The 115,343-nt window shown below is 46.5% G+C and carries 98 protein-coding genes (2 of these 98 cut by a window edge); 29 read left to right on the top strand and 69 right to left on the bottom strand.

Annotated features, from left to right (window positions below; translation table 11 throughout):
• Positions 1–2,270, bottom strand: partial view of a diguanylate cyclase gene (locus QZZ54_RS03395; RefSeq protein ID WP_290698586.1) — the 5' portion only. The gene continues 106 nt to the left of window position 1, outside the view; only the first 2,270 of its 2,376 coding nucleotides appear in the window; the start codon lies at positions 2,268–2,270; the stop codon falls past the left edge of the window.
• A 535-nt stretch (positions 2,271–2,805) separates the two neighbouring features.
• Here QZZ54_RS03395 and QZZ54_RS03390 point away from each other — a divergent pair.
• The gene (locus tag QZZ54_RS03390) at positions 2,806–3,279 is read left to right on the top strand and encodes a DNA-binding response regulator (protein WP_290698584.1); all 474 of its coding nucleotides are present in this window, start codon (positions 2,806–2,808) and stop codon (positions 3,277–3,279) included.
• Positions 3,280–3,316: 37 nt separating this feature from the next.
• Here the strand turns inward: QZZ54_RS03390 and QZZ54_RS03385 are convergent, their stop codons facing one another.
• Positions 3,317–6,883 carry an EAL domain-containing protein gene (locus QZZ54_RS03385; RefSeq protein WP_290698581.1) on the bottom strand — a complete coding sequence of 1,189 codons (3,567 nt, stop codon included), beginning with the start codon at positions 6,881–6,883 and terminating at the stop codon, positions 3,317–3,319.
• Between the two features lie 11 nt (positions 6,884–6,894).
• Positions 6,895–7,872 (bottom strand): ABC transporter substrate binding protein, encoded by a 978-nt coding sequence (locus QZZ54_RS03380; protein WP_290698578.1) that lies wholly within the window; start codon positions 7,870–7,872, stop codon positions 6,895–6,897.
• 88 nt (positions 7,873–7,960) lie between these two features.
• Here QZZ54_RS03380 and rlmJ point away from each other — a divergent pair, with 88 nt between their 5' ends.
• The gene (rlmJ, locus tag QZZ54_RS03375; protein WP_290698575.1) at positions 7,961–8,893 is read left to right on the top strand and encodes a 23S rRNA (adenine(2030)-N(6))-methyltransferase RlmJ; all 933 of its coding nucleotides are present in this window, start codon (positions 7,961–7,963) and stop codon (positions 8,891–8,893) included.
• 87 nt (positions 8,894–8,980) lie between these two features.
• Here rlmJ and QZZ54_RS03370 read toward each other — a convergent pair whose 3' ends face one another.
• From QZZ54_RS03370 to QZZ54_RS03320, 11 genes are all read right to left on the bottom strand, one after another.
• The gene (locus QZZ54_RS03370) at positions 8,981–10,744 is read right to left on the bottom strand and encodes a PQQ-dependent methanol/ethanol family dehydrogenase (RefSeq protein ID WP_290698572.1); all 1,764 of its coding nucleotides are present in this window, start codon (positions 10,742–10,744) and stop codon (positions 8,981–8,983) included.
• Positions 10,745–10,914: 170 nt separating this feature from the next.
• On the bottom strand, positions 10,915–11,208 hold the full coding sequence (locus QZZ54_RS03365; RefSeq protein WP_290698569.1) for a hypothetical protein: 294 nt from the start codon (positions 11,206–11,208) through the stop codon (positions 10,915–10,917).
• Between the two features lie 22 nt (positions 11,209–11,230).
• Positions 11,231–12,148 carry a quinoprotein relay system zinc metallohydrolase 1 gene (locus QZZ54_RS03360; protein WP_290698566.1) on the bottom strand — a complete coding sequence of 306 codons (918 nt, stop codon included), beginning with the start codon at positions 12,146–12,148 and terminating at the stop codon, positions 11,231–11,233.
• 11 nt (positions 12,149–12,159) lie between these two features.
• A complete protein-coding gene (locus tag QZZ54_RS03355; RefSeq protein WP_290698563.1) occupies positions 12,160–12,957 on the bottom strand; it encodes a quinoprotein dehydrogenase-associated SoxYZ-like carrier in 798 nt (265 codons plus the stop codon).
• 61 nt (positions 12,958–13,018) lie between these two features.
• Positions 13,019–13,936, bottom strand: a complete 918-nt coding sequence (locus tag QZZ54_RS03350) for a transporter substrate-binding domain-containing protein (protein WP_290698560.1) — start codon at positions 13,934–13,936, stop codon at positions 13,019–13,021.
• 14 nt (positions 13,937–13,950) lie between these two features.
• Positions 13,951–14,394, bottom strand: a complete 444-nt coding sequence (gene pedF, locus QZZ54_RS03345; protein WP_290698557.1) for a cytochrome c-550 PedF — start codon at positions 14,392–14,394, stop codon at positions 13,951–13,953.
• 256 nt (positions 14,395–14,650) lie between these two features.
• Positions 14,651–17,722: an efflux RND transporter permease subunit gene (locus QZZ54_RS03340; protein WP_290698555.1), complete on the bottom strand. Its 3,072-nt coding sequence runs from the start codon at positions 17,720–17,722 to the stop codon at positions 14,651–14,653.
• Positions 17,722–18,861: an efflux RND transporter periplasmic adaptor subunit gene (locus QZZ54_RS03335; protein ID WP_290698553.1), complete on the bottom strand. Its 1,140-nt coding sequence runs from the start codon at positions 18,859–18,861 to the stop codon at positions 17,722–17,724. Before QZZ54_RS03335 ends, QZZ54_RS03340 begins: the two co-directional genes overlap by 1 nt.
• Positions 18,862–18,963: 102 nt before the next feature.
• Positions 18,964–19,710 carry a MipA/OmpV family protein gene (locus QZZ54_RS03330; RefSeq protein ID WP_290698550.1) on the bottom strand — a complete coding sequence of 249 codons (747 nt, stop codon included), beginning with the start codon at positions 19,708–19,710 and terminating at the stop codon, positions 18,964–18,966.
• Positions 19,711–19,858: 148 nt separating this feature from the next.
• The gene (locus tag QZZ54_RS03325) at positions 19,859–21,160 is read right to left on the bottom strand and encodes an ATP-binding protein (protein WP_290698547.1); all 1,302 of its coding nucleotides are present in this window, start codon (positions 21,158–21,160) and stop codon (positions 19,859–19,861) included.
• Positions 21,161–21,289: 129 nt separating this feature from the next.
• Positions 21,290–22,027 (bottom strand): response regulator, encoded by a 738-nt coding sequence (locus QZZ54_RS03320; protein ID WP_290698544.1) that lies wholly within the window; start codon positions 22,025–22,027, stop codon positions 21,290–21,292.
• 352 nt (positions 22,028–22,379) lie between these two features.
• Between QZZ54_RS03320 and QZZ54_RS03315 the strand changes: the two genes are divergently transcribed.
• The gene (locus tag QZZ54_RS03315) at positions 22,380–22,769 is read left to right on the top strand and encodes a hypothetical protein (RefSeq protein ID WP_290698541.1); all 390 of its coding nucleotides are present in this window, start codon (positions 22,380–22,382) and stop codon (positions 22,767–22,769) included.
• Between the two features lie 88 nt (positions 22,770–22,857).
• Here the strand turns inward: QZZ54_RS03315 and QZZ54_RS03310 are convergent, their stop codons facing one another.
• Positions 22,858–23,679 (bottom strand): tetratricopeptide repeat protein, encoded by an 822-nt coding sequence (locus QZZ54_RS03310; RefSeq protein WP_290698539.1) that lies wholly within the window; start codon positions 23,677–23,679, stop codon positions 22,858–22,860.
• A 54-nt stretch (positions 23,680–23,733) separates the two neighbouring features.
• The gene (locus QZZ54_RS03305; RefSeq protein WP_290698536.1) at positions 23,734–24,174 is read right to left on the bottom strand and encodes a copper-binding protein; all 441 of its coding nucleotides are present in this window, start codon (positions 24,172–24,174) and stop codon (positions 23,734–23,736) included.
• 172 nt (positions 24,175–24,346) lie between these two features.
• Between QZZ54_RS03305 and QZZ54_RS03300 the strand changes: the two genes are divergently transcribed.
• Genes QZZ54_RS03300 through QZZ54_RS03285 form a run of 4 tightly spaced genes read left to right on the top strand, consistent with a single transcriptional unit; the run spans position 24,347 to position 28,078 of the window.
• The gene (locus QZZ54_RS03300; protein WP_290698534.1) at positions 24,347–25,534 is read left to right on the top strand and encodes an ABC transporter substrate-binding protein; all 1,188 of its coding nucleotides are present in this window, start codon (positions 24,347–24,349) and stop codon (positions 25,532–25,534) included.
• A 17-nt stretch (positions 25,535–25,551) separates the two neighbouring features.
• Positions 25,552–26,535, top strand: coding sequence for a YVTN family beta-propeller repeat protein (locus QZZ54_RS03295; protein WP_290698531.1), 984 nt, complete (start codon positions 25,552–25,554; stop codon positions 26,533–26,535).
• A gap of 14 nt (positions 26,536–26,549) precedes the next feature.
• Positions 26,550–27,290, top strand: a complete 741-nt coding sequence (locus QZZ54_RS03290; RefSeq protein ID WP_290698528.1) for an ABC transporter ATP-binding protein — start codon at positions 26,550–26,552, stop codon at positions 27,288–27,290.
• The gene (locus QZZ54_RS03285) at positions 27,287–28,078 is read left to right on the top strand and encodes an ABC transporter permease (protein WP_290698525.1); all 792 of its coding nucleotides are present in this window, start codon (positions 27,287–27,289) and stop codon (positions 28,076–28,078) included. Before QZZ54_RS03290 ends, QZZ54_RS03285 begins: the two co-directional genes overlap by 4 nt.
• Here QZZ54_RS03285 and QZZ54_RS03280 read toward each other — a convergent pair.
• Positions 28,038–30,170, bottom strand: coding sequence for a cache domain-containing protein (locus tag QZZ54_RS03280; RefSeq protein WP_290698522.1), 2,133 nt, complete (start codon positions 30,168–30,170; stop codon positions 28,038–28,040). The two genes, QZZ54_RS03285 and QZZ54_RS03280, sit on opposite strands and share 41 nt — an antisense overlap.
• Before the next feature lie 246 nt (positions 30,171–30,416).
• Between QZZ54_RS03280 and QZZ54_RS03275 the strand changes: the two genes are divergently transcribed.
• Positions 30,417–31,022 carry a rhodanese-like domain-containing protein gene (locus QZZ54_RS03275; RefSeq protein WP_290698520.1) on the top strand — a complete coding sequence of 202 codons (606 nt, stop codon included), beginning with the start codon at positions 30,417–30,419 and terminating at the stop codon, positions 31,020–31,022.
• Positions 31,023–31,117: 95 nt separating this feature from the next.
• Entirely contained in the window at positions 31,118–31,786 is a 669-nt protein-coding gene (locus QZZ54_RS03270) for a response regulator transcription factor (RefSeq protein WP_290698516.1), read from the top strand.
• A gap of 139 nt (positions 31,787–31,925) precedes the next feature.
• Here the strand turns inward: QZZ54_RS03270 and QZZ54_RS03265 are convergent, their stop codons facing one another.
• The 14 genes from QZZ54_RS03265 to QZZ54_RS03200 all read right to left on the bottom strand — a co-directional run bounded on the left by QZZ54_RS03265 (position 31,926) and on the right by QZZ54_RS03200 (position 50,119).
• Positions 31,926–34,523, bottom strand: coding sequence for a PAS domain-containing hybrid sensor histidine kinase/response regulator (locus tag QZZ54_RS03265; protein WP_290698513.1), 2,598 nt, complete (start codon positions 34,521–34,523; stop codon positions 31,926–31,928).
• Positions 34,520–35,683, bottom strand: a complete 1,164-nt coding sequence (nosP, locus tag QZZ54_RS03260; RefSeq protein WP_290698510.1) for a nitric oxide-sensing protein NosP — start codon at positions 35,681–35,683, stop codon at positions 34,520–34,522. The genes QZZ54_RS03265 and nosP overlap by 4 nt, the downstream gene beginning before the upstream one ends.
• A 261-nt stretch (positions 35,684–35,944) precedes the next feature.
• Positions 35,945–37,063: a porin gene (locus tag QZZ54_RS03255; protein WP_290698507.1), complete on the bottom strand. Its 1,119-nt coding sequence runs from the start codon at positions 37,061–37,063 to the stop codon at positions 35,945–35,947.
• A gap of 336 nt (positions 37,064–37,399) precedes the next feature.
• Complete coding sequence (locus tag QZZ54_RS03250) at positions 37,400–39,202, bottom strand: methyl-accepting chemotaxis protein (RefSeq protein WP_290698504.1); 1,803 nt, start codon at positions 39,200–39,202, stop codon at positions 37,400–37,402.
• 169 nt (positions 39,203–39,371) lie between these two features.
• Positions 39,372–40,133 carry a SprT family zinc-dependent metalloprotease gene (locus QZZ54_RS03245; protein ID WP_290698499.1) on the bottom strand — a complete coding sequence of 254 codons (762 nt, stop codon included), beginning with the start codon at positions 40,131–40,133 and terminating at the stop codon, positions 39,372–39,374.
• The gene (locus tag QZZ54_RS03240; protein WP_290698496.1) at positions 40,130–42,142 is read right to left on the bottom strand and encodes a DUF3488 and DUF4129 domain-containing transglutaminase family protein; all 2,013 of its coding nucleotides are present in this window, start codon (positions 42,140–42,142) and stop codon (positions 40,130–40,132) included. The genes QZZ54_RS03245 and QZZ54_RS03240 overlap by 4 nt, the downstream gene beginning before the upstream one ends.
• Entirely contained in the window at positions 42,139–43,020 is an 882-nt protein-coding gene (locus QZZ54_RS03235) for a DUF58 domain-containing protein (protein ID WP_290698492.1), read from the bottom strand. Before QZZ54_RS03235 ends, QZZ54_RS03240 begins: the two co-directional genes overlap by 4 nt.
• Before the next feature lie 175 nt (positions 43,021–43,195).
• Complete coding sequence (locus tag QZZ54_RS03230) at positions 43,196–44,116, bottom strand: MoxR family ATPase (RefSeq protein WP_290698489.1); 921 nt, start codon at positions 44,114–44,116, stop codon at positions 43,196–43,198.
• Between the two features lie 123 nt (positions 44,117–44,239).
• On the bottom strand, positions 44,240–44,722 hold the full coding sequence (locus QZZ54_RS03225; protein WP_290698486.1) for a peptidylprolyl isomerase: 483 nt from the start codon (positions 44,720–44,722) through the stop codon (positions 44,240–44,242).
• Between the two features lie 112 nt (positions 44,723–44,834).
• Positions 44,835–45,878, bottom strand: a complete 1,044-nt coding sequence (locus tag QZZ54_RS03220; protein WP_290698483.1) for a nitronate monooxygenase — start codon at positions 45,876–45,878, stop codon at positions 44,835–44,837.
• A 3-nt stretch (positions 45,879–45,881) separates the two neighbouring features.
• On the bottom strand, positions 45,882–46,514 hold the full coding sequence (locus QZZ54_RS03215) for a LysE family translocator (RefSeq protein ID WP_290698752.1): 633 nt from the start codon (positions 46,512–46,514) through the stop codon (positions 45,882–45,884).
• Positions 46,515–46,555: 41 nt separating this feature from the next.
• The gene (locus QZZ54_RS03210; RefSeq protein ID WP_290698480.1) at positions 46,556–47,476 is read right to left on the bottom strand and encodes a DMT family transporter; all 921 of its coding nucleotides are present in this window, start codon (positions 47,474–47,476) and stop codon (positions 46,556–46,558) included.
• Positions 47,469–48,212 carry an ABC transporter permease gene (locus tag QZZ54_RS03205; protein WP_290698477.1) on the bottom strand — a complete coding sequence of 248 codons (744 nt, stop codon included), beginning with the start codon at positions 48,210–48,212 and terminating at the stop codon, positions 47,469–47,471. The genes QZZ54_RS03210 and QZZ54_RS03205 overlap by 8 nt, the downstream gene beginning before the upstream one ends.
• A gap of 74 nt (positions 48,213–48,286) precedes the next feature.
• The gene (locus QZZ54_RS03200; RefSeq protein ID WP_290698475.1) at positions 48,287–50,119 is read right to left on the bottom strand and encodes an ABC transporter ATP-binding protein; all 1,833 of its coding nucleotides are present in this window, start codon (positions 50,117–50,119) and stop codon (positions 48,287–48,289) included.
• A gap of 288 nt (positions 50,120–50,407) precedes the next feature.
• Here QZZ54_RS03200 and QZZ54_RS03195 point away from each other — a divergent pair, with 288 nt between their 5' ends.
• Complete coding sequence (locus tag QZZ54_RS03195) at positions 50,408–53,614, top strand: EAL domain-containing protein (RefSeq protein ID WP_290698473.1); 3,207 nt, start codon at positions 50,408–50,410, stop codon at positions 53,612–53,614.
• A gap of 3 nt (positions 53,615–53,617) precedes the next feature.
• Here the strand turns inward: QZZ54_RS03195 and QZZ54_RS03190 are convergent, their stop codons facing one another.
• The 4 genes from QZZ54_RS03190 to QZZ54_RS03175 form a co-directional block, all read right to left on the bottom strand.
• Entirely contained in the window at positions 53,618–54,430 is an 813-nt protein-coding gene (locus QZZ54_RS03190; protein WP_290698472.1) for an HD domain-containing phosphohydrolase, read from the bottom strand.
• Positions 54,431–54,571: 141 nt separating this feature from the next.
• Complete coding sequence (locus tag QZZ54_RS03185) at positions 54,572–55,360, bottom strand: endonuclease (RefSeq protein ID WP_290698470.1); 789 nt, start codon at positions 55,358–55,360, stop codon at positions 54,572–54,574.
• Between the two features lie 96 nt (positions 55,361–55,456).
• Entirely contained in the window at positions 55,457–55,930 is a 474-nt protein-coding gene (locus QZZ54_RS03180) for a DUF2947 domain-containing protein (protein ID WP_290698467.1), read from the bottom strand.
• Positions 55,931–56,052: 122 nt separating this feature from the next.
• Entirely contained in the window at positions 56,053–56,523 is a 471-nt protein-coding gene (locus QZZ54_RS03175) for an NlpC/P60 family protein (protein WP_290698464.1), read from the bottom strand.
• Between the two features lie 98 nt (positions 56,524–56,621).
• Here QZZ54_RS03175 and QZZ54_RS03170 point away from each other — a divergent pair, with 98 nt between their 5' ends.
• From QZZ54_RS03170 to QZZ54_RS03160, 3 genes are all read left to right on the top strand, one after another.
• Positions 56,622–56,987, top strand: a complete 366-nt coding sequence (locus QZZ54_RS03170) for an STAS/SEC14 domain-containing protein (RefSeq protein ID WP_290698461.1) — start codon at positions 56,622–56,624, stop codon at positions 56,985–56,987.
• Positions 56,988–57,145: 158 nt separating this feature from the next.
• Positions 57,146–59,863: a cation-transporting P-type ATPase gene (locus QZZ54_RS03165; RefSeq protein WP_290698459.1), complete on the top strand. Its 2,718-nt coding sequence runs from the start codon at positions 57,146–57,148 to the stop codon at positions 59,861–59,863.
• 96 nt (positions 59,864–59,959) lie between these two features.
• On the top strand, positions 59,960–60,277 hold the full coding sequence (locus tag QZZ54_RS03160) for a hypothetical protein (protein ID WP_290698456.1): 318 nt from the start codon (positions 59,960–59,962) through the stop codon (positions 60,275–60,277).
• A gap of 417 nt (positions 60,278–60,694) precedes the next feature.
• Here the strand turns inward: QZZ54_RS03160 and QZZ54_RS03155 are convergent, their stop codons facing one another.
• The 6 genes from QZZ54_RS03155 to QZZ54_RS03130 form a co-directional block, all read right to left on the bottom strand.
• Complete coding sequence (locus QZZ54_RS03155; protein WP_290698454.1) at positions 60,695–61,270, bottom strand: YcbK family protein; 576 nt, start codon at positions 61,268–61,270, stop codon at positions 60,695–60,697.
• 73 nt (positions 61,271–61,343) lie between these two features.
• On the bottom strand, positions 61,344–62,594 hold the full coding sequence (locus tag QZZ54_RS03150; RefSeq protein ID WP_290698451.1) for a L,D-transpeptidase family protein: 1,251 nt from the start codon (positions 62,592–62,594) through the stop codon (positions 61,344–61,346).
• A 327-nt stretch (positions 62,595–62,921) separates the two neighbouring features.
• Positions 62,922–63,836 (bottom strand): EamA family transporter RarD, encoded by a 915-nt coding sequence (gene rarD, locus QZZ54_RS03145; protein ID WP_290698449.1) that lies wholly within the window; start codon positions 63,834–63,836, stop codon positions 62,922–62,924.
• A 229-nt stretch (positions 63,837–64,065) separates the two neighbouring features.
• Positions 64,066–64,782 carry an aspartate/glutamate racemase family protein gene (locus tag QZZ54_RS03140; protein WP_290698446.1) on the bottom strand — a complete coding sequence of 239 codons (717 nt, stop codon included), beginning with the start codon at positions 64,780–64,782 and terminating at the stop codon, positions 64,066–64,068.
• A gap of 12 nt (positions 64,783–64,794) precedes the next feature.
• Complete coding sequence (locus QZZ54_RS03135) at positions 64,795–66,036, bottom strand: FAD-dependent oxidoreductase (protein WP_290698443.1); 1,242 nt, start codon at positions 66,034–66,036, stop codon at positions 64,795–64,797.
• A gap of 37 nt (positions 66,037–66,073) precedes the next feature.
• The gene (locus QZZ54_RS03130; protein WP_290698440.1) at positions 66,074–66,421 is read right to left on the bottom strand and encodes a RidA family protein; all 348 of its coding nucleotides are present in this window, start codon (positions 66,419–66,421) and stop codon (positions 66,074–66,076) included.
• A gap of 692 nt (positions 66,422–67,113) precedes the next feature.
• On the opposite strand from QZZ54_RS03130, the gene QZZ54_RS03125 reads away from it, so the two are divergent.
• The 4 genes from QZZ54_RS03125 to QZZ54_RS03110 all read left to right on the top strand — a co-directional run bounded on the left by QZZ54_RS03125 (position 67,114) and on the right by QZZ54_RS03110 (position 71,425).
• Positions 67,114–67,578, top strand: a complete 465-nt coding sequence (locus QZZ54_RS03125) for a tripartite tricarboxylate transporter TctB family protein (protein ID WP_290698437.1) — start codon at positions 67,114–67,116, stop codon at positions 67,576–67,578.
• A gap of 14 nt (positions 67,579–67,592) precedes the next feature.
• Positions 67,593–69,113: a tripartite tricarboxylate transporter permease gene (locus QZZ54_RS03120; protein ID WP_290698434.1), complete on the top strand. Its 1,521-nt coding sequence runs from the start codon at positions 67,593–67,595 to the stop codon at positions 69,111–69,113.
• A gap of 120 nt (positions 69,114–69,233) precedes the next feature.
• Positions 69,234–70,187 carry a tripartite tricarboxylate transporter substrate binding protein gene (locus QZZ54_RS03115; protein ID WP_290698432.1) on the top strand — a complete coding sequence of 318 codons (954 nt, stop codon included), beginning with the start codon at positions 69,234–69,236 and terminating at the stop codon, positions 70,185–70,187.
• Positions 70,188–70,492: 305 nt separating this feature from the next.
• Entirely contained in the window at positions 70,493–71,425 is a 933-nt protein-coding gene (locus QZZ54_RS03110) for a LysR family transcriptional regulator (RefSeq protein ID WP_290698430.1), read from the top strand.
• A gap of 137 nt (positions 71,426–71,562) precedes the next feature.
• On the opposite strand, the gene QZZ54_RS03105 is transcribed toward QZZ54_RS03110, so the two are convergent.
• The 3 genes from QZZ54_RS03105 to glaH form a co-directional block, all read right to left on the bottom strand.
• A complete protein-coding gene (locus tag QZZ54_RS03105) occupies positions 71,563–72,210 on the bottom strand; it encodes a methyltransferase domain-containing protein (protein WP_290698428.1) in 648 nt (215 codons plus the stop codon).
• A 178-nt stretch (positions 72,211–72,388) separates the two neighbouring features.
• Positions 72,389–73,597: an L-2-hydroxyglutarate oxidase gene (gene lhgO / locus QZZ54_RS03100; RefSeq protein WP_290698425.1), complete on the bottom strand. Its 1,209-nt coding sequence runs from the start codon at positions 73,595–73,597 to the stop codon at positions 72,389–72,391.
• Positions 73,598–73,684: 87 nt separating this feature from the next.
• A complete protein-coding gene (glaH, locus tag QZZ54_RS03095; RefSeq protein ID WP_290698421.1) occupies positions 73,685–74,635 on the bottom strand; it encodes a glutarate dioxygenase GlaH in 951 nt (316 codons plus the stop codon).
• Positions 74,636–74,918: 283 nt separating this feature from the next.
• On the opposite strand from glaH, the gene csiR reads away from it, so the two are divergent.
• The gene (csiR, locus tag QZZ54_RS03090; protein WP_290698418.1) at positions 74,919–75,620 is read left to right on the top strand and encodes a DNA-binding transcriptional regulator CsiR; all 702 of its coding nucleotides are present in this window, start codon (positions 74,919–74,921) and stop codon (positions 75,618–75,620) included.
• Between the two features lie 19 nt (positions 75,621–75,639).
• Here the strand turns inward: csiR and QZZ54_RS03085 are convergent, their stop codons facing one another.
• Positions 75,640–76,209: an NnrU family protein gene (locus QZZ54_RS03085; protein WP_290698416.1), complete on the bottom strand. Its 570-nt coding sequence runs from the start codon at positions 76,207–76,209 to the stop codon at positions 75,640–75,642.
• A gap of 203 nt (positions 76,210–76,412) precedes the next feature.
• Between QZZ54_RS03085 and QZZ54_RS03080 the strand changes: the two genes are divergently transcribed.
• From QZZ54_RS03080 to QZZ54_RS03070, 3 genes are all read left to right on the top strand, one after another.
• The gene (locus QZZ54_RS03080) at positions 76,413–78,311 is read left to right on the top strand and encodes a PhoX family phosphatase (protein WP_290698413.1); all 1,899 of its coding nucleotides are present in this window, start codon (positions 76,413–76,415) and stop codon (positions 78,309–78,311) included.
• A 228-nt stretch (positions 78,312–78,539) separates the two neighbouring features.
• On the top strand, positions 78,540–80,525 hold the full coding sequence (locus QZZ54_RS03075) for a sensor domain-containing diguanylate cyclase (protein WP_290698410.1): 1,986 nt from the start codon (positions 78,540–78,542) through the stop codon (positions 80,523–80,525).
• A 94-nt stretch (positions 80,526–80,619) separates the two neighbouring features.
• Positions 80,620–81,078: a YHS domain-containing (seleno)protein gene (locus tag QZZ54_RS03070; RefSeq protein WP_290698407.1), complete on the top strand. Its 459-nt coding sequence runs from the start codon at positions 80,620–80,622 to the stop codon at positions 81,076–81,078.
• 59 nt (positions 81,079–81,137) lie between these two features.
• Here the strand turns inward: QZZ54_RS03070 and QZZ54_RS03065 are convergent, their stop codons facing one another.
• The gene (locus QZZ54_RS03065) at positions 81,138–82,322 is read right to left on the bottom strand and encodes an MFS transporter (protein WP_290698404.1); all 1,185 of its coding nucleotides are present in this window, start codon (positions 82,320–82,322) and stop codon (positions 81,138–81,140) included.
• A gap of 117 nt (positions 82,323–82,439) precedes the next feature.
• Between QZZ54_RS03065 and QZZ54_RS03060 the strand changes: the two genes are divergently transcribed.
• Positions 82,440–83,270, top strand: a complete 831-nt coding sequence (locus QZZ54_RS03060; RefSeq protein WP_290698401.1) for a helix-turn-helix transcriptional regulator — start codon at positions 82,440–82,442, stop codon at positions 83,268–83,270.
• 190 nt (positions 83,271–83,460) lie between these two features.
• On the opposite strand, the gene QZZ54_RS03055 is transcribed toward QZZ54_RS03060, so the two are convergent.
• The 7 genes from QZZ54_RS03055 to QZZ54_RS03025 form a co-directional block, all read right to left on the bottom strand.
• Positions 83,461–84,252 (bottom strand): PhzF family phenazine biosynthesis protein, encoded by a 792-nt coding sequence (locus QZZ54_RS03055; protein WP_290698398.1) that lies wholly within the window; start codon positions 84,250–84,252, stop codon positions 83,461–83,463.
• A 21-nt stretch (positions 84,253–84,273) separates the two neighbouring features.
• Positions 84,274–84,690, bottom strand: a complete 417-nt coding sequence (locus QZZ54_RS03050; protein WP_290698395.1) for a hypothetical protein — start codon at positions 84,688–84,690, stop codon at positions 84,274–84,276.
• A gap of 39 nt (positions 84,691–84,729) precedes the next feature.
• Positions 84,730–85,359 (bottom strand): 3'-5' exonuclease, encoded by a 630-nt coding sequence (locus QZZ54_RS03045; RefSeq protein ID WP_290698392.1) that lies wholly within the window; start codon positions 85,357–85,359, stop codon positions 84,730–84,732.
• A 5-nt stretch (positions 85,360–85,364) separates the two neighbouring features.
• Positions 85,365–86,033 (bottom strand): DUF1456 family protein, encoded by a 669-nt coding sequence (locus QZZ54_RS03040; RefSeq protein ID WP_366644965.1) that lies wholly within the window; start codon positions 86,031–86,033, stop codon positions 85,365–85,367.
• Between the two features lie 401 nt (positions 86,034–86,434).
• Complete coding sequence (locus tag QZZ54_RS03035) at positions 86,435–86,866, bottom strand: hypothetical protein (protein ID WP_290698389.1); 432 nt, start codon at positions 86,864–86,866, stop codon at positions 86,435–86,437.
• A gap of 184 nt (positions 86,867–87,050) precedes the next feature.
• Positions 87,051–87,296 (bottom strand): GlsB/YeaQ/YmgE family stress response membrane protein, encoded by a 246-nt coding sequence (locus QZZ54_RS03030; protein ID WP_290698386.1) that lies wholly within the window; start codon positions 87,294–87,296, stop codon positions 87,051–87,053.
• 33 nt (positions 87,297–87,329) lie between these two features.
• Positions 87,330–88,112, bottom strand: a complete 783-nt coding sequence (locus tag QZZ54_RS03025; RefSeq protein ID WP_290698383.1) for a hypothetical protein — start codon at positions 88,110–88,112, stop codon at positions 87,330–87,332.
• A gap of 361 nt (positions 88,113–88,473) precedes the next feature.
• Between QZZ54_RS03025 and QZZ54_RS03020 the strand changes: the two genes are divergently transcribed.
• The gene (locus QZZ54_RS03020) at positions 88,474–88,926 is read left to right on the top strand and encodes a fasciclin domain-containing protein (RefSeq protein WP_290698380.1); all 453 of its coding nucleotides are present in this window, start codon (positions 88,474–88,476) and stop codon (positions 88,924–88,926) included.
• Positions 88,927–88,995: 69 nt separating this feature from the next.
• On the opposite strand, the gene QZZ54_RS03015 is transcribed toward QZZ54_RS03020, so the two are convergent.
• From QZZ54_RS03015 to QZZ54_RS03005, 3 genes are all read right to left on the bottom strand, one after another.
• Entirely contained in the window at positions 88,996–89,832 is an 837-nt protein-coding gene (locus tag QZZ54_RS03015; RefSeq protein WP_290698377.1) for a sulfite exporter TauE/SafE family protein, read from the bottom strand.
• A gap of 68 nt (positions 89,833–89,900) precedes the next feature.
• Complete coding sequence (locus tag QZZ54_RS03010) at positions 89,901–90,752, bottom strand: NAD(P)H-binding protein (RefSeq protein WP_290698374.1); 852 nt, start codon at positions 90,750–90,752, stop codon at positions 89,901–89,903.
• A 111-nt stretch (positions 90,753–90,863) separates the two neighbouring features.
• Positions 90,864–91,871, bottom strand: a complete 1,008-nt coding sequence (locus tag QZZ54_RS03005; RefSeq protein ID WP_290698372.1) for an AraC family transcriptional regulator — start codon at positions 91,869–91,871, stop codon at positions 90,864–90,866.
• A gap of 188 nt (positions 91,872–92,059) precedes the next feature.
• On the opposite strand from QZZ54_RS03005, the gene QZZ54_RS03000 reads away from it, so the two are divergent.
• From QZZ54_RS03000 to QZZ54_RS02990, 3 genes are all read left to right on the top strand, one after another.
• Positions 92,060–93,139, top strand: a complete 1,080-nt coding sequence (locus QZZ54_RS03000) for an alcohol dehydrogenase family protein (RefSeq protein WP_290698369.1) — start codon at positions 92,060–92,062, stop codon at positions 93,137–93,139.
• A 466-nt stretch (positions 93,140–93,605) separates the two neighbouring features.
• On the top strand, positions 93,606–94,250 hold the full coding sequence (locus QZZ54_RS02995; protein WP_290698367.1) for a CDP-alcohol phosphatidyltransferase family protein: 645 nt from the start codon (positions 93,606–93,608) through the stop codon (positions 94,248–94,250).
• Between the two features lie 59 nt (positions 94,251–94,309).
• Complete coding sequence (locus QZZ54_RS02990) at positions 94,310–94,750, top strand: adenylyltransferase/cytidyltransferase family protein (protein ID WP_290698365.1); 441 nt, start codon at positions 94,310–94,312, stop codon at positions 94,748–94,750.
• A gap of 68 nt (positions 94,751–94,818) precedes the next feature.
• On the opposite strand, the gene QZZ54_RS02985 is transcribed toward QZZ54_RS02990, so the two are convergent.
• From QZZ54_RS02985 to QZZ54_RS02960, 6 genes are all read right to left on the bottom strand, one after another.
• Positions 94,819–95,274 (bottom strand): GNAT family N-acetyltransferase, encoded by a 456-nt coding sequence (locus QZZ54_RS02985; RefSeq protein WP_290698364.1) that lies wholly within the window; start codon positions 95,272–95,274, stop codon positions 94,819–94,821.
• Between the two features lie 64 nt (positions 95,275–95,338).
• Positions 95,339–96,553, bottom strand: a complete 1,215-nt coding sequence (gene arsJ, locus QZZ54_RS02980) for an organoarsenical effux MFS transporter ArsJ (RefSeq protein ID WP_290698749.1) — start codon at positions 96,551–96,553, stop codon at positions 95,339–95,341.
• A 6-nt stretch (positions 96,554–96,559) separates the two neighbouring features.
• Positions 96,560–97,582 (bottom strand): ArsJ-associated glyceraldehyde-3-phosphate dehydrogenase, encoded by a 1,023-nt coding sequence (locus tag QZZ54_RS02975; protein WP_290698361.1) that lies wholly within the window; start codon positions 97,580–97,582, stop codon positions 96,560–96,562.
• A gap of 63 nt (positions 97,583–97,645) precedes the next feature.
• Complete coding sequence (locus QZZ54_RS02970) at positions 97,646–97,882, bottom strand: thioredoxin family protein (protein ID WP_290698358.1); 237 nt, start codon at positions 97,880–97,882, stop codon at positions 97,646–97,648.
• Between the two features lie 36 nt (positions 97,883–97,918).
• Positions 97,919–98,908 (bottom strand): permease, encoded by a 990-nt coding sequence (locus QZZ54_RS02965; protein WP_290698355.1) that lies wholly within the window; start codon positions 98,906–98,908, stop codon positions 97,919–97,921.
• 17 nt (positions 98,909–98,925) lie between these two features.
• On the bottom strand, positions 98,926–99,270 hold the full coding sequence (locus QZZ54_RS02960) for a metalloregulator ArsR/SmtB family transcription factor (protein ID WP_290698352.1): 345 nt from the start codon (positions 99,268–99,270) through the stop codon (positions 98,926–98,928).
• Between the two features lie 170 nt (positions 99,271–99,440).
• On the opposite strand from QZZ54_RS02960, the gene QZZ54_RS02955 reads away from it, so the two are divergent.
• Positions 99,441–100,139: a TatD family nuclease-associated radical SAM protein gene (locus tag QZZ54_RS02955; protein WP_290698349.1), complete on the top strand. Its 699-nt coding sequence runs from the start codon at positions 99,441–99,443 to the stop codon at positions 100,137–100,139.
• 43 nt (positions 100,140–100,182) lie between these two features.
• On the opposite strand, the gene QZZ54_RS02950 is transcribed toward QZZ54_RS02955, so the two are convergent.
• From QZZ54_RS02950 to QZZ54_RS02935, 4 genes are all read right to left on the bottom strand, one after another.
• Positions 100,183–101,805 (bottom strand): bifunctional diguanylate cyclase/phosphodiesterase, encoded by a 1,623-nt coding sequence (locus tag QZZ54_RS02950; protein WP_290698746.1) that lies wholly within the window; start codon positions 101,803–101,805, stop codon positions 100,183–100,185.
• 311 nt (positions 101,806–102,116) lie between these two features.
• Positions 102,117–105,740 (bottom strand): bifunctional proline dehydrogenase/L-glutamate gamma-semialdehyde dehydrogenase PutA, encoded by a 3,624-nt coding sequence (gene putA / locus QZZ54_RS02945; protein ID WP_290698346.1) that lies wholly within the window; start codon positions 105,738–105,740, stop codon positions 102,117–102,119.
• A 259-nt stretch (positions 105,741–105,999) separates the two neighbouring features.
• Positions 106,000–107,466, bottom strand: coding sequence for a sodium/proline symporter PutP (gene putP / locus QZZ54_RS02940; protein ID WP_290698343.1), 1,467 nt, complete (start codon positions 107,464–107,466; stop codon positions 106,000–106,002).
• 380 nt (positions 107,467–107,846) lie between these two features.
• Complete coding sequence (locus tag QZZ54_RS02935) at positions 107,847–112,640, bottom strand: NAD-glutamate dehydrogenase (RefSeq protein WP_290698340.1); 4,794 nt, start codon at positions 112,638–112,640, stop codon at positions 107,847–107,849.
• A gap of 286 nt (positions 112,641–112,926) precedes the next feature.
• On the opposite strand from QZZ54_RS02935, the gene QZZ54_RS02930 reads away from it, so the two are divergent.
• Entirely contained in the window at positions 112,927–113,388 is a 462-nt protein-coding gene (locus tag QZZ54_RS02930; protein WP_290698337.1) for an Lrp/AsnC ligand binding domain-containing protein, read from the top strand.
• On the top strand, positions 113,369–114,301 hold the full coding sequence (locus QZZ54_RS02925) for a DMT family transporter (RefSeq protein ID WP_290698334.1): 933 nt from the start codon (positions 113,369–113,371) through the stop codon (positions 114,299–114,301). Before QZZ54_RS02930 ends, QZZ54_RS02925 begins: the two co-directional genes overlap by 20 nt.
• A 55-nt stretch (positions 114,302–114,356) precedes the next feature.
• Here the strand turns inward: QZZ54_RS02925 and QZZ54_RS02920 are convergent, their stop codons facing one another.
• From QZZ54_RS02920 to QZZ54_RS02910, 3 genes are all read right to left on the bottom strand, one after another.
• Positions 114,357–114,593: a hypothetical protein gene (locus QZZ54_RS02920; RefSeq protein WP_290698331.1), complete on the bottom strand. Its 237-nt coding sequence runs from the start codon at positions 114,591–114,593 to the stop codon at positions 114,357–114,359.
• A 105-nt stretch (positions 114,594–114,698) separates the two neighbouring features.
• Positions 114,699–115,160, bottom strand: a complete 462-nt coding sequence (locus QZZ54_RS02915) for an NAD(P)H-dependent oxidoreductase (protein ID WP_290698327.1) — start codon at positions 115,158–115,160, stop codon at positions 114,699–114,701.
• Between the two features lie 118 nt (positions 115,161–115,278).
• A protein-coding gene (locus tag QZZ54_RS02910) for a hypothetical protein (protein ID WP_290698324.1) crosses the window boundary here: on the bottom strand, positions 115,279–115,343 show its end. Its footprint extends 1,138 nt past the window's final position; the window shows 65 of its 1,203 coding nt (coding positions 1,139–1,203); its start codon lies off the right edge, out of view; its stop codon occupies positions 115,279–115,281.

Genomic DNA, 115,343 nt, shown 5'->3' with positions numbered 1-115,343 from the left:
TCAGCCACTCCGATAGAAGCCGTTAGCTTTACTGACTCTCCGGTTCTGAGTTTCACCGTAAACTGCTCTATCTTCAGTCTCAACCTTTCTGACAATTCGCCCGCTTTGTGAAGCTCTGTATCTGGCAACAACAAAGCAAACTCTTCGCCACCAATACGTCCGGAAATATCACTTTCACGCAGCTCTTGGGTAATAATCTCAGATATCGCTTTTAGCACAAGATCCCCTGCATCATGCCCATACTGATCGTTAACCATTTTAAAGTGATCCAGATCCAGCATACAGAGACTAAAATGTCGCCCATAACGCTTTGTCCGGGCAAACTCCTCCTCAAGAGATGCTAAGAGTTTCCGCCGATTATTCAACCCGGTCAGGGCATCCGTATTTGCCATCTGTACCAGAGCCTCTTCTACCTGGAACTCTTCAATCAGCATGCTGACAAATGCTGCCATACTGGTGATAAGTTCCAGGTCTTCATCACTGGGTAGCGAGGGTTCCTGGTGGTAGATAGCAAAAGTTCCTTTGAGGCGATGTTTCTTACCAAAAATTGGTTCAGACCAGCAGCTTCCCAGGTTATGACTAAGCGCTAAATCTTTAAAGGAAGCCCAGAACGGATGAGTTTCAATATCTTCAACAATTACACGCTCACGACGGAATGCCGCCGTACCGCATGACCCAACTCCTTCACCTATCTCAATCCCATGAATCGCATTTTGGTAATCTTTTGGCAATGAGGGTGCAGCACAATTCAGTAAGTGTTTACCTGTTTTATCCAGAAGTAAAATACTACATAAAGCTCCCGGATATTGTTCTTCAATACCCGTAAGCACTAGATTAAGCACATAACTCAGAGACTCACCTCTCAGTGCCGCCTCCATCGCACTGCTTCTGAGTTTATCCAATCTCTCGTTATGTCGTTGTTCAGTAATGTCACTACCGGAACAGAGCATTCCAACAACATCACCGCTTTGATCTGTACGCCTTTTATTTCGCCAGGTGATCAGACGTATCTGGTCATTACGGGCACGAATTTTACTCTCGCTCAGATAGAGATCACTATCCGCTGAAGAACTGTTTATGAAAAGATTAAAACCTTTTTTCTCTTCGATACTGTCAATAACAAAATCTTCACTAAACCAGTTCTTTCCCAACAGATCTGCCGGGGTATATCCCAGAACTTCACTGCCTTTTCGATTGATCATCGTGATCTCGCCCCGCTGGTCTAGCGCCAACATGATGGTATCAACCGTATCCAGGTAACTTTGGGCTTTATCCCGTTCCAGCAACACCTGCCGATGGGATACCTTCAAACGTGATAGCCCCATTGCCGAGAAGAAGGTAAACAAAAATCCAAAAAACAGTATCCAGTATTCAACACGGTATCCATCAAGGTGCTGAGATTTACCATTCCAAACCCGTAGTGCCCAGCTACGGCCAAGCACCCTAAACTCTGAGACATATGATGTTTTATTTATGTCGGTAGGAATAGAACCCATCGATGCAATCTCTACAGAGTTTTCACTGGTCACATCATCAAGCTTCATCGCCACGATATCGTGACCCATTACCTGTTTATCTATCAAGCGCTGGGGCTTAACAACCGCAGCAATAAAGCCTCGAAGTACTAACGCTTCTTGAGTCGGGGCAACGTAATAAACAGGTCGAAAGAAAACGACTGATGAACTAGCCATTTCATCCTGAACAAGGTGAAAAGGAGCGCTCGACAAAAATTTGGCGGAGCCGTCTAACAACTGATCAATCACCTCAGCATTGAGGTTTCGTGAGTAAGCGTCTAAACCGATAACACTGTTGTTTAACGCTAAAGGTTCAGAATAAAGTACTGGATAGTACACTTCACTTTCCGGCGCTTTTACCAGACCATTCGCCTCCGACTTCACCGCCGTTATTCCACTGTTAAACCCCTGCTCAAGTAATAGCTGCTCGAAGAGCGCCCTATCTTCATCGAGCACCCGAGGTATCCAATGAAGTGCATACAGTTCTGAATGTCGTTGAATAACAGGTTGGGTAAAGGAATGAAAATCAGCTCGATTTATCTGCTTACTGTAGGTTACATAGCTTGCGATTGAATCAAGAATCTCAACTGTATTATCCACATGATTTTGTAGATGAGCTCGCTGTTCAGTCGCAGCTAAAGCCATAAGCGACTGCCGCTGCTGTTGCTCGATGCCAACCTTATACTGGTAGGTAAAAACGGTGATAAGAAAACCGGCAACGACAACTAACAGTGGAGCACGATTGCTAATATTCATTATTTTATTGTTGGCTAACATAGACCTGTATTCTGGCTATCCGGATTAGGCTCCTCGCCAGCTCTTCCCCCCACCCCTAGGCGAAACAGATCAATATCCATATACTACCGATATATAATATTTATCTAATATTGCCACTGCCAATTATTTTAAACAAGATATATACCCCTCTCTTAATCCAAAGAATAAGCTCACTGTCTTTCTTTGTAGCCCATTTACAGCCTTTCCATTGGAGATTCATTATAGGACCCGCTTAAACTACCGGATGCATCGGAAAAGTCGCCAGATTAACTGATGACAAACAACTAGGTTGAAACCCGTTAACACAGATACAAATTTACCCGAACACAATCATTTTCAGACATACTTATTTCACTAGTTAATTTTATCTGCCGTCCGTACTAATATATGCTTAATGAAAACCAAGCTTAATCAAATCAAATAATTGAAAGTTTCAACATCTGTGCTCTATAGACGTATAACAAAAATAAAATAGGAAATGACAGTGTTTAAGCATTTTTTACAAGATTACTTGATGATGCTTTTTCTGGCGGTGATTGTAATCGCCATCGGCAGCGACATAGCGGCAGACATATCCCACGGTGCAAGTACAACCCACCTGTTGCAAGAGGCCACGATTCTGCTTATTGCCTTTCTTATGCTTTGCTGGCTAATCTTGGATAATTTTCTCAATCGTCGACAAATCAGGCAATTAAATCAAGACCTGGAAGAAATGAAGATTATGCCTACACCAGAGTCAGAGGTAGTACTCGCTGCTCGTCATCAGCTACGCCAGGCAATTACAGAGCAGTTCAGTGATTGGAAATTAACCTCAAGCGAAAAAGATGTCGGACAGATGCTACTTAAAGGCTACAGTCTTAAAGAGATCGCAGGCTTACGAGGTACCGCTGAAAAAACTATCCGCCAGCAAGCGTCTTCTATCTATCACAAAGCATCAGTACCTGGGCGGCACGCCTTTTCAGCATGGTTTATCGAAGATCTCCTTTAATCAAAAAAATAAGCGCCTTCTTTAAATGATTGCCTCGTTATGCAGAGTTCAACTTATCCAGCTGTTTCAAAAGCGAATGTTTCAGCTGGTGTAGATCGAGAATACCGTCTCTCGCTCCACTTTCATCGCCTTCGCTCTTCAGCACCAGTAAGTTATTTGCGTGAGAGTGTACTTGACGGTGTATACGGTCCACTGCTTCGTATGCAGAGGAGTCGCCATAATATGCCTGCCCCTCATGATAAAACCAAGAGCCGAATCTACAGGCATCACAACTCATTGGCGGAGCTTCAGCTCCGTCATTAAGAGCAGCCTCTACCTGCCTTATCCAGGCCTGATGCTCCACCGCTGCAAACTGAATCTGCTGCTCATGCCTACTTTTAACTTTCCGGTTAAACCACTCATCCGGTGTACGCCATGAACTAATCCACTCAGGAATATTATTTGCTGGCATCGGATAAGCTATGGCATACCCTTGAGCAAGTTCACACCCGAAGTCCAATAACATACTGCCATGAGCAGTAGTTTCAACACCTTCAGCAACAACATTTCGACGAAAGGCCCGAGCCAGACCAATAACCCCTTCAAGAATAGCCAGATCATCGGGATCATCCAACATGTCACGCACAAAACTCTGATCAATTTTTAAAGTATTTACCGGCAAACGTTTGAGATAAGTTAACGATGAGTATCCCGTACCAAAATCATCAATGGAGACCTGAAGCCCCAGCTCAATACAGTCGCGGATTACCTTAGAGGTTTGAACAATATCATCCAGAGCGCTGGTTTCCAGAACCTCTAACTCAATCTCTTTGGGGGGGACATCGGGAAAGTCGCTCAGCATCTTAGTTAGCTTAACAACAAAGTCTGCCTGCTGAATCTGAAGAGCACCGATATTGATACTCACCGGCAATTTCACCCCCGCCTTTCGCCAGAGACTACTCTGTTCGAACACCTGTTTGATAACCCAGTTGCCCATTTCTACACTTAAAGGTTGTTCTTCTATTATTGGCAAGAATTCAGCAGGTGGACGCAAACCCTTTTCAGGATGCTGCCAACGAATCAGCGCTTCAACACCGACTACCTGACCAGTGCTCATGTTCACTTTTGGTTGGTAATAGAGTAAAAATTCGCTTTTATTCAAACCCTCCCGAATCCGTTCGATACTTTCATGCTGTCCACGCATGGACCGGTCATGATCCATATCATACAGATGAAACCTATTTTTCCCTGATAACTTAACCTGATACATCGCTTGGTCTGCCTGACGTAATAGCTGATCAGCATTGATTTCTTCGACTTGAGGAAAAAATGTAACTCCCAGGCTGGCAGTTACGTTGAGTACGACTCCGTTATCCATCACATCAGCAGAGACCGCCTCTAACAGGCGGTGTAGCATCGGTTCGCAAGATGAAACATCCGCTAAATCCTGAAGTACCGCGACGAACTCATCGCCGCCTAAACGAGCCAGAGTATCTCCCTCCCGCAGCGTTAACTTCATACGAGCCGCAACAATTTTAAGTAGCCTATCCCCCGCATCATGCCCGTATTGATCATTCACCTCTTTAAAACCATCCAGATCAATATAAACCACCGCCAATTTTGCATTACGTCGTAATACCTGGTTCATCATCTGCAACAACCGGTCTGACAACAAAATCCTGTTAGGCAGGCCCGTCAATACATCATAGTGGGCAATTTTCTCCAGACGTTTTTGATGCTCTTTAAGCAAGGAGATATCCCGGGCAACACCCAACACAGAGCGAACATTGTTATGTTCATCGAAATCAGGAGTGAGTTTCCAGTTAAACGTCTTATTCCCATGAGCGCCATCTAAAACGAGCTCAATATCACAAGGTTTACCGGTCTCAAAAGTATGCTTAATCGCAGAGTCCCACGCTTGGCACGCCTCTTCAGGAAAACCTAATTCGGTATGAGATTTACCAACAAAATAAGCCGCTTTCAAATCTAAAACGGAAGAAACATTCTCTGACATAAACAGATACCTGGCATCACTATCGAATCGCATGATGACATCTGGTAGCGCGGTTATTAATGTACGCTGCTCTTTTTCACTTCGCTGCAACTGCCTTTCAGCCGTTTTCCGGGCAGTAATATCTGTATGCGTCCCAATCAACCGCCTGGGAGATGAAACCCGACCTTCGGCATCATGAGCTAGCTTTCCTCGCGATAAAATTTCGACCCAGTGACCATGCTTATGCAGCATTCGAAACTCGATATCATACTTACCTACCTCACCTTCCAGGTACTCGGTTACAAATGCCAAGACCTTCTCTTTCTGTAAAGGATCAATCAGCTGCAGCCAAGAACTGAAATCACCTTCCAGTTCATCCGGGGCATAACCTAACATTGACTTCAATCGCGGTGAGGAATACACCTCATCGGTTTCAAGATTCCAGTCCCATAGCCCATCATTAGAGCCATCTAGGGCTGTTTCAAGACGATCACGGCTAGTTATAAGCGCTAATTGAGAGGATTTTAATTCAAAGGCCATATCAACTAGGGATTTTTGTATTACACCCCATTCATCATCTCGATATGTTGGTTCATCAATAGCGCTATCATGACGAATTCCCTGAATAAGCCCGAGGGTTCTGTTTAATGGCTCTTTAATATCCCGGCGGTTGATCCGCCCGACAATCAGCAGGGTGAACAGCCCTATAACAAGTGATAATGCCACTACGTTAAAGTTCAGATTGCGTACAACGGTAACTATTTCATCCTGTATTTCGGCTGCCTGATTGTAAGATTCCAGGTCGATACGACGCATTTCATCGAGTACATTTCTCTTCGTTTCATGTACTTCTAATACACGTTTTTCCAGACTCATATTGGCCTGCTGATATTGAAATAGCGAATCACGATAACGCTTCAGATTCTGACCCAGTAAGCCGCTGGCATTTGCGATATCGGTTGTTGAAGCAGTCAATGTCTGTAAACGTAAAGACATATCATCAACAAGATTTTCTGAGGATAGTAATAGTGAGGAATCCGGGGTATTAAGATGCGCTTGTTCCGCCGTTAACTTGCCTATCAGTAACTGCGTTTCACGCAGCCCTGCCACAAGTACCATCAGTTGATCAAAATGATTGGTTAATTTACCGTCCAGGGTTTCTTTTATTAGAGCACTACCAATCGCTTGTTCAAGCAAAGTAATAGTCGTTTCAGTTTGCTGATCGGCCTCCCGCAGATTGATAAGGGCTGTATTTAACTGGAGGCACTCTTGTATCAGCGAAGTTGCAGTGATCTGGAAGTGACCTAGCGCTCTCCTTAATGCCGGATTTTGAACAGAGTCAAATAGCCTGGACATATTATTTGTTAGTTGTTTCCCCATGTTGTTACTGTAATTTTTCTCGTTACATACACGGGTGTGCCCTTCTATATCAGAAAATAAACTCGATATTTCTCGTCCAAGGTGAGCATTGTCATTTATCGCTGCAACTTCTTTACCGACGATATCACTAGACAAGGTCTCAACCTGAAAGAAGCCAATACCCGCAATTAGAGCAACCGCTGCAAAAGCAGCCGTATTCAGGACAGCAAGACCAACCAGCTTACTGGATATTTTGGATATAAACTTGAACATCGGCAGATAGCTCAGGGCTGCTGCCTCACTAGTGTGGCGCCACGCAATACCAGCGGTTTCAAAGGAACCTTATGCTGATCTAATGCAGTAACATTAACGATTCGTTCACCCTTAGAATTCTTAACCACCGGTATTTGAGATACCGGCGTTCCCTGCATCGCTGTTAATAACATCTCTGCAGCTGTTGCACCTTGCTCCTGGCCTGTTTTCACAACGGCAGCCCAAGCCCCTTGTTCAACCTGATAGCGGTTTCCGCCAAGTAGTGGGCCATCATATACCTCACTTAAATAAGTCAGAACTTCACTATTACCTGAAGCACTATCGCTGTGATTTTTGATGCCCTCCAGGCTGTCGACAAATAAGGTATCACAGGCCTTCAACTGCTCAGCTATACTATCCAGCTGCGCAAAATCACTCACCAGAAAAACGTCATTCAATTTGACCGGGAATGTGGTTTTCTCAGCCTCAACCTGATGCGCTAACGCCCTACCCGAAGGAACATCATTAGTGACAACGCAGGCAGAGCTGATTGAAGGTAACAGCTGTTTAGCAAACGCCAATGACTCACGAACATGTGCACGTTCAAGAATGCCGGATATATGGCCGTTGGGGTAGCCGTATTTAGCCGCATCAGAATTAACACCCGCAAACATTATTGGCGTGCTGACCTGATCTTTAAGAGAGGGAACAACGAACATAGCCTGAGCATTATCATCCACGGTAATAACACCGTCAGGATTAAGCTTATTGAATACAGCTAAAGCTTGTTTAGCTTTTGCCATCCCCCCTGCAGGAGACGCTTTAGTATCCATATAGAAGTAGGTTAAATCAGTCGAATCCGCCAGTGTAGAATCAATGCCTTCTCGTATCTCTTTACACCAAGGGTTATTTTCCTCATAACTCATAACAACCAGCACTTTGTACTCGGCAGCTGAAAAAGGAGATAACAAAAACGATAGCAAACCAACCAATATAACAGCGTACTTCATAGGGGCTTTCCAAGCAGAGATGACATGCCGATATTGTACCCATGCTATTACACCTTAAACAAAGGTTTTCACTGATAAGCTTGAAATTATGGCATTAGAAAAGCTTGACCCAGGAAGGGTAAATAACGATAGTCCTCATACTCTACCTTTTTCAGCTAAACCCTCACTAATCTGGAACACTACATTGCTAAGCTATCGCCACTCTTTTCATGCAGGCAACTTTGCCGACGTTCTTAAACACATAGTGCTGGTCGAGATTCTTGAACATCTAAGCCAAAAAGATAAACCTTTTGGCTATATCGACACCCACTCTGGTGCAGGTCTTTACGACCTCTACTCTGAAACCGCCACTAAACTCGGTGAACATCAGGGTGGGATCAGTAAGCTCAAAGCGGACAAATGGCCCGAGCTGAAAAGCTATTTTGATGCTATCGATGGGTGCAACAAAGATGGAAAGCTACGTTTCTATCCCGGCTCCCCGCTTATCGCTACTCAGTACCTGCGACAGAAAGATAAAGCCTGGTTATATGAGCTTCATCCGAAAGATTACCAATTACTCAAGCAAAATACCGCCAGACACCGCCAGGTTATAGCAACCAATGAGGATAGCCTGAGTAATGTTTTAGGGCTAATTCCACCAGCTTCACGAAGAGGCGTAATGTTGGTTGACCCATCCTACGAGATAAAATCTGATTACGAAGATGTATTCAAATTAATAAAACAGGCCCATAGCAAATTTTCTACAGGTACCTATGCGCTCTGGTATCCGGTAGTAGATCGCCAGCGGATCAATAAATTGGAAAGACGCTTTATTAACAGCGGAATTAAAAACATCCAACGATTTGAGCTGGGTCTAGAGCCTGATTCAGTTGAACGAGGCATGACATCATCTGGAATGATCGTTATAAACCCACCCTGGAAACTGATGGGCAAAATGACTCAGCTGTTGCCCCGTCTCAGCAAGGCGCTGGACACCGGTGATGGTGCACTTTACCGGTGTGATCAACTGGTCGACGAATAGTTTTCTATTCACTGATCAGAACGGTAAAAACCAAATCGTGCAAAACAAAAAAAGGAGCCTTTCGGCTCCTTTTTTAATTAGCTACGTTTAAGACTTAGGTAGCTTGAAAGTCCAGACAGAACCACCCTGGTTCAGATGCTTAACACGCTTAGCAACTTCACCACCCCAAAGCGGTACTGCACCACCCCAGCCGGATAGAACTGATAGGAACTGCTCGCCATCCTGCTTCCAGGTAATAGGTGAACCAACGATGCCGGAACCGGTGTTGAACTGATATTTCAGCTCACCTGTCTTAGCATCAAAACCTTTCAGGTAGCCTTCAGGCGTACCGATGAAGACCAGGTTACCAGCAGTTGCCAGTACACCACCCCAAAGTGGAGCGTAGTTCTGGTAGCGCCATACTTCTTTACCCGTTTTCGGATCCATCGCTTTCAGAACGCCGATATGACTGTCATTCATAGGCGAGATAGTGAAACCTGCACCTAAGTATGCCGCGCCTTTCTTATAGGCTGTTGGCTCATTCCAGATATCCATCGCCCACTCATTAGAAGGCACATAGAATAACTCTGTATCCTGGCTATAAGCCATCGGCATCCAGTTCTTACCACCTAGGAATGCGGGGACAGCACGTACAGATGAACCTTTCTTGCCATCTTCAGTGACCGTTGGGTTACCCGGACGGAACGCCTCGTCGTAAATAGGCCGACCGTTCTTGTCCAGGCCTTTCGCCCAAGTGATCTCATCAACGAATGGGAAGCCACGGATATAGTCGCCGTTAGTACGGTTCAAAACGTACATAAATCCGTTACGGTCAGCCGTTGCTGCCGCTTTAACCGTTTTACCATCAGCCTTATAATCGAATGAGATAAGCTCGTTTACGCCATCGTAATCCCAACCATCATGTGGTGTAGTCTGGAAGTGCCACTTGATCTTACCGGTATCAGGATCGATCGCCAGACGAGATGAGGAGAACAGGTTATCGCCAGGACGCATGTGAGAGTTCCATGGGGCAGGGTTACCCGTACCGATGAACAGCGAATTGGTATCCGGATCATAAGTTCCGCCCAACCAGGTTGCTGCACCACCGCTCTTCCACAGATCGCCAGGCCATGTTTGACCCGCTTTGCCACCGGAGATACCGTTTTCAACCTTCTTGCCATCTTTCCAGATGTAACCCATATGACCTTCTACAGTCGGCCGGGTCCAGAGGATCTTACCGGTCGTCGCATCGTATGCTTCAACCTTACCTACGATACCAAACTCACCACCGGAAACACCGGTAATGATTTTGCCATTAACCACCTGTGGGGCTGCTGTGATTGAGTAGCCCTCTTTGTAGTCAGCTACCTTTTTCTTCCACTTCACTTTACCGGTCTTAGCATCCAGAGCGACTAACTTAGCATCCAACGTACCAAAGATGACCAGATCACCGTAAAGTGCAACACCCCGGTTAATTACGTCACAGCAAGGCATGATGCCATCGGGTAGACGAGCGTTATATTCCCAAAGTTCATCACCCGTTTTTGTGTCTACCGCAAATACCCGTGAGTAAGATGCAGTTACATACATAACGCCATCTTTAACCATGGGCTGGGATTCCTGACCCCGTTGTTTCTCACCACCGAAAGAGAAAGCCCATACCGGGCGCATATCCTGCACGGTATCAGCATTGATCATATCCAGCGGGCTGTAACGTTGCCCCCTTGGGCCCATACCGTTGGATACCACGTCTTCTACAGTCATCTGATCTTGCATGATGTCTTTATCAGTTACGCCTGCCTGAGCGATACCTGATACAGACATTGCCGTTACCAATGCTGTTACAGCAAAACTGCCGCCGAACTTTTTCATTGCAATGCTCCTTGATTAAGGATTGTTCTTATTTTCTGACTATCGAGAGGGCTGGATACAGACCCCAGACCTACCCATATTTTGGGAAAATACCAGCTTTACAACAATTAACCGGGGGAATGAGTTTTATACATACTTAGTACTAATACTTACTAAACAGGTATCAAAACTCATAGGCCAACACGCTGAGCAGAGATAAACCCTCGCCGCTCAAACTCGTCTAATACATCCAACACACCTTCTTCAGTAACACTGTCCAACGCTGAAAATAATGCGAGTGAATGGGCTATCTGTTTCCCACTACAACTGCCGTCACAGGCCTGCAGTACAATCAATGTTAGCTGGTCCGGGAATATGATCTGTTGCGGTGCTTTAAGCACCCAGCGATTATGCCGCCCATCAAAATAGAGCCTGCAGTCAGCATTAAAAATCGGCACCAACTCTGGCATAGCTGCAATCATCACGAATTATCCTTTTCTCTGATGGCTAAAACATCGCATTTTCATAACGCTCATAAAGATGCGCCACACTGCGTACATATTCTTTTCTGGCTACAGCGAGCTGATCAAAATGTTTATCCAGGGGTAATTCAATGACCTCATTCATGCTCAACCCCTGCTCTGCAGCCTGGCTCAGGCGCTTATCGAGCCAACTGAGGTAAGCATGCGTCTGAACAATGGCCACCCTACCTTCAGATACCGGACCATGCCCGGGTACCAGCAGTTTAAAATCCAATGTTTCCAGACGCTTAAGATCAGCTATCCACTGTTTCAGATCAGGCGTATGTGGGGTTGTCAGCGCGCGCTGATAAAACACCATATCCGCCGTAAAAAGCACTCCGGTAGTTTCATCCAGTACAACCAGATCGGCTCCCGCGTGCCCGGTCATGCTGATAAAACGAAAACGATGTTGGCCCAGCTTCAACTGACTTACACTCAAAGGCTGACCGGGTAGATGCACCTCAGTAGAGCGCATCCAGTCACCCACCAATCGATACATATTTTCAGAAAAGGCATTACCCTGTTGGGCAATCAGTTTGCCGGTCTCGGGCAACGCGTAGATAGGACTATCCTGAAATGCCTGATTTCCGAGGAAATGATCGGGGTGATGGTGGGTATTCAGCACATATAGTATCGGCTTATCCGTTACTGAGCCGATAAGCTGTCGTAACTCAGTGCCATACCGTAGAGAGGGACCCGTATCAATAAGAACCACACCATCACCGGTGACAACAAACGCGGTATTAACAATATTGCCACCGTTTGCAGGGCTGAAATCTTCGGTTTTACCTTCAACTACCCAGGTATCTTTAGCGATTTCCCGAGCAGTCAGATTATATTGGAGCGGTGCGCTGTATACAGAGCTACAAAGCACTAAGAGGAAAACAGCAAATAATGATTTCATCAGCGTACCCCCTACAGAGCCTTCTCAAATTCATTACCGTTGTTATCCCGCATCCACAGTTGATACTGACCAGCCTGATCATTCAGATCATCCCTAAGATCAAAGCTAATTACCGGGTTTTCAGCCACCGGCTGAGATAGCTCTAAGCGCGCCAGACTCTCTTTCTTGGCATTTTGCAGTATCACCTGCTGGATATAAAACTCAGGGATCGCATCCGCCAAACCCGTATCCATTGGATGAATAACTCTGAATTTGAATCTGACTCCGCCCTTTGAGGCTAGCGGGAATGACCGACTCTGGGTCTCACCCAGATGACTCTCCCAAAAAGGGCTGCCATTACCGGTAGTACTAGGAGTCGTACACCCACCACCCGCCGCATCAAGATATGCAGAACCCACATGCCACACACCTGATTGTGTGAGCACAGCAGCCCTAACGGCAGTGCCCTGCTGAACCTTAAAACGAAGCGATACTTTTGGAATCACATCTGGATGGGGATAGTAGGTAAAAATATGCTGGATAGGATTGAGATCTGCCCAAACAACAATGCGTTCAATATCGCCTGCCAGTGCTGTAGCGTCTATCTGGAGAGGTACCTGGGTGGGGTTTTCAGCGAATGCTGGAAGCAAAACTTTAACCCGCTCATCAAAGTGATAAGGCGCTGAGCCAATGAACTGCTGACGGGTATAGTCCCACATCGGTGATTGAATTGGATCAGACTCTACAGCCTGAACAGCAGAAACAGCAGAAACAGCAGAAACAGCAGAAACAGTGACTAGTAACGTCAGAAGTAACAACCTGATCATCATCTGTACCTCCATACATCGGTCATGTAGGCCAACCAGCCATTATTTAATACTCAAATATCTATTATTGGACTACATCCTGATACAGCCCCGGCAGCTCATAACGTAAGCCATAACGGGAATATATTTTCTCAATTTCACCACTACGGATTAGCCCGTCAACAACCTCTTCAACGGCGTGACCAAGCTGACGGTAGCTCTGCTTTACCGCCATACCAATATCCCATTGCTGCTTTCCCATCGAAGGAAAACCGTTTTCTGCCAACTGGTAGCGAGGGCTTTCAGCCTGGGTGAGTCGCCAATCTATTTCGGCTCGCATACCCATCACGGCATCGACCTTACCTTCCTGCATAGCAAAAAACGCGTCATGTATCGTTGGATAGTGATGGGTATTTTTTCTCATTCTTCCGCCAAAGGCTGAAGTCAGATAGAAATCTGGAAGACTGTCAATTTCGACACCAATGGGGTGATATTGAAATACAGCAACAGTACCCACACGTTCAAGCTTCTCGCTGTCAAATGCCACCTGCCAGCGCTCACGCTGATAGGGGCCAAAGAGCACTACCTGATCGTTGATAAGAAGGTCTAAATCCCCACGTTTAAATGCATACTCACGGTCATAAGGTACCCGCATCATCACGTCAGCGAGGCGCTTCATCGCTAGCGGATTTTCCTCATTCTTATCGAGGTAGTGGCCTTTCCAGACATTGTTACGGAGATCATCTTCCAGATTTTCATCTGGGGTAATCCAGTGAACTTTCATCTGCAGGCCGAACGCGTCTGCAATACGGCGTCCAATCTCAATATCGACACCTGCAGGCTTTCCATCCTGCTCAAAAGAGTAAGGAGGAAAATTTTTATAGGCACCGATATAGATCGCACCACTGGCAATCACATCATCGTAATAGCGTGCCTGAACCGTACCAATCCAGCTTAGGGCCAATACGGTTATCAGGATAAGGACGCGTCTCGTTAGCTTCACTAGATCAGCCCTGCTTATTCAGTGGTCGCTACGGTTTCTAACCAGGCACGAATAGCCCACAGTGCTTCCTGGCTCAAATATTCAGCCATTTTCGGCATATACACACGGCCATCACGTACCGCACCGTTAAGAACCCGGTATTTGTACCACTCATCACCTTCAATACCCGGCTCAAGATAGCGCAGATCAGGTGCGATACCACCAGAGATAGCTTCTAAGCCATGACAACGGGCACAGTTTTGGGTATAAGCAGAAAAGCCTATCTCAACTGCAACATTATGTTTCTCATATTCTGGCGTATAAGGGTTCTCCTCAAGCCATTCTTCACCCAGTTGTTGTAGTTCATGAGTATCCATTGTCTGAGGCGTTACATCACCATGCGCCATCACTTGAGCAGAAAGCAGTATAGAAAGAGCACCTGCAGTTACAGCACCAAGGGTTTTAGTTGGCATTCTCATCACTTCACCAGTCTTATTAGAGTTTTAGTATTCTTGGATTTTCCGACTTAACCTGTGGGGACGAACAGGAAAAGTCGGAATATCGCTATAGGTGAAATAATAAAACAAGAGGGTAATGCTAAAGAATTCTGCTTTGGTGCTGAAAAACCAGTACCTTGGTACTAATCCAGATTCTCAAAAATAAATTAATTTAATGCTATCAAATAGTTATGTGATTATATATTTCTAAAGAAGCGGCGAAGTAGAGCCATAGTCTCTACTCCGAAGTCTTAACAAACTTCTCACCCAGCACTAACATACAAGGCGTTAGTAATAGGGTTAGCAGTGTTGCAAAGCTAAGCCCACCGGCTATCGCACTGGCCAACTGTGTCCACATCTGTGTTGAGGGCGCACCTATATCAATCTGCCGGTTAATCAGATCAACATTTAAAGCAAAGACCATAGGAACCAGGCCCAATACCGTCGTAATCGCGGTTAGCAGTACTGGCCTGAAGCGTAACTCACCCGCTTTTATTGCGGCTTCTGCCACCTTTAGCCCCTCTTTACGCAAACTATTAAAGGTGTCTATCAGTACGATATTGTTGTTCACCACGATGCCCGCTAGCGCAATGGCCCCTATGCCGACCATAACGATGCCAAACGGCTGCGCCGTAATCAGTAATCCCAGTAAGACACCTGCCGTTGAAAATAAAATAGCACTGAGTATCAGCAAACTCTGATAGAGGCTATTAAATTGGGTAACCAGTATTAGCAGCATCATGAACAGTGCAATTAGGAAAGCCTTAAGTAAAAACTCGCCCGTCTCTTTTTGGTCGGCATCCTCCCCTTTGAAAGTTAACTTAACGCCTTCAGGCAGGGTAATACTGCTCAGTTCTTCCTGTAACTCACTCAGCTTGTCACTGACCAATAGACCCTCCTCAACTTCACTTCCCAGGGTAATCACTTTTACCCCATCAACCCGGATAATTGAGCCCGTTTTAGCGGCGGGTTCGAACTCCATAAAGTTGCTAATAGGAATCATCCCCTTGGCTGTTTTAATACGCAGCTGACTGAGCTGATCCAACTGTCGCTCTCCTTTTGGAAAACGAACCAGTATATCCACCTCATCTTCCGTATAATCGGGTCTGTAATCAGTAAGCTTTATGCCGCTAGTCAGCATCTGTACAGCGCTTCCCAATTGAGAAATATCAGCACCGTAACGAGCGGCATCCTCTCTATTCACTTTCAGTCGCCACTCAATGCCTGGCAATGCTCGGTTATCCTCCACATTCTGAAAGCCACCCAAAGTGTCTATCAAAGCCCTTATCTGCCCCGCAGCTTGATTAATATCTACGATACTTGGACCACTTATCTGTAACTGTATCGGCTTACCTCCTGAGGGGCCTGACTCCTGCTCCCGAAATTCCAGAGACACGCCGGGAACTGCCGAAACTGTTTTTAACCGCATCTCACTGATAATTTCCTTTGCGCTTCTACGGGCAAACCAGTCGGTAAATTGGAATTGAATAACACCGATAACATCCTCACCGCCACCCTGATTAAACGAGCGAGCATAAACAGATTTTAGTTCGGGCATACCCATAATTCGTTCTTCTACCTGTCTGACCATCAGGTCTTTCTCAACCACTGACAGATCGCCACGGGCATGTATATTTACCAGAGCGGTTTCAGGCTCTACTTCGGGAAAGAATTCCACCCCTCGGCCAAAAACACTGTAGGCATACCCGGTTACTATTACCACTGTCAGGGTAAGCAACAGAGTTTTACCGGGGTGCCCAATCAGGTAAGTTAGTAAGCACATGTATCCTCGCTTAAACAAACCTGCCTCAATTACAGTTTCAGGGGTTGCTTGAACCTTATGCCCTCGATACAGCAGCCCTCCGATAACCGGTAGAAATATCAATGCCATCATCAATGACGCCAGTAGACAGAGTGTCACTGTGATCGGAAGATACTTCATAAACTCTCCGACAATACCGGGCCAGAACGCCAAGGGGATGAATACAGCCAGAGTCGTAGCCGTTGAAGCGATCACGGGCCAGGCCATTTGTCTGGCCGCAAAGCTAAAGGCATCAACGGCATTGGCTCCCTCTTTCAAACGCCGATCGGCCAGTTCAATAACGACAATAGCCCCATCGACTAACATGCCGACAACCAATATGAGGCTGAAAAGCACCACCACATTCAATGTCATGTTCATTAGATAGAGAAACAGCAAACCGGTCAGAAATGATCCTGGAATAGCCAGGCCGATCAGCAGCGACGAACGAAATCCTAGAGCGGCAATAATAATCAACATCACTAAAACAATGGCACTGACGACATTGTTGAGCAGGTCATTCAACATCGAACTTATCTGCTTTGACTGGTCGAGAATATAGGTGAAGCGCACAGCTTTTGGTAAACGCTGTTCGGCAACATCAACAATAGCGCGTACCTGCTCAATGGTTTCGATGATATTGGCACCGGAGCGCTTTGAGATTTCCAATGCAATCGCCGGTTGCCCATCTACCCTGGCAAAGCCTTCAGGATCTTTGAAGCTATTTTTGATAGTAGCCACATCGGCAAAGGTCACCACGGTATCACCCTGAACCTTTATCGGAAGGTTGAGCATGTCATCCAGGTTTTCTATCACGCCGGGCACTTTCAGCAACATGCGACCAGCACCTGAATCCATAGCACCTGCCGCGACTAACTGATTATTTCTACTGACAATATTGAGAACCGTCTGAAAATCAATGCGGTAGCTTTCCAGCGCTAAAGGATCAACCAGAATCTCCATCACTTCTTCGCGGTCCCCCCCTACATCGACTTTTAAAACGTTTGGCAACGCTTCGATTTCATCTTTCAGCTTACGGGCAATATTAACCAGTTCACGCTCCCCCATCACCCCTGAAAGGCTCAACGTCATCACCGGAAAAAGTGCAATATTAACTTCATTAACGGTTGGTTCATCAGTACTGGCAGGCAGTTCTGATTTTGCTACATCAACCTTTTCCCGCACATCCTGGAGTGCCTGTTTAGCATCAAATCCAGCATCAAACTCCAGAGTCACTGAAGCATGTCCTTCCCCAGCAACGGAGCGTATCTCTTTAATCCCTGCCACATCACGCAGAGCATTCTCCATTGGGCGTACCAACAGTCGCTCTGCATCTTCCGGCGCGATACCTTCATGGTTCATAGAAACATATATAATTGGAATCGCGACATCAGGATCCGATTCCTTAGGGATAGCGATAAATGCAAAGGCTCCTGCGATCAACAGAAACAGGAGAATCAATACAACGGTACGACTACGGTTGATTGCAGCTTCAATAAAAGATCCCATTACTCATCTCCTACAGCAGCAGTGAAAATTGCAGGAGAGTGCATTACAGAAGCAGCCTGTAGGTTATCTCCCGACTGATAAAAACCCTGACCACGGGTTATGACCCTGACCTTATCCGGCAACCCGGATACCCAGATACCTTCCGTTTCAGTGCGAATGATGTTGACCGGCATAGCAACCACTTGAAGATCAGTGTTCAGCGTTTTAATCGTCAGCCCACCATCACTGTTAAGATTCAACAGTGCTGCTGACAACAGATGCGCTTTAAGCTGCTCTACCGGGATATCAAGACTGCTGCTCAAACCTATCCAACGTTCACCATCAGGGTTAGGCACTTCAACCTCAATTCGATAGCTGCGGGTCTCGTCATCTGCAACAGTAGCGATATAACTCAAACGGCCACTCAGTTTTATTCCTGAAATCAGCTCCGCATTCACCTGCTGACCCAGCTGAAGACTTCCCAAATTTCGCTGAGAAACCTGCGCGACCAGCAACACCTTACTGTCATCGACAATGGTTGCTATCGGGTCTGCCCGGTCAACAAAATCACCTATTTCCAGTTTTCTCTGTTCGAGGATTCCAGCGAAAGGTGCCAGAATGCGGGTATTATTCAGTTCAATTCTGACCTGCTCTAGCTCAGTTTCTGCAACAGCCAGATGCGCTTTACTCTGAATTACATGATTCTTGGCTTTCAAACCTTTAGCCAGCAGCGACTCATTGGCAGCCAATTCACTTTTACGCTGCCGCAATACCGCTTTAGCCTGCAATAAACGGACAGTACGATCATCCGGCGAGAGCTTTAGTAATAACTGATCGGTTAATACCCGTTGACCACGTCGTCCGGGGAGTTCGATGACCCTGCCTGATGTCTCAGCGCGCAATGTCGCAGTACGATAAGGTAAGACCTGCCCCTGTAACACCAACCGTCGGTCTATCTCTGTAGCAATCAAGGTTTCAACCTGAACCGGCACATGGGAATCGTTAGCTTCGTTACCCGGTAACGTTGAGAGATGTTCAGCTGAATCTGTTACTGATGAACTCTCTTCAGTAACACTCAGACTACTTCTGACTTCTCCCGTCATCATCCAGACAGCCACCACGGCAAAAACACCCAGCGCTAGTAGATTGGAACCTTTCATTATTTTTCTCCTGCCTTAGTAGCGAGACATCATTGCATTCAGGTGAACTCAGCACCTGACCTAGGTTGCTGAAGTTCACCTGAACTATTGACAGAGCGATTATCAGAAGGTGTATGCAAGACCCAGGGTTGCACCCCAGGCATTGTCGCGTTCAACAATTGAAGAGTTTTCTATTTCATCACCAAGCCATACATAACTAGCACTGCTCACTATCTGCCAGCTTTCACCCAGAGGAACCATCATCTCTACACCGACATAAGGATTAAAGGCGGCATCGGCCGTGTATGCAGCACGGCTAGCGGTTGCTTCAGAACTACGTACACCAAAATAATAGTCAGCGTAATCTTCATTCATATAGATAATGCCGGCCTTAGGCGTCAGATAAACCTGACCTGCAATATCAAAGCCCTGACTATAGTTAACGTCCGCAACAAAACCTTTATGCGTATCGGATACATCGTGCAATAGTGAGCCACTTACCGCTCCCTGGCCTATCTGATATACCGCTGTCATCCCCAGGTCCACACTCATATCCCGATCTGACATACCGGAAAAGAACTTAGAATCATTACTATCAAAACCTTCCCCTGCAGACGCAAGAGTGGCGTATAGACTCAATGGAGATTCATCATTTCCCAGAACTCGATAGCTAATACCCTCCACTCCAACGCTCAGATCTTCACCCTGATACTCTACAAATAGCAGCGGTGCTGAATCATCTTTGAAGTCTTTATAAGGGGATTTAAATACAGAACCGCCTGCGCCGATTGTAAAATCGCCGGCACTTGCAGACAGAGCTGAACAAGACAGGATTACTGCAGCGGAAATTGGTAATAGAATTTGTTTCATTGATTAGTCTCATCGGTTGTTTGATTTCGATGAGACTATTGTGACGGGAGGCGTGCGCTGACAGTATCGTCAAGCTGTATCGGATTGTATGAGCTATGTAAGCAGATTGTATATGCGAAGGAATTTACAGATCACTACCCGATAGCGTTTAGGGCAGTGACCGTACCAATGGCAGATAGATTTCGATGCGGGCTCCCCCCAAAGTGGATTCAGAGATCTGTATTCGCCCCCCATGCTGCACGATGATCTCTCGCACGATCGACAGCCCCAGACCATGTCCACCTGATTCGCGGGTACGAGCATTGTCTACCCGTTCGAAAGGTTCAAACACTCTTTCTCTGTCTGCATCAGGTATGCCGACGCCATCATCCTCTACGCAGATGACCGCAAAGTCGGTTTGCTGACTAACACTGATTTTAATACGCTGTTGCGCAAATTTATCTGCATTACGGATCAAATTTGTTAAGGCCCGCAGTATCAACCGTCCATCAAACTCAATAACAACCGGCTCAACGGTTTCCAACGTTAACGATTTACGGCTGTTTCGCTCCAGCCCGGTATGCCTCTCCCGCAGCCATTGATTTAATTCGTGAGATTGAAATACTAAAACGTCTCCACCCGAGCGCTCCATTCGCGCATAACTCAATAGCTCATCCACCATCTGATCGAGCTCTGTCAGGTCTTCATCCATACCATTCACAAATTTATGATGCTCGGTAACATCAATGCCATGCTCCAGAAGCTCTAGCTGGCAGCGTAAACGAAATATTGGCGTACGCAATTCATGAGCAACCGCGTTTGTCAGCCGTTTATGACTGGCGATCAACTGCTCTACCCGTTCAGCCATCAGGTTAAACGCCCCACTTAAGCCACCTACTCTATCCCGGAAGCCCGCTGGAGCCCTGGCGGAAAAGTCACCTTCGGCAATGCGTATTGCCGATAGCTCAAGTTTTTTCAGTTTCCGATGCAACAGGTAAATAATGATGCCTAACACCAGCGCCGTTATAAGAAAGAAGCCGACTAAAGACGCCCGGTCAACTAGCTGGCTGGCTTGAAAAAACTCAGAGTCTTTATCCGGCGTTATCTCATAAACTTTATCGTTTACATTTAATTTAAAGTAGAGTCTGTTACTGTCACCCGACATTTCATTAAGTATACCCGGCTGAGGAATCGCTCTAATTTTTTCAGAGTTAAGTATTTCAGGGTCGGTAACTACATCAGCTAAAAGATCATTTAGCTCCGCCACGCGATTCATAGCAACATGCATCCGATCAGGTCCAGCTAGATTATGAATCTCCTGAAACATCTCCATATAACCAATAGTGGTCTGCGCAGTATCAACAGCATCCAGATCATAGAGTAGCGTCTTTGTCATAAAGCTAACCGTGAATAGCAGCGTAATAATCGCAACAATAACGCCGAGATACAGAGTAATAAAAAGCCTGGCCATAATTCCATCCAGATAGTTATTTGAAGGCGTAACCGGCTAAAAGTTACGTGTACTGAATATTCTGACAGCTTTGACCCGCTATCGTCTCAGTCATTTATGTATGGGTTTGTATGGAAGGAAGTGACATAACTAATCCCACTTATTAGAAACCAGCAGATAACCTTTGCCTCTTACCGTAATAATCCGGCTTGGCAGTGAAGGGTTATCATTTAGCTTTTTACGTAGCAAAACAATTTTATTGTCAATCGTACGGTCAACACCGTCGTACTCTATTCCCCGAGTCTGTTTTACCAGCTGATCTCGGGACAACACCTGATCAGCATTCGATGCCAGATACCAAAGCAGATCAAACTCACCGGGGGTAATGTTGACTAACTCTCCCTCTAGAAAACAGCGCTGAGTCAGTGGATTCAACTCCAGCCCACCCAGTCTCAACAAGGAGTCATTGTCATCTGAGATAGCCGTTTTCTCATCACTCTTTTCGCCGGTCGATTGAGAAGTATTGTCCTGTCGGCGCAGCAGCATTCTTATCCGAGCGAGTAAAACCCTTGGCTGCAGAGGCTTACAGACGAAGTCATCCGCGCCCATTTCTAATGCGGCCACCTGATCCATATCGTCATCGCTTGCTGTAAGAATCAGGATTTTACCTTTAAAAAGACTACGAACCTGGCGGCAAACACTCAGCCCATCCATACCCGGCAACATCAGATCAAGAATTAATAAATCCGGTTGAGAACGCTGTAGCATAGGTTCTGCATCAGTCCCCCGATGGCCCACTTCAACCTCGAAACCATTGCGGCTAAGGTACAAGCTAAGTAGCTCTGTCAGCTTCTCATCATCTTCAATCAGCAGTATTTTTTCTGACATCCGGATATATACCTATTCCCTTTTAACACGCCACTGTGTATTCGCATTACCGTTTAACAATCGAAGCTAAGAAAAGTCATTCTACAGAGCTGATCTAACGATCCAATTCAGTGATTCTAACACAAAGAAAACTAGCAGATAGCCTATGGTAGTAGGCGCCCGTTAGCAGATAACTACTTATCCTTCTCAGTACAAATTATCCAGCCAAACAAGCTCCAGCGACTCTCTCATACACAAAGATACACAGCAACGATATTGTCCGTTTCACTATTTCAGCACTATGGCTCAGGTTATCTATTAACAGAGACAGCCCTAGAGGCTTCCACCGCTATTAACAATATGAGATAGAGAAATGAAAATATTAATTGGCTTTATGTTCTGCATTATTCTGTCAGGTTGCGCTGCAAATATGGCAGCAAACGGACAAAATGGTCCTGATCTCAACCAGGTTAAACAACAATACTCACGTGCAGAAGTTGAACAGTTTTTGGGGTTACCAATCTCAGAAACGACAATGGCGAATGGACATAAGGTTGCGATCTACGACGTTGAAGCTAAGACAGATCCAAGTATTGCCCGAGCAGCGGGGCACGGAGCACTTGATCTAATTTCTCTCGGTTTATGGGAATTAGTTGGCGGGCCAATCGAGATGTATAACGGTCGCAGACAACAAGTTAAAGCGAGTTATGACAGTAAAAATCGGTTAGTTGATCTCACTAAACTTAACAGAACTGTTCTTTAAGGCACTTCGGATAGAAAGGTGGCTAGGACGGATCACATATGCGTACAAAGGCAATATAAAGCTCAACTGTCTGTCTCATTTGTTGGTCTTACTTACTGGTCTTATCGGCAAGCTTATTCAGGGCTGCCTGAAAGCCCTGAGCCGCTGAGCGCTGTAACCAGTGATCAGCTTGCTGCCGATCTTGTGGTTTACCCACGCCGGTTTGATACATCACAGAAATAGCGTATTGAGCTTCGGCATCACCTGCCTTAGCGGCCTGGATAAACAGTTCTGCGGCCCGATCAATGTTGCGCTCCACCGCCAGGCCACTTTCATAAAGCCAGGCCAGACGGGTGATCGCCCGAATATTGGGTGGCGTTGTTTCAGCCAGTATTTGCAACCTCTCTAATGCCTGCTCTGTTTCACCATTAATAAGTAACGCCTGTACTTCAGACATTGGGTCTGAAGGGTCGTTATTCTCCAAACCCGCCAGAAGGTCTGCAGCATCGCTATCACCATCCAGAGCAGCCACTGTTAACCAGTAATCGGCCTGTTCCGGGTCTTGAAAAGCGGTGCTATTCAGAAAGATAACACCAAGCTGATACGCTGCTGATCGACTACCCGCCTCAGCAGATTCCCGGTATAGCTTTAACCCTTTCATTAGATCCTGATTTACACCCACACCCTGGGTATACATGTTAGCAAGATTAAACAACGCTTCAGCTTTGCCCGAGCCCCCAATATTCACCCACATCTGCTGAGCCAGCTGATGATTACCCATCTTAAATTCAGCGTAAGCCATGTATAGCTGTATACGGGGTTGAGCATCGACAAACTCATCGGACAGTTCAGTATCAGTATTCGCATAATTGTTAGTCGAAAACAGAGAGATGGCCGCCATTAACATCAGTAAAACTGAGACTTTTCTCATGAAGCGCTCCTTTAGGTTGCTTTTTATCAGTTGCGCTTCTAGATGAAAGATCGGTTATTTAACGACAAACTTACCCACCATGCCTTTGTTCTGCAAACCATTCGCATAGAATTCATAGGTACCAGGCTTTACCGGAACAAAGTAGATTTCGGCACTGCCTTCATCTTCAAACTCTAACTCCGTCAGACCAACCGCTTTGATTTCCAATCCTCCGGCTTCAACTTTTCGCAGGTAGATCGAGGTAAAAAAATCTGGCGCTTGCAGGGCGTATTCTTTCTGTCCACTGGATATGATTTCCAGTTTATAGGCCTGACCGGTTTCCAACTCATAGATTTTCTGTGAAAAACTGTAATCACTCTCTTCGCTACCCATCACCAGATCGGGTAAGGCCTGAGGCTTACGAGTCAGGTCTCCTTTTGCCATTACCGTGCCACTTAAGGTCATCGCCAAGGTAACAATTGTTGCTGCAGCACTACTAGTAAATACTCGAATCATAGCTCTCACCTTTGGATTATCATTGCTTACAGCTAATCCTAAGCCGCTGACATTTTTAAAAAATAGTACTTCAGGACTAATTGATCGGTACTTTTCGCATATTTAATCCTTCTTCAGTACAACCTATTCTGAAAGACTAGTCTGTCGTGAATACTGAGCCCTGAGTTTATATATGCATCTATTAAAATTTTTCACCCTTATCCTAAGCCTTCAACTACTCAGCATAGTAGTGACTGCGGAAGAACAGGAAACCAGAATCGGTTTCCTGGCTTACCATCCTGATCAAGGGCCAGTATTGTCAAATTTGCTTCCAGAACCTGAAGACAGAGGGCTCAGAGGAGCCCAGCTGGGACTTAAAGACAACAACACCACCGGACGATTTCTGAAGCAGCACTACTCGCTAGAATCAGAACTGGCAGAAACACCTGAACAGGTTAGCAAAACCGTCACTCAGTGGTTGGACAGTGGTATCAGACTATTGATAACCGATCTCCCCAAAAAAGAGTTACTCACCGTCACAAAAATCGCCACAGAATATGGCGCCATCATTTTTAATGCGGGGAGTTACGCCAATGAGCTACGTACAGAAGCCTGTCCAACCAATACGCTGCACACCCTACCAAGCCGGGCAATGTTAACTGATGCTCTGGGACAATGGAGTACCGCCCGGCGTCTGCAACGCTGGTTACTGATCAAAGGCTCTCAGCCAGAGGATATTGCCTATTCTGAATCACTGAAGCGCAGCGCTAAACGTTTTGGCGTGAAGATTGTCGCTGAGAAAACCTGGAGTTTTGATACCGATCTGCGTCGTACTGCCCAGCGCGAACTCCCTCTGTTTACTCAGACTGATGAATATGACCTGGTTGTAGTAGCCGATGAACGGGGAGATTTCGGTGAGTACGTCATGTACAACACTTGGTACCCAAGGCCCGTTGCAGGCACCCAAGGCTTATCACCGGTTGCCTGGCACCGGGTTATTGAGCAATGGGGCGCAGCACAGCTCCAGAGCCGTTTCGAGAAACATTATCATCGCTGGATGAATAGCAAAGATTACGCGGCCTGGGCAGCAGTAAGAACCATAGGTGAAGCGGTGACTCAAACCCGTTCATCAGACACTGAAACACTCTTTAGCTTTATCAATTCTGACCAGTTTCAGTTAGCTGCCTTTAAGGGACGCAAGCTGAATTTTCGCAGCTGGAGTGGTCAGTTACGTCAACCGATTCCGCTGGTACAGCCTAGATCCCTGGTATCTCAGCCTCCTTTAGAAGGCTTTCTACACCCGGTTACAGATCTGGACACTTTAGGCTTTGACCGGCCTGAATCCAGTTGCACAGTGTCATTCAATACAGCAGTAAAATAACAATAGGATCTGTTTTTATGAAGCCCTTAAGATTCACTCTCAACTTGCTGGCGATCTCCGTGATAAGTAGTGCGCTACTTAGCTCCGCTGCCACCGCTGAGACCGCATATATTTCCAATGAAAAAGACGATACCTTGTCCATCATCGATCTTGATACGCTGGAGGTCACGGAGACTATCGATGTGGGTGAGCGGCCTCGGGGAATAATTTTTAGTCATGACCGTACTAAGCTTTATATTTGCGCCAGTGATTCCGACACCGTACAGGTAATGGATCTCAGCGATCACAGTATTATCGCTCAGTTACCCTCTGGCGAAGACCCAGAACAGTTCGCTCTGCATCCAGATGACCGCCGACTCTACATAGCCAATGAAGATGATGCATTGGTAACCGTTGTAGATGTTCAAACTCAGGAAGTATTAGCCCAGATAGATGTCGGTGTAGAACCGGAAGGCATGGCGATCAGCCCGGATGGTAAGTGGGCGCTAAGCACCAGCGAAACAACAAATATGGTGCACTGGATAGATACCGAGACCAATCAGCTGGTTGACAATACACTGGTAGATCAACGCCCTCGTCATGTTGAATTTAACAAAGAGGGCAGTATTGTCTGGGCCTCTTCAGAGATCGGCGGAACAGTCTCTATTATCGATGTCGCCAGTCGTAAAATTCAGCACAAGCTCAGCTTTAAAATCAGAGGAATTCATCCGGATAAAATTCAACCCGTTGGCATAAAACTGACCGATGATGGTAAATACGCTTTTGTCGCGCTTGGCCCGGCGAATCATATCGCTCTGGTGGACGCTAAAACCTACGAAGTACTGGATTACTTGCTCGTTGGCAGACGGGTATGGCATATGGATTTCAATGCCGATCAGTCCCGCTTACTCACCACCAACGGTATCAGCGGCGATATATCAGTAATAGACATTGAAGATATGAAGGTCATCAAATCGATAAAAGTTGGCCGCTATCCATGGGGGGTAAGGATCAAACCTTGATCCGGTAAATAACCATGAGCATTGAGATCCAAAACCTCAGTTTCAGCTACGGCCCCCGCACGGCGCTAAAAGAGATCAATCTAACGTTGCGGGAGGGTAACTTTAATGCCTTATTGGGGCCCAACGGCGCCGGTAAAAGTACCCTCTATGCATTGCTGACACGACTCTATGCCCTACAGTCTGGAAACATTACCATTGCCGGACGCAGTATCGCCCAACATCCGGCAGAGGTGATGCGCAAGCTCGGCGTTGTATTTCAACAGAGCACTCTGGATCTGGACCTGACGGTTGCGCAGAATCTCTATTATCACGCAGCGCTTCACGGCATATCCAAACGTCTGGCCACCCCAAGAATTACCGCCGAGCTGGAACGCTTTGGACTCAGTGAGCGCTTGCATGACAAAGTACGCAGTCTCAACGGCGGTCATCGACGCCGGGTAGAAATTGCTCGGGCGCTGCTGCACCAACCCACTATTTTACTATTAGACGAGCCCAGCGTTGGCCTAGACCCCTCTACCCGAATATCACTCAATACTCATATTCGACAACTGTGTCAGCAAGATCAACTCACCGTATTATGGGCAACCCACCTGATTGAAGAAGTTACAGAGGATGATTCGGTCACTATCCTGCATCAGGGTAGAATTCTAGCCAGCGACATGGTCAGCCGATTATGTAGACAGCATAATACCGCCAACCTAAACGATCTGTTTCAGAAACTTACTTGTCAAAAAGATACCGGAGAGCAACAGTGACTCTTAGAGATGGACTGATCTGCTTTAACGGTTTACTGCAGCGAGAGCTTTTACGCTTCGTGCAGCAGCGCTCGCGCTTTTTCAGTGCCCTGGTAAGACCCCTGTTATGGCTGGTGGTGTTTGCCTCAGGCTTTCGGGCCGCGCTGGGCATCGCTATTATCGAACCCTATCAAACCTATATCACCTATGAGGTGTATATCGTACCCGGCTTGTGCGCCATGATCATCCTATTCAATGGCATGCAAAGCTCTCTATCGATGGTCTATGATCGGGAGATGGGCAGTATGCGAGTTTTACTGGTCAGTCCTTTACCCCGCCCGTTTCTACTGATGGCAAAGCTCATGTCCACATCCCTAATTTCACTACTGCAAGTCTATGGTTTTCTGCTTATAGCATGGTTCTGGGGGGTTGAAGCACCGCTATGGGGTTACCTCACTGCGTTACCCGCTTTTCTACTAGTCGCAATGATGCTGAGTGCAATAGGGCTATTTATCTCAGCCAGGATAAAACAGCTAGAGAATTTCGCTGGTGTCATGAACTTCGTGATCTTCCCGATGTTCTTCCTTTCTTCTGCGCTTTATCCGTTATGGAAAATGCGCGAAGCAAGCGAGTGGCTGTACTGGATCTGCGCCTGGAACCCTTTTAGTCACGGGGTAGAACTGATTCGATTTGCACTGTATCAACAGGGAAACAGTGAGGCGTTAATCATTGTCGCACTAGTGACAGTGGTGGCTTCTGTACTGGCCGTCAGAGGTTTTCAACCTCAACAGGGGATGGGAAAACGTTAGTTTCACCCTTATTAGAATAGAAAACCACCCTGCCACGCCCTTGGCGCTTAGCTTGGTAGAGCGCCTGATCAGCACGTTTCACAAGACGTGTACTATCCTCACCGGCCTCCTGACGTATCGAAACACCGATACTACAACTAAGCTCGATCTCAATACCTGACAATTGAACAGGCTTCATCAACTCGTCCAATAAACGACTACTTAGAGCCCTTAATTGTTCGATGTCTTCTTCTGTCTGCAGCCTTACAACAGCAACAAACTCATCACCACCGATCCGACATGCCAGATCAGAATCACGTAAACAACGTTTGAGGCAGTTTGCCACTTCAATCAAGACAGCATCACCAATATCGTGACCATAGGTATCATTGATAGCCTTAAAGTGATCAAGATCAACAAATAGCAGCGCCGTGTCGGGAGCCCCATATCGATCTGCAGCCGCTAAATCACGGTCCAGGCAACTCATCAGAGTACGTCGATTACCCAGACCCGTCAGCGGGTCAGTTTCAGCCATAGACCGCAGTTGCTGTTCGAACTCTACCCGTTGGGTAATATCATTAAAGATAGCAATATAGTTTTGAACTTTACCGATAGGATCCTTATATGCAGTTATCGATAATATTTGAGGATATATTTCACCATTCTTGCGCTTATTCCAGATCTCTCCACGCCAAAAGCCCTGCGTATTGAGCCTCTCCCACATCTGCATATAAAATTCTTTATCGTGCCGTCCTGAAGCCAGAGTTCCTGGCGTATTACCGACCACCTCTGCCTCTTCATATCCAGTAATACGAGTAAAGGCACTATTAACTTTAAGAATGCGATTTTCCGGATCACAGACAGCGATTCCTTCATAGGCTGACTCCACAATAAGGCCACTGAGCTTCAACGACTCGGCAGTCTGGTGCAGCATCGCCTGCTGTTTATCGATATTATTCTGATAACGATGAAATCGTCTTTTTAACCAACGGCTATAAGACTGAGTAATAACAATCGCGAGCAACCCAATGATCGTCAGTACCAGAACCATGTTAACGCTACTCTGCCGGAGTTCACTATCAAGATTCTTCTGCTGCTTTGCTAACAGTTGATTTAACTCATCTTGAAATATCCCAGCTATCAAAATCCAACCTCTGTCATTCGCAGGGCTCACCAAAGACAACTTCTTGCTAGCTTCATCATCTCCTTGCCTATACCAGTCGTAAAACACAAACCCACCACCATTACGAGCAGTCTGAGTTACCAGTTCTGCTGCACGTCTGTTGACAAGATTTAAGTCTGCCAGATAGTTTTCGCCCTCTCTATCTGGAGCTATTCCACTGACCAGTAAATCCCCCTCTTGAGTGGCTATAGCAATAGAGCCAGTCTCTCCAAAGTGGATATTTCTTATATGATCGAAAATTCTGGGAACCAGATCTTGCTCAATCTGATGAATATAGTCTCCGGTGCCGACAATCCAGTTATAGGGCTCGAAAACCTCTGCATAAGCGATCTTCTGTTTCATCTGTCGATCATCACCGGGGGCATACCAACGATAAAAGGAAAAACCAGCACGTTGCTCATTTGACACCGCATCAATCAGCCCGCGCATAATAAAGTGGCCGGTATCGTCTTGATTTTCGAGTAATGATTTTCCTTCGAGATGGGGCGCTGTTGGTAAAAGCACAGCGGTGCCATCCATCTTGTCGATAAAGAAGTAGCCTCGCCCATCAAAGAAGCGAATACCCCTCAAAGCCTCAACCAACATCTGTTTCATCTCTTTATCAGAAAGTTGAAGATGGTAACGCTGATAAAGGGTATTCATTACCGTCAGGGCATAACGAGTGTGCATCCGAGATTGCTGTTCAAGCAGATCAGATGCTCCAGAAAGCATCTGATCAATCATATAACCCGCATCTCGCAACTCAGTTTTCAATCGGCTACGTTGCTGTTGAATGAGAGTTTCGCGAAGCGAGTTGAGTTGATGCTGATGGTTAGCTTTAGTATTGGTATAAAAATACGCACTCTGAGCAATCAGAAGCAAGATGACAATGAGAGAAATACCCCAAAGAAGCTGGGTAGGCAGTCGAGTCGAATCAACCTTTTGCAACATTTAATAGATCCAGGTTTTAGCGACTTGAAAGGTTAGAAATTTCAATTGGTATAGGTTAAATCAGTATACGTTATGTATCTAACAATAAATTGATATAGATCAATACATAAATAAATCATATATGAAGCGCCTATTATAAAATATCAGCCTCCCATAAAACCAGTACTTTAGTACTGGTTTTTCAGTCGTATAGTTGAATATCCATTCGACGCTTCTATAGGTGTAATAGTGTCAGAGGTGGTTTAAGTGAAATGGAGAGGCAAAATCAGGTTATTCATTACACTGATAGCCCTGGCAATGAGCTTTTCTGTAACAGGCTCACCTGAGAAGGAAAGCCCGCATTGGCTGAGTGATTATGAGGACGACCCGTTCCTGTTTAATTTTGATGGCTATCGCATTACCCGGTATCGCAGTCCAACACCAAAAAAGGCAGAAGGCGGCGAGCGAATTAATACCACAGCACTACATGATAAAATCCGGTCAGATCACCCCCCGGTATTGATAAATGTGCAACCGTTGGAGTGGCTACAGGGCATCTTTTTGCAACAGCAGCCACAAGTAGGAATTCCTGGCAGCCGATGGCTGCCGAATGTGGGTCAGGGAGAACCGGAGCAAGTATGGCTGGATTATTTTCGTTTTTATCTGCACGAAAATACTGATGGAAAAACAGATAGTGACATAGTTTTATATTGCACAGCTGATTGCTGGATGTCCTGGAATGCTGTCAGACGAGCTCACAGTTGGGGCTATACAGAACTATATTGGTATAAAGAGGGTATCGATGGCTGGCAGGAAGCTGAACTACCGGAAACGACTCTGAAGCCTGAACCGTTTCCGGTAAACATGCCGTAAAAGTTTTAAACTGGGGGAATACCCCAGTCCCATTACAGAATAATTATAATGGACAATAAACTGCCATTGTTGCAGGCGTCCAGCGGGAGAACAAAGTGTATAAAATTTTAATTGCAGACGACCATCCACTGTTTCGAGAGGCGATTAGCAGCGTAATCGAAAATGGTTTTCCCGGTTGCGAAACACTTGAGACTGAAGATCTCGATAGCGCTTTGGTTATCGCCCAGCAGGAAGAAGATCTTGACCTGATTCTGCTAGACCTTAATATGCCCGGAATGAATGGACTTAACGGCCTGATGAGCCTACGTAACGATTCGCCCACTATACCAGTGGTAATCGTGTCCGCCGAACAGGACAAACAGGTCGTACTCCAGGCAATTACCTATGGAGCGGTGGGCTTTATCACTAAATCATCTCCTCGGGAGCAGATGACTGAGGCACTACAACAGATTCTGGACGGTAATGTCTATCTGCCTTCAGATATCATTCGCTCTGAAAAACCTTCTAATGGCATGCATCGCCGTCACGATGAAAGCAAGATACCACCCGAAATGCTTTCCTCCCTCACCCGCAGACAGCTATTGGTACTTGAGAGAATGTCTGAGGGCGAGTCAAATAAACAGATAGCGTACAACCTCAACATCGCCGAAACCACGGTTAAGGCTCATGTCAGCGCCATTCTGCGCAAACTTGGGGTTCACAACCGCATTCAGGCAGTACTGACCGCTGGTAATGTAGATTTCAATCACTATCTCAAGCGCTAAGCCCTCACACAACAGCTCACAAACAAAACAATTTTTCGGCGGATTCTATCCGCCGGTGAGCAACTCAACGACCTGTCTAAGTCAGATCACATATCTAACTTAAACAACGTCATTAGAAGAACTTAAAAAAACAGAATGATTACTTTAGAAGGTGATTCAGTGTCATCTTAAGCTTCATAGGCCGAACCGGCTTGTTTATTAACAGGTACCCCTGCTCTCGAATAACCTGCTTAAGCTCATTCGTATAATTGGCTGTAATCATAAGCACCGGCACCGGGTCGCTTAATTGCTGATTAAAGTTAATCGCGGCATCCAGACCATTCTTATCGTCATCCAAATGATAATCAGCAATCAATAAACCAGGCACTTCCTGCTCGCTCAACAAGCCAAGCAATTGAGCCTCGTCATGAACCGTCTGAACATGACAACCCCATCCTTCGAGGAGTGTCTGCATTCCCCGGCAGATAGCAGGATCGTTATCGATTAGCCAGATTGAAGCACCTTCAAGCAGGTTATCAGCTACCGGCTGATGCTCAGTTTTTGCCTCTACAGTGTATTGATCTGCAGGCGCCAAAGGCACCTCAACTGAGAACATTGAGCCTTTTCCTGGTATTGAACTAACACTGATACAGTGCCCCAGCATGCGGGAAATTTTATCAACGATAGCCAGTCCCAGACCCAACCCCTTGTCACCCTCGTCCCGGCTCGCCTGCAATCGTTTGAACTCAAGAAAAACATCTCCCAGTTTCTCTTCTGGAATGCCTCGCCCGGTATCCCACACCTCAATCACCAGGCTGTGTCGCTTTCGCCGGCAACCCAGTAACACTGAGCCCCTATCGGTATAACGAATAGCGTTGGTAAGGAAATTCCTCAGAATACGCGCCAATAACTGAGAGTCAGAAGAGATTACTGCGCTACTGGATACATAACGCAACTTAAGCCTCTCACTACCGGCAACCTGTTTATACTCATTAGCGATATTATTAAGCAAACTACTGACCGGGAAAACAGTCACATCCGGCTCGATTACACCGGCATCCAGCTTAGATATATCGACCAGAGTACTGAGCAGTGATTCCACATCATCCAACGAAGCACCAACTGAGTCGATCAGATGACGTTCACTCTGAACGGCTGACTTTTCCTGCAACGCGCTGGTAAAGAGCCGAGCTGCGTTCAATGGCTGCAGCAGATCATGACTGACCGCCGCAAGAAACTTAGTCTTCGACAGGTTAGCTTGTTCGGCATGCTTGCTCGCCTCAAGTAAACGCCCTTCAACCTGCTTTCGTTCCGTGATTTCCTGCCATAGCTGATCATTCAGCTTGGTAAGTTCAGAGGTTCGCTCAACAACACGCTGCTCCATCGTCTGGTAAGACTCTTGCAGTGCCTGAGCCGTTTTACGTCTGTCGGTAATATCCCGAATCAGAACAAAAAGCCCTACCGCTTTTCCCTCAGAATCAAGGTTAGGCACATAGGCTTTTAGCATATACCGCGGCTCACCCTTGGGATCTTTCTCCTCAATTTCAAAGGTAACACTCTCACCGGAAAGCGCCTTATCAATATAAGGTTTGAGTTTTACAAACTGCTCACCGCCATGAACCATAGTAATCGTTTTACCCGTCAGCGCTTCGCGGGACCAGCCATACCAGTCTTCATAGACTTTATTGGTAAATTGATAGCGCAGATCATCCCCTACATAGGCGATCAACGCCGGTACGTGATCGGTAATCAAACGTATCCACTGTTCACTCTCACGCAGCGTCTCGGCGTATTGATGGCGTTCGGTGATATCGGCATAGGTGTTAACGAACCCCCCTTCAGGAATAGGATGGGTGCGAACCTCAATAACCTGCCCGTTACGCAAGCTCTGTTCCAACTCGATAGTGCCATTGCCACTATGATGATTACTAAACGGCGTCAGTAGAATTAACTCACAACGAGATATCAGGTCACTGAATAGTGGCTGCTTATTCAGTACCGTCTCAGTAAAGCCTGAAAGTTCAAGAAAACGCTGATTCCATACCTCCAGGCGACCTTCTGCGTTAATCAGCACAACCCCCTGAGACAGGTTGTCGACTGTATTTTGTAGTACCCGGGATTTATCAGCCAGCGCCCGTTCTCGGCGGGCCGTTTCATTCTGCTTTAGTTCGGTAATATCGGTATAGAGAATAACCAGACCGCCATCGAGAGTTCCTCTCTCGCTTACCTGAAACCATCGTCCATCCTTAAGGCGGTAAAATACTGAGTTGTCCGCCTCGTCACCATAGAACTCTTCTTCTATCAACTGATGTTGATCGGCCAGGCGTCGAATTTCCTGAATTCCCAGGCCCTGCTTTATCGACACACCAATACCGGCCCATACCGACTCAAACTTACTGTTATACAGAACAATCCGGCGCTCACTGTCAAACAACACAAAAGCATCAGAAATACTTTCAATACCATCTGTCAGTCGCTGATGAGCAACTTCGGCCTGCTGCTTTGCCTGACTCAGCGCTGTATTGCTGGTTTTCAGATCACCCAGAGCGACATTCAATGCTGCCGTTCTTTCCCGAACTTGCTCAGCCAATACAACAGAGTGTTCGAAAGCAGCGTATGGATCAGTACGGGTGGTGGCGCTAACCTCGACTCGCTCAATCAGCACTTTGTTTATTTTCTGGAGTTTGCGATTTTCCCGCTCCAGTTCTTCGACGCGATCAGGTAGATCGATGGATTGAGGTTTCACCTCACCATTCATACTTTTCTCCCGATCGCTACAGCGGTAAATGTCTGATTAATATGCATCCCATCAACCTGTTCACCATAGGTATTAAAACCGACCACCCGGTGACGTCTCATAAGATCAGAGATCTGTTCACTTTCTCCTCTAAGCTCAGCTTCAAGCCGTCGAAGGAAACAATCACACCCAAGGGTTAACAGATGTTCTCCCAGAGCGTTTTCCTCCCGCGTCAGTTGCTGATCAAGCAGAGGGGCCATTTCGCCTGGTTGCATCAACGTAAGTACAATACCGTTCTCTACTGCGCAATAAAAAGTCAGACTCAGGTCGTCATTTACGCTCTGTATCGATCGAATAAAGTATTCTTCACCAATACGCACAGCAATCGGATTGAGCGCAAAGACGTGATGGTTTAGTTCTTCCAAAGGCAGACCCACCACCCGCGCATATTCCAGCGCTGCAGGCTCTGCATTGAGTTCCAGAACACGACGTTGATCGCTATCCGCTTCTGTCACGACCAGTTTACTATCTCTGCTTTCCATGTGATGTCCACTAAACACCCTGAATTCACAACTGGTATTCACAAGAATAATGACGGCTGCATCGGTATGAAAAGCACCGTTAAAGTAGACATGCGTGTTAGCAAGACAGATATCATCCCCTGCTGATCCACCGAAATGAGGAATACTACCTAGCGCAGAGTCCAGCGTAATCAATACTTTTTCTTCTTGGGTCGACAGGCCATCAAACAACGTCAGAGCGAAGCTATGATCTTTAATAGGCGCTATCTGCTGCTCCATACAGCGTTCAGACAGATCCTGCACTATGCCCTGAGCATCATAGAAATTGAAATGGTCCAGGCTTTCAATCAACACACCACTAACCGCAAATGCTTCGCGGGAAAAACCCACCGCGGAAATACAGCCCTGAGCATAACCTTCTACGGTAATCTCACCGGCGGTGGTACAACCCGCCACCAATACATCCTTGAACTGCTGTTGCATCGCATCAGCCAGGGTTTCAAGATCATATTCCGCAGAACAAAAAAACAGGACAAAGTTAAGATCTGACCCGTTAAGTTGTTGGTACAACTGCTCAACGGCCCGCAGCTCATTCCGATCGGAGGAAAATGCAGTCCGTAACTCGGGTTGAGATATATTCTGTGATGATTCAATGGTCAAAGCTATGACCCCGCAAGTATAAGAGGACTTTTGAGTCTAAAAGGGATAGACGATTGAAAATAGTATACTTGAGTACCTGCTTGTGAGTAATTAAAACACTGAAAAATCACAGGCTATTGATTTTATTAGATAAAACAAAAACGACTACAGCACTAAAGTACTAAGACGCTAAAGTAGAAAAAGCATCCAGGCCGACAGAGGAAGGGGGTTGCCGGAAGGATGCTTCCTACCAAGACAGCACTATCAGTGCTGCAAAGGGTTTTACCAGCTCAGAGTCGCACCCAGAGCAAAGGTATCAGTTTCAGTGGTATCGATTGTACCGTTATTGGTCTTATGAACCGTGTACTCAGCAACCAATCCCAGATTGTCATTTACCTTATGGAACAAGGCAACGCCAGTCAGATCATCCTGGCCGGTTACAGAACTTCCTGCGGCAGTAGCCTCAGTCTGACCATAAGAAAGCACAACACGATTCGCATCAAAGGTATAAGAACCTTGTACCAGATAACCTTCTGACTCGGCACTGTCTGTCAAAGTGTTGCTGGCAAAGACATGACTGATACCTTCCTGATCAAAACCGGAAGCTGTCAGTGCAAAACCTGCTGCGGCAACCCGCGCACCATAAGAGATACCTTTAGCATCAACACCAGAAGTAACTGAATCTCCTGCTGCACCGCCAACCCAAGCTTTAAGGGCAACACCATCATAATCAGCGCTATACGTTACTTCAGTTTCAAAGCGTGCAGAGTTTGAATCGCCAGCCGCTGTAGTACCGGTTGTATTCGGATCAAGAACACCCACAGCAACCTGTAAACCACTCATCACCGGCGAACGGTAGGTGATCTGGGCCGTTGGATTAGCGTAAGGATAACCCGTGGTGATGTTACCAAAGGTAGTGTTAGACGAAGCGGCAGGTGCAAAACCAACACCCATCAACAGCTCATCACCAAAGATATTAGAGCGCCCGTAAAGACCAAAATCCTTACCAAATAGAACCTGACCAAAATCACCATCGACGGTTGCGTAGAACTGACGAACATCGATCATTGAATCAGTTTTGGTGCCATCTCCATCCTGATTGCTATCGTTGATAGAGACCCAGAAAGAGGAACGACCGCCTACTTTCAAGTCATCTACCTGCTTTGATACATTGAAGCCGATATAGTTAGGCAGAAATCCCATACGAACGCGTGAAGTCTTAGTGCTGGTATCAGCAACTTTATCTTCGCTATCCTGATAGGTGTAGAAAGCATTGAAATGTCCGTCTACAGAGAAAGTTGTGCCATCCTGATCATACAGGCTGATCCCGGCCATCGCACTGTTACTCAATACTACAGCCAAGGCTAACGGCATGCTGCGCCACAGTTTCTTATTATTCATGATGCCCTCTGATTCTTCATCGAAAGTTATTTTTTGTGAGTCAGGGCATTATTGGCGTTAGTAGTAATCTAAAACAGGCAACTTTAGCGCCGTTTAACTCCTAAAAAAGTAGTCGCTACCAGGCCTATCTATAGCTGCACACTTAAAGGATAAGCAGGCGTAAAGCGAAAGTACCTTATCTGTAACTGGCGTTACGGTTACATCTTTAGTGCTGAAACTCTAAAACCATGTAGGACACACTATTCAGGACCTACGACGTATAAAAATGCGAACATAAAAAAGCCCGCTTCCAAAAGGTTGCGGGCTTGTTGCAGAGTAACGATACACAATGAAGGGTTATCGCAACTCAGTTGTTCTCTCACTATCAAGCAACAGCTCCGGCTTGAAACCAACCGCAAATCCCCCCCAGTGCTTACCGTTAACATAGATAGGGAATGTCAGGTCGTTCAACACCTCACCGGTGTCACGAACAAAGGTCTGTAAAAGAAATGGCGCAGTGTTAGTTACACGTCGTATTTCGGCGCGGCTACCTTTAAAGAATCGACGATGACGGCTCTTCACATTATCAATATCAAAGTTACCTGTCATAGGCTCGGACACTTTCAGATGGTGAGCAGGAGCATAGCCATCAAGGCTTACAGCCAAGGCATAGATCAGATCAGGCTTCTCTCTTAAACAGTTATCGTACATTGGCCGCAGGAGGGATTCAAAAGCATCAACATAGCTGACATCAAACTTTTCAGGCAGTTTTCCCTCATTTGTACGCAGGTAATTTTTGTCAAACAGATCAAATCCCTGACTATTCAGTTTTTCCAGCGCTTCCTGTACCTGACGAGACCACTCACGTCCCGCTTGTATGATCTCTTCAAAGCTACCATAGCCAATAATAAAGCGGGACAATAGCTCCTGGGTTTCCTCTGTTGAACTTTCCAACTCACCCGAGAACTCCCGTGAACGCTTCATCTCATCACGGATATCCCCACTGATACCCGCAATTCGCTCTACATGGGTATGCGATGCTTTATTGGTATAAGAAAGCTCATCCAGGGTTGAACTAATGGTCGTTAACTGATTATTAACGCCTTCGAAGTCCTGTACCAAACGTGTAAATTGCTCGCTGGTAGAGCCGATAAAGCCTTCTGTGTTGCGGGTGTATTCAAGAATGTTGGCAGAATTGATCTTAGTATCTTTCACCAACTCTCCCATAACCGAGATATTCTCATCAATCTCGGCTGTCGCAACCTGTACCTGTTGTGAGAGGTTTCTCACCTCATCGGCAACCACAGCAAAACCTCTTCCTGCCTCACCCGCTCGCGCGGCTTCAATAGAAGCATTCAGAGCAAGCAGATTCGTCTGGTCTGAAAACCGTTTAACCATCGACAGAATTTCAGTAATGGTTTCAGAGCTGGCACTGAGTTTTTCAACGGTCACCTGAAACCCTTGGGCTAACTCACTAATATTTCTAACTTGGCCCAACACCTTTTCTAATTCATCGCTTGAGGTTCTGATCTCATTCAGATTATTACTGGTATATTCAGAAATTCTAAGGGTATTACCAGCCACCTCTTCAATAGCCGTAGTGGATTCAAGGCTGGAGACCAACACCTGCTGCGCCTGTTCCTCCTGCTCACTGGTAGACTTATGCACTTCTTGTAGCACTTTGCTCAACTGAGTCGCACTCAGGGCGACCCGTACACTATGGTTACGGGTATCAGATATAATTTTTTTCAGACTGGTTGAAAATCCGTTATAGCTCGACGCCATGGTAGATATTTCGTCATGGGTAAAGTCTGGCAACGTGGCTGAGATATCACCATCTTTGTCCTTTATTGCACTCAGGACGTCGATCATTTTACCAATCGGCCGTAAGAAAATATGGCGCATAAAAAAGATCGTAAAGGTTGCTACCACGATAGCAAAGCCAAATAGAAGCCAGGCCATAAACCGCAAGTTATCTAATTCGGACTGTAGCTCAGACGAGCCACTTTTTAGCACTAACACTTGATCAAGTTGACCCGCGCTGTACCAGATAAGCCCCGCAAACAGCACTGAAGGTAAGAGTAAAAAAAGTACATTACCGACAATTTTGCGGGTGAGTGAGTTAAAGAAATTCCGTTCGACTGTATCGTAAAGACTCATACTCGTTCGCTTCTAAGTTATTGTTAATTTTATTATTTTGTTACGTTAAAGAATATTTAAATGAAAACGCAATTTATAAACAGGAAAACACTACCCATTTCTTGGAAATTCGCAGCCAATAAAACTAAAGTCTTATAAATCCAGGTATTTTCACCGCCATTGGTGCTCCTTAAAGAGAGCCCTGGAAATTCAATCTATTACCTACATCACTCTGAACTGGCGGCCACTGCAGCCCTCTCCCCTGATCATTTAACCAAACTTTAGCCTTAGGGTAGTCAGGATAAAACTTCTCAACTTCTAACCAAAATCGAGGAGAGTGATTCATCTCTCTAAGGTGGCTCAGTTCATGAACTATTACATAATCAATAATGTTTAAAGGAGCCATTATCAGCAACCAGTTAAAGCTCACTACACCTCGGCTATTGCAGCAGCCCCACTTACGTCGATAACTGCGAACAACCACCGTGGATGGTACGACACCCATCAGTCCGCTCCAGTCGTTCACACGCTGCTGGAAAAGCTGAAGAGCCTGCTCCCTATACCAATGTTCAAGTTGTTCAAGGACCGCTTCGCTTTGGGGTTTTCGTATACGTCGCGATAACTCCAGCTTTATCCCGTCTGGCAGAAGCTGGACGCGGGTCTGAGTCGCTCTATCAGAAATACAAAGTTTGAATCGCTCCCCCAACCAGAGTAGCTGACTGTCCTGCTCAAGCAGCACAGGCGCTAATTGCGAAGACCGCCTAAGCAAAAGCTCTTGCTGACGAGTACGAATCCAGTCTGTTTTCTCTACCACGAAGCTATCAATTCGGGCTTGAGCCACCCGCTTTGGAGCCAGGACTCTTATGCTGTCAGGCCTAACCTGAATTTCGATAGTACGGCGACGTGCACTGCGTTGCAGTATATATTCCGGAACATTGTGTTTAATATTCATTTACTTAAGTCTGCCCCACCAGAGCTCACAGAGCTTAAATTAACCTTAATACAGCGACCAATGATCTCCATAAACCTTTGAGTCAAATCAGGGTCAGCATTTTCGGCATAACTGATCTGTTCATAACAACGGGCCAGATCTAGAAATTCAACTGTAAGAGGAGGAAATGATACCGCCAGACGTGTAGCAAACTGATTCACGGTCTCACCACGTTTGCGCTCTAACCCGGCAGGCTTTAACTGTTTATCTAAACGTTCCAGTGCTTTTAATAAAGAGTTCTTGCGGGGACCTCGCCGAAACAGCAAGCTGGCGGCAACCCATGACAGAACCAAACCTCCCGGCACCAAAACCAGCAATAATATCTTCAGTACTGAAATATCACCCAACAACTGTTGCAGAATACCTGACTGTTGCTGATGAAAATTGAGTACCCAGCGGTGCCAGCCGTAGTTCATCGCCTCATAACGAAGTCTTAGTTGCTTCAACAGGGTGCCACTCAGAAAACCGTTACGCATCATCAGGGCATCTGCAAGAAAGGCTGATTCAGAACGAAACAACTGCTCGGCAGGCTGCTCCAGTCGGAGCGGCGCCACCACGGAGGTAGGATCCAGCCGGTGCCAACTTAAGTCCTGCCGGTCCCAATACTCCAGCCAGGCATGCGCCTCATACTGTCTAACTGTTAATGCTCCGTCCAGAGGGTTCATCTCCCCTCCTAGATAGCCACCAACAACCCGAGCAGGAATGCCAGCGGCCCGAAACATAAATACTGCCGCACTGGCAAAATGACCACAAAACCCACGTTTGCTTTCAAACAGAAGCTGATCGATGGGATCAGCGCTTAACAATAGAGGAGGCTCCAGGGTATAACGAAAATCACTGGCGAAGAATTCCAGTAGCTGTTTCGAAAAGTCTTTAGTTACAGCATTTTCAGAATGCCACTTCAACGCTAATTGGCGAGTTTTTTCATTACCCTGTTGTGGCAATTGTAGGTACTCGCTATAACGGTCAGCTGACAGAGCCTCTTTTATGGGACCTTGTTGGGACACAAGCTGATACTGTGCTCTTTGCATCAACGGCTCTTTGCCCACTAAAGTCAGGTCAGAAATGCGGCGAACATTAGTAGGGTAATCCATTGGAATATCAAGCCCATAGCGCCAGGGTTGACCTGTTGCTTCCATCACCACCTGATAACTGTATTTCTGTCCACTAACTGATAACTCAGAATCGGTAGCACCGGCCTTTTTTAATTCAGATCGAGTCCAGCGGCGTCCATCAAAGCGGTCATAGGTAAGTCCCCGCCAGTAGCGCTGATTTTCCGGAGGCGGTAAACCATCAAAACGGGCTCTGAACGCGATCTCGGCTGAACGGGTAAGACGGCTAACATCCCCCGGCGACATTGAGTCAGACAAGCCGGTAAAGCTCTGACCGGTATTCATATCGACCTGCCACAGAGGGCCAATTCTGGGAAAGATCAGAAACAACACCAGCATCATTGGCAGTGCTTGCATATACAGTGTCACAGAGTGTTTCAGAGGCCGCCAGACATCGCTGTTCTGCTGGCTACGATAGACCGTATTCAGGCAGGCGGTGACCACAATCAAACAGAGTAATGCATATAGCGCCATGGGAATCGACTGATGAAACAGAAAACTACATACCGTCAGTAGAAAGGCTACGAAGATCACCACTAAGGCGTCCCGCCGGCGATACATCTCTGTCAGTTTCAGCAGAAAAGCTGACACTAGCAACCCCACCGTCACCGCCATCACCGAACCACTTCGCAACTCAAACAACAAACCAAGCAGCACCAGCAATAACAAACCGAAGCGGACACTCCAGTGGGGGAAATTCCACCGCCCACTGTGCACCATAAGACGCCACCCCACTGTCAGAAAAGCCAGCAGATACAACCAACCGGGCAGAATCGAAATAAAGGGAATAGTCACCAGCAGAATACTGACCAATAACCAGATCATGCTACTGCGAGTTAGTTGAAATAGGGGCTTCACGGTTTCTTCTCCGCGGTTCCTGAATCACTTTCTGCATTCAAAGCAAAACATGCCAGCGCTTCGAGTACCTGAATCCGATGAACCTCTCCCCGGTTAGGAGTGATCTCTAAACCTGGCAACAGCAAACCATACTCTTCCTCCATACGGTGTAACTGTAAAACCCACCAGGTAAGCCTTGATAGTCGGGCTTCCGTTCCCAATTCAGGCCAAAGCTGCCAATTTAACCAGCGGCGAATATCACTCAGCTCAACATAGTGTTTAGCGTGCATTCCCTGCCCACGGGCATAGTTTTTCCAGGCTACCCGCTTGAGTGACATACCCGGCTGATACTGTTCAAGGCCGGCAAATTCTTCGCCTCCGGAGTTTTCTCCCAGACGCTCCTGGGTCTGTTCACCCGAGCCGGAACCCACTAGATCGGGCAGCGACCCACCAGCCACAGGACGAGGATAAACCATAGTCTGCAGGTCTACTTGCAGCCAGGTCCAAGCTCTGAAAAGACCCAGCGGATAAAAGGTTTCAATCAACAGCGCACCCGCCTGAAGAGGCCCACGATGGTGAGTATGCTGATACAGACTAAGATTTAACTGCCGCTGTTCAAGTAGATCAATAGCACGGCCATCACCCTCGGCTAAGCGCAGCTGAATACTTTCATATTGGCGAGTACCACTGGCTGTCAAAGTCAGATCGAATGCGGCCTGTTCTCCGACAAAACAGGCATGTCCGCGAATAAAGTTAATCCTGATACCTGATAGATTCGCATAGGTATGCAGAATCGCTACAACAAACAAACTGCCAAGTAAAAAAGTTGTCGCGAACATAAGATTGTTCTGATAATTAATCGCCAGCAACAGCATAACGAGTAGAAGTAACAAAAACACAAAACCGGCCCGCGAGGGTAAAATATAGATTCGCCGCTGGCTCAAGGTAAGCTGCTTTAACCGTGGGCTGCGGCGCAGGCTCCAGTCTAAGAAGCCTCGCTTAAGTCGTTGCCGAAAAGCTCTTATACTAGCGCCTAACCCTGCTTTTATGTCCGCTGCAATCATAACCCTGCCCTCAGGCCACCACATCCACCTGACTCAGCATCTGTTGAATCAAAGCGTTAGCACCAAAGCCACCAATATCTTCTGCGGCACGTAACCGGTGCCCGGTAACAGGCCCTAGAAGTTGCTGAAGATCTTCTGGAATCACATAATCCCGTCCTTCGATATAGGCCCAGCTGCGACTGGCACTCAGTAACGCCAGAGCGCCACGGGGCGAGATGCCAAAACTGAATTCAGGCGCTTGGCGACTGTGGGCGATCAATCGCTGGAGGTAATCGAGAATACTGTCTGATACATTAACCGCTGCACAGGCCGCGGTTATCCGCTTCAGTTCAGCGTCGCTGATAACGGCAGGGAGATCCTTAAGACGATCACGGGGGTCACCTCCTTTCAGCAACTCCCGCTCGGCTTTATCATCGGGATAACCCAATTCAATCCGCATCAGGAAGCGGTCCAGTTGGGACTCTGGCAAAGGAAAGGTACCCTGTTGAGTAACCGGGTTTTGCGTCGCTATTACAAAGAATGGCTGCGGCAGAGGATAGGTCTGCCCATCAATACTGACTCTGGACTCTTCCATCGCTTCAAGCAGTGCTGACTGGGTTTTAGGGGTCGTTCGATTCACCTCATCAGCCAATAATAGCTGAGTAAAAACAGGGCCCGGATGAAACTGAAAAGTAGCACTGGTAGGCTCAAAGATACTGACGCCTAAAATATCTGCCGGCAACATATCACTGGTAAACTGCAGGCGCTGATAGTCTAAACCCAGTATCTTTGCCAATGCATGAGCCAGTGTCGTCTTGCCCATCCCTGGCAGGTCTTCAATCAACAAATGCCCCTGACTAAAGATACAGGTCAGGGCCAGTTTTATCTGTTCCTGCTTGCCATAAAGCACTTTGGACACTTCTGTTATAGCAGATTCAATCGGCTCTCTCATCTGGGCTCACTCGGCTGTAACGGCTGTATCGCTCAAGTATATATGTACCGGGATGAAAGATGTTAGAGCGGGACAAACAAAAAAAGGCGCTGAGCGCCTTTTTTTTATTAAGCAGAAAATCGATCAGTGGTGATGACCACCTTCACCATGGGCATGACCGTGCTCCAGCTCTTCTTCAGAAGCATCGCGTACTTCAACCACTTCAACATCAAACTTCAAAGATTGGTCAGCAAGAGGATGGTTACCATCAACAATAACGGTCTCTTCGGTCACCGCAGTCACAACAACTGGCTGCTGTCCCCAGGCAGTCTGGGCCATAAAACGCATACCGACTTCGATAGCCTCAACACCTTCAAAAGCTGCACGTTCCACTTCCTGAATCAGTTCTTCGTTTAGCTCTCCGTAACCCTCTTCAGGAGAGACTTCAACTTTGACCTTGTCGCCTACTTTCTTACCCAGTAGTTCTTTTTCCAGACCAGGAACGATATTACCTTTACCGTGAAGGTATGCCAGCGGTTCGCCACCGGCAGATGAATCCATGACTTCATCATCAAGATTAGACAGGGTGTAGTGAATCAGGACAATCTTATTGTCAGCAATTTGCATTGTTCAGACCTCAATAGGATAAGACGTGAGCAGCACTGCTGACAGAGGCCTAGATTAGTGAATTATTTCTAATCTGGGGGTGAGTAAAAATATATCAACCCCTGTTAAGAATTTATCCCCGTTCCAGACCTTCAAATAAGTAATTTACCAGTTCAGCTGCGGGCACTGGCCGGCAACCGGTGCGGTTTTGTCCACTCCAGAGAGGAGAAAAATCACCTACCCCTTGCTCTTCCGCTGCTGCCCGCAGCGGGCCAATAGCGGCAGTAGCCAAGGGAAACGGCGGCGCTGTTGAAGGCATTGCTCCTAACTCCGCCATCACCCGATTAACAATACCCCGGGCTGCCCCGCCCGAGAAAATATTGGTGAGAGCTGTAGGATATTCTGCATCAAGTAGTGCCTGGCGATGAATTTCGCTGATTCGTGACTCATCACAGAGGAGAAATGTCGTCCCTAATTGCACGCCAGCAGCGCCCATCATGAGTGCCGCTTTTATTCCTGCGCGATCGGCGATCCCTCCGGCCGCAATGACTGGTAGATCAGTTGCTGCAATGATCTGAGGCAACAGCGCCATTGTTCCTGCCTGAGTATTCAGATCGGAATTCAGGAAAAATCCCCGGTGGCCACCCGCCTCTAACCCTTGCGCGATAATTCCATCCACGCCCTGCTGCTCCAGCCAACGGGCTTCAGCGACCGTTGTCGCACTGGATAAGATCTTACAGCCACAGTTACGCACCCGTTGAAGCAATTCAGGTTCTGGCAATCCGAAATGAAAACTCACCACGTCCGGGCGATACTTTTCTAACACCTCAGCCATTTTATGATCAAAAGGAGTTCGTGTTGCTCCGGAGGCTATCTTCTCAGGATCAATATCATACTGCTGATAGTAGGGCTGCAGACACGTACGCCATTGCTGTTCCTGGCCTGCATCAGAGGCAGGCATTGTATGGGAGAAAAAATTAAGATTGATGGGTTTATCTGTGACCGCACGAATGCTCTCTAACTCAGCTATAAGCTGATCCGGCGTTAACATTGCACATGGCAAAGACCCCAGTCCGCCCGCTTCAGCGACCGCAATCGCTAGTGCGGCATCCTGAGCACCTGCCATCGGCGCCTGTATCAACGGTAAATCTATACCGAAAAGCTGCTCAATTCGCATCTACTACTCCTCAGCCAACGCCAGTCGGGCACCGAGATATATCAATACAGTCCCACAAATCCCATTGATTCCCCGGCTAACAAATGGATGCTGAAGCCACTGACGAGCCCGGTTAACCGCCAGCGCCAACAAACACTGCCACAACATAGCGATACAGAAATGGATTGCCGCTAATCCTAACGACTGAACAAGTGCCGAACCTGTGGGGTCAATAAATTGCGGTAGAAAAGCCATATAAAACAGAGCTGTTTTCGGATTAAGGGCATTAGACAGAAAACCCTCCCGGAACGAACGCTTCAACACAAAGCTACCTTCTTTCCCCTCTGGCAGGGTAAAGACCCCCTGCCCTTTGAGTAATGAAAATAAGCTTTTCATGCCCAGCCAAATGAGATAACCGGCGCCAATCAGTTTCAAAAACTGAAATGCATTAGCCGATTGCAATAAGATAACCGATATCCCCAATGCAGAAACAGTCGCATGTAGAAACAGTCCACTACAAATGCCGGTACTCGTAGCAAAACCATCCTTCCAGCCGCCCCGGGCACTATTGCGAATAGTCACCATCGTATCAACGCCAGGCGTCAGGGTTAGTAGCGTTATCGCAACGATAAAGGTTATAAGTAGCTGAGTATCCATCATCAAATATCAATCCATATGTAAAAAAATTAAGGTGTGAATTAAGGTTTATTGTTGCCGCAAATTGCCCGATTAGCCTGCCGCTGAAGCAGATAATAACGGCCAGTCACAACCAGCATAATACCACCCAGTACTAGCAGCGAGGCCAGCATCAGTCGGATAGAGATAATTTCATCCGTAAACAGCACACCTCCTAAGGCAGCAATCACCGGCACCAGTAATTGCAGGACGGCGGCCTGTACCGCAGATAGCCCACCTAACGCTCGATACCAGACGGCATAACCAATACCTGAAGCGATCGCACCCGATAGGATTGCCAGTATTATACCTTTTGAAGTTAGATTCATCTCCCCGGAAACAAGAATCAAAATTAGCATCACAGCAACAAAAGGAAGGGTCCTGAAAAAATTATAATGGGTATCTGACAATGGGTTATCGGACTCCCGCCCCATCAGCGTATAAATCCCCCAGGCTATGCCTGCCACGGTCATCAGTATAAAACCCCAAAGCCCTGGTGTATTAACCACCGGTGCCAGAAGATAAACAAAACCACTAAACGCCAGCAGCAATCCCAACCATTCAACCCACAGCAGACGATGCCCTTTAAATAGGCTGATCAGAATCATGGTGATCTGCACAGCGCCAAACAGAATCAACGCGCCGGTGCCTGTATCGAGGTTGATATAGGCGTATGAGAATGCGAGAGCATAGAGAAACAGCATCGTAGCGGCGCCCCAACTCCCTCGCCCCGTTCTATCCTGAGGTGCCCCTTTGCGACGCTGCATCAGGTACCACAGAAGCGACAAAACCAGAATTCCTGAGAGCAACCGAATCACAGTAAAACTACCCGCATCAATACTCTGCTCTCCCAACGCCAGCCGGCAGAGTACCGAGTTACCAGCAAAGGCCAGCAATGCAAAGGCCGTAAACAGGACTGTAGACAAGACTGGCCGTTCACTCATCACCCTTACCTCCTTGATTGTCACCTTTCGATTCTGGCTGATTCGCCTGATAAGCACGCCCCAACTGCCAGAGCATCAATGCGGCGCCACAACCACCGGAACCCAGCACCATCGTCATAATCATAATCTGATAACGCACGGCGATTAGTGGTGAGACTCCTGACAGGATCTGGCCGGTCATCATTCCTGGTAGAGAGACCAACCCTACCGCCAGAAGGCTATTAATCTGGGGGATCATCGCCGTCTGAAAGGCGGTAATCCTGGCTTTAGGCTCTGGCTTGCCTTCCTCCAGTTCTGCATGATAACGCTCAGTGGCAAGGCTAATAGCGTTCATCGTATTGGCAAAATACATGCCTGCCAGAGGGATCACGATCCGGGGTTCATACCAGGTTTCCACACCTATTACTAACACCAGAGAGATGAACAGATGTAAGCCCGTAGAGCTGGCCAGCGCTATCAGCGTTGGCTTCAAATAGCTACGCTGGTAGCCCAACGGGCGAAGTGCAATCCAGCTGGCAATACAAACCATCATTGTCAGAACCGCCGCTGTAATCCAGGGAGAGGGATTATCAAACAGGGCCACCAGCACATAGCCCACGCCGATCAACTGCAGCGTCATCCGGGCAGCAGATAACAGCACTTCAGATGCCTTACCGGACCAGCGAGCATAGACTATTGCGATCAACACAACCGGAATCGCGCACCAGGCAAGCGATAACCATGAGATAACATGCATCCAGACTTTCCTCTGCAAAGCGGACTTTAATCAGATCAGACTTGTATTACAGTAAGCCTATCTTACACAGAAACTCAGGTATCCATACCGATAAAGCCACCGGACTGATGCGCCCAAAGGTGGGCGTAAATCCCCCCTTGGCTGATCAGTTCCTGATGGGACCCCTGTTCAACAATTTGTCCCTGATCCATCACAATCAATCGGTCCATCGCTGCAATCGTCGATAGCCTGTGAGCGATAGCGATAACCGTTTTACCCGGCATCAGATTAGATAGACCACGCTGAATATCTGCTTCCACTTCTGAATCCAACGCCGAGGTTGCTTCATCCAGAACCAGGATAGGTGCATCTTTAAGAATAACCCGGGCAATGGCGATCCGCTGGCGCTGCCCGCCGGAAAGTTTCACACCACGCTCACCCACCTCTGCGTCATACCCTGTCCGTCCGTTCCTATCACTCAACCCCAGAATAAACTCATGGGCTTCTGCTCGCCTTGCTGCGGCGAGCATTGCCTCCTCTGACGCATCCGGATGTCCATAAAGAATATTATCCCTCACACTGCGATGCAGCAGGGAAGTATCCTGGGTCACCATGCCTATCTGACTGCGTAAGCTCTCCTGCTGAACCTGACTGATATCTTGTCCATCAATGGTTATACGTCCACCCGCAAGATCATGAAAACGTAATAACAGATTTACCAGTGTCGATTTACCAGCCCCTGAGCGGCCCACTACGCCGACCTTTTCACCTGGCTTGATATCCAGGTCCAGATGTTCCATTACGCCTTCTGTCTTACCGTAATGAAAGGAGACATCTTCAAAACGAATATTCCCTATATCAACAGCCAGAGGTTCCGCTTCATCCCGGTCAGTTACCTCAAGCGGCTGAGACAGGGTATTCATGCCATCATTTACAGTGCCGATATTTTCAAACAGCGTACTCACTTCCCACATAATCCATTGAGACATGCCGTTCAGACGCAACGCCAGACTAAGAGCAATGGTGATAGCACCCACACTTACCAGACTGAAGCTCCAAAGGTAGATTGAAACACCTGCAATGATGAAAACCAGCAGATAGTTAAGACACTGAACCATCACATTAAGACCGGTGGCTAAGCGCATCTGGCGATATACTGTATGAAGAAAACCATCCATACTTTCACGGGCATAATCCGATTCCCGCTGACTGTGGGAAAACAGCTTTACGGTGGAGATGTTGGTGTAACTGTCGACTATCCTTCCGGTCATCGATGAGCGGGCATCAGCCTGCGTAGCAGAAATATCCCTTAGGCGGGGCACGAAATACCACATCAGAAGAGAGTAAACGAGTAACCAACCTAACAGGGGTAGCATCAGGCGAATATCCGACTGCGCCACCAATACCAACATCGACAAAAAATAGACCGCTATATATACCAGCACATCGAGCAGTTTCATCACCGCTTCACGCACTGCCAATGAGGTTTGCATCACCTTAGTGGCAATCCGGCCGGCAAAATCATTCTGATAAAATGAAAGACTTTGTCGCAGTAGATAGCGATGCGCTAACCAACGGATCGACATAGGGAAATTACCCAGCAGCACCTGATGTATAATCAGCGAGTGAAGCACCACCAATGCCGGTAAGCCCACCAGCAGTATTATCCCAACAAGAGTGAGTGTATCGCCCTCTTCCTGCCAAAAAGTCTCAGGTTGTTTAGTACTGAGCCAGTCAACCAACTGGCCCAGAAAACCAAACAGTGAAACCTCCAGTATCGCCAACACTGCCGATAACAGCGCCATAAACAGAAGGGGCCATTCCATTCCACGCATATAGTAACGACAGAAAGCATAAATACCGGAAGGCGGCTGATCAGGTTCTTGTTCTGGATAGGGATTGGTTAAGCGTTCAAAAAATTGCAGCATTATTAGATCCGAAGACTGTACGCGTTACACAGCGAGTGATAACGGAGGGAAATAATACCCTAAAACAAAGCCGTTACATATGTTTGGAACGGACGGGTAACTTGTCACCGGCTGAAGACAGGTCGGCAATTTTCAATCACCATTTTGAACAGTTAAACGTTAAAACTTAACCTATCTGGGCTAAGCTAAGATAACATATCAATCAATTTTTTAGGTTTTCTTAAATTAGGTTCTGTGAATCATTTATATATTTTTTATATCGCATTCAGACCTTATGGATATGCATGAATGGTTTTTCCCCGCTTTTTACCGACATCACTACATAACCGGGTCTTAATACTGACGCTGGCGGGCTTTCTTATCTCGGCCGTCGCGATTACCACATTGATTTTCCGTTATATCCAAAATGATTCTATTCATCTATTGGTTGAACAGCAGCAAACCATGGTTGATATGGTGTCACGGCAGATGGATTCTGCTCTGCAAAAGAGAATGCTTGCTCTGGAGAAGTTTGCAGGCACGCTCCATTCAAGAACCAAACTGCATTCTAACGACAAAATTCAGGAGGCATTAAAGCAGGACACCCTCTTACAGTCCCTATTTAATGGAGGCCTAGTGGTAGCCAACCGGCAAGGAATTTCTGTTGTAGACTACCCAATGGTACCCAACCGTACAGGCATCGATTTTTCTGGTCGGAAACATATACAAAAGGCCCGCAGTAAGAAAGCATCCGTTATCTCTAAGCCTCTGGTCGGCAAAGGACTAAACACACCTCTTTTTGTCATTAACTCTCCCATAATATCGGCCTCTGGTGAGATACTCGGTTTTATATTTGGCGTAAATGTATTGGCTGATGACAACCTGTTAAAAGAGATCTCACGACAGAATTTCAGCGACGGCGGTCGCATGATGATCATCGATCCAAATCTGAAAATTTTCGTCACTGACACCCAAACAGGCATCCCTCTGGAAAGCTATCTAAAAGATAAACACTGTGAATGTATAGAAGCGATATTAGATGGCAATCAATCAGGTATAAGTTTAGACCTGCTCGGCAACAACATTATCTATGCCTCCGCTGAAATAGATAAGATGGACTGGATTGTCATCCGAACTTACCCGCTGCAAAAAGCGATGGTTACCATTAATCAGCTCACCAATAAGATCGTTCTGGTAAGTCTCGTTATTATTCTGTTAATGGGCTTAATAATCGCCTTTTTCCTAAAACAGCTGCTGACACCCCTGACTCAGGCATCACGAGAGATTCGTAAAATGGCTGACGGCCAACTCTCAGAACACATGCTGACAGTCCGTAGTCATGATGAAGTCGGTCAATTAATCCAGGCGTTCAACCAGCTTCACAGAACCCGCTATCGCTACGAGCATGCCCTTAAAGAGTCAGAAGAGCGCTACCGGCTGACAATGGAAGCAACCGAAACTGGTTTATGGAGTTGGGATTTGACCGATGACTCCATTCACTGGGATAGCCAGTGCTATAAAATGCTGGGATTTAAAGATCAGGCATTTCAGCTTACCCGAAAGTTATTCCGTAAGTTAATGCACCCCGAAGATCAGATTCGTTTCTATATCAATTTCTTGCCACAGATGCTCAACAATCACACCGCTGAAATTGAAGTTAGATTACTTACTAATGATAACAAGTGGCTTTGGGTTCAAAGCCGGGGTAAACCGATCCGCTTCGGGCGGAATAATCATCCACTTTGTATTGCCGGTACTCATCTGAATTTTGAGAAGCAGAGGCAGACTGAACAGCTGCACTTAGCCGCTGCAGCATTTGAAGCTAATGATGCCATCATGATTGTTGACTCAGAGGGTAAGATTGCCAAGGTCAATAATGCGTTCAGCAAGATCACTGGCTACCCCGCTGAAGACACGATAGGCCAATCTCCAGCCCTACTGAGTTCCGGTATTCATAAAGACCCGTTCTACACAGAGATGCGAAAAAGCCTTAATCAAACGGGTAAATGGCAAGGTGAAATCTGGAATCGGCATAAAGAGGGTGAAGTTTATATCGCCTGGTTAAATATCAATACACTCTACAACGATGACGGTAGTATCTACCAACGCATCGCAATTTTCTCTGATATTACCGAAAAGAAACGCACCGAAGAGCTAATTTGGAAACAAGCAAATTTTGACCCTCTTACCAATCTGCCCAACCGCCGAATGTTCATGGATCGCCTGGCCCAGGAGATTCGCCTGGCTTCCCGTTCAGAAACATCTTTGGCTTTATTGTTTTTAGATCTTGACCGTTTCAAAGAGGTAAATGACACTCTGGGACACAATGTCGGAGATCAATTACTGGTGGAAGTCGCAAACCGATTCAGAAAGTTGGTTCGTAGCAGTGATACCATCGCCCGGCTGGGCGGTGATGAATTTACCATTATCCTGCCACAGATTGACAACAGTGCGCAGGTCGATCAGGTCGCCAATAAGATATTGGACATCCTGAAACAGCCTTTTGAGATAAACCAACAATCTCTCACTATATCCGCAAGCATTGGTGCGACTCTCTATCCTCAGGACGGAGAGTATGCCGAACAACTGATCAAGAACGCCGACCAGGCGATGTATGCGGCAAAAGATGCCGGACGCAGTAAACTGCATTACTTTACCCCCAGCATGCAAACTCTGGCGCTTAAACGAGCAACCCTGATCAAAGAGTTACGCAAGGCGATTGATGAATCTCAGTTCCAACTCTATTATCAACCAATTATCGACCTACAGAGTCGAAGGGTTATTAAAGCTGAAGCACTAATACGCTGGAATCACCCAGTTCAAGGGTTACAGACCCCCCATCAGTTTATACAGGAAGCAGAAGAGAGTGGTCTGATTTTAGAAATTGACGATTGGGGGTTCAGAGAAGCGTTACAACAGATCAGTCTATGGCGCTCAGCGCTGTCCCCCGACCTTCAACTCTGTGTAAATACATCGGCAGCCCATTTTGAAAGTAGCTCTGTCAGCTCTGTACCGGAACGCTGGATTCAATTAATCAAGGAATCCGATATTAATGATGCAACGCCTAATAGTTCATCTGCCGATAAATCATTTATCGGAATTGAAATCAAAGAACACCTGTTAACCGAGTCTTCCGTTGAGACCAAACAGCGAATACAACAGCTCAGAGAGGTAAACATACAAGTAACATTGGACAATTTTGGCGCAGGTTTCTCCTCCCTAACCCATCTGAACCAATTGGATATCGACTATATAAAGATTGATAGAGACTTTATTCGCACGCTGCAGTCAGATACGAATAACATGGTTCTTTGCAATGCCATCATAGTCATGGCTCATACCCTTGGACTGAAGGTGATAGCAGAGGGTGTTGAAACCCATGAACAACAAGAACTGCTACTGCAGGCCAATTGTGACTATGTTCAAGGATTCTATTACGAAAAAGCGATGACTGCAGAACAATTTGAACGCTGGTATGTTGAATTTAGCGAACAGAAAATAGCTCTGGCTAACTAATAATTAAAAAACTGAAGGATGGAGGGCTGCTGCTTTAACCTCCAGATAATTATCTAAAAACAGATCAACTACCTGCGGGTCGAAATGGATCCCTGCCTGCTCCTGAAGATAAAACATTACCTGATCCTCAGGCCAGGACTCTTTATAAACCCGCTTCTCCACCAACGCATCCCAAACATCAATGATGGCAAACAGCCTTGCCGCTAGTGGGATTTCTTCCCCTTTCAGCCCTTCTGGATAACCACTACCATTCCACCGCTCATGATGAGAATAGGGAATATCAATAGAGGGCTGAAGAAATTCAATATCCTGCATCATATCCCGGGCAATCACCGGATGCTGTTTCATCACTTCCCATTCTTCCTCATTAAGAGGACCCGGCTTGATTAAAATACTATCGGGGATACCTACTTTACCAGCGTCATGCATCATCGCTCCCCGGCCAATGAAGGTCAGCTCCTCACCCTCAACACCCATTAAACTCGCAAGCTTGACCGTCATTCGGGTAACACGAAGACTGTGCTGCCGGGTCTCCTTATGACGAATATCCATCACCTGCACCCAACCTTCAAGAGTTTGATCATAGCTTTTGCGTAACTTTACATTCACCTCATTAATCCGGTTAAGATCAGAGCGAATCAAAAAGAAAAGCATTAGAGAGGTACAAGCAACAAACGCCAGACCTTTTAAATTCTGGGCCTGCGTAATCCCTTCTGGAGTACGGATCAAAATCGCAACAACCGAATCTGAAAAATAGATCCACAAAGAAGCAAAGATCAAATAGATCAGCACAGTACGGTAATAGGATTTTATCATCAGATACTCCGGTAAAAGCCACTCTCAATTCAGGATTAATTCACCTATATCAGAGTAACAGCTAAACCGATTTTGAAGCCTTTATAAATCACAAACTGGGTACAACAATCAGAAAGGGTGCGAGCAACACTCATATCTACTTTAAAGCTGTCCCAATTTTGTCAAAATCCGTTCGACCAACGACTCTTTTGGTTCTTCAGGAAGAGTAGAAACCTTTTCGGTAATCCCGGATGGCAGCTCAGAAACATAGGAGTCCGTAACATAAGGGTTACTGTTGCCCTGCACTTCGCTAATCATTCTGTTGCGATCCAGTTCCCAGCGATCAACCGGATCCTGTTTATTCCATACCGCAAACAGCTTTTCCTGCTTGGAGCTGATCTTCAAATCATACTGATCACGCATATAGAAATAAGTTCGGGCAATATCTCCCTGCCGCTCCAATGGTGGCTCGACCTTACGGCGTTTAAAATCAACCTCCATATCACAACGACCATAGACTCGGGGCTCGCCTTCCAACTGTGAAAAACTATAGTTTGAACGGTCTCCATTTACCTCGCCAATCGCAGGTACCAAATTATGCAGGTCGGCTTCCATGCTCCGAAAAACAGGATCTTTTTTACATGCTTTACGACCACCGTTCTGCCAACACTGACGTTGATGACCAAAAGCCCAGGCTGGTACCACATGCTCCCATTCGATTCTGCCAGCTCTGTTTGCATTTTTACGTGGTGTATAACCGCAGCTATCCCACTGAGGGACTAGCTTCTTTCCTTCAGTTCGGTAATCACAGCCGCAGTAAAAGCTCACGGGATTGGTCTGATACAATTCCTTTAAAATACGCTTAGATTTACTAAAAGATGAGGGGGGTACAGCGATTGCTGAAATTGAAAATGAGGCCGCAAACAAGACAGCCAAAGACCGTTGAAACATTGAGATTCCTTAGAAAACAGGAATCCCTCCCTATTTATCATCATCCATGATGACGGCTTATAGATTATTTACTGAATATAAAACGGAAGGCGTAACCTACTTACGGTTACCTATACGATAGTTACCCGTCTGATAAAACTGCGCAACCTGCTTACGCTTGCGGCCAATTATCAAAGGGCCATCATCAAAGAAGAGAAAGTTTTTCCAGTTTCGACGGAAGACATCCCAAGTGGTTTCAAGAACATGTTCGCTTTCATAACAGAACCAGATGACAGTCGAATCGTCCCATTGCAGATGCCCTGCCAGAATTTCAGGCAAGCTTGGGTCATCAGATTCCCAGAGCTGTTGCCAGTTATCGGTCTCCAACCAGGTCTGAGCCTTATTCGCCCAGTCCTCCTCATCAAAAAGCTCCGGATGAGCGTTCTGTTTACTAATCTGCTGTGACCATACCTGTTCAGCTCTCGCTTCAGTGAGAGGCTTGATCTGAATCAGATCCTCATCACTGACCAGCATATCTTTATGCTTGAAAATCCAGATCTTTTTATATTCTTCTATCGGCAAATAGCTCATTAAACAATAGCTCATTAAAACTTAGTTCATTAAAACTTGGTAATCGCATGACACCAAAAAGGCAGCCACACTATACCAGAAAGAGATTATGCAAAAAGTACTTGTACATAAAGAGTGATAGCTTAAGGACCCAACCGTCGGGCCTGCCAGAAGTGATCAGCCCAATAAGGGTTATTCAGCTCAGATATCATTACGCCTCGGCTGGTTGAGGCATGCATAAACTGCCCATCTCCTAAATAGATACCTACATGACGAACCTTAACACTGCTGCGATAAAACAGCAGGTCGCCTGGTTCTAAAGTAGTCGGAGAAACTTGCCTGCCCCGCTTAACCTGCCCCTCGGTGGTTCGAGGCAGATCAAGGCCCAGTTGCTGACGGAAAGCCAGCTGGGTAAACGCAGAACAATCCACGCCCCGCTTGTCTGCTCCGCCGAGACGATAAGGTACTCCCTGCCACTCCCGGTAGTGGGCCAGCAAGCGCTGCCTTACCACTTCCCCTTCTATCGAGACTGAAGCAGAAGGTATTACGCGCTGCGGTTGAGAACTGCAACCGCTAAGACAGATCATTAAGATCAGAACGATAGTTTTAGTCATAGTCTCTATTGTATCGGCATGATTGAATATTTTTTGACTCTGCTATCAGCACCGATACACTACACCCCTATTAAGCCCGCTGATTAAAGGAAATACCCATGCTTCATATTCTGCCGGAAACAGCCGGAGACATCATTGTGCTACAAGCGACAGGCAAACTAACATCCGAGGACTATCAGACCACTTTTGTTCCTCTGCTGGAAGAAAAAGTATTAGCTCACAATAAGGTTCGCTGCCTTCTCTATCTTGATCCTGATTTCAAAGGCTGGGAAGTCGGTGCGATGTGGGAAGATGCCAAACTCGGAGCCAACCACGGTAATGACTTTATCCGACTTGCAATAGTCGGTGGCAGCGACTGGCTCGATTGGGCCGTTAAGATCGGTGGTGCCTTTATCACAGGTGAAGCCGCACACTTTACAGAAAGCCAGTTTCTGCAGGCACTTCACTGGATTGATGAAGCCTGAACAACCAATCTAAGAAAAACATGATCCCGATCGGCAACCTTCGCGAAGAAACTGATCGGTTCTTTGAACTTCGCTCACAAGGCTGATCTGGGTTAGCGTTTCATGCCTCTTTATTAGTTATTCTTAATGTATGTTTTCTACCTTAAGAGAGCAAAAACATGAACACCCTCGCCTCTAATATATCTACTCAGTCACAAACAGAGTGGCATAGCTATAGCTCCGAGCAGATAACTGAGATGTTAGACACCTCAGTTCAAGGACTGTCCGACGAACAAGCCGCAGCACGTATGCAAAAGTATGGCGCTAACCAGCTGCCAGCTCCTCCCCGTCGTAGTGGACTAACCAGGCTGCTGGCACAGTTTCATAATGTTCTTATTTATGTGCTTCTTGTTGCCGCCGTAGTTACGGCACTACTGGGCCATAGTATCGACTCCGGGGTCATAGTCGCAGTGGTTCTAATTAACGCCCTTGTTGGCTTTATACAGGAAGGTAAAGCAGAAAAAGCGATCGATGCTGTACGCAACATGCTTTCTCAACAAGCGGTAGTTATTCGTAACGGACACCGGAGTCAGGTCCCGGCTGAAGCGTTAGTCCCAGGGGATGTGGTCTTTATTCAATCAGGTGACCGAATTCCTGCAGACTTACACCTGTTTAAATTAAAAGAACTGAATATTGAAGAAGCACTGTTAACCGGAGAATCCGTTCCTGTTCTCAAACAAACCGACCCCGTGGCCTCAGATGCTGATCTGGGAGACAGAAAAAACATAGCCTTTTCCGGTACGCTGGTTACCCATGGACAAGGTATAGGTACAGTCGTAGCCACAGGTTCAGCAACTGAAATAGGACGCATCAGCACCCTGCTGGCAGAGGTTCACTCGCTAACAACTCCTCTAACCCGTCAGCTAGATAGCTTTGCCCGCTGGTTGACTGGCGCTATCTTACTGATCGCTCTGGCAACCATGATGTTTGGCTACCTGATCAGAAATTACGCCCTCGGGGATATGTTTCTGGCAGCGGTAGGCTTGGCTGTTGCCGCAATACCTGAAGGATTACCGGCGGTTATCACCATCGCCCTGGCGATCGGGGTACAGCGTATGGCAAAACGTCACGCTATCATCCGCCGCCTCCCCGCAGTAGAAACTTTAGGCTCAGTCTCTGTTATCTGCTCCGACAAAACCGGCACACTAACCCGCAATGAGATGACTGTTACAACTGTTGTATCAGCGCGTTGTAGCGCCGATATCAGTGGTGTAGGTTACAACCCTCACGGCACTTTCACCTGCGATAACAAAGACCTGAACCTGCATAATCTGGAAGAGCTGCAACAACTCTGCAAAGCAGCAGTGCTCTGCAATGAGGCTCAATTAATTCAAAAAGATGAAGAATGGGGGATTGAAGGCGACCCGACTGAAGGCGCTCTACTGGTGTTGGGTGCAAAATCAGGCATTAACCTGCAAGAGTTACATATAGAGATGCCAAGGGATGACCTGATCCCGTTTGAATCAGAACACCGATTTATGGCGACCCTGCACCACGATCACATGGGCAACGGGATGATTTATGTAAAAGGTGCAATAGAAGCTATTCTGCCCCGTTGTCACTGGCAAAAAGAGGGAGACAGCAACATTAGTTTAGACGCTGACTACTGGAGCCAACAACAGGAACAGATCGCCAGTCAGGGAAAAAGAACCCTTGCCCTGGCGTTATTAGAGGTTCCGGAAGACCATCGAATTCTGCACTTCAACGATATCAGTAATAATCTGACATTACTGGGAGTGGTTGGCATTATTGACCCACCCCGGGAAGAAGCTATTCAGGCCGTGAAAGAGTGTCACTTGGCCGGGATACAAGTAAAGATGATTACCGGCGATCATGTCGCTACAGCCACTGCTATCGCGTTGCAGATGGGAATCACCGAGGCCCCCCGCGCTCTGATCGGCAGCCAAATTGAACAGATGACAGATAGCCAACTTCAGGATGAAGTTGAAAATATAGAAATTTTTGCCCGTGCCAGTCCGGAACATAAGTTACGTATTGTCAGCGCACTGCAGGCCCGTCAGCATGTCGTGGCCATGACCGGTGATGGTGTCAACGACGCCCCTTCTCTCAAACGTGCTGATGTGGGCACCGCCATGGGTATTAAAGGCACAGAAGCAGCTAAAGAAGCCTCAGAGATGGTTCTGGCTGATGATAATTTTGCCTCTATTACTCATGCTATCGAAGAGGGTCGTACCGTATTCGACAACATTAGCAAATCTATTCTCTTTATCCTGCCAACTAACGGTGGTGAAGCGCTAACCGTACTGGCAGCTATCGCACTAGGAACACTCCTACCCGTTACACCGGCACAAATACTCTGGGTCAATATGATTACCGCTGTAACACTGGCGCTATCACTAACCTTTGAACCAACAGAGCCTGGCGTCATGCACCGGCCACCCAGAAACACCCGTCGTCCAATTCTGTCACCTTTCATGGTATGGCGAATTATTTTTGTCTCACTCTTAATGGTGGCAGGGACCTTTGGGCTTTTTCTCTGGGAACGAAGCAACGGTACAGATATAGACAGCGCACGAACTGTCGCCGTAAACACCCTAGTCGTAATGGAGATTGTCTATCTACTGAACTCACGCTTCCTGACCCGCTCTGTGCTGACCAGGGATGGCCTTCTGGGTAACCCATACGCGCTATACGCGATAGCATTGGTGATACTTTTCCAGCTACTCTTTACTTATCTGCCGATTATGCAGCTATTCTTCCACACGGTTAGCATTGACGCAGCAGCCTGGGGCAGAATCCTGTTAGTAGGACTAATACTCTTTCTAGCGGTGGAGCTGGAGAAGAAACTTATCCATGAACCAGATAATCATGAATAAAGCGATACTAAACACAAAATACGCACGATATTCTCCAAATCACACATCAAATAGTGCATAATTGGTCGTTTGTTATACAACTCTGGGATATCGGAAATGATTAAGCGTCAAACCAAAGCAGAATTGCGTCAACAATTACAGCAGGAAACCCAAGCCTTCTTGAAGAAGGGTGGAGCAGTAGCTGAAGTTGAAACCGGTGCAACAGGCTTGGTAAACGGCTCATACCGTAACGCTGGATTTATTCTTAACCCTCAGCGTCAAGAGCGTACCCCTCTGAATGGTGTACTTGCTCAGATTGATGCACGTAAATCCGAGCGAACTCAAAGAGCGGTGGCGGCACAAAAGACAACCCGTCAGCGCAAAAAAGTGATATACGACGATTTCGGTGAGCCTCTACGCATTATCGTAGAATAAGCGATATTGAAACTTAAGCTTTAAACCATCATTTATTACTGGCTGACTCAATCGCAGAGCCAACCTCAGATCTCCCTCAATATCGTCTACAAAACTTGCTGGCACAGCTTGATCAGTCGCCAGTTTCGCCACATTGAGACCGGTTCTACAGTCTCACCAATAATTATATCTATCCTCTTACCCGTATATAGCGGACTAAGTTTCTCTAATGAATAGAGATGCACAGATGTAAATTCATCTTTGTAAAGTTGCTGAAACGAGACTTAATAAGGAATAAGGCAGGCAAAGTGTCCAAAAAGACACTTTACGCAGAGGATATTAAAAAGCATTAGATACAATATCAGCGGCAATATAAACTAGCCTGTAGGCAGGGAATGCCGACTCCTTTGTTTTCGATCTTCTGACGTTCTAAAGACTTTAGCTACCCCAAGACCTGGGCCTGCCGGTATCTATATGTACAAAACTACTACGGCTATATAACCCCACACCACCCTGTTTCTCATTCCGCGCGGCCCGGTGAAGATCAGTCAGTGAGATTCCTGGCATCCTTACATCGATCGCTTTACCCTGCATATGCAGACTCTTCTTCGCTACCTTTCTGCTTTTCTGACTTAGCATCGCATTGGTTTCAGGAGACCGGTAGCCAGAGATAACTTCAAAGGGCTTATTCACCTCCATCCTGCGTTGAAGATTATGTAGCAACACCATCAGCTGAGGACTCATCTCGCCAACCTGGTCGTTACGATGATCCCGCAACAGATAACTGATCGCCTGCAGGCTATCGGTAACAAACTCTCCCTCACAGAAAAATGTAGTGTTCAGGGTCTCACCTGTATGCAGGTTATTAAATGCCAAAGACATCTCAGCAGGGAGACTCAGTGCTTTATGTGAAGGAATAGTACTGGCAAAAGCTTTCGGAGAGAGAGCGGCACCGGCTGAAAGCAGCCCAAAATTGCGCAAAAACTGCCTGCGCGGATGTCGTAATTTTGTCATTGTCAGAGAATAAACCTAGCTGTTCAAAATTTGGTCAGCCATTATCCGTTACAACCTCCCCTCTGTACAGAATTTAATCAGCAGTTTTTAGTATTCCTTGCTCAACTTGGGCACTACTTAAGAACTGGCTCATCTCCCAACCATCCCGATTATAAATATCATTACGGAAGTTAAGCAGCCCTTTTCGATCGACCCAAGCGGTCCAATAAGTCATATACACAGGCACCGGCTGACGAAGATGAATCTCCCCAGTTTCATCAATAGACAGCCCCTTCTCCAATAGCGATTGCTGCTCTGGGCTATCCAGCTGCAACAACATTTGGGCTAAATCCTGGGCCCGCTCCACACGAATACAACCGGAACTAAAATCTCGTCGTGGATTATCAAACAGTCTCGGAGCTGAGGTGTCATGCAGATAGATCGCGTACCGACTACGGGACATAAACTTTATCCGTCCCAGTGGATTATCCGCCCCTGGCGCCTTCCAAAAGTAGTTGTAGTTACGCCCTAGATACATCTGTTGCGGGTCAACTTCAGTCTCAGGTACCCGCTGACGATTATTTCCCCATCCGTTTACTACCTGCAGTTTACTACGAGAAAGGTGATTAGGATTCTGCTGCCAGTCCGGAATAATGTCTTTGTAGGCAATACTCTTTGGAACCGTCCATGAAGGGTTCAGCACCAGCGCCTTAATCTCGGTGAAAAACACCGGTGTTTTCCTTTTTTTGCGACCAACGATAGTTTTCATCTGCAACAGGTTTTCATCGCCATCAACCAGACGCAAACGAAATTCGGGAATATTAACCTGAATATAGCGCTCTCCGTTCTGGCCAGAAAGCTGGCTTTGGAACTGTTGGTTACGAATTTGATTGAGCTGTAACTGTCCCAGCCTGACAGCTGGAGATACATTTAACATGCCCCGACTCTCGGGCCCAAGAATACCATCGACCTTAGCACCATGACGAAACTGAAACCGTTTCAACGCCTCACTCAAATCGCTATCAAAAAGGTTACGGTCTCGGGTAATCAGTGTGCGGCGGGGATAGTCTCCGAGTAAAAATAACTGATGGCGCAAAATTTTAGTCTGCTGATGACGATCACCCAGGCGTAGTAGAGGGGTTTTTTCGAGTATCGGCCAGTGTCCTTGCAGATTGAGCCGTTGATAGAACAGCTGGGCTTCAGGTAGGTCAGTATAGGTCTGGAATGGCAGACTGAGCTCCCTGCTATCCGGATTAACCAGAGCAGAGAAAATAACAGGATGTTCCACTGCAAGAGCAATAGAGTTAAAACCTAAACAAATACAGAGGAGTAATCGCTGAACCATAAACACTCCTTAAGGCCTTCAAAAGAAGATCTAACACTTAAAGTACAGTCGGTGGTTCAACAAAAAGCAAAAATATAACTCGAAAACTTAGGGAAACGGGATGAACTAAGGCTTGTCGATTAACCAGGGATAGGTTCAGGACCGTCCCCTTGCGATGAGAACAATACCCCTGAAGACTCAATCAACTGATTTACTTCAATCTTCCAAGTGAGCCATAGCACACTATGAACAGCTTTTATTGATAGGCTTTCTGGGATAAAAACCACTCTTTTAGCTAACCTGGAAGAGAGTTTCTGATTAATTCGAGACCCTTAATCGAATTAAGCATCAGATATCCCGTTTCTCTGGCCCAATAACCTTCGCTAATTTAGCACGGCGAATCGCATCGATAGAAAAGACAATAAAGCCCGCCCATACCAGCACAAATGTTGTCAGGCGTTCCATATCCATTGCTTCACCAAATACAAAAACAGCTAGTAGAAAGTACAGAGTCGGTTCGATATATTGCAGTACCGCGATGGTAGATAGATTATTAATTCGCGCCACTCCAAAAGCGAACAGGCCCAGTGGCACAAGAGTCATCGGGGCAGTCAGAACCAACAACAGACGTATATTATCGGCTCCAGATTCCCAATGGGTCTGCCCCGCCATACTGGCCAGATAGAACAAAGCGAAAGGCACCATCAACAGTGTTTCAGCGGTTAATCCGTTGAGAGTATCTATCCTTACCTGCTTCTTGATCACGCCATAACAACCAAACGCACATGCAATACCGATGGTCAGCCATGGAAAGCTCTCCAGGCTCATACAAGCGTATAAAAAGCCAAGTGAGCAGAGCACCAATGCCACCCACTGTAATGGCGTCAGCCGCTCACGAAGATAAATAACACCGATCAAAATGCTTATAAGCGGCGTGAGAAAGTACGCCAGACTGACCATTAATACCTGACCGTTGGTGGCACCCCAAGTATTCAGATACCAACTAATAGAAATACAAGCGGTAGAAAGGAGCAACCAGAAAAAAGTTCGCGGTACCATCAACATTTTGAGAACACGAAACGGAGTAGCTGTCACCCAAAGTAACACCAGCATAAGGGGCACAGAACAAAGTACGCGCACGGCAAAAATCTCCAATGCCTCCACTCCGCGCAAGTGCTGATAAAAGAGCGGCGTTAGTCCCCAGACGATATAGGCAGCGGTGGTCCAGAACAGGCCATTTTGGGGAAGATTGAATCGTCGCATATTTGGATTACAACTATAAATGACAACATTACAAAAAAGGTAAGCACGGCATAAACACATGCAACAAATTGGATCAATTCAGAATTTATGAAGAACCAACAAGACCCACTGATTTCTCATTGATAATTAAACTATGGGCAATATTCCGATAAAAAAAGCTGACTCAGAACTCAGTCTAAATCAGCCATAATAGTGCTATCAAGAACTTGATTGAAGCAAAAGGCTTGTATCAAGCAATTTGGCGATCCACCGCCGCAGCCACCATACGGGTCAGGCTGCTGAGGTCAAATATCGGCAAACCAAATCGCTGCTGCAGTATCGGAGCAAAGTGCGATAAATCAGTACATTCAAGAACGATAGCCCCCACTTCAGGGCTTTCATCCAACATGCTCTGGATCACCGAGCTCAACTCCTCTTCAAATAGATCCATATCTAAATCATCAGTATTTCCATGCAGAATCACTTCAGAAAACTGTTTCTGGTGCTGCATACCGGCAACCATAATAGCTTCGTCTGTGATGCCTACACCCTTTAGATGGTCTTCGCTCAGGGCGTCACTGTTGGCTACAACTACGCCAACTTTCTGGTCACGCTTCAAGAAGCGAGAAACCAACGGTACCTGAATCAGGCTGGACATGAATACCGGAACGTCGACCGCATCAGCGATCTCTTTCTGGTGTAGTGCCAGAAAGCCACAGCTGCCGGTAATCGCTTTTACACCTTCACGTTCCAGTTCTTGAGCCGCTTCGATAAACGGCTTCAGCAATTCAGGATCACGCTCACCGATCAGGCGGTCGATGGTGGCGCCTTTTACTGTTTTGTACAAAATTGGAAAGTCAAAGCTGCCTGGGTGTTTGATGTGGCCAGCAGGTTTGGGAAAGTAAGACTCCAGGGAGATAACGCCCATGGTGAGCCCACATACATTGATACCACCTTTAATAATCATTTAAATATTCTCTCAGTTAAAGCGAGCGGCGGCGAATGGCTTCAGATCTACCGTTGATGCCTGCCCCTGTATGCTTTCTGTAATTAGTTTGCCGGTTATTGCTGCGAAGGTTAGCCCTAGATGGCCATGACCAAAACCCACTTTCACTCGTGGGTGTTGCTCCAGTGCACCTATAACCGGAAGTGAATCTGGCGTCGATGGACGACTGCCTACCCAGGACGATTTGATCGATAGATTATTACCCAGCATCACCTTCGCGTGTTTCAGCATCTCGTCGGCACATTGCGGATTTGGTGGGGCATCAGCGAATGCAAATTCCGCCGTTCCTGCCAAGCGCATACCGTCTTCCATCGGGGTAAGGAAAACCGCTTTATCCAACCATCCTACTGGGCGGCTGAGTGATTTAGCACCGGTATCCAGTGTTAGGTGGTAACCACGCTCACTTACCATTGGGACTTTTACCCCCAGAGTTGCCAGAATCTCTTTAGATGCGAAACCTGTACAGATCACAACTTGGTCAAATTTGGCGGTGCTGTCACTTAGATTTACCAACACTTCATTATCGTTAGGCAACACTGTTTGTACTTCATCCTGTAGTATCTTCCCACCGTTGTTGGTGAAGTAGAGCGCGTAACGTCGGCTTAATTCAATCGGGCTTATCGTGAAGCGAGTATCAGGGTAAAAAACGCCACCCGCATGAAAGTCGGCTAAATCCGGTTCTAGGTCATGAACCTGACGGGCATTAAGAAATTTGAGATTGACACCTTGCTCTCTGCGTTCCTGCAGATCGCCACTTTGGGCGGTGGCAAAACCATCTTCTGTTGCAAAAAGCCCTAAACAACCCTCGGATCTAATCAGTCCCTGAGCATCAGTGAGATCCAATAGTTCTTGATTAGTGAGTCGTGTATGCTCTTGCAGCGATTTAAGTGCCGCCTTACCTTGTACGTATTTTGTTGGAAAGCAGGCTTTAACAAACTTCAAGCCATAGGGTATCAATGAGGGTAAATAGCTGCCTTGCATGGAGAGCGGGCTGGTTTTATCCAGCAGCATCCCGGGCATTTTTCGCATCATTGCAAACTTAGCAAACGGCAAACGAGCGTAATCTGCAAATAAGCCCGCGTTACCGAAAGACGCGCCCATTCCTGGAGCCTCTTTATCAATCAACGTCACTTTGTAACCCGCTTTCTGCAAGTAAAGTGCGGTTGATAGACCAACGATTCCGGCACCTAAAATTCCAATATGTTTACTTTCCATACTCACTTCGTGATGAGATCATCACGCCTCTAAATTTTTAAGCTTTAGCTGCGATTACTTGAATCTCTACCAACAGTTCAGGTCGTGCCAGACGAGATTCCACGCAAGCTCGAACCGGTGGATTTTCGCTATCAACCCAGGTATCCCAGACCTCGTTCATCTGAGCAAATTGGCGGATATCTGAAACCCAGATGTTCGCGCTGATCAGATTGCTTTTATCAGTACCGGCATCTGTTAGGAGCGCATCGATCTGTGCCAAAATCTGACGGGTCTGACCAGCCATGTCCTCGGATGGGTCTTTCGCCACCTGGCCTGCTGTCCAGACCAGGTTAGCAAAGCTCACCAGCTGACTCATACGTTGATTAGAATGTTGGCGTAGGATCATGTTTTACTCACTTTTTAGTTGTTCACAGCTCATAATTTGAACTGGTAGCCAAAGTCACGTAGTTACCCAAGGACAGGCTCTTCTTTTATTTTTCTAGTCGACCAATTGCCTTAAACGATTCAGACATGGCCCTTACTACAGCTAGTATTGACGTCAAACTACATAATTCCAAATCGATAATATTTAGCATATCATCAGATTTTCTTATATTAAGAACATTATCGTCCGACGCTGATTTCACACTAATACCAAAAATAAACAGAACTATCTCTTCAACCAAATTAAACTGGTAGTAGAATGATCGACCCTCCTACAAGGTCGATCAATTTCTAATTTTCCCTCCTCAACTAAAACATGTCGCTTCAACTCATATTTATCGACGGCAGCGTTTTACTCCTCCCCAGTAACAGGCTATCTCTGGCAACTTTAGGAACAAAGGAGCCTTAGCAGCTCGGTTTTTACCTATGCCCACTCTGGTAAGGGGCGCACATCACACAGGAAATAACATAAGAAAAACTTATATAATCAAATATTTTTTAGAATATTCTTCTATTATTAATTTGACTACACTGGATGCATTAGTGACCTTTTGCATAGAAAGTTTGGCTATCACAACAGCATAAACGACTTATACAGCGACTATTCAACGGTTCACCAAGGTCAATAAAAATAATAACTATTCAGGTAACACCATGGACAGACGAATAATAGACATCGGCTTATCAACGTTTCTTATCATCGTTTCTTTGATCATTCTAACCAACGATAATCTCGTTGAAGGCGGTGCAGAAAGTGACCTTGGATCTATGTTTTTGCCTCGTGTCGTAGCAGGCCTGATCATTCTCTTTGCGGCTACAATCGCTATCCAGTCCCTTAGAAAGCTAGCCCAAGGCTCCAAGCCCGAAGGTCAGGAAGTCATCATCACAAATGGTTTCTCCGGTATCTTTATTTATATAGGGATATTTATTGTCTATTGGCTCGTAGTGCCTTATGTCGGATTCATGGTAGCAACACCCTTTATCATGATCTCTGTCGCGCTCCTCCTCGGGGGCCGAAACTGGGTTCCTATCGTTGCAACGTCGCTTATCACCCCCCTACTGATCTACTACGGATCTAGAGAGTTTCTGCGCGTGTACCTGCCAACCTGGACTCTATAAAGGGAGATAATCAGATGTTTGATAATATTATTAGCGGCTTCTCTTCGATCTTAGCAGTGGGCCCGATTCTGGGCATTATAGCCGGCGTCGTCATCGGTATTACTTTTGGCGCCATACCGGGTATCTCTGCCATCATGGCGATCGCTATCATCTTACCGATGACCTTTTATGTCGATCCGATCATCGGTATCACCATGCTGCTAGCCGTCTATAAAGCCGGTATCTATGGAGGTTCGATCTCTGCCATCCTGATCAATACCCCTGGGGCCGCAGCATCCTTTCTGACCGCTCTCGATGGACATGCACTGACCAAAGCCGGTAAAGCAGGCAAGGCACTGGATATGTCGCTGTTTGCATCGGTTTCCGGCGAGATGCTGGCGACCTTGGTACTTATCCTAGTTGCGGCACCCATCTCTCTGATCTCGTTGCAGGCCGGGCCGATAGAAAAAGTATTCCTACTGTTATTTGCCTTTACTGTCATCGGTTCCATGGCTGGTGAGTCTATCCCCCGCGGTCTGCTCTCCTGCTGCCTGGGTATGCTATTTGCGATGGTAGGTATGTCGACGATTACCGGAGCGTCCCGATTCACCTTTGGTTATACCGAATTGATGGGTGGCTTTACTTTTACCCCGATGCTAATCGGAATCCTGGTGATGCCTGAAGTGTTCAATGTAATCCGTCGACGAAAGGTTCCTCACCATGAGATGACTATTACCCACTCCCCCAATCCAGCTGACAACCGAATCAGCTTCAAAGAGTACCGGAGTGTGTTCGGTACCATCCTAAAATCCAGTGGAATCGGAACCTTCGTAGGCGCTCTGCCAGGGCTGGGTTCGAGTACTGCAGCGTTTATCGCCTACGGCGAAGCAAAACGTACCGCAAAAAAACCTGAAGAGTATGGCAAAGGTTCAGTCGAAGGCATTGCCGCAGCAGAATCTGCTAACAACGCAGTATGCGGCTCTAGCATGATACCGATGCTGACATTGAGCATTCCGGGTGACGATGTCGCGGCATTGCTGATGGGAGCGTTCCTAATTCACGGCCTGACCCCCGGCCCGATGATATTCTTCGAGCACACGGAAACCATTTACGCAATCTTCGCAGGCTTCCTGATCACCGATCTGTTCCTGCTAGGTATCGCCCGCGCAGGCTTCAAGTTTTTCGTCAAGATGGCATCACTACGCCGTTACTATATCTTCCCCTGTGTCACCGTGTTTGCCTTTACCGGTGCCTTTACCGCAGGCCAGAACATGGACGATATCCTAGTGCTAATCGCCTTCACCGTGATGGGCTATGGAATGAAGCTGGTTGGATTGAATCCGGCAGTATTTATCATCGGCTTTATTTTGACACCATTCCTGGAGCAGAACCTGGATCAGGCAATGTCCATTGTTGGCACCGACTATCATCTGTTCTTTGCTTCACCGTTCTCCTGGGTGTTTATCGCGCTGTCCGTCTTCTTTGTTTACTCAAGCATGAGAGTCCGAAGTAAAACATCAAAAAAAGCAGCTCCTGACATAGAGAAAACTGCTTGACCAGAAAACACAATTTCCCCTTCACAGGGTCCGAACCTAGTCGTTGTTATGCAACTGATAAAGGCAACATATTCTGTGAATAACGTTAAACCTAAATAAAAAAAACCAAAGGTCGTAACTATGAAAAACCCTAAGAAAACACTGGCAACACTGACAGCAGCACTGGCCGTAACCTTTGCTTCTGGCGCAGCACTGGCTGCATACCCCGATAGACCGATCAACGTGATCGTTCCTTGGGGGGCTGGTGGTGACTCCGACCTAACTACCCGTATTTGGGCTGATGCCATGGAAAAAGAGCTGGGTGTACCGGTGGTTGTTATTAATAAGACAGGCGGTGGCGGTATAGTGGGTACCTCGTTTGTAGCTCGTGCTAAAAACGACGGCTACACTCTTATAAATGCAGGTGTGAGTAATATGATGGTTACTCCGAACTTCAGCAATACGCCATATAATTTCGATAGCTTTACGCCGATTGTAAAATACACCTCTGTCCCGCTGGCTATCGTCGTAGCCAAAGACAGCCCTTATGAAAAATTTGACGATTTTATCGCCGGCGCAAAAAATAATAGAGTGACTCAAGGCTCTTGGGGGGCATCTTCTTCAGGTACCATCATGGCGAATATCATTGCCGATCAGGCCGGCTATAAGGTTAAGTACGTCCATGCCAAAGGTGCCGCTGACTCCATGGTTTCAGTTGTAGGCGGACACATCGACTCAGCAGTCTCTTTCCCACCAGCATTTGGCCCCCATGTTAAGGCTGATCGCGCTCGCGCGCTGGTAATTAACCAGAAAATGGACGCATTCCCAGGCGTACCAACTTTCGCTGATTACGGAATCAAAGGTAGTTTTGGCGGATGGTCCGGTGTTTTTGCACCTAAAGGTGTGTCTCAGGAAGTCGCAGACAAACTAGCTGCAGCTACTGCTAAGGTCATGAAAGACCCTAAAGTACTGGAAGCATACGAAAACATTGGCGCCCTTGTGGACTTTCGCCATGGTCCTGAGTGGATTACAGACCTGAAAGTAACCTACGGCATCTACACAGCCGAAGCATTGCGCGTTAGCAAGAAAAAGTAACTGTCCCTCTGAGAGTCAACGTCAGCACGATACCTCCCGGTATCCCGCTGACGTTGAGTTTTACTCCGAAACATACCTAATTCCAACGTTCAAATCAGAGCCCTCAATCGAAGTCGCCGATAGTTACCAATAAAACAGGCCTGCTCGATCCCTTCCTTAGCGTTTATACGCTCGCTAATTGCTTCTGTAGCAATGCTATCTCATAGCCTCAGAGTTGATATTAAGTGTATTTCTGCTTATAACATAATCTAACGCATGATTTCTAACATCATTCATAAGCAAAACTAATATTCTAAGGTAGAGCGATGAACCTCAAACAGATGGAAGCCTTTCGTGCGGTAATGTTGACCGGCTCGGTTTCTCAGGCTGCCAAGCAGCTATATCGAACCCAGCCCGCGGTGAGCATGATGCTGAGTTCTCTGGAGGAAGATATCGGTTTCCAGCTATTTGAACGGCGAAAGAAGCGACTCTACCCTACTCCCGAGGCTAACTATCTCTACAATGAGGTAGCAGCAATTTTCTCCCGAATTCAGGACCTGAGCCAAACAGTGCAGGACATTCAGAACAAACAGTACGGCTTTCTACGTATTGGTTGTATGCCGGGTCCATCCAACTTCTTTATACCCGAGATTCTGGCTGACTATTTAGAAGAACATCCCAACGTGCAAGCATCCTTACAGACCCGAACTTCCGACTCCGTAGTTGAGTGGATAGCCTCTAACCAATACGACCTGGGCTTAGCAGAGATGTCCATGCACCAGTTAAATGGCGGCAGGAATCAGATGTTCGAACTGCTATGTACCTGCGCAATTCCTGCAAACCACCCTTTGGCAGAGCACGAAGTAATCACACCGGCAATGCTCGACGAAGAGCCGATGATAACGTTGCACCCCGATCACATGATCTTCCACGATTTAATGCAGCTATTCGAAGCCAGCGGACTCCGTATGAACGTATGTTTGCAAACCCGTTTCTTTATACCGGCACTTAAGTTTGTCGAGCGAGGACTTGGTGTGTGCGTGTTAGATCCAATCTCCGCATTCAGCTACACCACCTACGCACAGCCTGGAAAAGTGGTATTCCGCCGTTTTCAGCCCGATGTACATCTACGTGTCGGCCTGATGTTCCCATCAGAAGCACCTTCATCGATGATCACGTTGGAGTTTGCCGAGTTGCTACGCAAGCGAATCGAAGATGTGATCGATAATCCCGAGCGTTTTCTGTGTTGGGGCCAATAAAACTCCAACTAGAATACGAAAGACTAACGGCTCCTTATGGAAATAAGAGGTAAGGGCCATATATCACGTAAGCCTAATTATTTAAGCTGCCATAGAAAAACAGAGACGACAGAATACCTAAGACTTATCAGAACTGATTAACGACTATAATTAAGGATCACACCTTTGAACGGATTCTCTAAATAACCCGGTTGCTCAGGTTTGACCTGCTTCAGATTAAAACCCTCTTTTGCCACCAGCTTACTAAAGCGTGCGTGCCGTCCGCGACCAGGATCGACCAAAATAATCTGGCTCTCAGGCTTACAGTGCTGACAGATAAACTGCGCTAGCAGACCGACATGCTCATCTTCATACAGCAGGTCACTGCCAATCACCAGATCGAATTTACCGATATCGGTTACCGCATCAGCCCAGCCTGTCCGAACAAAAGGCACTTTGGAATCATCATTGAGATCAGTATTACACTGCATAAAGGCTTCCGCCTGAGGGTGGTAATCAGTCGCCGTTATATCGGCCTCGAGATGGTTCAATAGCACACTGGTCAAGCCGATTCCGCAACCAACTTCTAAAATTCGCTTACCTTTATAATCGGTCTGAAACAGGTGATGGGCCAGTACTTGACCTGAAGGCCAGACAATACCGAAGAGAGGCCAGCTGGCAGAGGAGATACCTAACGCTTCAGCTTCGCCCTTATCATCTTCAAATTCCTGGTTACTGCGCAGTGAGCGCAAATGAATGTCGACCTTATCAAACTCATGGGTATCGTAACGGACTCTGACTGCCATACTGTTTCCTGACGGATAAAGTGAATAGCAGATGGCTTGATATAAAGCGGGTATTTCACAAGGAAAATGCTTTGAAACTTCAGGCTACAGGAGATCCATACATATAGCGAACAGAGCTTATAGACGAAAAATGCACCCTAGGGTGCATTAATGTTTAACTAATAACTATAAATATTAGTTAAGCAGTCTGTTTCACTATTTTGTCGCAAATATACTCGCCAATAGGAATAGCTGAAGTAGCCGCGGGTGATGGGGCATTACAGACATGCAGCGAACGTGGACTTTCAGCAAACAGGAAGTCGTGAACCAGTGATCCATCGTTCATCACTGCCTGAGCTCTAATTCCCGCCGGATAGTGTTGCAAGTCTTCCACCTTTAATTGTGGACAGTACTTCTGCACTAACTTCAGGTAACCCGGTTTCCAAAGAGAGTTCTTAGTTTCAACTATACCAGTACCTATATGATCCTTAAGCACCCGCCAGAACCCTGGGAAAGTCACCATATCCCAGATATCACGCAAACTGATATTAATCTTTCCATACCCTTCCCGCTTCCAGCCCTGTACCGCGTTTGGCCCGACAGTAACAGAACCATCAATCATTCGGGTTAGGTGAACACCCAGAAACGGTAACTCTGGATCAGGAATTGGATAGATCAGATGATTCACGATCCGGTTATATTTTTCGGGTAACTTATAGTATTCACCCCGAAAAGGAATGATCTGAAAGTCAGTTTTAATGCCCAGCATCTTCGTCGTGCGATCCGCCATCAGCCCGGAACAAGTAATCAGGAATCGACCTTTAAAACTGACTTTTTGACCATCATGCAAAGCATCAATGATCACCTCATCAGAGGTTTCCTTCAGGCCAATCACCTTATGATTCAGACGAGCATCGCCACCCAAGCCAACAAACTGTTCCGCCATCTTGGTCGTTACCTGCTGGTAATTCACAATCGCGGTATCTTTAACGAGGATCGCACCCATGCCAATAATGTTGGGTTCACGGGCATGTAGCTGGTCGGCATCAAGCAGTTCTACATCGATACCATTTTCATCACAGCGTTTATACAGCGCCAGCATCCGTTCCACTTCCTGATCGGTAGTGGCCACCAGCAACTTACCGCACTGGTTATAGGGCACATTGTTCTCATCACAAAACTTCATTGTCGCGGCGACGCCCGCTTTACAAAACTGTGCCTTAAGACTTCCCGGAGCGTAATATACCCCCGCATGGATAACACCACTGTTGTGGCCCGTCTGGTGCTTTGAATAAACAGCCTCTTTTTCCAGCAACAGAATATTGGCTTCAGGATAACGTTGTTGTAGCTGCCATCCGGTAGACATACCGACGATACCGCCGCCGATGATGATGTAATCGTATGTCATTATTATTCACCCTTCAGAAAACAAAAAAACGACGGAGCCCTTATTACAGCTCCGTCGAAGTATATCAGCGCTTATTGGTGCTCTGAATTACTTTGTAAAATGACCACGTTGACGCAGCAATTCACGACTTAGCTGCGGATGCGCAACAAACTTGTCACGACCATGCAGCCAACAATGGTTCTGAACTACCAGCATAGTGCCAACGGGCAAACGAACACGGAAGAAGTTTTCATCCTCTTCCAAAGACTTACCCATCTCATACAGATAGATACCTTCAGCCATATTCTGTGGCTCAGCAAACTGATCGATAAACAGCATGTGCGGCTTACCGTTTTTGTCTTCTTCAAAAAAGATCGGATGCTCAATCTTGGATTCTATATTTTTAGACTTCGGAGCGCCCCATACAATGTCCTGTTTAGCCAAAGGATGACGATAGAAACGATCCAGTTCAGCCCAGTCATCCACGTGCAGCAGTAGAGATTCTCCGCCTTCCATATTCGCTTCGCCAAGCTTCTGCATCAATACGAAATCAGTACGCTCATTGACGTAAGTACCATCGTTATGAAGTTCCATTCGGCGGTGCGCCTGACGCAGGTAACTATCAGAATTATCATCGTTCAATACCGTGAAACGAGCATAATACTTACCGTACATCGCATCATGATTTGGCATACCGATAAGATGTGAGATCGCCGTAGACAATTTAACATCAAATTCAGTGCGCTCCTCACCCGCTTCTATCTGAGGTTCACCTTCATATTGCAGCAGGAAGGCTCCGGTATCACGGTTCTGAATAGTGTCGTTAAGAAACTTACCCAGGGAATAGCCGGTGATAGCATCAAGCTTGTCGGCAACGGCATAACGAAGAAATGGCTTATATTCCAGCGCCTGTACTGGCCATTCTGCTATCGCCTCAGCAAAAGCAACAATGGTCTCTGTTGTCAGAGTAACAACCTGTAAACGCTTATTCGCGGCATAGGGAGCAACGGCAAAACCTTGTGGTTCAGTCGTTTCAACTTCACGTAATAGAGCTGTCATATTCTTCTCTCCTAAACTGTATCTGTTTTTGTTTAACGAACTCTCTTCAGGTACAACGGCCAGGTACTGGAGTTCTTATCAATTCAATGGGGTGCTATCCGCTTCTGAAACAGGGCCGTATAGATTGAGTCAGTAGCAACGCAGAGCAATAATGTCGACATTTTATCATATCGTCAACATTATTTTTATATACTTCTCTTAACTAATTAATGTCGTTACTTTAGAATAGCGTGATAGATCAAGCATAAATCCTTAAAAAACAGCCAACTAAGCCGAATTAATAATGATTAAATCCCCTGTAGAAGCAGACAACAATCGGAACAACTCTGCCCTAATAGTGGTAGGTGAACTGAAACAGGATATTCTCAACGGCTACTTTCAACCCGGCGAAAAGCTCAAGATGACTCGTCTGAAAGAACGTTATCAAGTAGGCGTCAGCCCGCTGCGAGAAGCCTTGTCGCAACTGTTAATCGAGCAACTGGTGGTGGTTGAAAATCAACGGGGATTCAAGGTGCATCCGGTATCCCGAGAGGAGATGCTAGATATCTACGCCACCCGGGCAGAGATAGAAGCCCTCTGCATCGGTCTGGCAATCGAGAAAGGTGATGATGAGTGGGAAGCTGGCATTATGGCGGCGGCTCATAAAATGCGTAAATTTGGTGACCTGGTAGAAAAAGACCCACAGGAATGGGAACGTCGCCATCAGGCCTTCCATACCTCAATCGCTATTGGCTGCGATTCTCCCACCCTGATGCAGGTACGCCGTTCATTGTACGAAAAAGCATCCCGATACAGAAACCTTTGGCTAAATAAAAACATGGCTGAAAGCACCGTATTTGATGCCAATCAGAAAGAGCATGAAAGCCTGATTGAAGCCCTCCTTGAGCGCGCAAGTATCAACGCACGAGAACTGATACGAGAACATCTTCTGAGCCCCAGCCGGGCACTTGAAACCAGCCAGGGACTCACAACGCTGGATCGCTAAATCCGACGTTAACCGTCACTCAACCGAATGGTGCCACACCGATTAACCACTTATGTGCCCAAACCGCAGTAACGCCATAGAGCACAAGTCCGATAATAATCAGAATCACATCATTAAAGCCAGACTCAGGTGCACCTGGCAATGGGCGCTGTTGACGTCGTTTCATTGATATACGATCAACAACAGCCCAGGCAAGAAAACCACCAAACAGCATAAGATCAGCCAGACTGCCATTAACCAACAGGTGAGACACTGCCCAGAGCTTTACCGCAATTAACTGAGGGTGCGCCACTATTCGCTTTATTCTCCCAGGAAAGTACGGCGCCAGAAATAACACAAACACCGGCAGTAACAATAATGCTGCCAGATGACGCATCCACCCTGGGGTGACATAGATTATGGATGGATCAAGCCGGGATTCTGCATAACCGATAGCAATCAACCACAACCCCAATAAAGAGACCAGCGCATAAAACAGCTTCCAGCCGATCTCGCTGATGGCAACAGCCCGGTTACGCAGTGGCTCTGCCACAATGGAGATGCAGTGAATACCCAGAAAAAGAATCAGACCCAACACTAACGCCAGCATAGTAATTTCCTTTGAAAAATATAGATGTAGATAAACATAAAGAGGCTACATATAACTATCTTTTATATTGGTTATAGCAAACAAAAAGCTTTGACCCCAGTGTCATCAGTCCGTCATATTAAAGTCATCTAAGATACATACATAGAGTCTAGTCTGCTTTCTATAAATCTATTCCACTCACATTTTTTTCTAAGGGTTTAAGAATGAACAAAGATCAACTGCAAGCCGACTCTGCGATGCTCGCCGAAAAAGACTCTGATTTCAGCAAAATTATCGATGCCGGTTTGAGCCGTCGCCGCTTTATGCAAGGTGGCGCGACCGCCATGGGTCTTTTCCTGGCTGCAAACCCTTTGACTGCGGCCATTGCTGCTACAACCAATCCAAAAAGTAAGTTACTGGGTTTCAGTAAAATCCCTACCAGCACGGCAGATACCTTTGTTGTTCCAGAAGGTTATATTGCAAAACCGCTGATTTCCTGGGGTGACCCTATCCTGAAAGGCGCACCGATGTTTGATGAGAGTGGCAGACAACCGGCCAGCGCTCAAGCGGGTCAATTCGGTGACAACACCGATGGCATGACCTTCTTTCCCTTATCTGAAGACAGAGCGCTGCTGGCTGTTAACAACGAATACACTAACTATAAACTGCTGTTTGATCACAAAGGCGACACAATGACCGCCGATGATGTGAAAAAAGCGCAAGCCGCACACGGGGTTTCAATCTTTGAAATCAAGCGCACTGCAGATGGATGGGAATACCGTAAAGAGTCTGAATATAACCGCCGTATCACTGCCAACACCGCAATGATGCTTGCTGGACCTGCCGCTGGACACGACTTACTAAAAACCAGCGCTGACAATACAGGCACCAAGGTGTTAGGCACATTCAATAACTGCGCCAATGGGGAAACACCCTGGGGCACATATCTGACTTGTGAAGAGAACTTCAACGGCTACTTTGCTAAGCCTGGTGTTGCACTGAATGATCATGAGAAACGCTACGGTCTGAAAGATAACAGCAAATATAAGTGGTTCAAATTCGATGACCGCTTCGATATCACCAAAGAACCAAATGAACCTAATCGCCACGGCTGGGTTGTAGAAATCGATCCGATGGATCCCAGTTCTACTCCGATGAAGCGGACCGCACTGGGCCGTTTCAAGCATGAAAACGCAGCAGTCACTATCGCCGACAATGGGCACGTCGTTGTGTACCTGGGTGATGACGAGCGTGGCGAGCATCTGTATAAGTTTGTCACCAAGAACAAATTCAACCCTGAAGACAAAGCGGCTAATCGCAGCCTGCTGGATGAAGGTACTCTGTATGTTTCCCGTTTCAGTGCTGAAACAGGTGAAGTAAAAGGCAAAGGTGAATGGCTAGAACTGACTTACGGTAAGAACGGACTGACTAAAGAGAACGGTTTCAACAGCCAGGCAGAAGTCGTCATCTATGCCCGTGAAGCAGCCACTGTCGTTGGCGCAACGACCATGGATCGTCCGGAGTGGGTTGCGGTTCATCCTAAAACCAAAACTGTTTGCTGCACCCTGACCAACAACAAGAACCGCGGTAAGAAAGACAATCAGCCGGTTGGCGGCCCTAACCCACGTGCAAGCAATAAGTATGGTCAGATCGTTCGCTGGACTGAAACCAACGGCGATAACACGGCAACTACCTTCAAATGGGATCTATTCCTGGTTGCCGGTAACCCGACCATACACAAAGACTTTTATGCCGGTTCTGCTAATATCGATGACGAAAACATGTTTAACAGCCCCGATGGACTTGGTTTTGATAATGATGGCCGTCTCTGGATTCTGACTGACGGCTCATACTCTAACGAAGGTGATTTCGCGGGCATGGGTAACAACCAGATGCTGGTTGCCGACCCTGAAACCGGAGAAGTCCGTCGTTTTGCGACTGGCCCGGTTGCTTGTGAAATCACAGGCCTCACCTTCTCTCCGGATCAGCGTACTCTGTTTGTGGGCGTGCAGCACCCAGGTGAGAAGGATAAACCATCTCACTTCCCTGCTGGCGGAGCCAGTAAACCTCGCTCGACTATCATGGCGGTACAGCGTGTTGATGGTGGTATCGTTGGTGCCTAAATAGGTAATAGAAGAAAAGCCCCTTTTGGGGGCTTTTTTGTGTCCCCAATTTGCCATCTTTGCAAGTATTTTCATCTACACTGCTCTGTTAGTATGGGAATCACTACTAGCTAAAACACAGAGCTAAGTCCCTAACGTGAAACAGATTTTTGATTTTGCAGATGCGTCTCCCCCGCCATGCAGAGTGCTCAGCACTCAGTTTATAAAGCGGCTCGGAACAAAATTACTATGTTAGCCCGCGTGTTCCTTTTTGCTGTCCTGGTGGCAGCCGAAGTTCTGGCGATGAGCTTTGTACAATCCCTACATATCAGCAAAAGCTATTTCTGGCTTGAAATCTTTATTGACGCCGGTAGTGTTGCCACTGTCGCAGTCTTAGTCACTCGCTATCTGTTACGCAAAGGAAAACTAAGACCCCGAGCGCATCTACGGCCAGAGTCCATGCTGCTGCAAACGGGGGTGTTTGCGTTTGGTGCCGAAACGTTATTAATGTTGATCTTCCCTTTGATAATAGTTTCGACCAGCGACCTCCTAATCCTGATCTTAGATGGTGTTCTGTTCGCCACCATGACGGTACTGATTATTCACTACTATCTGGCCGCAGATAGTACGGCCACTTCTCATGCCCCCTCACCTAAAGCACAAAAATTTGCCTTAAGAGGTTTTCTGCTTGCTTCTTATCTTTTCTGCCTGAGTTTGTTTCTGTTATTTCTGGTCAACATTACTCATCAACAAAAACACACCCACACCTCTCAACTGATAGATCAGGAGCAACAACAGCTATATCTAATCAGAGAAAATTTAACGCATAAGGTGTATAACACGGTTCTGGATACGTTAATGCTCGCCCGCCAGGTTAACCTGCAAAACCTACTAATCAATGAGCCAGGTGCTTTATCTGAGCTTACTGCTGATTATCTAAATCTATCAAAAATAAAACCATCCTATGAACAGATCCGTTTTATCGATAGTCAAGGGATAGAAAAGCTCAGGATCAACCAGGACTACCAGGGTCAGCTAGTTGTCAGTGACGCCAAACTTCAGGATAAATCCGATCGTTATTACTTCACTGACTCGTTTAAATTAAACCCTGACGAAATCTATATCTCACCCATGGATTTGAATATTGAGAGAGGACGTATAGAGCTACCTTTTAAGCCAATTGTTCGAACCGCTGCACCCGTCACTGACCCTCAGGGGATTAAGCAGGGTATCGTAATTATCAACCTCAATGCTTCAGAACTGATAAAGCAGCTGAAACTGTCAGCTACCACTTCAATCGGCGAAATGATGTTGCTCAATGACGATGGTTACTGGATTTCAGGTCGAGAGAAAGATGCAGCCTGGGCCTTTATGTATCCCCAATACAAAGACCGCACCATGGATAAGTTCTATCCTGGTGTATGGGAAACGATCAGTTCAAATGAAAAAGGGTTTGTAGAGTCGCCCTACGGTTACTTTATTTTTGAGACGGTAGAAACCAGTCAACCCATCGAAGCCCTTAACAGCTTAGCATCAAAGCAACAGTGGCCTGTATGGAAGCTAGTCACTCTGGTAAGACCTGAAATTATTGAAATGGACCTCAGTGATGCATCACCCCCGCTGACTCTGTTTTTTTTAATCGTCACCCTGATTACCGGCATCGGCACTCTGATGTATTACCGGGTGCAGTATAAGAACATTAAAGCCCAGCAAAAAATTCATCACCTTGCCCACCATGACCCCCTCACCGGGCTCTGTAACCGCAGGTTATTCACCCAAGTATTGGAACTTGAACGGGCTCGCGTTAAACGTAATAAAGGCTCTCTCGCCCTAATGTATCTGGACCTGGATAGTTTCAAATCTATAAACGACGATCACGGCCATGGTGCAGGGGATTATGTATTACAACAGTTCAGTGAACGGTTAAAACTGATTTTGCGTGAGAGCGATACTTTGGCCCGCCTGGGCGGTGACGAATTCGCTGCGATACTTCCCGCCCCCGGTAAAAGGTCACATCTGAAAGTCATAGCCGTACGTATCATTGAAGCCATACAACAGCCCATTATTTACAATGGAGTACCCCTTAACGTTGGAATAAGCATCGGCATAGCCATCCATTTTAAAGGACAACCATTAGAGTCATTACTACATGAAGCCGATCAAGCGATGTATAAAGCTAAATCTGATGGTGGTAACAGTTACTGTTTTGCAGAGATATCTACTGAAGAATATTGAGGATTGAGATAACCATTTCAAGTCACCACTTCTTCTGAGAATTATTCTCAGTTATTACCTATACTGGGACAGATACCAACAAGCCTGAAGCCTTATGAAAAACACTCCCTTATTACTACTGATCTTGATTATCAGCAATATTTGCTTTGCCTCTGAACCTGTCAGTAAAAGCTATTTCGGCGGTCTCGCAATTGAGGGCCATGATACGGTGGCATATCACTCTGCTGAAGTACGCAGCAGCCACAACGAATTAGTAGGTAAGAAAGCTTTCACCGTTGAATGGGGTGGCGCTGAATGGCGTTTTTCCAGTCAGGCTTCAGCAGAAAAATTTGCGGCGGACCCCAGCCAATATAAACCGGAGTATAACGGCCATTGTTCCAACGCACTTAGCCTCGGTGAAGGTCTTGTTCGCACGGATGGTACTGTCTGGGAGTTTTTCGGTGACAAACTACATCTGTTCTATGCTGAACATGGTCGCCAACGCTGGCTCAACGGTAACTGGGAAACTTATAAGCAACAAGCTGACAAAGCTTGGCAAGAAATAACCAGATAGTCTTTTCCCTACCCTTCCCCGCTGATCACATTCTATAATGTCATACAATGACAACCTGGTTATTGCGCTTCTACAGCCTTGCGTTTAAACCTAACAACCTCGATCCCTGGTTCGGGGTTTTCAGGTACCATCCGTGCGAGTACTAGCGACACTCCTCCCATCGCGGCACCGGTAAGAAATACCGCCGCTGGCGAGATGATCCAGAGCAAGCCATAGGCCGCAGGCAACACCACTGCTGCAATATGATTGATAGTGAAGGATACTCCGGCTGTGGACGCCAGGTCTTTAGGATCGGCAATTTTCTGTAAGTAAGTTTTTTGAGCTATCGCCATTGAGAATAACAAATGGTCTGCAATATACAGTCCTACTGCTATCCAGGGGTCTGAAACAACCGCATAGGCAGTGAACACTACAATCAGCCCGATATACTCCGCTGTCAGAGTCTTACGTTCACCCCAATGGCCGATCAGCTTGCCAATTTTAGGTGCAAAAAACATATTCAACGCACCATTCACCAGGAACATAATCGAGATCTCACCAGCGGAAAAACCGAACTTTTCAACCATCAGAAAGCTGGCAAATACCATGAAGATCTGCCGGCGAGCACCACCCATAAACACCAGTGCATAATAGAGCCAATAGCGCTTGCGGATAATCAGTTTTTTGTGTTGTTCAACCTTTCCGACCATACGCGGAAACGCCAACCAGCAGAACAGGGCAATTCCAACCGTCGTACCGCCACCCAAAAGATAAACGGTTTGCATCGATAGTCCATAAATATCCAGTGCCAACCACACTAGCCCAAAAGCCATCAAGCTGGCGAATGAGCCTATTGCCACCATCTGGCCTAACCTATGTGGCGCCTCCTCCTTACTGAATAACTGCAGAGACAGAGATTGATTCATGGTCTCGTAGTAGTGAAAACCAAGCGACATTAACACCGTTGTACAGTACAAGCCGATCTCGGTGGGGAAAAAACCGGTCATCGCTGTGCCAAGGCCCAGCAGTAACATCGATACCAATGCCAGTGTTTGTTCACGCAATACGACTAACAACAGCACCGCGCCGAATGATAGAAAGCCAGGAATCTCCCGCAAGGATTGCAAGATACCTATCTCAACGCCGGTAAAAGCGGCCTGTTCAATGGCAAAATTATTCAACAATGCCATCCAGACCCCCATAGACAATGGCATCGCGGCGGCCATCAAAAAAAGAAACATCTCGGGACGACGGATAAAATTCACTGCAGTTTCTCCAAAATGAGAACAAGAGCTGTCTACACGAGCAATACCTGACAGGTTTACTCAATTAATAAGTTAAGCTACTTTAAAAAACAAAGCATATGGCGTATACAATAAAGCATGACAACTTATATCGAGAAACAGACAGAACTACCGGAAATCCCTAAACACTGGCTCACAGTAAATGGGAAACCGGTTAATCGGCTCGAGCATGTACCTCGCAAAGTAGTTGTACGTAATCTGGATCATGCAGCGGGCTTCTACTCACCCTTCCACAGCCACGGCTGGGGGCAGCTGCTGTTTATCTCCGATGGCTTAATTCAGGTATCGGCTAAGAATGTAGGCTATTGGGTTGTACCGCCGCATCGAGCGGTCTGGATTCCAGCCTTTATTGAACATGATGCCCGCACCATTCACTCGGTACGGATGGGCAATGTATACATATCTCCAGACGCAGCAAAACATTTACCTTCTCAATGCCAGGTTATGCATGTCACGCCGCTGCTACGAGAGCTGATTCTGGAGATGACTAACTTTGAAACACTATATGACGACACTGGCGTTGAAGGACGAGTAGTAGATGTATTTCTTGATCAGTTAAAATTGACACCAGAAGTTCCACTCCACCTGCCCCACCCCACAAGCAAACTACTGCAAGAGATCGCGACACAGTTAAGGGAAAATCCAGCTGATCAACGCTCAATGGAAGATTGGGGCAAACAATTTGGTACCAGCGCCCGTTCACTGGCGCGCCACTTCCGACAGGAAACCGGTATGACCTTCGGACAATGGCGACAACAAGCTCGTTTACTCGCAGCATTAACGCGTATTGCCGAGGGAGATTCTGTTGCCAACATTGCTCAGGACCTGGGCTACAACAGTCAAAGCGCTTTTATCACTATGTTTAGAAAAGCCTTAGGCAAAACACCGGGGAGGTATTTTGAGCTGTGAAGCGCTCAAAACAGTGGCTAGAACGTCGCTTCGCGACTTGCTAGACGCGGCTTCGCCGCTTGCTCGTGGCTAGGAGAGCCTTCTTGATTAACTGGGATGGGTTAATTTGAGTTTAGTGCTTTGTAAGAGGGTATAGTAATCCCCCTAAAAAGAATCTGACCCTTTATACCTTTCTTACATCAACGACCAGCTATACGTAAACTTTACCCTGCAGGTATAGAACACCAAAGCCCGACACTAATACTCGATCTTTCACTACACGACAAAACAGGACACCGCCGCGCTGTGAGGCTTGGTATGCAACTAAATCAGACTTGGATAGCTGTTCTGCCCAATATGGTGCCAAGCCTGAATGGATAGAACCGGTCACCGGGTCTTCATCACCACCGTTTGCAGGCCAAAAGTAACGCGAGATGAAATCGTACTCATTGGACCTAGCGGTTACTACAACATCTAATGGTGCCAACTGCTTAAGCTGTTCAGATCGGTATCTGATCGCTCTAACTTCGTCTTCAGTAGACATCACTGCGAAGTACGCCTGTCGATTTTTTAATACTTGAGCAGGCTTTAAAGACAAACCACTTAACAGCGCTTGAGGTATATCGCTAAGGGGCTCAGGACATTGATTCGGAAAGCTCATCTCTATCCGGCCATCATTTAACTGATTAACACTTAATGAACCCACCTTCAGAGTCAAAAACTCAATCTCGCCATGACAACCTAAATGGTTCAATATCACATAGGATGAAGCCAGGGTTGCATGCCCACAAAAGTCGATTTCAGTAAGGGGAGAAAACCAGCGAATCTCATATTTATTTGAAGACAGAACCTTGATAAAAGCGGTTTCAGACAAATTATTCTCTGTTGCAATCTTCTGCATCAATACAGGTTCAATCCACTCCTCCAATGGGACAACCGCAGCGGAGTTGCCTTTAAACTGATCTTGTGTAAAAGCATCAACGATAAAAATATCAAGTTCCATTAAATGAACCTCTGCTTTTATCTAGCTACTAATATGCTTTATCAACGCTGCTTGTGAATCTGCGCAGTGATAACTGTCTTCTAACACGTCATAGCTGCCATGAATAATCTCTAGCGCACGGTCATTGGTCAGCAGTAGCAGGATGGTGTAATCCTTGGTCACTTCTAATTCATAAAGGCCTGACTTAAACCAGCTGTCTGCGACTTCCATCTGCTCCAGATAATCCTGACGGGATACCGCATGAAACTCCAGAGGCACCTGCTCGCTGCCTTTAAACCGAATAGCAGCAAAGGTTTTAGGCACTGAAAGAAAATCGCGCTTAGTCGCATACGCAACCGTCAGAACAGGCTCGCCTTTCGGGCTGTGACTGAGAAAGGAGGAATCCGTACCTGGCTCAATTTCCATTGCCGGCAGTTCAGAAAAGGTCTTTAACAACATGCTATAAATATCCTATAAAATAAATTCAACTTAGCAACCTTAACGAACCAGCTCGCGTACTGTCTGTTCATGGCCGTTATCCTGTAAACCCTGAAAAATTCGTAGCGCGGCATAAGCATCATTCGCAGCATAAAGTAACTGAGCATCACTCAGTTTTAGCAACGACCAATTTGATGTCGATACGCGTTTTGATTTATTAAACTTCTGACCAAACTGAACAGCAATAGCGGCTTTGACGCCTAATTGGCGACGATATCCCAACTTACGATAGACGGTATCCAGATCAAGGATTCCCTTGATCTCAACACCAAATTTACGCCGGATCTGACTACGATCCGATTGGAGTCCAAAGCCTACTTTCACTACCTGCTCCGCTTCCAGCACCTGACTGATAATCGGATACGACTCTTTGTCATGCAGCTGAAAAATATAGGCGGTATCGGCGGTGCATAACTGCACTACGTGAGGCCCATCAGATTTCTGTTCTTTACGGAACACCGGCTTTGATTCAGTATCGAATCCAACAAACGGGCAACTCAGCAGATCCTGCAACGCTGATGACAGATCATCAGCTCCAGCTGGTTGTTGTATATGTTCCAGCGTCATACCGCTAAAAGGAGTAAACAGCGCTATCTGATCTTTCGTCGGCGGCAGCAGTTTCTCTTTCATTTCGGTTAGCTCTTTTTACTGTTTTTCGCTAACGCTTTAGCCCAAACAGAACTGTTATCCACCGAACTCTTGTTGCCAGTCTCTTTGCCCGATGCAGGTTTATCGACAACAAACTGTACTTCCGGCTTGTCGGATGGCTTACGCATCGGATTCTCAGAGGTACCCGCTGCACTGGCAGTCTTACGAAGAGGCTTATCCGTCTCAGGAGCCGTTCCTGTATCTCGCAGTTTATGCTGCAAGCCGGAGAGAAAGTTACGCAGAACCTGGTCCTTACACTCTCGAAAGTTTTGATGTCCCTGTTTGCGGAAAAGGGCACTCAATTCGTGCTTACTCAGACTAACACCGGCTAATCCCAGCACTTCCAAAATATCTTCGGCGGTAAAGTTAAGTGCGATTTTCAACTTCCGGAAGATAATATTGTTGGTCAAGCGTCGTTCCGGAATTGGCTGATCACCTTCCTGTCGACCACGTTTCTCGATGATCAACCCATTAAGGAAGGTGGCCATCTCAAGATCAGGTATAGCAATATACTCAGGATCTTCCTCTTTTTTCATCCAGCTAGTCAGCTGTACCCGGGTAACAGCCAGATCAGCATGGCGAAAAACACCGATCATTTTGGTATCACTGTAATCAAAGGTGTATCGAAGGCGGCGCAGAATATCGTTATTGTTCACAAAAAAGGTCCAGACAAGTGAGAATCAGTCAGGCACTTTAGCATAAATTACACTGATACAGGCTGGATTGTGCACCCCGGAAGCAAAGGAGTGTTCAATTTAATTAAATGAACTAGTAATGGCGGCTTCAAATATCTCATGCCCTTGCTCATAGCGTTCAAATAAATAGCGAAGCACCATAATAATTGTGTGGCGTATTCTAAATAGCACTTAGCAAAGCAACCTGCTGTTGGCCTTTCATAAAGCACATATTCTGCAGCAGAATCACTGACACTGAAGCAGTATTTCAACTTTCCATTCGAGTAAGATACTTCTTTAGCCGCTTTTCATCACAAAGTATCGCACTTATCAGCTATATCTAAGGGGACTGATACAAGCATTGGTAAGTTTTGCTCTCAGCCCTAAAAATCTAAGCCCACAATCATGTTTCGGGCAACAATGATGGTTGCTAAAGTGATCGCAACTATGACAGTACTAATGATCCCTGTTCGGTTTGATTTTAACCAACCAAGAAGACCAATCGATAATATAAACAAAAGAAAGGCTGAGGTTGCTGCAGAAGTACCAAAATTTCTGATTCGTCCAATAGCATCAAGTGCCTCCTCTGTGAAGCTTTCAATTCCAACTAACCGTAAACTGATCGAAACATCAATATACAACGCAATTAAAAACAACAATGTCGTAACAATAAACAGGAGATAGTTAACTGTAGCCACTAAACGCTGATCTTTACCCCGAATAATTTGTACTGCAATAGACAAAGAAAAACCTGCCATCAAACTACTGATATAGGCAACTTGACCAGATCTGAGTTCAAGAATTTCATTCATCATAATGAGGTACCTTTAAACAGTTTGCTTATAGGATATAACCTTTTAGCTCAAGCTAGATCAGTTTGACTAAAAAAACAGCCCTCATAAGAGAACTCTTTCTAAGTGAAGGGCTGCAGGCCATGTACAGGAAAGCTGCAGACGACCTTACATACCAAACCTGATGAAACCAATCAGATAAGGGACTTTATTTCAGTTTGTTATAGGCAAACAGCAGAATAAATGCACCTGCTGTGGCTGTAGCAATGCTGCCAAGACTCAGACCATCCATACCACCCAGGCCGATCAGACTACCAAGGAAACCACCAACGAAAGCACCAGCGATACCTAACAAGGTAGTGATGATAAAGCCGCCACCATCTTTACCCGGCATCAGCCATTTAGCCAGCATACCCGCAATCAGGCCTAAAATTACCCATGACAGAATTCCCATATCTCACCCCATTTTCATATAAATATTAAGTAGTTAGTTTAGCTCAAACTGCAAAGAAATCTCACCTAATTTCTCATAGGCTAAGGTAAAAGGCATATCGGGTGGTATTTCAATAACTCCGGCATAGGAGCTGGTAATCACCCACTGTCCCGTCTCAATAGCCAAACCTCGTTGTCTAAGGAAATTCACTAGCCAAAACAGCGGTATCTGCGGATAGCCGTTCGGATGCTTGCCCTCAATTTTAACAGGCTCTGATGCAGAACCTATCTTCAGGGCAAACTCAATTTCTGATGTACTTAACGCTTCTTCAAGGGTTATTTCAGGGCCAAGGCAAAGCCCTTGATTAAACAGACAGTCCGACAGATGCTCAAGATAACTGATCGAGTCGGGTTCGAGATAGCGGCTCTGAATCAGCTCCAGGGATAATCGGGCACCCGACAACGCCGCAATAATTTCCGCGTCAGTATAGGGTTCTTTACGGCTGGGAAGGGTCTGTCCAAATTGAAAAGCGATCTCCGGCTCTATTTTGTATACACCCTCATCCGTATTCATTGAACAAGAAGAGCTTTTATAGAGGGTTTCAGTATAGATGGGAGCGATAACCGGCACATTTTTTAAACCATCAATGTCGATAGGCAGCGCACACTTCCAACCACCCACACCACCATATGTCAGCCCAATTACCGCTTGCTGAATAGCCAATGCATCATCCACAGTCTCAGGTCGACACTGTGGCTCTAAGGGGCCGGTTAGTCGATTATCCAGTCGACGACTCACTAAGGTTTCTGCTGCCGCCTGAATATCTGCCTGTTGCATTAACTTTCCTATAAATCTCAAAAATGTAGGGATAGATTGAAACTGAATCTTTAGCTTAAATCTACTGCTTAGGTTCAAATATTAGCCCTAATTCAAGTCTATATGTAAATCAGCATTTAACCTTTCAAAGCAAATGAACAGATACACCCTACTGTCGCCCTCTGATTGTTTTTTGATCTATTTGAAAATACCAGGCGTAACAGACACAGCTTCAGCATCATTTGGGAGCCCGACAACCCTCCGATATATATGAAGTCACCTAAAGGTTTATCAAAAGAACTTTGAGAATAATAAAATGAAAAGTATAAGAAATATTATTTGCGCGTTCTTTCTAACCCCCACTATAGCATTTGCAGGGGGCATGAAAGAGAAACCAACTATTGTGGATATTGCAGTCGGAGATGATTCCTTTACTACTCTGGTCACTGCACTTAAAGCCGCAGACCTGGTCTCTGTACTGGATGGCGATGGTCCATTCACGGTCTTTGCACCCACCAATGAAGCCTTCAGTAAAATCCCTGCAGCAACACTGGCAAACCTGCTTAAGCCAGAAAACAAAGAGCAGTTACAAGCCGTTCTAACCTATCATGTAGTGTCAGGCAAAGTAGATGCGGCCACAGCGATGACTCTGTCAAAAGCCGCAACGGTTCAAGGTGAGATGATCGATATCAGCATGAATGGCAAGAAAGTGATGATCAATAATGCCAGCGTTATCGTTGCTGATATCAGCGCACGAAATGGTGTTATTCATGTGATCGACACTGTGATATTGCCCCCCTTCAGTTTTATAACTGATTGGGTGATGTACTTCTAAATTAGAAGAGCCCGTATGGGCTCTTTTGGGTTTATAACGGTAAGAACCTTCCACAGAGGATAAGAGAACTTAATTAGCCAAACCATAAAACATCCGCAACGCGGTGATGAAGAGAAACAGGGCAAAGAGTTGTTTCAGCAGTTTTGCATTGATCGCATGGGCAAGTTTTGCACCGACTGGGGCCATCAACATAGTAGCAGGGACAATCAACGCAAGACCAATAAGGTTGATATAGCCCAGGGTGAGCGGAGGACGTGACTCAACTCCGATGCCATTTATCAGAAAACCTATCGCACCCGGAACACTGATGACTAGGCCCAGGGCTGCGCCCGTCCCAACCGCGTTTATCATCGGCACTCGCAAAGCACTTAAGATAGGTACACTGAGCGTGCCACCGCCGATTCCCATCAGGGCAGAAATACCTCCGATGAAAGCACCGATCAGACCTGAACCAGCCGGACCAGGAAGGCCATCCGCGATGCTAAAGCCCTCTTTCTTAAATGCCATATTCAGTGATACCAACAACGCTATGGAGGCGAACACCGCGGTTAATATATTGCCATTCAGGTAACCACTGGCGATAGCGCCGATAACAACACCAACAATGACGCCGGGCACCAGTTTTTTCAGCAGATTTCTATCCAAACTACCCCGCAGATAATGGGAGCGTGCTGATATTATCGAGGTAGGAATAATCGTAGCCAGAGAGGTCCCCACCGCCACGTGCATTCGTACCGTTTCATCAACCCCCAGAAAGGTAAACAGGTGATAGAGCACTGGTACAATTACAATCCCGCCGCCCACACCCAGTAAACCGGCCATAAGACCGGCAACTATACCAGTCACCATCAAAGACAGCGCTAATCCAACAAGCCAACTGACTGAATAGTCTGCAAAAATATCCATAGCCTAACTAAGTTCCTGAGTAAGATGAGGGGCGGATTTGTTCAGGATAATACCAGCAATAGTAAATTTTACATCTCAGTCCGCCACAACCCTGTCTCGGCCACACTGCGAGCATACTCTGAGAAATCTTTGGGCGGGCGGCCAAGCGCACGCTCAACCCCGTCACTCAGATAAGCGTTCCGGCCATCAAGTACTGTCGTGAACAGATAATCCAACATCCAGGCAACCTCCTTTGGCGCGCCAGATTCTGTTACGCCAGCCACAAAAGCGGCGTGCGGAATTTGAACATAGGCAACCTCGCGATCAGTTGCTTTTGACAGTTCGCCGGCAATATCGGCAAAGGTCATCAGACGCGGGCCAGTGACCTCGTAAATCTCTCCTTTATGCCCTGGCTGGGTTAACGCTGTGATAACCACTTCTGCTATATCGTCAACATCCACGAACGGCTCAGGCACATCGCCAGCGGGCAAGGTAATCTGCCCCCCGAGGACCATATCGATAAACGCACCTTCGGAAAAATTCTGATTAAACCAACTGGCGCGAACAATAGTCCAGTCAACGCCACTTTCCTGAACAATTTTCTCACACGCCTGAGCTTCAGCTTCTCCCCGACCGGACAGTAACACCAAACGCTTTACTCCAACCCGCCTAGCCGTTTCAGTTAAAGCACGTATTGAATTGGTTGCACCGGGAATCGCCAGATCTGGCGCATAGTTGATATAGACCGCTTCAACATCCTTAAGACAACCATCCCAACCTGCTTCATTATTCCAGTCGAAAGATGGCGAAGCTGAACGAGAGCCTTTGCGGAGAGGGACACCTAAGGCGGCTAAACCCGCACAGATCCTGCTGCCCGTCTTCCCGGTCGCACCGAGCACCAGAGTGAGTCCGTTAGTCAATTGATTTGAATGAGTGTTCATAGCTTGCTCCTATGTGTTGATTGCAAGCTATAAATTTAAGGCATTTACCCACGGGAATATTGACGAGCCCGGCCAACCTTTTGACCTCAGACGCCAAGTTTCATCGTCTGGCTATTTGGATTGAAAGCTAAGTCGGTATGAGCGAGGAGTTTGCCCCTGCCAACGTTTGAAGGCACGGGTCAAGGCACTTTGTTCTGAGAAACCGGTCATGAATGCCACTTCAGCCAGGGAGTACCCAGTCTGTTGCAATAGTTGCTCGGCTAGCTGTCTTCGTGACTCATCCACCAGCGTCTGATAGGAATAACCCAGTTCCGATAACCGTCTTTGCAATGTTCGACCACTCATACCAAAGTGCCCTGCTATATCAGTTATAGTCGGTAAACCTTCACTTAAGCACCTTGATATACGGGTAAGAACCTGCTGATCGAGTGAATTATCTTCACTAAGCTTCTCAACTTCAGATCTCAAGTGTGTATCAAAAAATTGGGAAATACTTTCATCACCAAGCTTATTCGGCGTTTGTAAGCTAGTTGTAGAAACTAGCAGTGCGTCTCGGTCTGATTCGAAACTAACCGGACACCCGAAATAGGCTTCATGAGCAGTTACAGACTTTGGCGCTGAGTGTTTGAAATGTACAGCAACCGGTTTGAACACCCGAGTGGATACCTCTCGACTGATCGAAGTAATACTAGCTAAGGTTGCTTCGTTGGATAAACGCATACCCAGACGTCGGTCACCAGTTCGATGAAGGTGAATGAATGCCCCCTGAGTGACCGCTTCAACTTCATAAGTAGACACAGTGGTCAGTATTCGAGCATAGCGTTCGGCCCGATCAAACGAGCCTCGAAGGTGAGTCGCTGACTTCCAGGCAAGACCGAAGGCACCGTAGTCATTACAACACATCGCCGCACCCACTCTAAGGGGTATTGTTGTGCCATTAGCGTCCAGTGCAGCGAGCCTTTCAAGCAGTACGTAATACTCCTTATCCGATAGCATATGCGTCGGATCTACCGGACTTTCAGGTACGATGCCTACGGAGCGCAACAATTGTTCCTTATCGATACTCTCGTCGGCTTCATTAATAACTTTTCTAACAAAAAGCGAGGTTACTTGTCCCATCTGTTTAGGTTATCAGCTTAAGAAACAAATGAAAGCCCGCGTATTGTGTGTCTCTAGGGTTCAGTTAGAGGCATACAAAGGCCAGTGGCTTGTTTGATTGAGCTAACTCTCTTAGGATTGAGATTCTCTATCCTAAACGTTTTCTGGCAAACTCAATGCGCATGCCTCAGCCCTAGGAATCAACATATATGGCTCGTAACACAATGAAAGCTATTGTCACAACTGACGTTGGCGGATACGAAAAACTAGCCTATAGAGAGGTCCCTATCCCTGAAATAATGAAGGGTGAAGTGCTGATTAAGGTGTTGGCTGCAGGCATCAATAACACTGAGATTAATACAAGATTAGGGTGGTATTCCTCATCAGTCACTGAATCCACAAATCAAATTTCATCTAATGAAAACGTCACTCAGAATATAGATGGCGGCTGGAATGAAAAGACTCCTTTCCCCTTTATTCAAGGCACTGACTGTTGCGGGCAAGTTGTCAGCATCGGCGAAGGAGTCGATAACTACCTTTTGGGTAAACGCGTATTGATTCGCCCCTGTATACGAGAGAACGGTTTTAAATCACAAGAGAGTGTCTGGATGGGGTCTGACTTTAATGGCGCATTCGCACAGTACGTTAAGGTCAGGGCGAGTGAAGTATTCCCCGTTACCTGTGACTGGACTGATGCTGAACTGGGTACGATTCCTTGTGCGTACGGAACCTCTGAGAATATGTTGCACAAAGCTGCATTAAACGCAGGAGAAACAGTATTAATTACCGGCGCCTCTGGCGGCGTCGGATCTGCAACAGTGCAGTTAGCCAAACGCAGGGGTGCGAAGGTTGTCGCCATCGCTGGTGACGAGAAGCATCAGGCAGTAAAGGCCATCGGGGCTGATTCAGTATTCGGCCGGTCTGTAGATCTATTGGCTGAGTTGGGCGAGCAATCCATTGATGTTGTTGTCGATAACGTAGCTGGCAGCGGGTTTCCCTCTATGCTTAAACTATTAAAGCGTGGAGGACGGTTCGTGTCATCAGGCGCTATTGCCGGCCCTATGGTTGACCTTGATATGCGCAATTTGTACTTAAAAGATATAACGGTAATAGGCACGACCCTGTGGGACGAACCTGTTTTCCCAAGGATTGTGAGATATATTGAACAGGGGGAGATCCGACCACTATTGGCTAAGACCTTCCCTTTGTCATCCATTGCAGAAGCACAAGAAGAGTTTCTACAGAAAAAACACGTGGGTAAGTTTGTACTTATTCCTCCAACTGACTAGTTTATGGCAGGTTCTTTATTGCTTGTTAAGAACGGCCACTGCTACTTTTAGAGAATTGCATTTTTTAATGCGCTTATAGCGACAATTTTGTCAGCTATTCCCTTCACGTCAAGATATTGGGTACAAAGTAACCTGATTCTCGAAGATACAAAGTAAGTCCACGCTGCTTGTGTTACAATTCAACTTCGGCAAGTCTGAGAGCATCAACGTCTTGCGATCTTATTTCTTAGTCTTTCTTTGGCTTCGCATAAGCTGTTTCAACAGCGACATTCAGTTACTCCCGTAACCTCCTGTTTCTAGCTACTCACCTCGAACTCTCAATCGAGTTTACTTTTAGATCTGGCGATAGCCGTTTTTGACGCCTGTAATTGCTTGCACCGGGAGTGCATAGCAACAAGCAGCCTATGTGGTGTTCATAACCACATCGGCTGGCGAGATCTATTCTGGCTTCACCTTTAGGGTAACTATGACGACGATTAATGAACAATCTCAACCGACTATACTGTCTTACGTAAAAGATCTGCCTAACATATGCTCTCTGGCAGGCTTAGCCTGCACGCTATTAGCCATTTATTTTAGCATTATCGGCGTATTTCATGCGGCAATGATCGGTATGGTTTGGGCTGTCGGCTTCGATTGGGCCGATGGACTCATTGCACGCAGAATGAAAGGCAGAACGGGAAAAGACAGTGCATTTGGAGGCCAACTTGACGTATTGATAGACATTGTCAGCTATGGCGTGGCTCCCGCTATTCTTGTCATGAGCTATGGGAAGTTTGAACCAGCATTCCTTATCGCCGCATTCATAATGCTATCAGCCGCAGCCATCCGTTTGAGTTATTTTAGCACTTATGGGCTTTCTGGCGGTTCAAAATATACAGGCCTGGCACTGGACAATAATAGTTTGATTCTGGTGCTTATATTTGCCTTTGAAAGCGTATTCAGTGTACCAGTGTTTACAGTCATTCTATCTCTCAGCGGGCTGGGGCTTGCTGCTTTAAATGTATCTCAGATTAAGACTCCGAAACTTTCTGGGAACCCAAACAATGTCTATATTCTCGTTATTTATACCCTTGTGATTACTGTTTTTTATGGATTGAAGTTTTTATAAACAACACAAGCATAACCAGAAATAGACAATTAAATTATGTTTTATCAAAGAGTTATAATATGAACGTATACACAGTTGGCACATTCGATCTATTACATGTAGGTCACTTAGCATTATTAGAATATTGCAAAACACTAGGAAACGTTATGGTCGGAGTGGCTTCTGACAAAGTCGTCAATTCATATAAACCCAACGTACCTGTCATTCCTTTAGATCAAAGAAAAGAGATGCTGGAGGCCTTAAGCTGCGTCGACCAGGTACAGCCTTATTATGAGCTTGAATACGTGGAAGCCTGTAAGGACCTGAACGTCGACATATTCGTTATTGGTGAAGACTGGGGCGACAAACCCCATAACCTGGCGGTAGAAACCTATTTAAAGGCTGAAGGAAAGAAGATTATTCAGGTGCACTACAACCCGCGTACATCTTCGACTCAAATTAAACAAAATGTTATCGCTCAATCACATAGAGATCACTATGTAGAGCAGACAATTCTTTGAAAGACTAACGCTCTTTGTGTCCTCTGTGGTGCGGTTATCCCAAATAGCTTGCCACAGACAAATAAGTATCAGGAAACCTCAGGAATAAGCCGTCGCATTGGCACCATCGATGAAAGACTAAATCCCTGTCGATGATAAAAACGCTGCGCGGCTTCATTTGCCTGATCAGTCAACAATGTAATACGCAACACTCCCTGCTTCCGAGCATGTTCGATAGCATACTCTAATAGTTCAGTACCGCTATTCGAGCCACGAAATTCAGGTGCAACCACCATATCTTCAAGCATACAAACCCGACCACCCAACGCGGTAGAAACACTGTAGAGCAGACTAATCATTGCAATGATCTTCCCTTCCTTTCTGGCCACCAAAATATTGCCGATCTCAGGGGTAACTATAATGATTTTTAAGCCACGCAGTTGAGCCTCGACATCCTGCTTAAACTCAGCCTCCTGATCGAACAGATAACCTAACAACTGACAGAGTTCTGGAATATCTTTTTCAATCGCTAGCGTTATAGTCATATCAATACCTGAATAGAGGTTTCTGCTTTTTCTAACGATAGATGGCATAGGTATTCAGCACCCTCTATGACTCACTACCAGGCAGTAGAAGAGAGATCGCAGCCGCTATCGCCAGAAACAGCGCAGAGATCCAAAGACAAGCGGTTAATCCAGCGACCTGAAACAGATATCCAGACAACACTGTCCCTATCAGTCGCCCCATAGCATTTGCCATGTAGTAGAATCCAACATCCATGGAAGCACCATCTTCACGGGCATAACTGACAATCAAATAGCTGTGTAGCGAGGAGTTGATGGCAAAAACTCCACCGAAAAGCAGTAAACCAGCCAGCAGGGCTGTTTGCGGATAGACGTTATTGGTCAGTGAAAGCGCGATAATAACAGGCAACATAACGAGCCCTGAAACCCATAAAAAAGCCTCTCGCCCACCAGGAACACGCCCTGAACGTTTACCCGTAAAATATGGAGCTACTGACTGGATAACCCCATAAGCGATCACCCAGAGCGCCAAGAAACCACCCACTGACCAATGATCCCAGCCAAAAGTGCTTGCCAAATAGACAGGCAGCGCCACCACAAACCAGACATCCCGTGCACCAAACAAGAACATCCGCGCGGCAGAAAGGTAGTTAACCGCCGGACTTTTGGAAAATATCTGGCTGAATTTAGGCTTGTTTTTCGCCTTCCCTAGCTCCTCTTTTAACGACACCAGACTTAACAACCACACTACACCCAGCGCAGCAGCCATAACCAGCACCGCACTCTGAAAACCTAACAGTGATAGCAACACGCCGCCGAGAAAGAAGCCCGCTCCTTTCAACGCATTTTTAGAGCCAGTTAGTATCGCCACCCACTTGTAGAGCGCCCCTTCCGCATTAGCCGGGACCAGTTGTTTAACCGAACTTTTGGCGCTCATTTTATTCAGGTCTTTGGCAATCCCGGACAACGCCTGAGCCAACATTACCCAAGGCACCGTGAGCATAGCAGCAGGCACCAATAGCATACCCAATGCAACCACCTGTAATCCCAGACCGATATTCATCGTCCTGTTCAGGCCGATCCGGGCTCCGAGCCAACCGCCAAGTAGGTTGGTTAGCACACCGAAAAATTCGTAGAACAGAAACAGCAACGCGATCTCTAACGGGCTGTAACCGAGCTGATGGAAATGTAGCACCACCAACATCCGCAAAGCCCCATCAGTTAAGGTAAAGGCCCAGTAGTTTCCTGTCACGATCAGGTACTGCCGCAGCGCGGGTGTCAGTTGTCGAACAGCAGATATCAAAACTTACGCCTGTTCCTGCTCTGCCACCATCCGCACCAGTTCAACGGTCCGGTTGGCATAGCCCCATTCATTGTCGTACCAAAGGAAGAGTTTAAGTTGCGTCTCGTTCACCACCATGGTCGATAGAGCATCGACAATGCAGGAACGCGGGTCGGTTCTATAATCAACCGATACCAGTGGACGCTCTTCATAGCCAAGAATCCCTTGTAGCTCTGTTTCAGAAGCCTGCTTCAGTAACTGGTTTACTTCAGCTTCAGTAGTACCCCGTTGCAACTCAAATACACAGTCAGTAATAGAGGCATTAGCCAGCGGAACTCGTACCGCATGACCGTTCAGCTTGCCCTTAAGTTCGGGGAAGATATGGGTAATCGCGGTCGCTGAGCCAGTAGTTGTCGGAATCAGGCTAGTACCACAGGCCCGCGCCCGGCGCAGATCTTTATGGGGTGCGTCCAGTATCGTCTGGGTATTAGTAATATCGTGAATGGTGGTCATCGAGCCATGTTTAATGCCCAGTTTTTCATGGATGACTTTCACTGCTGGCGCCAGACAATTAGTGGTGCAAGAAGCCGCAGTCACAATCGGGTAAATATCCTTATCGTATAGATGGTGATTAACCCCCATGACGATATTAAGAATCCCATCCTCTTTCACCGGCGCCGTCACTACCACCCGCTTAACCCCCTGATCAAGATAGGGCTGTAACTTCGCTTTGCTCTTCATCACCCCGGAGGCTTCGATAACAATATCGCAACCGGACCAATCGGTATCGTCTATCGCTCGATTCTGAGTGCATTGCAAGCGCTTACCTTCGATAAGCATCTGATTACTCTCAAGACCAGTACCTGCCGTTGCTTCATATTTCCAGATACCGTGAACGGAATCGAAGGTCAGCAAATGCGCCAGGGTAGCAGCATCACCGGCAGGATCGTTGATCTGAACAAACTCCAGTTCAGGCCAGTCCCAAGCAGCCCGCAATGCCAATCGTCCCATCCGGCCAAAGCCGTTTATACCTACTTTAAGTGCCACCCTATGACCCCCTTAACTGCTAATCTACTATTCGTATTTTATAGTACTTTTTATTAAAGCGTTTCAGCTCTGAAGCCAAACTGTGACGTCCACCTGAGTCGGAATACTGCCACTATGTACCAGTTGTTCATCGATCACCACGGCCGGTGTCCGCATCACGCCATAGCTCATAATCACCTGAGCATCAGTCTCTTTTACGACCGTCACTTCAACACCCAGTTCAGTAGCCCGTCTTTCAAGCAGCTCTGCAGTTTTGGTACATTTAGCACAACCACTGCCTAACACTTTGATAGTTTTCATAATACGCTCCTTAGTTTTCATAGCTCTGTCTTGGGGTCATATCACCGGGAACAGAAAATTAAAGATCCAGCCAATCAGGGTGAACGCAATCAGTAGCATGACAAACAAAATCGCTAGCAAACGCCATTGCATCACCTGCTTCAACAAAATAAATTCAGGAAAGCTGGCCGCCACCGTGCTCATACAAAATGCCAGAGTTGTACCTATAGGCAAACCATTGGTGATCAGGCTCTCCATCACTGGAATAACACCGGTAGCGTTAGAGTAGAGAGGGATACCCACGCCCACAGCAGCAGGCACAGTCCACCATTGTCCATCTCCCAGATTAGCTTCTATCCAGCCATCCGGAACAAAGCCATGCAGTGCTGCCCCCAGCCCCACACCAATAATCACCCACTTCCACACCCGGCCAAAGATTTCCAGGGTTTCATCGCGGGCAAACTGGTGCCGCTCGGCCATCGACATTGCATCAGCAGAAACAGAACCACCTGCACTATTCTGTCGTCCCTGTTCCAGCGCCTTTAAGGCAAAGGATTGCAACCAACGTTCTGCCCGAATAGCATCTAGAAAAAAGCCTCCGAGAATGCCCACCATCATACCCACGAGAATGTAAACAAGGGTAAATTTCCAACCAAGTAAACTCAGTAATAGTAGTACGGCAACTTCGTTAATTAATGGAGAGGTCAACAGAAACGCCATGGTAATTCCCACCGGAATACCCGCCGAGGTGAAACCCAGGAAAACCGGAATACTGGAACATGAGCAAAAGGGTGTGACCGCACCAAAACCAGCCCCCATCAGATAACCAGCCCCACGATGCTTACCCGCTAAAAAATCTCGTACGCGCTCCACATTGAGTGAAGCCCGGGCAAGCGCTATCAGATAGATCATGACCACAAGGAGAACAAAGATTTTAGTCGTGTCTTCAACGAAAAAATGTAGCGCCTGACCCGTTTTTGTTACTGATGAAAGTCCAGCCAGATCATATGCCAACCAGTCAGCAAGCCTGGTGAATACCTCAAACATCTGTTCCCTCCTTCCGCTTAGCAGACGTCATTGAGACGATCAGGTCGAACATTCATCTGCTGTAACCGCAGATTAGCCTCTTCGAGATAATCCCTGTTCATCACTGATGTTTCCCACAACACATTCCGGCACCATCTGGACAAATCAGGATTGATACTATAGAAAATCCACTGCCCCTGACGACGATCAGTCAGCAAACCAGCCTTTTTCAATTGAGCCAGATGGCGAGAAACTTTCGGCTGACTCAACTCCAGTGCACTCATTAGCTCGCACACGCACAGCTCTTTTTTCTGTTTGATCAAAAGAACAGATTTAAGTCGGGTTTCATCAGCAATACACTTAAAAAAATCTACCGGGTTCATAATTAATATAACCAAATCCGTATATATGATTAATCATATATACGAAGTATTGAATATGAAAGCGAATCGTTTATGAATATGAAATTTGAGCTCCACCTCTTGACCCTTATCAGCATAATTTGAATCAGTTGATGGTATCCTTTTTTTCCCAATTTATGGCGGTTCTATTAATGCACTCCACAAAGCACTCATCTGAACAACACTCCCTTGAACAAGCGATTCAAGAACAGCTGAAACCTAACCAGCCACGTCAGCTAAAAGAGATTCCAAATGATGAAACGCTGGTGTATCAGATTGAACAAAACCTCTATATCAATCTTACTGATCGCTGCACCCTCGCCTGCCAATTTTGCCCCAAGCATAACGGCTGCACCGAAGTAAAAGGCTATGATCTTGCTATAGAAGTTCGTCCACCAGCCCAACAAATCATCGACTTGATTGGCGACCCTAACAATTACGATAGCGTCGTATTCTGTGGCTATGGTGAACCGACATTACGCCTTAAACCGATGCTGGAAATTGCGCACTGGGTAAAGAAAAATGGGGGAAAGACCCGACTGAATACCGATGGTTTAGGGAACCTGGTTAACAAACGGAATATCCTGCCAGAGTTAAGTGAGTGCATCGACGCACTGTCAATCTCACTCAACGCCCAGAATGAAGCGGTTTATATCCGCCACTGCCAGCCTGTTCTGAAGGGATCTTATGAAGCGATGCTGGAGTTTATTGCGCTATCGCCTGAACATATCAGTGATGTCAGTGCCAGTGCAATTAATGGGCTAGAAGGCGTCGATATTGACGCCTGCAGAGAACTCGCAGAAGCGAGAGGGGTAAAGTTCAAACAGCGGGAGCTCGATGTAGTAGGTTAAGTCTTTCGAACAAACGCCTAACCCTTCCCACTCTTGTTCAAGATTAGCTATTCTCGCTACACCATTGGTCAAACACTGATTGCGGCATAGGTTTCCCCAGATGGAACCCTTGTGCTAAATCGCAGCCCTCTTCTTTCAATAGCTCCAACGTTTCCTGATCCTCGACCCCTTCAGCCGTCACTTCTAAACCCAGGTTATGAGCCAGATTGATGGTGGCGTTTACAATCACCGCATCACTTTCGTCCCGCAAAATATCAGAAACAAAAGAACGGTCAATTTTAAGCTCTTTAAGGGGTAAGCTTTTCAGATAGGATAATGATGAATACCCGGTACCATAATCATCGATAGAAAATTGAAAACCCATATCATGTATACGCTTAATAATCTCCATTGCCGCATCAGGATCGGTCATGATTGAGCTCTCGGTAATTTCCAAAGTAACCCATTCCGGGTTGATACCGGTAGCCCCTTTAATGCCGGATATCAAATCTGGCAACTCTGGGTTATTAAGGTCCTTAGCCGACAAGTTTATTGACAGAATAATGTCCAGCCCCTGTTTATGCCATTTTGCACACTGGGCAAAACCTTCCTGAATAACCCACAAAGTTAAGCCCTGAATCAGACGGGTACGCTCCATCAGTGGGATAAACTGATCGGGACCCAATAAGCCATGCTTAGGGTGATTCCATCTTACCAACGCTTCAGCGCCGCTTATAGAACCGTCAGCAACTTTGATTTTAGGCTGGTAGTAAAGCTCCAGTTCCTGGTTTTCGAGAGCATGACTCAAGTCACTCATCAGGGTTAGTTGTTTCGGGCTATGCGCATCAAATGAGGAGTCATACACCGCACTGCCTTTATTGGAATTCTGAGCCATATATAGCGCGATACCTGCACGCTGAACCAAAGTATCAACATCAGTACCATGAAGCGGAAAGTGTACAATACCAATATTGGCCTGGGCCGAAACCTTAATCTGCTCAATATAAAAAACATCATGCAAAACACGATGAACACTCTCAGCCAGATCAAGCACCTTTTTTTCCGACAGTTGTTCAGTGATTAGCATGCTGAATGTATGATTTTCCAGCCGGGCAATAGTCACCGGAGAGGGAAACGCACTTTCTAAGCGAACCGCGACCTGTTTAATCAGACTGTCACTACTATTACGTCCCAGGGTATCGCTGATCTCTTTATAGTTAGACACTTCAACCAGAAGTACAGAGAAAGCTGTCTGACCACGGGGCGATACGATGAGTTGCTCTACCCGGTCATAGAACAGTTCTTTATTTGGCATATCGGTCAGCAGATCATGGGTAATACTATGACGGGCCTGCTTTTCAAAGCTGTCCGCTTTATCACGCAGTTCTTGGGTCTGGTCCATGACCATCGCGCTGGCTTCATAAGCCAGGACAGTACTGGAATACTGCCCCCAGAAAGCAAATATGAAGGGTACAAGATCCAGTATCCAGAGAGCAAAATTTGTCTTCTGGGCATGCAGCACACTGGAAATACTAATATTGCCAGACTCTAAATAAGCTACCGCAAAGGTTGCCGTGATCAATGCCAAAGCGGCTACAGATATTCCCTGCCAGGCCGTTTTCGAAACCCTTGAACGAAACACTTTGACATTATTATGCAGAAAATCACTGGTTGAACTATTTATCATACTCACAACATGACTCCTTGTCGTAGATCCCACTCCCCTAACCATAAGCCTTACCCGGAGATTAGCAATATGACTTTTTGACAAAAATCACCAAAGTGAGTGAGTCTATTTGTTTTTTCTATAGTAACTACAGAAGAGGACATTACCGCCTACAAAATATGCAAAAAAAAGCCCCTCAATGAGGGGCAGAAAAAAGTCGAGTCTGGAAATACCATTACCCGAAGTTAGTATACAGTCCTTAAAACAAAGAACTGTGGAGACTTCTGTTACACACGATGGCGCTGTTCCCGATTAATTGGGAACACCCCTGCTTACTCTGAAGCCGCTATCAGACTGGCATTACCCCCTGCAGCGGTTGTATCGACACATAGGTGACGCTCCAGGGCAAAGCGCTCTACCGCATTACGCTCAGTAATAAGTGGTATTAACACCCCATCACGTGAAGCCAAAGCAACCCGATAGTCATGCAGAGTGATCTGGCCTGCACTGCTTGCTACCGCAGCCAAACCAGTCACATCCGCCAACGCTTGAGATTCAAGCTGACCACTAACCGCTAATACCGGCAAACCATTCTCGATCGCAGCCTGAAACTCAGCTTCAACACCGGGTGCGACAACCACAACAGCATTCCCTTGAGAAAGCGCCAATACAGCCTGACGCACGGCACTTGCCAAATCAGGACCCAGACAAAGGATCGTTCCACGGGCGTGAGTAGAAAGCAGGTTAAGCTCACCGGTTGGACCCGGCATAGTTTCCGCCTCTTGCTGTAGATCGGCAAAAGAAACATTCAATTCCGGAAACAATGCTTGTAACAGTTCAGACTTATCAGTTCTCGCAACCCAATCGCTGTTATCAAGACTACCCATCGACTTTTGTAACTTGTCAAAACCAACCGTTGCAATCAAATCAGACACTACTTCTGTTACAGGTTCTGTTTTCATAAATCGTTTCACGTACTGTGGGCCACCCGCTTTAGGGCCGGTACCAGACAGACCTTCACCACCAAAAGGTTGAGAACCAACAATGGCACCGATCTGGTTACGGTTTACATAAATATTACCTACTTTGATACGGTTACAGATCTGTGCCACCCGGTTATCAACCCGGGTATGCAGGCCAAATGTCAGGCCATAACCCGTATCATTAATAGTATCTACAACCTGATCGATCTGGTTAGCTTCAAACGTCACCACATGCAATATTGGGCCAAAAATCTCCTCTTTTAGCTCAGCAATACTGTCCAGTTTGATTACGGTAGGTGAAACAAACAGCCCCTTATCCGGCTTAGCTAAAGACTTCAAAACCCGGCCCTGAGCACTAAACTTGCTGCAATGCGCTTCAATCTTATCTTTCGCTAGCTGATCAATAACCGGCCCTACATCTGTACTCAGCACCCAAGGATTACCTATTTGAAGTTCATCCATCGCACCAAACAGCATCTCCAACAGGTTATCGGCAATATCTTTCTGCAAATAAAGTACACGCAATGCAGAACAACGCTGACCTGCACTTTGGAAAGATGAAGCCAGAACATCACGTACAACCTGCTCTGGCAGCGCTGTAGAGTCTACAATCATCGCGTTCATGCCACCGGTTTCAGCGACTAATGGCGCATCTGGAGCCATATTCTCTGCCATTACCCGATTGATTCGTTGTGCCGTCACTGTTGAGCCTGTGAAGCAAACACCAGCAATACGGCTATCGGATGTCAAAGGAGCACCCACAGCAATACCGCTACCCGGTAGTAACTGAATCACATCTTTAGGAATACCTGCCTGATACATCAATTCAACCGCACGGGCGGCAACTAATGGCGTCTGATCAGCTGGCTTCGCCAAAACAGCATTACCTGCAGCGATTGCCGCCAGTACCTGACCGGAGAAAATTGCCAGAGGGAAGTTCCACGGAGAGATACAGGTAATAACACCCCGCGCTTCGCCAGCCGCTTCATTGCGAATAGCCTCCAGAGCATAGAAACGTGCAAAATCCACCGCTTCACGTAGCTCACCAACCGCATCCAGCAAAGTTTTACCCGCTTCACGGGTCGTCAGTGCAAAGAGTTCTGCGGCGTTATCTTCAAGCAGATCAGCAAATTTTTGCAGACATGACGCCCGTTCTTCAGCGCTCTTTTGTGACCAGCTGCTGTACCCCTGTTGAGCAGCGCCAATAGCCGTCTCTATATCTACGGCACAAGTATTGATCACCTGACCTACGCAATCATCGGGCAGCGCCGGATTATGAATAGCAGTCGTTTCTGTGCTTTGGACTTCGCCAGAAATCATAGGTGTTGCCGACCACTGATGCATTTTAAATTTACTTTGTTGCGCTTCTAATGCCGTAACCTGGATAGGATCAGTGATATCCCAGCCACGGGCATTAATACGCTTTTCACCAAACAGATTAACTGGACGGGCGATAGCGCTGCTACTGATAGATTCACCCAATCTTTCAACAGCGGTGAACGGATCACGGGCGATCTCTTCGGGTTTAATCCGGGTATCAACAATCTGGTTGACAAAAGAACTGTTCGCCCCATTTTCTAACAGTCGACGAACCAGGTACGCTAGCAGATCACGGTGAGCACCTACCGGTGCATAGATCCGACAGCGGGTGCTTGCTGATTTCAGTACGGCGTCATGCAGAGATTCCCCCATGCCGTGAAGCCGCTGAAACTCAAATTCTTCATGATCCAGATGACGTGCCAGATGAAGAATACCTGAAACCGAGTGAGCATTGTGAGTGGCGAACTGCGGGTAGATCCGATCAGTCATTGCCAACAGTTTTTCTGCACAACAAAGATAGGAAACATCTGAATTAACTTTACGGGTATAGACAGGAAAACCGTCCAGTCCCATCTCCTGAGAACGCTTAATCTCGGCATCCCAATAGGCACCCTTAACCAAACGCACCATAATCTTACGATCAAGACGATTTGCCAGGTCATAGAGCCAGTCCAATACAAAGGATGCACGGGGACCAAACGCCTGAACCACAATACCAAAACCATCCCAGCCTGCCAGAGCTTCATCAGAGAGTACCGCTTCAATAACATCGAGAGAGATATCCAGACGGTCCTGCTCCTCTGCGTCGATGTTGAAGCCCATATTTGCTTCTTTCGCCTGCAAGGCCAAGGCTTTAGTACGCTCAACCAATTCAATCATCACCCTATCTTGCTGAGCAAACTCATAACGGGCATGCAACGCAGATAGCTTGACCGAGATCCCCGGATTCATCCGAATATCACTGTGAATGCAAGCAGGAGCCAGTTTACCTATAGCATCGCTATAAGACTGGTGATAACGCAGAGCGTCTGCATCGGTGCGTGCAGCCTCACCCAGCATATCGTAGGAATAAGAGTAGCCCTGTTTTTCCAGTTTACGGGCACGCTTAGTCGCTTCGTCAATTGTTCTCCCCAGAACAAACTGACGACCCAGCTCTTTCATAGACTGACCTACAGCCGTACGGACAACCGGCTCACCCAATCGCTTAACCATACCGCGCAGAGTCTGAGTAATACCCTTGTCTTCTGTTGGTGCAATCAGTTTCCCTGTTAACAGCAGTGCCCAGGTGGACGAGTTAACCAGCGAAGACTTGGACTTGCCCAAATGTTCACCCCAGTTACCGGATGCAACCTTATCTTCAATCAGAGCATCTATAGTCACCGCATCAGGCACCCGCAGCAGCGCTTCTGCCAAACACATTAAAGCAACGCCCTCTTTAGTTGTCAGGCCATATTCTGCAAGGAACTTTTCCATCATTGAAGGCGAGCTTTCATTACGAACTGTGGTCACCAGCTGTGCCGCATTAACAGAGATCTGATTGCGATCTTCTACTGTCATACGCGCATTGGCCATCAGCTCACGGATAACCTGGCTCTCTTCAGCCAGATAGTGCTCACGAATGTTTACCCGGAACTGGTCAGTTGTATTTGTCATAATTTCACCTTCAATCGTTACCAGCATCTCAATGTGTCAGAAACACTGCCTTTGTATCTCTCTATTGTAGCCATGGTTAATAAATCATATTCCCTATTATCTTAAACATGATGGTGAATTGTTTTTTATTTATCACATAAATAAAGACTATTTATGTTTTTTATGTAAAAAAACAGGTCATATTTAAAACCAGCCTCACTTTAATCATGGCACAAAAAAGCCCCGCTTAGCGGGGCTTTTTATTTCAGTCAGTATCTACTCAACTTTTCAATTCAGTTTCGAATCGCTCAAAACACTCTTCCGTTTCGCGCGCAGGTGCCGGGGTAGCCAAGGTGACACCAACAATAGCAACAAAAGCAAATAGAATACCTGGGATAATCTCATACAGATCAAACCAACCACCACTTAATTGCTTCCACACCACAACAGTCACACCGCCCACAATGATGCCCGCAAGAGCACCGGCTTTATTCATCCGCTTCCAATACAAAGACATAATCAATGCAGGACCGAAAGCCGCACCGAAACCAGCCCAGGCGTATGACACAAGACTGAGTACTTTAGAGTCTTTATCCAGTGCAAAGAAGGTTGCAATAACAGCGATAACAACCACGGCAATACGACCCACTTGAACCAGCTTTTCCTGCGATGCATCTTTATTAAACAGCGCCTTATAGAAATCTTCAGCCAGTGCAGAGGAAGATACCAATAACTGGGAGTCAGCAGTACTCATCACTGCAGCCAAAATCGCTGCCAGTAAAATACCCGCAACAGCCGGGTGAAAAAGTGCATCAACTAAAACCATAAAAACAGTTTCACTATCACCCAGGCCATCTGGCAGATAACCAATTGCCGCCAGGCCGATCAGGCAAGCACCCACCATAGAGATAGCGCTCCATATCACCGCAATACGCCGAGCAGCAGGCACTGAATCTTTGCTCTTAATTCCTTTAAAACGAGCGAGAATGTGTGGCTGACCAAAATAACCTAACCCCCATCCCAACAACGATAAAGTTCCTATCAAGGTGATAGGTGCACCATCAGCATCAGTAAACATATTTAGTAGTTCAGGGTTTTTAGCGTGAACAGCTGCCAGCGTACCATCCATACCTCCCAGCTCACCGATCGCAATCACCGGTACCAGTACCAGAGCGCCTACCATCAACAATCCCTGTACTACGTCAGTCCAGGAAACTGCCAGGAAGCCACCAAACATAGTGTAGGAAATAACAGCTACAGCACCGACGACTACCGCGATGGTGTAGTCAAAACCAAATACGGTTTCAAATAGCTTTCCACCCGCAACCAGACCAGAGCTGGTATAGAACAGGAAGAATACCAGTACAAAGAATGCAGATACGACACGCAGGCTGTGGCTAGTATCGTTGAAACGCTTCTCAAAGAAAGCAGGCAGAGTCAGAGCATCTTCAGCCACTTCGGAATAAACCCGCAGACGTTGCGCAACCAGCAACCAGTTCAACCAAGTACCGACCAACAAGCCCCCGGCCAACCAAAAAGAACCATAACCCGCTGACATAGCATAGCCAGGTAGCCCCATCAGCAACCAGCCACTCATATCGGAAGCGCCTGCACTCAACGCACTGGGCAGTGGGCCCAAATTACGTCCTCCCAGAACATAGTCAGACAGATCTTGAGTACGGCGATATGCAACAACACCGATCGCCAGCATCAGTATCAGATAGATGATAAAAGTAAGCGTTATCATTAATGAGCCTCATCGTTAAAATATTATTATTTCTTAATCCGGTATCCTTACCGGCTCTTTTTTAACCGCGCTCCCTGTGGCAGCTCAAACAGTTGTCACGAACCGCTCTACACAACCCTATACGTTGATAGAGTCGGTTCAGGACAACTGGGCCAGATTTTTGGCTAAATGAGCGACATAGCTTACCGAACAAGCAAAAGGCTTTTTCTCTATTTATTACACTTAAAAAGTAAATTCGTTTGTTTTATCTAAAAAATCATTAAAAAAAGAAACCCTTAACGCCAGTAGCATGAAACATAAACAAAGATAATGAAAAGCAAAAAAAAACGACTCAGAAGATATTTCTGAATCGTTTTTTGGGACCAAGAACTTATAGCAGATTAACTCAGCTCTAGCAGAACACTTAAGGCTACCGAGAAAATGGCACAATCGATCAGTTTGGTGTTCTGAATATCCCTCAGAGTATGGTGCCAGCGCTCCAGTTGTACTGACTTATTCTGCTGCCAATACTCTAATCGTTGCTCGACACTACTGCCCGGTTCGCCAGATTGCAGAACCTTAAGCGTTAACGCGCGATGCTGATTATCAAGCTCTATACGATAGCTGTTTTTCGCCAGCGCCTGCCAGTGATTAACACTGCTAAACTGACGAATCTGAAGGTCCAGCCAGATCAGATTAAGACTAGTACCAACGCCGAAATAGGTTTTCGCTACCTGCTCGACATCTTCATCGGTATCGCGGGCAACATCGATCACATCCAGCAACCAGTATATATTCTCACTAGCCGCACAGAATGCGGATAACGGTGCTGGCACGCCCGCTCCTGTGTAACGTTCATATTTTTCAGCCAATCGATCAGCCGGAATTACTTTGTGGATCTCTTCATCTGATATCACTACCTGATCAATGGCCGGTTTATAAATTTCAAGGCAGTGCTGAATATCAAGGCCGTCCCGGTGATGACGTAATAGCCATTGGGTGCCGCGAGCCAACAGTTGTACCAGGTCTTTCATCATCGTGACTTGTAACTCAGCTGGAACCTGATTATCAAGCGCTTCTATCTGTTGCCAATGGCTTTCAATATCAAATACCTCGCGGGCAACCATATAGGCCGCGGCGATCTGAGCATAGCTAACACCGATCGCAGCACTGAGACTGTATACGAAAGTGATACCCATTCTATTTATTAAATCATTAGCAATCTGAGTTGCCGTAATCTCCCGGCGCAACCGGTGGTTATGCAACGCTTCCGGAAACTCTTCCAACAAACGCGCTGGAAAAGCAGTCTCCATCTCGCGTGCGAAGCCTTTATCGTCGGTCAGCCATGAGTTTATCAGCGCCTGTTTCAGCTCAATTCGTGCATAGCAGATCAATACAGAGAGCTCTGGCCGGGTTAACCCCTTGCCCTGCTCCTGACGCAACATTAACTGTTTTTCTGTCGGCAGGAACTCAAGCTCTGGATTAAGCTTACCTTCACGCTTTAAGCTCTGCATCAAACGCAGATAGTCATCTAAAGACTCTTTTGCGTGACTTTCTGCAATATTCAGTGCCTGAGCCTGACGATAGTTGTTCTTCAATACCAGAACAGATACATCATCAGTCATCTCACGGAGCAGCTGATTACGCTGTTTCATGGTCATATCGCCCTGATTGACCAACTCATTCAGCAGTATCTTGATGTTAACTTCATGGTCGGAACAATCTACACCACCGGCATTATCGATAAAGTCGGTATTTGATGAGCCTCCTTGCAGCGCAAATTCAATTCGCCCTAACTGAGTAAAACCAAGGTTCCCTCCCTCACCCAGTACTTTACAGTTTAGCTCATGACCGTTCACCCGAAGGTTATCGTTAGCCTTGTCGCCTACTTCTGCATGGGTTTCCTGGGAGGCTTTCACATAGGTACCGATGCCGCCATTCCAGAGCATATCAACCGGGGCTTTCAGCAGCGCATTTAGCAGATCGGTTGGAGCTAGACGGTCAGCAGTAATGGCAAAACGCTTTTTCATTTCCGGAGAGATATCGATCCATTTTGCCGAACGGGAAAAAATACCACCGCCCTTACTGATCAGTTTAGCGTTGTAATCTGACCAGCTGGAGCGGGGCAGCTCAAACATCCGCTTACGCTCAACGAACGAGCTGGCTACTTCTGGATTAGGATCGATAAAGATATGCATATGGTTAAATGCAGCCACCAGACTGATGGTTTCAGACAGCAGCATGCCGTTACCGAATACATCGCCCGCCATATCCCCTATGCCAATAACAGTGAACTCTTCCTGTTGGGTATTTAAACCCTTTTCTCGGAAATGAAGTTTGACTGATTCCCAGGCTCCACGCGCGGTAATACCCATTCCTTTGTGGTCGTAACCCTGACTACCGCCGGAAGCAAACGCATCACCCAGCCAGAAACCGTATTCTTCAGATATAGAGTTAGCAATGTCCGAGAAGGTAGCAGTACCCTTGTCCGCAGCAACTACCAAATAGGTATCGTCTTCATCATGACGAATTACAGATTCAGGATGGACAACCTCACCGGCTACCAGATTATCGGTAATATCCAACAATCCCCGAATATACGTTTTATAACACTCAATGCCTTCTGCCTGAATCACTTCCCTATCCGCATTCGCAGGCATTCGCTTACAGATAAAGCAGCCTTTAGCCCCCATCGGAACTATCACCGAGTTTTTAACCTGCTGCGCTTTTACCAGCCCTAGTACTTCTGTACGGTAATCCTCCATCCGGTCGGACCAACGCAAACCACCTCGCGCCACCTTGCCGACACGCAGGTGCACACCCTCAACTCTTGGAGAGTAGATAAACACTTCAAACTTTGGCTTAGGCTCTGGAATCTCTGGAATCGACTGAGAATCAATTTTAAAGGAGAAATATGCTTTATCTTCACCATTAATCTGCTGAAAGAAATTGGTTCGCAGCGTGGACTTTATCACGACCATAAAACGGCGAAGAATCTTGTCATCATCAAGGCTGCTAACCCCTTCCAACGCTGCCAGAATGCTTTCTTCTATCTTCTTCTCTCGGTCAGGGTCCAGCATATCGGGACGGAAACGGCTGCGGAACAACTCAACTAACTGCTGCGTGATAGCCACGTTACGCACCAGCACATCGGCCATGAAAGGCTGAGAGAAACCGAATCGCAACTGTTTAATATAGCGCGCATAAGCCCGTAACATAGCGACTTTACGCCAGGTCAGCCCCCCGGCGATAACCAGCCGGTTGAATTCATCACTATCCGCCTGACCATCCCAGACTCTAGAAAAGGCTTCCTGCAGAATGCTTTTTACCTGATCAAGTTCTACAACCGCCAACTGCCCATAGCTAACTCGGAAATCGCTGATCCAGTACTCTTTTTCATCCCGATCGGTTACCACATAAGGGTGCTCACTCATCACCTTAAGGCCGAGATTTTCCAACAACGGAATGACTTCGGATAGTACTAAAGGACGGTCAACACTGAACAGTTTGAATTTCAAAATGCCCGTGGATTCTTCGAATGAGCGATAAAAACTCATGGCGATCGAGTCGTCTGATGTCAGATAAGAGATATGCTGCAGATCATATACTGCGTTGCCAGTAGAAAAGTTCTCTTTATAAGCTGCTGTGAAAGCACCATTAAAGCGGTTTGCAAAACGGCTGCCTTTCTCTTCACCATAAGCATCAATCAAGCTAACACTCAGATCATCATCCCAGGAACGGGATATTTCCAGGATTCGCGCTTCAATGGTGGCGATGTCCACTTCGGCCTGCTGATCGGGATCACTAAAAATTACAAAATGTGTTCGAGATAAGATCGACTCAGAAATCTGTGAGTTAGCTTCGTAATCTCTGCCGTGAAGCCCTTTATAGAGCAGATGCAATACGGTGTTTCGCAGCTTTGTGGTATAGAGATCACGGGGAATATAATACAGACAAGAATAAAAGCGTTTACTGGAATCCTGACGAACAAACAGACAGGCCCGACGTCTTTCCTGCATATTGAAAATGCCAAAGCTGGTACGCTTAAGATCTTCAGTTTCAGCCAAAACCAGCTCTTCACGCGGCATATCGGTGATAATCTGAACCAGCGCTTTATGGCTATGTCCTCCCGGCTCAAATCCACATTCTGACAGTATGGCAATCAGCTTCTGACGAACCACTGGAATCCGTAATGGATTAGTCAGGAAAACAGAGGAAGTATACAGGCCGTTAAAACGACATTCGCCGATGACTGCTCCCTGCGCGTCAAACCGCTTAATAATAATCAGATCCCGGTAAACCGATCGATGTACAGTGGAACGTTGCACATCTTTACTGAACATTGCCAGTTTTTCGGCCAGTACAAACTGCTGTTCTAGTTGGCTCAACTCTGCACGTACAGGCGCCTGACGCTGAGTCCCCAATTGAGTCCCGTCTACCGCATCGGTAAAGACCTTCCCCTTACTCTGGCTGACAACAACTTCTTCATAACCCTGAAAAATAAAATTATCATCTAGCAACCAATCGAGTAACTTCCGGGTTTCCTTGATCTCCGGACTGTTTGCATCCCGATTACGCAGTTCCTCTTTCAGTTCCAGAACTTTCTCTTTGATAGGTACGAAATCGTCAACAACTGCTTTTACATCAGCCAAAATGCTCAACAAGCTATTTCTTAGCTCCTCCAACATCTTAGGGTCGGAGTGGCGATCAATTTCAAGGTAAATCATCGATTCCATCGATGAATTTTCATCGCGCTCTTTGGCTGGCTTAATCTGTTTCAGCTTATGAGTTTTGGTCCGTTCACACGCCAGCACACAGTTATTAACACTGAAAATAGCTAGTTCCCGACGGTTTAACTCTATCCTTACAGAGTCAACCAGAAAAGGAACATCAACGTTATGAATCTGGATAACGGTATGATTGGAATGCCATCCATGCTGTTCATAGTCAGGATTAAACACCCGAACGTCCGGTGTCGGTGCCTCGAAGTCCTGCATCAACTGCCAGTAGGACAACGCTGTAGAATAGATATACTCTAACGAACGTCCCTGTAACTCTTCAGGTGCAGCAACACTCAAAAATTGCTGAGTAAAAACCTGCATTGACGAATGCAGGCTTTCACTCACTTGGGCACAAAGTTTTTCGCTGAGCAGTTCAATAATCTGTGGTTTGGACAGACCGACTAAATCATGCATGATGTGTAGACTCCAGATAGCACTCGCTATGACCGGCAGGTACCGGCTTATTATTATTCCTTTATCCGTGCCAATTCGATTTAATAGCTCGTTACAATTTGGCACTGATACCCGTTTTATTCTATCCAATAGTACTCAGGATAGGCCTAAAAACAGTTAAAGATCAGTTGATAACAAAGTATAGGTAAAGTATAGAAGTCTTTTTCACTGTATTTTTGCTTTTCATAGTCGTATCCTTTTTAGAATAAGAATTAAAACAAACGAACAACCAGAACAGTGAAAACATATGGATAATTTGGATAAACTCGATATGGCCATTCTGCGTGAACTGCAGAAAAACGCCCGTATCACTGTCACTGAGCTTGCATCCCGGGTAGGCCTGTCAAAGACACCCTGCCAGATCCGCATGAAGCGGCTTGAAGAACAAGGGTACATTCTGGGCTATATAGCGCTGGTGGATCAAAAAAAACTAGGTACAAAACATGTTGCCTTTGTTCAGGTCTCTCTAAGTGATACTAAGACTCGAGCACTGCAGGCGTTTAATGACGCGGTTCGGGACATTCCTGAAATAGAGCAATGCCATATGATTGCTGCCAACTTCGATTACCTGTTAAAGGTGCGGACAAGAGGCATGGAATCTTACCGGGAAGTACTGGGTGAAAAGATATCATCACTCCCCTATGTCACTCAAACCAGTACCTTTGTAGTGATGGAAGATGTGAAGGATATTGAGTCACAACTACTCTGATGATGAAACAAAGACTCGCTTGAACCGTAAATCTTTAATACTGGCACTAACCGTTGTCCTGATGTGGTCGACGGTTGCTACCGCTTTCAAACTAACACTATCGCTTATCAGCCCTTTGCAGATGCTGTGGATAGCTGTTGCCACCAGCTTCGTGATTCTTTTTACGGCAACGCTGCTGCAAAATAAATTCTCGCTGGCCCGTCAATACATGCAGGAATCACCGGGATATTTTCTTATTCTGGCTCTGCTTAATCCGACCCTATACTATCTGATTCTGTTTGCTGCCTACGATATGTTACCAGCCCAACAGGCCCAGGCGCTGAACTATACCTGGGCCGTAGTGCTCAGCATTATGGCTGTACCTTTTCTTGGGCAGCGATTCACCCTCAAGAACCTGATCAGCATAGTTTTGGCTTATAGCGGTGTGATCGTCATTGCTACTCAAGGTCAGCTTCTGGCTCTTGATTTCAAGAATCCTCTGGGCGTGATGCTCGGCTTGGGAAGCTCTGTTTTCTTTGCGGGTTACTGGATTTTAAATACCCGTAAACCCCGAGATGCGGTGGTCTCTTTGCTGCTATGTTTTGGCCTAAGCTTACCGATACTCAGTGCTCTGATGTTATGGCAGAACGCTTTTATCCTAGTTCCTTGGCAAGCACTCGCCGGGGGTATTTATATCGGCACTTTTGAGATGGGGTTTGCCTTTTTGCTGTGGATGCAAGCGATGCGGATGACCGACAATACCGCTCAGCTCAGTAACCTGGTTTACCTGTCGCCACCATTATCATTGATATTACTGGCAACGATAGCAGATGAGCCGATCATGGCATCAACTGTAATTGGCCTGATTCTGATTATCGGAGGGGTTTTATTCCAGCAGATTCGATTAAAGCCCAGAGGTTTAAAGCACCGCTAATAAGCATAAAAAAACCACTCATGGGAGCGGCTTTTATCATCTGTATACTAAGAGATTACGCGCTTACTTTGGCTTCCATATAGCGGGCATGATCAGCAGCAACACGACAGCCATATACACCAACTTCACCTTTCCAACGCATCCAGGTGACAAAATTACCCACTGCTTCAACCATTTTACTAAATGTAGATTTTGACTCTTTGCCTTGCTCATCAAAATAGCCCATCGCCTGCAGTTCGCCAGCTATACGACGGTCATCACATTCAACACCGGTAAACACCACATTCTTCATTTGTAAGCCCTTTGGCTGATCAAAATTTAGACGTTAGTATAATATCCAATTGTGCGCCGCACAACTCATACAAGTCTTTTCTGATGACCAAAATAGGGTATCAGATCAATAAACCCCCATTTCCAGACCCGCCGCCATGGTCGTACCCAAGGTTTCACATTGATCTAGAAATTGCTCCTGCCATTCTCCCCGACAGACTAAAGGTGGCTGAATCCAGTTCCATCGCAAGCCAGTACAGATCGTTTCAACCGCTCTACAGGTACCAGTACCATCATGCCCTGCACGCACATAAAGAGCGCAAGGCAACCCCTGCTTCTGTTCCAGACAGGGATAGTAACAGCGATCAAAAAAATCTTTCAAAGCACCACTCATATACCCCAGGTTTTCAGTTGTCCCAAGTATAATCCCGTCACAACTGAGAAGGTCTTCCGGGGTCGCTTCCAGAGGCGCTAGCCAGCGACAAGCTACACCCTCGATATCAGGGTGGTTGACTCCATTCACAACAGCCTCAGCCATCAAACGGGTATTTTCAGAGGGAGCATGCGCCACCACCAGCAACTGTTTCATAGACAACTCCTGAAGCCCTCAGTCAGTTGACTATACAATAGCATCAAGTCAGCATAGACAGAGTATACCGCTATAAAAAAACCGCCATGAAGGCGGTTTAACAGAAAAATCAAAACTATCAGAAATAGTAATCCGCTGTCAGCTGAACCATGTCATCCTGCTCAATATTGACTATAGGGTCCT

This window comes from Amphritea sp., from assembly GCF_016744155.1.
In the GTDB taxonomy this organism is placed as follows: Bacteria; Pseudomonadota; Gammaproteobacteria; order Pseudomonadales; family Balneatricaceae; genus Amphritea.
This window is presented reverse-complemented; position numbering and strand designations above follow the sequence as displayed.

What these genes read in the sequence shown, in the direction of transcription:
- QZZ54_RS03390 (WP_290698584.1), top strand. Translation starts at nt 2,806, where the DNA reads ATGATGCTTTTTCTGGCGGTGATTGTAATCGCCATCGGCAGCGACATA.
- QZZ54_RS03385 (WP_290698581.1), bottom strand. Translation starts at nt 6,883, where the DNA reads ATGTTCAAGTTTATATCCAAAATATCCAGTAAGCTGGTTGGTCTTGCT.
- QZZ54_RS03380 (WP_290698578.1), bottom strand. Translation starts at nt 7,872, where the DNA reads ATGAAGTACGCTGTTATATTGGTTGGTTTGCTATCGTTTTTGTTATCT.
- rlmJ (WP_290698575.1), top strand. Translation starts at nt 7,961, where the DNA reads ATGGCATTAGAAAAGCTTGACCCAGGAAGGGTAAATAACGATAGTCCT.
- QZZ54_RS03370 (WP_290698572.1), bottom strand. Translation starts at nt 10,744, where the DNA reads ATGAAAAAGTTCGGCGGCAGTTTTGCTGTAACAGCATTGGTAACGGCA.
- QZZ54_RS03360 (WP_290698566.1), bottom strand. Translation starts at nt 12,148, where the DNA reads ATGAAATCATTATTTGCTGTTTTCCTCTTAGTGCTTTGTAGCTCTGTA.
- QZZ54_RS03355 (WP_290698563.1), bottom strand. Translation starts at nt 12,957, where the DNA reads ATGATGATCAGGTTGTTACTTCTGACGTTACTAGTCACTGTTTCTGCT.
- pedF (WP_290698557.1), bottom strand. Translation starts at nt 14,394, where the DNA reads ATGAGAATGCCAACTAAAACCCTTGGTGCTGTAACTGCAGGTGCTCTT.
- QZZ54_RS03340 (WP_290698555.1), bottom strand. Translation starts at nt 17,722, where the DNA reads ATGGGATCTTTTATTGAAGCTGCAATCAACCGTAGTCGTACCGTTGTA.
- QZZ54_RS03335 (WP_290698553.1), bottom strand. Translation starts at nt 18,861, where the DNA reads ATGAAAGGTTCCAATCTACTAGCGCTGGGTGTTTTTGCCGTGGTGGCT.
- QZZ54_RS03330 (WP_290698550.1), bottom strand. Translation starts at nt 19,710, where the DNA reads ATGAAACAAATTCTATTACCAATTTCCGCTGCAGTAATCCTGTCTTGT.
- QZZ54_RS03325 (WP_290698547.1), bottom strand. Translation starts at nt 21,160, where the DNA reads ATGGCCAGGCTTTTTATTACTCTGTATCTCGGCGTTATTGTTGCGATT.
- QZZ54_RS03320 (WP_290698544.1), bottom strand. Translation starts at nt 22,027, where the DNA reads ATGTCAGAAAAAATACTGCTGATTGAAGATGATGAGAAGCTGACAGAG.
- QZZ54_RS03315 (WP_290698541.1), top strand. Translation starts at nt 22,380, where the DNA reads ATGAAAATATTAATTGGCTTTATGTTCTGCATTATTCTGTCAGGTTGC.
- QZZ54_RS03310 (WP_290698539.1), bottom strand. Translation starts at nt 23,679, where the DNA reads ATGAGAAAAGTCTCAGTTTTACTGATGTTAATGGCGGCCATCTCTCTG.
- QZZ54_RS03305 (WP_290698536.1), bottom strand. Translation starts at nt 24,174, where the DNA reads ATGATTCGAGTATTTACTAGTAGTGCTGCAGCAACAATTGTTACCTTG.
- QZZ54_RS03300 (WP_290698534.1), top strand. Translation starts at nt 24,347, where the DNA reads ATGCATCTATTAAAATTTTTCACCCTTATCCTAAGCCTTCAACTACTC.
- QZZ54_RS03295 (WP_290698531.1), top strand. Translation starts at nt 25,552, where the DNA reads ATGAAGCCCTTAAGATTCACTCTCAACTTGCTGGCGATCTCCGTGATA.
- QZZ54_RS03290 (WP_290698528.1), top strand. Translation starts at nt 26,550, where the DNA reads ATGAGCATTGAGATCCAAAACCTCAGTTTCAGCTACGGCCCCCGCACG.
- QZZ54_RS03280 (WP_290698522.1), bottom strand. Translation starts at nt 30,170, where the DNA reads ATGTTGCAAAAGGTTGATTCGACTCGACTGCCTACCCAGCTTCTTTGG.
- QZZ54_RS03265 (WP_290698513.1), bottom strand. Translation starts at nt 34,523, where the DNA reads ATGAATGGTGAGGTGAAACCTCAATCCATCGATCTACCTGATCGCGTC.
- QZZ54_RS03255 (WP_290698507.1), bottom strand. Translation starts at nt 37,063, where the DNA reads ATGAATAATAAGAAACTGTGGCGCAGCATGCCGTTAGCCTTGGCTGTA.
- QZZ54_RS03250 (WP_290698504.1), bottom strand. Translation starts at nt 39,202, where the DNA reads ATGAGTCTTTACGATACAGTCGAACGGAATTTCTTTAACTCACTCACC.
- QZZ54_RS03245 (WP_290698499.1), bottom strand. Translation starts at nt 40,133, where the DNA reads ATGAATATTAAACACAATGTTCCGGAATATATACTGCAACGCAGTGCA.
- QZZ54_RS03230 (WP_290698489.1), bottom strand. Translation starts at nt 44,116, where the DNA reads ATGAGAGAGCCGATTGAATCTGCTATAACAGAAGTGTCCAAAGTGCTT.
- QZZ54_RS03225 (WP_290698486.1), bottom strand. Translation starts at nt 44,722, where the DNA reads ATGCAAATTGCTGACAATAAGATTGTCCTGATTCACTACACCCTGTCT.
- QZZ54_RS03220 (WP_290698483.1), bottom strand. Translation starts at nt 45,878, where the DNA reads ATGCGAATTGAGCAGCTTTTCGGTATAGATTTACCGTTGATACAGGCG.
- QZZ54_RS03215 (WP_290698752.1), bottom strand. Translation starts at nt 46,514, where the DNA reads ATGGATACTCAGCTACTTATAACCTTTATCGTTGCGATAACGCTACTA.
- QZZ54_RS03210 (WP_290698480.1), bottom strand. Translation starts at nt 47,476, where the DNA reads ATGAGTGAACGGCCAGTCTTGTCTACAGTCCTGTTTACGGCCTTTGCA.
- QZZ54_RS03205 (WP_290698477.1), bottom strand. Translation starts at nt 48,212, where the DNA reads ATGCATGTTATCTCATGGTTATCGCTTGCCTGGTGCGCGATTCCGGTT.
- QZZ54_RS03200 (WP_290698475.1), bottom strand. Translation starts at nt 50,119, where the DNA reads ATGCTGCAATTTTTTGAACGCTTAACCAATCCCTATCCAGAACAAGAA.
- QZZ54_RS03195 (WP_290698473.1), top strand. Translation starts at nt 50,408, where the DNA reads ATGGTTTTTCCCCGCTTTTTACCGACATCACTACATAACCGGGTCTTA.
- QZZ54_RS03190 (WP_290698472.1), bottom strand. Translation starts at nt 54,430, where the DNA reads ATGATAAAATCCTATTACCGTACTGTGCTGATCTATTTGATCTTTGCT.
- QZZ54_RS03185 (WP_290698470.1), bottom strand. Translation starts at nt 55,360, where the DNA reads ATGTTTCAACGGTCTTTGGCTGTCTTGTTTGCGGCCTCATTTTCAATT.
- QZZ54_RS03180 (WP_290698467.1), bottom strand. Translation starts at nt 55,930, where the DNA reads ATGAGCTATTTGCCGATAGAAGAATATAAAAAGATCTGGATTTTCAAG.
- QZZ54_RS03175 (WP_290698464.1), bottom strand. Translation starts at nt 56,523, where the DNA reads ATGACTAAAACTATCGTTCTGATCTTAATGATCTGTCTTAGCGGTTGC.
- QZZ54_RS03170 (WP_290698461.1), top strand. Translation starts at nt 56,622, where the DNA reads ATGCTTCATATTCTGCCGGAAACAGCCGGAGACATCATTGTGCTACAA.
- QZZ54_RS03165 (WP_290698459.1), top strand. Translation starts at nt 57,146, where the DNA reads ATGAACACCCTCGCCTCTAATATATCTACTCAGTCACAAACAGAGTGG.
- QZZ54_RS03160 (WP_290698456.1), top strand. Translation starts at nt 59,960, where the DNA reads ATGATTAAGCGTCAAACCAAAGCAGAATTGCGTCAACAATTACAGCAG.
- QZZ54_RS03155 (WP_290698454.1), bottom strand. Translation starts at nt 61,270, where the DNA reads ATGACAAAATTACGACATCCGCGCAGGCAGTTTTTGCGCAATTTTGGG.
- QZZ54_RS03150 (WP_290698451.1), bottom strand. Translation starts at nt 62,594, where the DNA reads ATGGTTCAGCGATTACTCCTCTGTATTTGTTTAGGTTTTAACTCTATT.
- rarD (WP_290698449.1), bottom strand. Translation starts at nt 63,836, where the DNA reads ATGCGACGATTCAATCTTCCCCAAAATGGCCTGTTCTGGACCACCGCT.
- QZZ54_RS03140 (WP_290698446.1), bottom strand. Translation starts at nt 64,782, where the DNA reads ATGATTATTAAAGGTGGTATCAATGTATGTGGGCTCACCATGGGCGTT.
- QZZ54_RS03135 (WP_290698443.1), bottom strand. Translation starts at nt 66,036, where the DNA reads ATGGAAAGTAAACATATTGGAATTTTAGGTGCCGGAATCGTTGGTCTA.
- QZZ54_RS03130 (WP_290698440.1), bottom strand. Translation starts at nt 66,421, where the DNA reads ATGATCCTACGCCAACATTCTAATCAACGTATGAGTCAGCTGGTGAGC.
- QZZ54_RS03125 (WP_290698437.1), top strand. Translation starts at nt 67,114, where the DNA reads ATGGACAGACGAATAATAGACATCGGCTTATCAACGTTTCTTATCATC.
- QZZ54_RS03120 (WP_290698434.1), top strand. Translation starts at nt 67,593, where the DNA reads ATGTTTGATAATATTATTAGCGGCTTCTCTTCGATCTTAGCAGTGGGC.
- QZZ54_RS03115 (WP_290698432.1), top strand. Translation starts at nt 69,234, where the DNA reads ATGAAAAACCCTAAGAAAACACTGGCAACACTGACAGCAGCACTGGCC.
- QZZ54_RS03110 (WP_290698430.1), top strand. Translation starts at nt 70,493, where the DNA reads ATGAACCTCAAACAGATGGAAGCCTTTCGTGCGGTAATGTTGACCGGC.
- QZZ54_RS03105 (WP_290698428.1), bottom strand. Translation starts at nt 72,210, where the DNA reads ATGGCAGTCAGAGTCCGTTACGATACCCATGAGTTTGATAAGGTCGAC.
- lhgO (WP_290698425.1), bottom strand. Translation starts at nt 73,597, where the DNA reads ATGACATACGATTACATCATCATCGGCGGCGGTATCGTCGGTATGTCT.
- glaH (WP_290698421.1), bottom strand. Translation starts at nt 74,635, where the DNA reads ATGACAGCTCTATTACGTGAAGTTGAAACGACTGAACCACAAGGTTTT.
- csiR (WP_290698418.1), top strand. Translation starts at nt 74,919, where the DNA reads ATGATTAAATCCCCTGTAGAAGCAGACAACAATCGGAACAACTCTGCC.
- QZZ54_RS03085 (WP_290698416.1), bottom strand. Translation starts at nt 76,209, where the DNA reads ATGCTGGCGTTAGTGTTGGGTCTGATTCTTTTTCTGGGTATTCACTGC.
- QZZ54_RS03080 (WP_290698413.1), top strand. Translation starts at nt 76,413, where the DNA reads ATGAACAAAGATCAACTGCAAGCCGACTCTGCGATGCTCGCCGAAAAA.
- QZZ54_RS03075 (WP_290698410.1), top strand. Translation starts at nt 78,540, where the DNA reads ATGTTAGCCCGCGTGTTCCTTTTTGCTGTCCTGGTGGCAGCCGAAGTT.
- QZZ54_RS03070 (WP_290698407.1), top strand. Translation starts at nt 80,620, where the DNA reads ATGAAAAACACTCCCTTATTACTACTGATCTTGATTATCAGCAATATT.
- QZZ54_RS03060 (WP_290698401.1), top strand. Translation starts at nt 82,440, where the DNA reads ATGACAACTTATATCGAGAAACAGACAGAACTACCGGAAATCCCTAAA.
- QZZ54_RS03055 (WP_290698398.1), bottom strand. Translation starts at nt 84,252, where the DNA reads ATGGAACTTGATATTTTTATCGTTGATGCTTTTACACAAGATCAGTTT.
- QZZ54_RS03050 (WP_290698395.1), bottom strand. Translation starts at nt 84,690, where the DNA reads ATGTTGTTAAAGACCTTTTCTGAACTGCCGGCAATGGAAATTGAGCCA.
- QZZ54_RS03045 (WP_290698392.1), bottom strand. Translation starts at nt 85,359, where the DNA reads ATGAAAGAGAAACTGCTGCCGCCGACGAAAGATCAGATAGCGCTGTTT.
- QZZ54_RS03035 (WP_290698389.1), bottom strand. Translation starts at nt 86,866, where the DNA reads ATGATGAATGAAATTCTTGAACTCAGATCTGGTCAAGTTGCCTATATC.
- QZZ54_RS03030 (WP_290698386.1), bottom strand. Translation starts at nt 87,296, where the DNA reads ATGGGAATTCTGTCATGGGTAATTTTAGGCCTGATTGCGGGTATGCTG.
- QZZ54_RS03025 (WP_290698383.1), bottom strand. Translation starts at nt 88,112, where the DNA reads ATGCAACAGGCAGATATTCAGGCGGCAGCAGAAACCTTAGTGAGTCGT.
- QZZ54_RS03020 (WP_290698380.1), top strand. Translation starts at nt 88,474, where the DNA reads ATGAAAGAGAAACCAACTATTGTGGATATTGCAGTCGGAGATGATTCC.
- QZZ54_RS03015 (WP_290698377.1), bottom strand. Translation starts at nt 89,832, where the DNA reads ATGGATATTTTTGCAGACTATTCAGTCAGTTGGCTTGTTGGATTAGCG.
- QZZ54_RS03010 (WP_290698374.1), bottom strand. Translation starts at nt 90,752, where the DNA reads ATGAACACTCATTCAAATCAATTGACTAACGGACTCACTCTGGTGCTC.
- QZZ54_RS03005 (WP_290698372.1), bottom strand. Translation starts at nt 91,871, where the DNA reads ATGGGACAAGTAACCTCGCTTTTTGTTAGAAAAGTTATTAATGAAGCC.
- QZZ54_RS03000 (WP_290698369.1), top strand. Translation starts at nt 92,060, where the DNA reads ATGGCTCGTAACACAATGAAAGCTATTGTCACAACTGACGTTGGCGGA.
- QZZ54_RS02995 (WP_290698367.1), top strand. Translation starts at nt 93,606, where the DNA reads ATGACGACGATTAATGAACAATCTCAACCGACTATACTGTCTTACGTA.
- QZZ54_RS02990 (WP_290698365.1), top strand. Translation starts at nt 94,310, where the DNA reads ATGAACGTATACACAGTTGGCACATTCGATCTATTACATGTAGGTCAC.
- QZZ54_RS02985 (WP_290698364.1), bottom strand. Translation starts at nt 95,274, where the DNA reads ATGACTATAACGCTAGCGATTGAAAAAGATATTCCAGAACTCTGTCAG.
- QZZ54_RS02970 (WP_290698358.1), bottom strand. Translation starts at nt 97,882, where the DNA reads ATGAAAACTATCAAAGTGTTAGGCAGTGGTTGTGCTAAATGTACCAAA.
- QZZ54_RS02965 (WP_290698355.1), bottom strand. Translation starts at nt 98,908, where the DNA reads ATGTTTGAGGTATTCACCAGGCTTGCTGACTGGTTGGCATATGATCTG.
- QZZ54_RS02960 (WP_290698352.1), bottom strand. Translation starts at nt 99,270, where the DNA reads ATGAACCCGGTAGATTTTTTTAAGTGTATTGCTGATGAAACCCGACTT.
- QZZ54_RS02955 (WP_290698349.1), top strand. Translation starts at nt 99,441, where the DNA reads ATGCACTCCACAAAGCACTCATCTGAACAACACTCCCTTGAACAAGCG.
- QZZ54_RS02950 (WP_290698746.1), bottom strand. Translation starts at nt 101,805, where the DNA reads ATGATAAATAGTTCAACCAGTGATTTTCTGCATAATAATGTCAAAGTG.
- putA (WP_290698346.1), bottom strand. Translation starts at nt 105,740, where the DNA reads ATGACAAATACAACTGACCAGTTCCGGGTAAACATTCGTGAGCACTAT.
- putP (WP_290698343.1), bottom strand. Translation starts at nt 107,466, where the DNA reads ATGATAACGCTTACTTTTATCATCTATCTGATACTGATGCTGGCGATC.
- QZZ54_RS02935 (WP_290698340.1), bottom strand. Translation starts at nt 112,640, where the DNA reads ATGCATGATTTAGTCGGTCTGTCCAAACCACAGATTATTGAACTGCTC.
- QZZ54_RS02930 (WP_290698337.1), top strand. Translation starts at nt 112,927, where the DNA reads ATGGATAATTTGGATAAACTCGATATGGCCATTCTGCGTGAACTGCAG.
- QZZ54_RS02920 (WP_290698331.1), bottom strand. Translation starts at nt 114,593, where the DNA reads ATGAAGAATGTGGTGTTTACCGGTGTTGAATGTGATGACCGTCGTATA.
- QZZ54_RS02915 (WP_290698327.1), bottom strand. Translation starts at nt 115,160, where the DNA reads ATGAAACAGTTGCTGGTGGTGGCGCATGCTCCCTCTGAAAATACCCGT.